Source organism: Neisseria sp. 27098_8_112 (assembly GCF_041433235.1).
Classification (GTDB): Bacteria; Pseudomonadota; Gammaproteobacteria; order Burkholderiales; family Neisseriaceae; genus Neisseria.
Genome location: NZ_JAPWBB010000003.1, coordinates 1 through 114,872, shown reverse-complemented (window position 1 = coordinate 114,872; position 114,872 = coordinate 1). Strand labels below are relative to the sequence as shown.

Sequence of the window (114,872 nt, the reverse complement as noted above, 5' to 3'; positions counted from 1 at the left end):
TCAGGCTCCGCTTCCTGAATGGGTGCGGGAAAGTTTTCAGACGGCCTTTCTGCTTCCGGCACATATTCAACCAACCAATCCGCCGCGCCCATTTTGCTCAAAACTTCGGACGGATTGACGATGCGACCGCCATCTGCAATGGCATCCGCAATATCGAAACCATGGGGCCATCTACCCGGAGCAGGAATATTGACCAGCCAAACGCGGCAATTCTGCCTTGTCAGCACCTCAGCAATACCCAACATCGCTTTCATTCCGCCTTGCTCATTGCGTGGCAGGAATGGTTTAGACTCAGGGTCAACACCTTCTTGCCACTCTTTTTTTGTCAGCTTTTGGCGTAGCGAATCGCAATCCGGCCACAAGACGACATCACGATCAACGACCGCCGACCAATCCGACTTATCCCAATTATTACAACCGCCATGCCACGTCAGGACGGCATAGTTATAACCCTGAGCATCTGCCGCGTTTTTACATTTCTCGCCCTCAACAACCAAAACCGGTAATGATGGGTCAGCAGCCAAAGAATCAAGACCGTACAATGGGCGAGGATTATCCCAACAACGCCAACGCCACATCTTTTCGCCCGTTTTCTTATGCTCACAAAACGTATAGGGCAGATCGATTTTTCCGCCGTCTGATTTTTTAAATCGGGCAACGCCCCCCAAAACCGCGCCGGAGCTATCCCGGAAAACAGATTTAAAAATAAGGTCATCTGATTTTCTAAATCCATTTCTAAAGGTCATGGATTTCAACGCATATTCCGGCACAGGAACGATGGGCCTCCACAAATCGCGCTCTTCTTCTTTTACCGGAGCAGGAGGAGGCAACGGTTTCGGAGCCTTATCTACCAAATCCCCATGCGCCAAACCAAGCAAGGACGCAACCTTGTCCTTAGCCTCATTAAAACTGTATCCGCAAACATCCATCAGCAAATCAAACGGACTGCCGCCATCTGGCTTGCACTGGTTACAAATCCAAACACCGCTACCGCGACTTGAGCCGCTGCCATCGGTAAACCTGAATCGGTCAGTGCCGCCACATGACGGGCATGGATGATGATTTTTGTCCAAAATCTCAGAAGGAACCCCGCAAGCCTCTAAAACCTCACGCCACCGGCCATGAGCAGCGGCATTGATTTCAGCTTTTGTTGCATATTTTTTATTCATTTTCAGTCATCCTTTACGTTTTTTAGGCGTAAAAAAGGCCTGCCCCCCCCCTTGAGAGGGCAGGCTAAATTACCAATCGCGTGTTAATCGGTAACGGGAGTAACAGGTTAAACAGACAATTCAGGCCAAATCTCTTGCCAGTCATCCGGGCGGAGGTCTTTGCGGGTAACCTCTCCATCGGTGGCGGCCTCAATCGCAGCACAACGGACTGGCGGAACGGGGCGGCGGCCTGAAGCCCAACTACTCACATCTGGCGCATGAGCATCGATTTTTTCGGCCAGCGCTACCAGCGAACCACGCCCGCCGCGCTTTAGGTATTCATTTAAATTCATTTTTATCTCCAACGTTTTTTATAGTTTAGCGAAACGCTAAATAAAAAGCAAGCGTTTCGCGTATAGTATAAATTTAGCAAATTGCTAAAATACAACATCAGAAAGGGAAAATTTATGAAAACTATCGAAGAAACCTACCGCCAACGCCTGCAAATGCTAATTGACGAATACGGCGGACAAGGCAAATTGAGCGAAGCCATCAACAAATCAGCCTCTCAAATTAGCCAATGGCTGAATGCCTCCCCTGATTCTCGAACCGGCAAGCCGCGCTCGCTCAAGTCTGAAACAGCGCGCGAGATAGAAATTGCCACCGGCAAACCGCGCGCATGGTTTGATCAGCCGTTGGATAGCGTAATGATGTTAGGTGATGGCTATATTGTGCCGGAAGGATATATTAAATTCAGTGTGTTAAATGTTAAGGCCACAATGGGTGTAGGAACATTAGACGATACACCGGTTGAGATTGTCGATTTTGTGGCCGTAGCTGAATCATGGGCAAAAACACATTTTGGCGGCGCAATATCACGCATCCACATCATTACTGGCACAGGCGATTCGATGAGTGGCACAATAGAGTCCGATGAAATCCTATTTGTAGATACCGGGATTGATTATTTTGATGGAGATGGGCTTTATGTTATCCATACTCCAGCGGGCAGAAGAGCCAAACGCCTGCAAATGACCTCAACCGGGGTTTTGCTGATAATAAGCGATAACCCCAAATACCGCGATGAAGAAGTTCGCCCGGAAGATGCGGATAATATTCATATTATTGGGAAAATAAAGGGGAGCTGGGGTTTTAAACAATTTCGATAACGCCATTTCTCTCAATAAAGGCTACCTGAAATTTCAGGTAGCCTCTTTTTTATACTTTTTTTTTGCAAAACGCTAAAAAATATTATCTTGTAAATCAAAACGCTATAAAATAATACGCGTTACGCTATTGCTTATATGTTAGCGTTACGCTAATATTGATTCCATCAAAACGAAACACCAAGGAATCAAAAAATGAAAACGAAAAGCACCCTGCAAATACTGAATGCCGAATTAAACACCTGCAAAGCAAACGCCCCGCGCGAAAAAGTAATGGTGGCCGGCGGCTGGTTTATCAAAGAAACAGCCGAACAGACCAGAAAAGACCTGAAAGAGTTTAAGGCGTTTGTGAAAGAAAAATTTAGGCAGCAGGCTTCCGACTTGGTCGTCTATTTCGGCCACTCAAGACAAAAGGCAGAAGCCGCCGCATTGGAAACGGCAAGAAGCCGCATCAAATGCTGGAAAGAAGCACAGGCATAAGACACCCCGCCCCCGAAAGGGGCGGCAGCCGGAACGAAACGGCTACCCGCAAAAACAGGCGGCCAGTTTTTCGACGCGCGTCAGCTTCGGCAAATCCGCCGAATCGACATTTAGTTTGATATAGGCCGCCAGTTGTGCGGGATTGTGCAGACAGGCAGGCGGATGGGAATCGGCAGGGCTCAGGCGAGCAGCCGCCGCCTCCAGTTCCTCATCGGTCAGGGTGGAAAAATTATTCAGCAGGTTGCCGTATTCGGTCATCGAAACCTTGGCGGCGGCGGCCTTTTCGCCGGGCGTATAAACCAACTGCCAAGCCGTAAGAAACGATACCGAAAAGCCCAGCAGCAGGGGCGGAAGCAGCGAAGACACCACCGCCATTGCCGACAGCAGCAGCAGAAACGCGATCAGCTTGTCAATCCGCGAATACCAACGGTAGGCGAGGCGGTGCAAGAAAAAGGAATAAGCCACGATATCGGCCAATTCCTGCCGGCGGGTTACTACGGTATCAAATTCAGACATTGGAAATCCTTATTTTCCCTTCCCTCCGCCGGGCGGCTGAACGCTTACCGGGGTAGGCCTGGACGGCACGCTGGCACGGCTGGAATCGGCAGGCTGGTTGTGAGTAGTGCCGCTTGGCGGACGGGATGATTGGTTAGACATATTTCACCTCTTTGTGGTGGGGTTGATTGGTACTCGTATCTTACCACGACGCAAGCGTGCGTTAAACGCCAAGCCGTTGCAAGGACGGCAAAAATTTGAAACCCCTGCCATGCGGCAGGCCGACAGTAAAGGAAAACACCCATGAAAACCTACCCGGTCATGCTGCCGTGCCACGGAGGCGAAGACGTCGAAATCGCCTCCATCGCCGAAACAGAAGATGGACGGTGCACCATTCTCCGAAACCACATTCAAACCGACAACAAGGCGGACGCGCTGGAAATCATCCGCCAAAGCTGGCCGCAAGCCTATATCGGCGAATCGGTACGCGCACTCGACTAAAGGGGCGGGGAAATGGCAAAGATTTTTAACTAGCTCCTGTTTTCAACATCCCTACTCATCATTGCCGCATACGGCGGATGCGAGGCACAACCCGCGAACACCGCGCCGCAGGCATGGAATGCCGAACAAACACAACAGGAAGTGGAAGATCGCATCGCATGCCCGAAATTTTGAAACCCGCCTACTGGCGGAAATATCCCTAAGTAACCAAAAGGAAACCTGAAATGGAAACCAAAGAAAAGAAATTCGTTGCCGCATCTAAACAAATCCCAACCGTAAACGGCGGATGGTTAGACCGAGAACTCGGCGAGGCAATGTCCGAAGCCGTCCGCGCCTGCCTTGCTCACGGCAAGCAAGCCGAAGTGACGGTGAAACTGAAAATCACGCCGCAGAACATCAGCCACGGCACAGTAAAAATTGCTCACGACGTGACAACCAAACTGCCAAAAGAAAAACGCGAAGGCGGCATCGTATTCGCGACACCTGACGGCAACATTCAAGCCGACGATCCGGCGCAAGGCACCCTGAAACTGAAATCCGTCGAAGATCCAGCTTCATCGCTGAAAATGGTCAAAACCTCTTAACAATCAGCAAATCTAGAACCCGCGGAATAACCCGCATCAACATTAAAGGAATCCAAAAATGGAAACTCAAGAAAACATGATTCAAACCGCAATGAAAGCCGCTCAGAAGCCTTTTATTATCACCGCTCCAAATGGCATGCCTATCATCGCCAATCCTTGCGGTAATGATACTGATTGGGCCTATGCAAAAGACGAAACCCTGCTTGATAAGCCCTTACATAAAACAGGCAACCCAGAATTTCACGACGCAAAAAGCCTCATCAAGTTTGTCACAAAACACAAACAGGAAGGTACACAGATTTTTATCGATGCCGACTACAAAGCAGGAAAAATCAACATCATCGCAATCATTAACGGTCACACAGCTACGCAAGCAGACTGGAGCGATTTTGTTGCATTTTTCCGTCCGGTTCAGACGACATCGGCAGAAAACTGGCTCAAAAACAATGTCCATAAAATGAATCAAGCGGAATTTGCCCATTTCCTGACCAACAATGCCCGCAACATCGTTTCTAAAAATCCGGCCAAACCGGAGGCAGTGTATCCAACAGCCGCCGAAGTTTTAGATTTCGCGCTGAATCTTGAATACACCGAAACGACAACATTCAAACAAGGCTACCGCGAACAAGATGGCCGTATCAATTTTACTTTCACAAGCAAAGATGATGCTGCCACTGAGAAAAATCTCAAGATGTTCGAGCGTTTTGGCATCAGCTTCACACCATACCAAGGCGGCGAGCCATATTTTGTCGAAGCATTATTGAAATTCCGCATCGAAAAGAATACCGGCGCATTGTGTTTATGGTACGAACTGCAACAAATTGACGTAGTCATCGAACAGGCGGCAAAAGACATTGCCGAAGAAATTCAAAAATCCCTCGCCGATGTAGATATCTACTTCGGACGACCCGACTAAACAAACAAAAGGCCGTCTGAATTTCAGACGGCCACATAAAGGGTAAAAAATGAAAATCCGCTACATCTTAATTGCCATATTAATAGCAACAGCAGGCTACATGACCGGCAAAGCGACAGCCAAAGAAACAATTACCGTCAACATCGAATGCCCACAGGAAGGCTGCGGTTTTATCGATTTTGATAAGAATCCCGAACTAATCGGAGGCGGTCTCGTTCTCGAACCAACAGACCCGAAATAACCATGCCGGCAATATTAGTCTTAGTCCTAATCATCGTACAAATAGCCGTCGAACGCATCACCGGAATCCGATTCCGCAAATGGATAGACGGCACACCACGGAAATAAAACCATGGCAACCAACAAACGACCACGGAAAAAATATTGCAAAAAACGTCTGTACTTAATTGATACCGCCCGGCAATCAAGTGTAAACCCGATACAACTTGTAGCACACGCAACAAGCAACAGGCCACTATCGGAAGAAACAATCAATGCCGTATTAACCGGATACACAAATTTTCTTGATCTAGTCAAATCCGGGAAAGCAACAGGTCAAAATTTCTTCCAAATGTGCGAATGCCATTACTTGTATGTTGCCCTACTGGAAGTGATGAAACGCGCCAAAGTCAATTTCGATAATTCTGACGACCATATGCAATTTAAACTTCGCCTGTCTATCCTACTCGACATCGCGATCGACAGCACAACAGACGTTTTAGAGGGGATCGCAACGCGCGAAAAGAAAACCAACAAATTTATTTTGACTGGAGATGAGATCAAACACATTGAGCAGTCAATATCAGATTTCAAATGGCTCCTCAAAATTGCAAGCTGGCAGCATTACATTGCCGCACTGAAAGAATCAGAGCCAATTCTAAACCAAGAAGCACACCGTCAACGCAAAAGGAAAAGACTGGAGGCCACACAATGAAATATTTCGCACTTTTGTTAATTTGTTTTTCAGCAGGATTAATCGCCTGCTCAATCATCTACTACATAAAAATGCAAACAACCAAAAACAATGACGACTGGCACGGCGGACACTGGCCGCACTAACAAGGAGAAAGACATGAGCCGCCAACATCCAAATATCGCCGTAAAACGAAGCCCAAAAAACACATGGCTGGTCATCGAATACACAGGGACGTCTTATGACCATAAGCGTTGGTCAAATGGCTCACACTTTAAGCGTAAATCAAAAAAAATTGCTGAATACAAGACTTTCGAGGAAGCGGCAAATAATGCCGAATTACTAAGGACAAACAAAAACAAAGGAAATTAAAAATGGCAAATATAGACTTATCCCAATGGACTGAGAGTGTACCAGTGCAAATCGCAGTAAACCAAGAACAAGGATTCGTGGATATTATTATCGGGCAAGATGATATTTTTATGAGCATCGACCACGCTAATGATTTGTACAAAAAATTAAAAGAATACTTTGGAGAAACAAAATGATTGAAATCAGAGACAAGAACATCATTGCATACAACGCAAGCGAAAGTCTGCTGGAAAGCATAATAAAAGATGTTTCAACAGGATTAGTGATTGGGTTCTGCTTATATATTAGCCATTGGGCAGATTCGATATTTTGGACTTTTATCACTGGTTTGATTTTTTTATTTTATCTCTTGAGCAAACTCAACAGACTAATAAAAGGCCGTGTGACAAAGTTTAAAACATGGTCAGAGTTGAAAAAATGGGTAGATGAGCAGGCCGAACTTGAAACCCATTCATCCGATATGCCTAAAACGTCCGAGCCGTTGAGAGGACGGCATCAACATTAAAGGAAACCAAAATGATCAGCAACTTCGGCGCAACCGACGCGCAAGTTACAACCTTTTTGGCGGCATACGAACAAGCCAACATCCGCGCCGCCGCCCACGCCGCAGGAATAGACATTATCCAAGCGACGATGATTGCCCGGCACAGCGGCGTGTTACGCATCACGGAAGCGGCCATCGTCAACAGCAAGGCTGGGGAGACCGGCCGTGTAGGCGAAGAAATCTTCCAAGACATATTCCCCGATGCCGTCAACGCCAACCTAGCCATACGTAAAAATATGCCGCGCTACGACTTCCTGCTTAACGGCGCGAAAATCGACATCAAAACCACCGCCTTGAGCGAAAGCGGGCGCGGCCAGCAGCGGAAAATCAGGTTGCGTTGCGACAACAAATTGGAAACCGACATCTTCGTCATCTTTGCAAAAGCCGACCAAACCGCAGATATTAAAGATAAAAACGCGTACCGACATGTATTCATCATCCCCAGCCTCGCCCTCATCAACCACAGGAAGATCGAGATTTTAGAAGACGTGCTGCACGGCAGCGGCAAAGCATGGAGCGAATACCTCTACCCGATAGAAAAACTCAAAGAAAAAATCGAGATGCTGACCGCCTATCCCGAGCTTCTCTCCATACCCGACGAGCTGAAAGAAACCGTCAAAGCCAACGACAAACTCAAAAGCACCATTTGCAAAAACAGAAGCCGGAGGAACAAATGACCTGCAAAAGCGTAACCGAACAATTAAGGGAAAGCCTCTTCGACACCCTCGAAAAACTCAAAGACGGAAAAATCGACGCAAATACCGCCCAAGCCGTCAGCAAAATCAGCAGCAACATCCTCAACACCGTAGCACTGGAGATGCGGGCGGCGGAAAGCTTCGGCACTGACAGCGTGTACAGCATCAACGGCCACACGGCAGAACAGCGGCGCGAACTGGAAGGCGGCGTCCGTCACCGCCTCAAATAAGCAAAGGAACCAAAATGCAAACAGTAGCAACAAGGCCGACGGCAAAACAAATAAGGACCGAGAAAATGTCAAAAATGCCAACAGAAACTAGATTAATGCTGATACACGGCAACACTCATATTCCACTGGAAACCGTAGCAAAAGAATATTTGAACCTCAGCCCTGAAGTAGCACGCCGGAAAGCAAATGCGCAAAGCTTGCCATGGCCGGTAATTTCAGCAGATGGCAACAAGAAAAGCCCCAAGTTTGTAAGTGTGTCAGCCCTTGCTGAATGGCTAGACCAAATCGAAAGCAAGGCAAAAGACGAATGGGCAAGAGTACGAAATTAAAATGCCAATCAATTCACCAACCAATTTAAAGGATTAAAAAATGAAGATTGCAAAACCAGAAGAGAAAGACTTACAGGCCGTATGGAATTTAATAAATATATTAAATACGGTAAGCTACGAACTCAACCCATTAAAGCCAATTAATGATGACGGAGACTTTGAGTTTTTGGAAGATGACGATAAAGCCAAGGTACTAGATAAAATTGTCGAATTACATGAAAGCTGCGACATACAATGGCTAATGACTGTACTCGAAACCCTACTTTCCCCAGATAATAAGATTATTGACCAAGAAGCAGACACATTAGAATTTCATCCGGAATTTAAAGCAGCAGTATTAAACCAAAACAAGTAATATATGCCTAATAAAGGCCGTCTGAATTTCAGACGGCCTTTCCTTTCAGGCGAAAAAAGAGCGATCAGGCTGCTCAGCCCTAATAATCCCATCAGCCTCTTGCAGAGCATCCATCATCTCTAGCACCGGAGGCCTTGCCCGAAGATTAGTATATCGCCTCATACTCTCCCAATCTCCATGGAGCGTGAACTGCTGCATCACCGGAATCGACAAACCCTTCTCAGCCAATCTTGTTGCCCCCTCATGACGCAAATCATGAAACCGCAGATCATCAATCTTCAGCTCACGACACGCACGCTGCCACAAAGAGCCGACACTCCTGCCCTTATAACCACCAAGCAACAAATCGCCATTCTGCACATTCATTTGCCGCGCAATCTCAGGAGAGCGCATCAAATTAATCACAGCCATTGCCTCATCCGATACCATAAAAGCCTTATCGTTACCCTTGCTCCCTCTTGGATTTTTCAAATCTCGCACAAGCCAAAGACGGTTTGTCTCATCAAAATCAGACCAGCGCAATCGGGCAATCTCATCAAGACGGCGGCAGGAATAAATCGCAAACCACATAATCAAGTGCATCGGCAGACGTTTCGGATTTACAACCACGCGCCGCCACGCCCTCAAGAAATACACCGTTAATTTCAAAAGCTCATCGTTATCAGGCAAACGATCACGCCGGCGTGCCTTACCAATGACACGCGCCCTGCGCAAACCCTCCATCGCAACATCAAGCTCAGCCCATGATACATCAAGCCCCCAAACGAAATGCGCGTGCTTAATGATCGAGCGCATATACTGCAAATCGCCGTTGATCGTAGAGGCAACCACCGGCTTGATACCAAGCTCAGGGCAACCCTTCTGCCGGGCAAAGGCAAAAGCAGAGTAATCAGCACGCGTTAACCTATCCAGCCGCTTATTGGCTATATCAAAATTTAAAATAAAATTGATAACCCCAAGCTTCGTCTCACTGTAATTCGTCCGAACTTCATCAACATACCTCTTTGCAGCCTCCCTGAGCGTAGGGCATAATTCACGCTTGCCATCGTTAAAAAGTAGGTCCGGATTTGTCTCAATCTCAAATTCACGACGCTTTGCCCACTCAGTCGCAAGAGATTTTTTGGAAAAAGTCCGGCTTTCGGAATACGGAGGATAGCCCTCCCTTTTCACACGCACCTGCGCCCTGTAAACAACAGCCCCCGACGGATTGGTTCTTTTGGTTATAGTAGCCATTTTTGCACCATGCGGAATAAATATTTAATGGTGCAACTATGGTACAACAAAAGAACAGATAAAGCACAAAATAAGCGGATAAAAACAGATAAAATACAAAAGAGAATTTTATAAAAATTATTACAAAACAGATAAATGACTAATTTAAAAGAAAATACTAGATTAATACTAGCCCCCATGCAGGGGCTGGTGGACGATGTGATGCGCGACCTGTTGACGCGTATTGGCGGATTTGACGAATGCGTCAGCGAATTTGTCCGCATTACACACACGGTCCACTCACGCGCCACTTGGCTTAAATATGTTCCCGAAATCGCCCATGCCAACCACACGCCGGCCGGCACGCCCTGTACTGTCCAACTTTTGGGCAGCGATGCAGAAAACATGGCCGTCAATGCTTTGGAAGCCGTGCGTTTCGGTGCGGACAAAATCGACCTCAACTTCGGCTGCCCCGCGCCGACGGTCAACAAACACAAAGGCGGTGCGGTCTTGCTCAAAGAGCCGGACTTGATTTACCACATCGTTCACACTCTGCGCCAGCGCCTTCCGCAACACATTCCGCTGACTGCCAAGATGCGGCTCGGTTATGAAGACAAAAGTCTGGCATTGGAATGCGCTTCTGCGATTGAAAACGGCGGCGCATGCGCGTTAACCGTCCATGCGCGCACCAAAGTCGAAGGCTACGAACCGCCGGCACATTGGGAATGGGTGCGCAAAATCCGCTATGCAGTCAGTATTCCCGTTACTGCCAACGGCGATGTGTTCAGCCTTCAAGACTATCTAGACATTAAAAGCGTCAGCGGCTGCGACAGCGTGATGCTCGGGCGCGGCGCGGTGATCCGTCCCGACTTAGCGCGGCAAATCAAGCAATATGAAAACGTCGAAACAGTCAAAGATACCGACTTTGCCGAAGTCGCCTCATGGATAGTCCAATTCTTCGACTTGTGCCTTGCTAAAGAAGCCAACAACAAATATCCGGTTGCCCGTTTGAAACAATGGCTGGGCATGATGAAAAAAGAGTTTGAACAGGCGCAGGTATTGTTCGACCGCATCCGCGCCGTCAAAGAAGCGGATGAAGTGAAACAGATTCTGCTGTCGTTTGAACAAGAGATGCATTCATGATTCAAAAAGGCCGTCTGAATTTCAGACGGCCTTTGATTTCATCACCTACATACATAATCAGCCAACAGCCTGCCTTTTTCCGCACTGGCTGCATTAGCCATATTCACCTGTCTGGTCTCAGGGCCATTCTTAGATTTCAGGGCTTCACCATATTTTCTGGCAAACTCTTTATTGGCACTGGTCACTCTTGACTCAGTGGAATCCAATATAAACCCGTCTTGCTCATATTTGCCTTGCGCAGTAATAATCAAGATATTTTCAGGTGAAGGATAATCCGGAAAATTAACATAGTTGGTAACCAGCTTGTAGGAAACGCCTTTGCCGTGTTTCATATCCTGACAGATGCCGTTAGGCGCGGTAAAGACTGCATGGCCGATACGGCCGTGGCCGAAATCGTAAAAATCGATTCTCTTCGCAGAAGCCAATTGTTTTTTATCGTTGCCGTCATTGATATTTAATGACTTGCCGTTTACCAGAAACAGGGTTGGCAACAAGGGGCTGCCATGAGAGGCTTCCAAATTATATGCTTCGCCCAACAGCTTGCCCTGACGATACACAGTCAAGACAGGCTTTTTCAGACCATTTTCCGGATTACCGGTTTTCTTAAAAGAAATCTTCTGAACCACATTGCCAAATTCATAATAAGGGCGCGACTGCACGCCTGTTTTCGTATCCTGCAGGGCGCTCCAGCTGCCGTCCGTCGTTTGGGCGCACGCAGTCAGAGCAACAAACAGAATACCCGATAGTAAAACTTTAGAATGTTTCATTCATAAACTCCTTCTCAAGTAAACAAAAGAACGGATGTGTGCCTTTACTGCCTAATTTTGTTTCTTTATTAAAATTTTAGAACCATTGCACTAAATTAGCAAGAGATTAAAGAACAGGCCGTCTGAACATTCAGACGGCCTTGATTAAGCTCAAATTTTAAGAAGCCAAAACGCGGTGGAACAAAATCTCATTTTCCAAATGGATATGGTCTTTCAAATCATCCACCATCTCTTTGGCCAAAGTGTACAAACGGGTCCAGCTGCCGCAAGCGCCTTCGGGAAGCTCAAAATTATTGGTCAATTCTTCCAGACGCGCGATGGCTTGGTCGTGTTCTTCATGCTCGTGCATCATCACGCTGATGGGCATTGCCGCGCCACGACCCACGCCCTGATTAATCATTGGGAACAACATGCGTTCCTCTTTCATCATGTGCATCAACAGCTCGTTTTGCATATAGGCCAACAAATCGGCTACTTCGGCAGGGAAAGTATCGGCATGAACCTGCGCCACTTTTTGCGCCAGCGGAACCAACTCTTCAAACTGGGCGCGGTGGACATTGTGGTAACGTTGCAGGATATAGTCAATCGTAGAATTGAAAGGTGCAGTTTTCCAAAGGGTAAAGTCGGTCATGGCTGTGTTCCTTTAAAGATTGATATTGGATGAATGTTAGACATAAGGATACACGCTGTAAACGGCTTTGTATAGTTTTTTAATTGCTTAATTAATTGATAATAAAAGTTATTTTCAAAATTAAAATACCAAACAGGCCGTCTGAAACATAAAGTCAAAGTTTCAGACGGCCTGCCCTTTTCTTAAATAATCCAACGATATAACGCAATCATTACCGGCATGGTTACCACACAAAGCAAGGTCGTCAGCCCATAAATCGCGCTGGCTTTTTGGGCATTTTTGCCGTAAACAACCGCCATTTGGGTAACTGTCGCGGCGGCAGGCGACGTCGTTGCCAAAAAGCTGATTAAAACAACCGTATCCGTATACGCATCATGATGGGCAAAACCGCAGGCTTTGACGGCAAAAAGCAATATTATCGGAATCAAAATCAGCCTTAAAAAAGCAACGAGATAAAGCCTCGGCGTCCACATAATCGAGCGTAGCGGCAAGGAAGCCAAAAGCATACCCGCCACCAACATGGCAACCGGGCCAATCATTCCGCCCACTGTCGCCAAAGTATTATCGATAATGTGCGGCAGCTTGATTTGAAAGGTAAACATCAGCAGCCCGACCAGCATGGATAAGATGTTGATATTGGTAAAAATGGTTTTCCAAGCCACATTACCTCGGCCGCAAATCAACAGGCGCAGATGCGTCCAAAACAAAAACGTCTGCACCATGATAAAACCGCTGGTATAAATCACCCATTCCGCACCAAAGACCGACATTACCAAAGGGATAATCAGGTTGCCCGAATTACTGTACACCGTCGCCGCGTGTTCAAGCGCATCGAGTTTGAACAAGTGTTTAAACAACCTGCCCAAAACAATCAATACCACATGGAAAAACACCGCCAGCATGACGGAAAGCTTCAACCCTTCGATAATCTGCGGCGTATTGTCCATCTGAAAAGCGTGAATCATGACGGACGGGCTGATCAGGTAAAGCGCGATAACGGAGAGCGTGTAGCTGTTTTCCGATTTCAACAGCCCTGCCTTCACCAAGGCCACGCCCATCAAAACAATCAGCGTCAGCTCGGTAATTTTTCCGGCAAGCAGGAAAGAGGTTTCCATAATAAAAAAAGCGGCAAAAACGTTGATTTTACGCTTCTACCGCTTGGCATGCCAAATTCAGACGGCCTGAAGCCTTTTTCCAACAACCCGACATAATTTGCCCTACCGCAAAGCAAATCAATATAAATCTGTCCGTATATCCGCTATAATCAGCCATTTTCTTCAAACAGGAAACATCATGTCCCCCAGCCGTTTCAATCAAACGGGCCCCAAAATCGGCCTGAGCGTACGCCTTGCAGAAACCCAAGCTGAAATCGAAGCCGCCCAAAGATTGCGCTATCAAGTTTTTGCCCAAGAATTGGGTGCGGAAATCGAAAGCGATGACGGCCGAGATGTCGATCCTTATGATGAACATTGCCACCACCTGCTCGCCTTCGACGATGCAACCGGCGAGGTAATCGGCTGCTACCGCCTGATTACCGAGGAAACCGCAAAAAAAGTCGGCGGCTGGTACAGCGAGCATGAATTCGACCTTGAGCCTTTAAAAGACATCTTGCCACAAACCGTCGAACTCGGCCGCGCCTGCACCCACCCGGACTACCGCAACGGCGGCTTGGTCATGCTGTTGTGGACCGGTTTGGTCAAATTCATGAAAGACGAAAACCTGCGCTTTATGATTGGTTGCGGCAGTATCGAAATGCGCGACGGCGGCAACGATGCGGCCGGCCTGTATCATGCTTTAAAAGACAAATACCTCGCACCGGAACAATGGCGTGTCAAACCGCTCAATCCGCTCAAATGGGACAGCATCACGCCGTCTGAAAATCCGCCTGTACCTGCCCTGATCAAAGGCTATCTCAAAGCAGGCGCGTGGTTCTGCGGCGAGCCTTGCGTCGATGAAGCGTTCAACTGCGCGGATGTGCTGATCATGATGGACATCAACCACCTTTCCGACCGCTACTTGCAGCGTTTTGCCCCTAAAACCGATTCATAATAAAAGGCCGTCTGAAACTTCAGACGGCCTGCCTAATCTTTATAAAAACACACACAATGACCGCCAAAATCCGTTTTATCTTCCGTCTTCTCTGCATTGCCGGCTGCCTTTTGTACGGCATGGCCGAAATGTTTTTTCTATTTCCCTTTTACAGCAGCAAACGCAAACTGCGCGCGATTCAATTATGGTCGCTGCGCGTGCTCGCTTCCTGCGGTATGAAACTGCAAACTTTCGGCACGCCGCCGCAAGAAGGCCGCGGTCAAATGCTTATCAGCAACCATATTTCATGGTTGGACATTATGGCGGTCAACGGCGCTTTCCCCGGCCGTTTCGTGGCTAAAGACGATGTAGCCAAATGGCCTGTGGTCGGTTATCTCGCCACGCAGGCGCAAACGGTTTACGTCTCGCGCAACCGCGGCATCAAAGGCAATTCTGCCAAAATCGCCGGCGTAACCGAAGCACTGAAAAACGGCGATACCGTCACCATTTTCCCCGAAGGCACCAGTACCGAAGGCCGTGAAATCCTGCCGTTCAAACCCAGCTTTTTTCAGACGGCCTATGATGCAGGCGTACCGATTATTCCGGCACTCTGCCGCTATCCGAATCCGGACGGCAGCAGCCCCAATCCACACACTGCCTACTACGGCGACATCAGCCTCTGGCAATCTATCTGCATGGTCATCAGCCAGCCTTCCAGTACAGTCGAGTTGCATTTCCTCGATCCGATTGAAGCAGGGGAAGACCGCTACGCTACCGCGCTTCAAGTACACGCCCTGTTGAGCGAAAAGCAAGAACAGTTGGGCTGATCAAACAAAAGGCCGTCTGAATGTTCAGACGGCCTTTTCCATTATCTTATGTATTAAGATGAATATTGCACCGAATCGCTACCGCTTTTCTTTTGAATAAATTCAATTTTGTAGCCGTCCGGATCTTCAACAAACGCAATCACAGTCGTGCCGTGTTTCATCGGACCGGCTTCGCGTACCACTTTACCGCCCATTTCTTTGACACGTTCGCACGCGGCGTAAGCATCATCGACTTCAATCGCGATGTGGCCGTAAGCATTGCCCAAGTCGTAAGACTCGGTATCCCAGTTGTGGGTCAGTTCCAAAACAGTATGGTCCGCCTCATCGCCATAACCGACAAAAGCCAAAGTAAAACGGCCTTCAGGATAATCGCGGCGGCGCAGCAGTTGCATGTTCAATACGTTTTGATAAAAATCCAAAGAGCGTTCGAGATTGCCGACACGCAGCATAGTATGAAGCAAGCGCATGATTTTGTTCCTTTCTGAATTATGTTTGGTCATGGATTATAACACATAGGGCACCATCCTCTTCAGCCTCAAAATACCGACACTGAAACTGCATAAAAATGAAACACACACCCTGCCGTCATTTGAATTTCATGTATTAACAAGCACACCGACTGACTAAATTGCTATAATCGCCACAATTACAACACAACACTTCAAACCGTCATGAAAACCTTTGTTCTTCCAGATACCCGCCCTTATCCGCAGAGCCCTATCAAAAACTACCTTCTGCTCAATGCCTATCAGCTGGCGCACAATTCCTCCTCCGCATCACGCAAGCTTTCAGCTGGCCAACTACAAACCGAAATCCGCACCATGCTCAGCCAAAACCATTACATCAACCTTTCATTGGCAATGACCATGGCACCCGATGTCGGCACTTACACCAGCCTGATTCAAAGCGTGGGCGAAGTCCTGAAGGCAGAAAACGATAACGAAGCCCAATGGTTTGCCCTGCCTGTCGTTTTGGTCTCCGGTTGCAAAAAAGAACAAACCCTGCCGCTCACGCTGCCGACCGAAGCCCTTTTTGCCTGCCTGCAAAACTACCCCAACCTGCGCGCCCTCACGCAAAACACGCAATGGCTGCCTTACCTCGTCCAATCTACCGACTTGAGCAGCGTTACCCCAGGCGAGTGGTTCCAAGCCAAGCAAAGCGATGAAGCGGCAGGCGCATTCCTGCAAAAATTCGAATACAAACCATTGACGCTGCCCGAAGGTCAATCCGTCCATGTTGTTTACGCGCTGGGCTACGGCAACAAAGACATTCAGACGGCTTTGGGACTCAACCTGCAACAGGCAGGTCTGCCATTGATGCAGGTTTGGCAAGAACATCTCGCCCTTGACGGCGTTACCCTCTTTACCAACCCGCTCTCGCCCAATACACCGCTTGACGCGCTTACCGAAGGCAGCCACACCCGCCAACGCATGGCCATGGACGTTTTTGCCACCAACGCCATCCGCGCCATCCGTATGCAAAGCCCGCGCGTCGGCGTTGTTGCCGCAGCGAAAGCGGACGGTAAGCTCCAGTTCAGCTTCAACGCGACAGACAGCGCGTTTGAAATCGTTCCGCAGACCTTCACTTGGGAGCTGGCTTCAACCGACAATATCGCCATCGTTCAGCAAAACTTCCTCGACCTGATGGCCGAATGCCGAATCGAGCACCTCTACCTGCTGCACAACCCATTGGGCGAAAACGAGAACATCCCTACTTATGCCCAAGCGTTGAAACTGGAAGGTCATAATCCTTTCTTCAGCAATGTAAACTAAATTGAAAATGCAACACGCCAAGGCCGTCTGAAAACGGTTTAGCGTGTTGCATTGATTTTCAAACCTTACCGCTCATTTTCACGCATATGAAAACCCACAAAATCCTTTTCGTCTGCCTCGGCAACATCTGCCGCTCCCCCATGGCCGAATACGTCCTGCGCCACCGCGCCCGCGAAGCTGGCATGGGCAATGCCGTCATTACTGCCAGTGCAGGCACATCAGGTTGGCACGACGGCGAAAACATGCACGAAGGCACGCGCCGCGCACTCAAACAACACGGCATCGACCCGTCAGGCTTTACCAGCAGCAAAATCAAACCCAGCGATGCCGAACATTTCGACTACATCATCGTGATGGACGACAACAACCTCAGAGAAACTGAAAAGCAGCTCGGCTTCCACCCCGGCAAAATCTTCAAACTGACCGACCTTATCCCCGATTCAGGTTACAACCACGTTCCCGATCCGTGGTACACAGGCGACTTTGACGAAACCTACCGTCTGGTCGATGCCGGCAGTTTGGCCTTATTGGAAAAATTGAAACAGGCTTAAACCGGCTTGAACAATAAAAGGCCGTCTGAACAGGTATCTCAAAAGTCATGCTTTCGTGATTACCTGTTCAGACGGCCTTTATTGATCACCGCAATCAACCTACGCGATAAAACGCCAGACTGCCCAATAAATTCGGCAGATGTTTGACCTGTCGGTTGCCGGTCATGACCGCACGCTCAAGCACGCGGATTTTGTTTTTGGCGCACAGCAAATCAAAGTCTTTGAGGGTACACCAATGGATATTGGGCGTATCGTACCAATGATACGGCATCCTCTCGGAAACCGGCATATGGCCGCCGACGGCGATTTGAAAGCGGTTGCGCCAGTAGCCGAAGTTAGGGAAGCTAACGATGGCCTGCTTGGCCACGCGCATCAGGCAACGCAGGATTTTTTCCGTGTTCTGCATCGCCTGAATGGTTTGGCTCAAGACAATCACATCAAAGCTTTGATCGCCAAAAGCCACCAAACCTTCTTCCAAATCGGCTTGAATGACGTTCACACCGCGGGATATGGCGGCAATCACGCTGTCGGTATCGATTTCAACGCCGTAGCCGGTGCAATTTTTATGTTCCACCAACGCGGCCAACAGTTCGCCGTCGCCACAGCCTAAATCGAGTACGCGGCTGCCTTCGGGTATCCAATCGTAAATGAGTTGCAAATCGTCGCGCAGATTCATTTTTGGCAGTCCTTGTAAACGTTGTTCATATAAGCGGCAACCGCGCGGATATAGGCTTCGTCTTCCATCAAGAAGGCATCGTGACCGTGATTGGATTTGACTTCAATGTACTGCACGGATTTTTGTGCGGCGATTAATGCCTTGACCAATTCATGCGAACGTTGCGGCGAGAAGCGCCAGTCGGTACTGAAGCTGGCAACAAAAAACTTGGCCTGCACATTCTCCACGGCGCGCGTGAGGTTGTGGCCGTAATCGGCGGCCGGGTCAAAATAGTCGAGTGCCTTGGTCATCAGCAGATAAGTGTTGGCATCAAAGCGGCCGACAAACTTATCGCCTTGATAGCGAAGATAAGATTCCACTTCAAATTCAACGCCGTAACCATACTGATAGCCGTCTGATTTTAAATCGCGGCCGAATTTTTTACCCAAGCCGTCTTCGGCAAGATAGGTGATGTGCCCCATCATGCGCGCAATACGCAAACCGCGTGAAGGAACGGTATGATGGCTGCGGTAATTGCCTTCATGGAAATCGGGATCGGTCAAAATAGCTTGACGGGCAACATCGTTAAACGCGATGTTTTGAGTGGAAAGTTTAGGCGCAGAAGCAATAACGAGCGCGTGGGCAACGCGTTCGGGCAAAGAAATCGTCCATTGCAATGCCTGCATACCGCCCAAGCTGCCGCCGACAATGGCCGCCCATTTTTGAATGCCGAGATAATCGGCAAGCATGGATTGGGACTTCACCCAGTCTTTGACGGTTACTACAGGGAAATCTGCGCCATATTCGCGGCCGGTTTCAGGATTTTCTGACAAAGGGCCGGTACTGCCGTCGCAGCCACCCAAGTTGTTCAAACCGACAACGAAAAAGCGTTCGGTATCGATGGGTTTGCCGGGGCCGACCATATTATCCCACCAGCCGGCGTATTTATCCTCCGCACTGTGCTTGCCGGCAACGTGATGATTGCCTGACAGGGCGTGGCAGATCAGGACGGCATTGCTTTTGTCGGCATTGAGTGTGCCGTAGGTTTCAATCATCAGGTCGAAACGGGGTAAGGTTTTGCCGTTTTCCAGAGCAAGCGGTGTGTCAAACGGGATTTTCTGGGGCGTTACAATGCCCACTGAGGCATTTGTTGTCATTTGTAATTTCCAAGTGAAGCGGCAAAAGGGGTATTATAACGTTTCGTTTTTGTTTTGTGCATGAGGCTTCAGACGGCCTGCCCTGATTAAAGGCAATATTTTTAGGAGAATGTGGAATGATAGGCAGGCTTTTGCGATTTTTTTTCTTTTGCGCCATAGCGGCATTGATTGTGAACCGTTTGTTCAGCCGCAAACAAAAGCGCACCATTCGTGAAATCGCCAAAATCAGCGCGTGGGTATTGCTGGGCGCGGCGGCGGCTACGCTGTTTTGGTATCTGATGATGCTGTTTTTCAAGCATATTCCCAATTCTTATTGAAATAAAATATAAAAGGCCGTCTGAAAACCTTAATCCAGCGTTTTCAGACGGCCTTTTGATGTTCAAACTTAAAACAACTCTTCCGGAATCTTGCAAACCGGAATCGGATTGACTTTGTGCTGCATGGCTTTGTGCAATCGGGTATAGATTGCCAAAACTTCGCGCTGTCTCCCTTCAAAATCTTCAGGCTTGTGACTATTGTAGACGCTCATCGCCCATTCGAGTTCGGGATAAGATGCGCCCATTTGTTCTTCATCGGTACGCTCGGTATCCCAAAGGCCGTCTGTCGGTGCAGCTTTTTGAATGTCTTCCGAGACGTCCAGCTCGGCAGCCAACGCGTACACTTGAGTTTTGGTCAAATCGGCAATCGGGCTGATGTCCACGCCGCCGTCGCCGTATTTGGTGAAGAAACCGACGCCGAAATCTTCAATTTTGTTGCCCGTCCCCGCCACCAACAAACCATGCAACTGGCCGTAATAATACAGCGTCGTCATGCGCAGGCGGCTACGTGCATTGGCCAGTGCCAGCTGTTTGTTGGGAAATTCGGTTTCGCTGACGTCAACTGTATCGGCGAAAGTATCGAACGTCTGGGTCAAATCGACGCTTTGCGCTTTTACATTGGGATAACGCTGTTTCAGACGGCCCATGTGTTCTTGCGCGCGGTTGACTTGGTCGGATTTCTGACGAATCGGCATTTCCAACAACAAAACCGACAAACCGGTTTGCGCGGCAAGTGTGGAAACCACGGCAGAATCGATGCCGCCGGATACGCCGACGACAAAACCTTTGGCATGCGCCTGCTCGGCGTAATCTTTGAGCCATTGAACAATATGGCGGATGATGGCTTGGGTTTGCATAGGGATAAATGTTCGCTTCAAATAAAACGAATGATAGCCTGATTTGCACTTGTCTGAAAGACGACAGGGTATAATGCCCTTTTTATTTCTTGCACACACCATGTCCAAACCCATCCTTCTGCGCTGGCTCGCCGTCTGCCTGATTCCGCTCGCCACCCTTTTGTGGTTTGCCCTCAACCCGCCTGAAGACAAAACGCAACACCTCATCAACGGCATCATCCTTGCCTGCGAAGCCACGTTCCTATTTAAATTCGTCCTCTTTGACGTCATCAAACACCACCTCAAACAAGAGCTCGAATTGAAACGGCAAAGCATATGGATGTTTATCCCGATTGTTTTGCTGATTGTTTATTTATTCCACTATTTCGGCGCATTCTGATGTTTTCAGACGGCCTTGGGCATATTTTTCCATGAACACCACCCCACCTTATACCTGCTGGATTTTCTGCAACGTCATCGACAACTTCGGCGACATCGGCGTTTCATGGCGGCTGGCGCGTGTTTTGCAACGGGAACTCGGCTGGCAAGTGCATTTATGGACAGACGACTTCCCGTCCCTTCAGGCACTCTGTCCTGACTTGGCCTCAATTCTCAATATCCATCAACGCATCGGCATTCACACCTGGCAAGCCGACCATGCCGAAGAGACCGATACAGCCCCTACCCCCGACATCGTCATCGAAACCTTCGCCTGCGAACTGCCCGACAACGTTCAAACCATCATCCGCCGACACCGACCACTTTGGCTCAACTGGGAATACCTCAGCGCGGAAGACAGCAACGAGAGGCTGCACTTAATGCCCTCGCCCCAGGCCGGCGGCATACAGAAATACTTTTGGTTTATGGGTTTCAGCGAAAAAAGCGGCGGCCTGCTGCGCGAACGCGATTACGCCGAATCTGCCCGCTTTGATACGGAAGCCTTACGCCGACAACTCAAACTTCCCGCAAAAAACGTGCCTGAATGGCTGCTTTTCGGCTATCAAAGCGATATTTGGGCAAAATGGCTGACCATGTGGCAACAGGCCGGCCAACCCATTACTCTGCTGTTGGCAGGTACACAAATCATCGCCAGCCTGAAAAACAGCGGCCTAGTGCCGCAAAATGCCCTGCTTGAAGACGGCGATATGTATCAGAGCGAACACGTTACCCTGATCAAAATCCCTTTTGTCCCTCAACAGGATTTCGATAAACTGCTCAACCTTGCCGACGGTGCCGTCATACGCGGCGAAGACAGCTTTGTTCGCGCCCAGCTCGCCGGAAAGCCTTTCTTTTGGCACATCTATCCGCAAGAAGAAAATATCCATCTCGACAAACTGCACGCCTTTTGGGACAAAGCGCATCAGGTTTATCCAGATGTTGTTGCCACGGTACACCGCCGTCTTTCCGACGAGCTCAACAACGGAGAAGCACTCAGCGACAGCCAGCGCCTGCAGGCATGGCAAACCCTGACGGCACACCAAAACGAATGGCGGCAAAGCGCGGCAAAATGGCGGGATGGACTTTTTGCCCAAAAAAGTGCCGTCGAAAAACTTGCCGCCTTTATTTCAAAGCACAAAAAAATACGCTAAAATAGCGCGTTTTATTACAACCGATTTGATTGGAAAACTACAATGAAAACAGCACAAGAACTGCGCGCCGGCAACGTATTTATGGTCGGCAACGATCCTATGGTCGTTCAAAAAACCGAATACATCAAAGGCGGCCGCTCTTCCGCCAAAGTCAGCATGAAACTGAAAAACCTGCTGACCGGTGCCGCTTCTGAAACCATTTACAAAGCCGACGACAAATTCGACGTCGTTATCCTGTCCCGCAAAAACTGTACTTACAGCTACTTTGCCGACCCAATGTACGTCTTTATGGACGAAGAATTCAACCAATACGAAATCGAAGCCGACAATATCGGCGACGCGTTGAAATTCATCGTTGACGGCATGGAAGACGTATGCGAAGTCACTTTCTACGAAGGCAACCCAATCTCCGTAGAATTGCCTACCATCATCGTTCGCGAAGTTGAATACACCGAGCCTGCCGTTAAAGGCGATACCTCCGGTAAAGTGATGAAAACCGCGCGTCTGGTCGGCGGCACTGAAATTCAAGTGATGTCTTACATCGAAAACGGCGACAAAGTCGAAATCGATACCCGTACCGGCGAATTCCGCAAACGTGCTTAATCAGCCCGTAACACAAAAAGGCCGTCTGAATATTCAGACGGCCTTTTTCTCAATCTGCCTTATTGTTTCTTCAAGCCCTTGGCTTCGACAGTCGCAATCGTACCGTCAATGCCTTTGCTCTTAATCAGCTCACCAAATTGGTTGCGGTATACCGTTACCAAGCTGGTACCGTCCACGCGGATGTTGTAAATCTTATACGCACCGCCGCTTTGGTAAAGCTGGTAGGCTACTTCATACTTGGTGCCTTTTTTGGTTTGAATTTCCGAGAAAACGTCAAACTTATTGCCGTTTGCCGTCATCTTCGGCAACAGGCGCACATTCGCATCCGCCGCACCAATCAACGCAGAATGCGAGTACATCGCAATCACCATATCTTTGAATGCACGGATAAAATCGGTTTTCTGTTTGGCAGAAAATTCACGCCATGGCGCGCCGACAGCCAAAGCCGAAATACGCTCATAATCCAGATAACGGTTGGCATACTGCTCAACCTGTTTCACACGTTGCGCTTCTGTCAAAGACGTGTTGCGTGCAATTTTCAACACAGCATCAATGTTCTGCTGCATCTGTTTTTGCGCCGGATGCGTTTCCGCCGCCACATAAGGCGCGGCAATTACCATTGGTGCTGCCACAATCAAAGTCTGAAGAAAACGGTTCATGACGATATCCATCCAAAATAAAACCGCATTGTAAAAACAATCTATTCCAAAAAACTTAATTCTTTGTAAAAGCAGTCATGAGCAATGAAAAATCCTGCAATCAAATTTCAGACGGCCTGATAAAAATAAGATAACATGTGAACGCTATTTTAAAAGGAAAAGCTATGCCTTACGTTAACATCAAAGTAACCGGCGGCAACGAAGCCCCGAGCGCGGAGCAAAAAGCCGAATTGATCCGCGGCGTCACCGAATTACTCTCACGCGTTCTCAACAAAAATCCTGAGACGACCGTCGTCGTCATTGACGAAATCGATATGGACAACTGGGGCATAGGCGGCAAAAGCGTGACGGTTCGCCGTTCCGAAGCGCGCAATAAGTAAGCCTTGGCCGTCTGAAGCTCTTTTAATTTACCCACAAAAAGAGTACATTTATCCCATTGTTAACAATTTTACGGAACACACATCATGGAGAAATTCCCTAAATCATCCAAACTGGATCACGTTTGCTACGATATTCGCGGCCCAGTTCACAAAAAAGCCCTGCAACTGGAAGAAGAAGGCAACAAAATCCTCAAGCTCAATATCGGCAACCCTGCCCCGTTCGGCTTTGAAGCGCCTGATGAAATCTTGGTTGACGTCATCCGCAATCTGCCGACTTCTCAAGGCTATTGCGACTCCAAAGGCCTTTATTCCGCACGCAAAGCCATCGTTCATTACTATCAAACCAAAGGACTGCTCGACGTTACCGTCAACGACGTTTACATCGGCAACGGCGTGTCCGAGCTAATCACCATGTCCATGCAGGCATTGCTCAACGACGGCGATGAAATCCTGATTCCCGCACCGGACTATCCTTTGTGGACCGCCGCTGCAACACTGGCCGGCGGCAATGTACGTCATTATTTGTGTGACGAAGAAAATGACTGGTTCCCGAATCTGGCTGATATAGAAGCCAAAATTACGCCGAAAACCAAAGCCATCGTCGTCATCAACCCCAACAACCCGACAGGCGCGGTGTACAGCAAAGAAATCCTGCTCGAAATCGCCGAATTAGCGCGCAAACACGGTCTGATTATTTTTGCCGACGAAATTTACGACAAAATCCTCTACGACGGCGCCGTACACCATCACATTGCCGCCCTTGCCCCCGACTTGCTGACCATTACCTTTAACGGCCTCTCCAAAGCCTACCGCGTGGCCGGTTTCCGCCAAGGCTGGATGGTGCTCAACGGCCCGAAACATCATGCCAAGGGCTATATCGAAGGCCTCGACATGCTCTCGTCGATGCGCCTTTGTGCCACCACACCCATGCAACACGCCATTCAGACGGCCTTGGGCGGATACCAAAGCATCAACGAATTCCTCCTCCCCGGCGGCCGCCTGCTCGAGCAACGCAACAAAGCATGGGAACTGGTCAACCAGATTCCGGGCATATCCTGCGTCAAACCCATGGGCGCATTGTATATGTTCCCCAAAATCGATACCGAAATGTACAGTATCCATGACGACATGAAATTCATCTACGACTTACTCGTACGTGAAAAAGTCCTGTTCGTCCAAGGCACAGGCTTTAACTGGATACGCCCCGACCACTTCCGTATCGTTACCCTGCCGCCCGTTCATCAAATCGAAGAAGCCATGGACAAACTCAAACGCTTCTTGCAAAACTACCATCAATAAACCTAAGCCAAACAGGCCGTCTGAAAAAGCAAACTGCTGTTCAGACGGCCTTTTCAATCAATCGGTAACTTGGCAAAGCACGCTGACATGCGTATAATCGACTTTTCCTATCTGGGGGCGATCTTGGTTTCGACGGGGGTTGCAAAGCAGATGCGGGCATACCGGGGTCTCAGATTTCCCGTTAAACACTGAATTTAAATAGTCGCAAACGACGAAACTTACGCACTGGCCGCTTAAGGCCTGCCGTTGCAGCAGTTGGTCAATGGGCTGTGTAGCGCAAGCTACCGCAACGTCATTCTACATTGACTGGTTTTCTGTCGGGTTACTTGGCAGGAAACGAGATTTAAGGTAACTGGTTCTCTGAAGGCCTGTTGGTCGGCATGATGGGGACGAGATTCTAAATAGACACAACTAAGTATGTAGAACGCTCTGTAGAGGACTTTCGGACGGGGGTTCGATTCCCCCCGCCTCCACCATACCCAATTTTCAGCAGTATCCTGTAATACGCATAAAGCCTTGAGCCATAACGGTTTCAAGGCTTTTTTATTACCTTGAATATGCTGGCGTATGCTTGAGTTTTCGCAATTTATAGGGTAACTTTTGGGGTAACTTTTCAGGAATTACCCAAAAAACAAGCCCGAAAAGTGGGCAAATTAGCCCTATTTTTTTAAACAAGTTACCCCCAAAGTCCATAAAACCAATTATTAACAATGGCTTAGTGAGTTTTTAAAAGTTACCCCAAACTGGATTAAAAATGCCTAAACAGACGCTGCCACTTACAGATAGTCAATGCAAAAAACTACAACCGCCGAATCAATTATCAGACGGCGGCGGGTTATATCTTCAAGCAAGGGGAAACGGCAAATACTGGCGTTTTCGTTACTACCGACCAAGCGACAACAAACGCGATGAAATGCGACTGGGTGTTTATCCTGAAATCAGCTTAAAAGAAGCAAGAGAAAAGCGCGAAGAATTACGCGGGCTGATAGCCAAAGGGATAGACCCTAAGCTACACCAGCAAGACAAAGCACAGAGGCAGGCAGAACAGCTAAAAAACACATTTGAGGCTATTGCGCGCAAATGGCACAGCGACCAAGTAGCAAAGCCGAATAAATGGAAGCCCGACCATGCACAAAGAGTTATCCGCAGCCTTGAGCTTCATATTTTCCCTGACCTTGCAACACGCAAAATAGACGAAATCATGCCGCTTGAGGTTTTAGGACTGTTACAGAGGCTGGAATCGGCGGGGAAATATGACACGGCACAGAAAGTTTATGACGTGGTAAATCAAGTTTTCAAATATGCCGTGAAACTTCGCTTGAGCCTATTCAATCCCGCCGCCGAATTGCGGGGAGAGCTGGCAAAGGTGGAACAGAAACATTACCGCTTCATTAAAGACCCGCAAAGGATAGGCGAAGTGTTACGGGCTTTTGACGGCTACACTGGCTTTCCGCAAACACGCGCCCTATTACAGCTTTCCCCTTATGTATTTGCCCGCCCTTCCGAATTGCGTTTATTGCGCTGGTGTGAAATTGATTGGGAGGAGCAGCAATACTATAAAGACGGCGTAAACATGAAGAACAAGATAGACCATATTGTCCCCTTGAGCCGCCAAGCCTTAGCAATACTGGACGGCTTGAAACCTGTAACAGGGCATTATGAATATGTATTTTGTAACACCAGCAAAAAACAGCCCTTGAGCGAGGGAGCAATACGAAAAGCATTAGACCGTCTGGGATTCTTGGAAGAAACCACACAGCACGGCTTTAGACATACGGCTAGCACGATATTGAATGAGATGGGCTATAACGCCGATTGGGTAGAGCGGCAACTAGCCCACAAAGACCCCAACACGACAAGGGCAGCCTATAACCATGCGGAATATTTAGAACAGCGCGCCGATATGGTTCAAAAATGGGCTGATTATCTTGATGAATTGAAAGCACATTCAGGCATATTGCAGGAAACGGCAGAATAAACTATCATCTTAAGCATTACGAAAGAAAACCATGCGGATATTTAGAAACCAGTGGATAACGAAATTTGCCAAGAAACACAAAATCAGCGATTCCGAGCTAATAGAAGCAGTAGAGCGGGCAGATGACGGACTGATAGACGCAGATTTAGGCGGCGGTGTTATTAAGCAGCGCATAGCAAGGCAAGGACAAGGCAGAAGCGGCGGTTATCGTAGCCTGATATTTTTCAGGCATGGGGAACGGGCGTTTTTCATGACCGCCTTTGCCAAGAACGACCGCGAAAACATCACGAACAAAGAACTTGCAGAATTAAAGAAAGCCGCCGCCATCATCTTAGCAATGACGGAAACCGACATAGAACAAGCCAAATCAAACGGCACTTTCACGGAGATACAGCCATGAAATACAAAAGCGAGATTTTTGCAGCAATACATGAAACCATGCAGGGATTGCACGACATTGGCATTATCGACAAAAAAACCATGCGCGATTTTGACAAATCATGCCTGACCGAAATCAAACCATTGAGCGGCGAAGACATCAAGGCAATCAGAGAGCGTGAAGCATTATCTCAAGCCGCTTTTGCCATGTATCTAAACATCGGTAAAAACCAAGTTTCCGAATGGGAGCGGGGTATTAAAAAGCCGAGCGGCGCAGCTTTGAAGCTGCTTACCATCGTCAAGAACAAGGGAATTGAGGCGATTGCCTGATACTGGAAACAGAAAAGGAACGGATATATTGCCGCCGCGAAGTACCACACGACGCCCCACCCGTTGATTTTTGGGGCTACTCAATCCGTTTTATGCAGTCAGAAAAAGAACATGGAGTGAATAGAATATGGCAGACGTCTTAACCCTTGCAGATATGCCCGATTTGTCCGATTGGCGATTAGCCCCGTTATGGACATTGGAGCAAGCCGCCCTATTATGGGCAGGAATTAACCCCGCGTTTTTCACTTTTAGGGATATATGGCAGGAACACCCACGCAAACAGGCACGGGCAAAAATTGCATTACAGGCTTTTTCGGGCGGTATTGTTTTAAAAACCCTGACTGTCCAAGATTTGTATTTGCATGATGGAGATAGCGGGATTTATTGCACCAGTCAAAAAACTGCTGTTTTCAGCATGAATGACATCGCACCAAACGACACAACCATTATGCAGGATGTGCTAATTAGCTGGGCAACGAAAGAACGTGTACTTAGCTTGAGGCAAACTATCCAAGCAGAAGAACAGGTAAGGCGGGAAGCGGCTAAAGCAGAGGCAGAAAAACAGGAAATGAAAGCCTTGCCTTATTGTGTTGTCCCTGAATTTGAAACCCCAGAATTTGAAACCGCTTGCATAGCGATTAAAGAATTTTGGAACAAGCAGACGGTAGGGGTTACACCCCCTAAAGCACTTATAGTTCAAGACTTTATCAAGGACACCTTTAAAAAAATAACAGGGGTTGAGCCCACACGGGCAGCAATCCAGCGTATTGACAGCCTGACACGCCCGCCATTATTCAAAAACCAGTAGGCGAGTAACCCCAAAAACCCTTATTAGTCATACATTACAGGACGGTTAAACCCCTTTCTTGAAAGGAGGGTTTGACCGTTTTTTTATTGCCTAACCCCCCTATGCTTTTTGCACAATGCCGCTATCGAAACGCCAGCAACCCGCAGGCGTGATTAACCAAACGGAGGCAATAAATGCACATTATCAATATCGACAGCTTACCTGATACCGCGCAATTAACTATTGCAGAACTTGAGACAAGCCAAGCGAAAGGACGACGCGGAATCACTCGCTTGAGCAGCAGCCAAATCAGACGACTGGAGGCAGCAGGACAATTCCCGCAATCACGCCAAATCACAGGCACGCGCAGCCGCTTTTATGTAGCAGGAGAAGTGAAGAAATGGCTTATAGAACAGGCAAGCTAATGAAAGGAGAACAGGAGTTTTCTGAACAATACGCGCCCGCGCGCGCGATTGTAACTCAAGACCTGATTTTTGATAAATAAAACCGCCTGAACGGACATTCAGACGGCAGAAAGAAGAGTAGATTATGAAATTTGATTGTATCAATAACAAGCCCAAAACGCCAAGCCAAAAAGAGCGCGTTTTAGCCCGATTGAGAAAAGGGAGCGTTACATCATGGGAGTTGGCACAGATGGGCATACTTGGCTATAACTCACGCATTATGGAGCTTCGCAGAGCGGGGCATGAAATCATAACCGTGATGGAAGATGTAAAAAACCAATTTGGGGAGACCGTGAAACGCGGGCGGTTTTCTTTGCTGGTGTCGGAAAGGAGCAAGTCATAACGCCAAGCGCGCCTGTAAAACGTGCTAGGCGAGGCATAAATCCTTTTAATTAAAAGCAGAATCAGGCGCTTATAAAAATACCGTCTGAAAAGTATTTACAAACACCAAGCAAAACGGCAAGATTAGCTAACCTGTTCAATAGCAGGTCAGCCGTAGGAAGCTGAAACAAACAGGCAGATACAAAGCCGCCTAGCGGTTTTTTTTGTATCTATCCCCTAGCTTTACCTTTCATGGTGGGCGGGGGCAAGGAGGGCATACGCCCGCTGGTACTGTTTGCCAGTTTCCTACCCTTGCCCTTTGCCCGCCGCCCCACCGTGTAGGAACGGAAAGGCGGTATTAGCCAAACAGAAAGGTAACATCTCATGAAATCTTCAAATTCTACCCAAATCCAAACCATTCAAAATCAAGCCCAAACGGTAACTATCCCCTTAGAGCTGGCAAACCGCATTATGGACGCGCTGTACTACGGCGGCGAATTTATCGCCAATACGGGCGTAATCATCGACACCATTTGCGACAACATGGCCGCCCATCCCGTCCACAACGCCCCCATAAGTGCGATCAGAAGCACGGCACGCCTTGCCACAGTCATTCAAACCCTAGTCCCCCATGCGGAAAACTTGGGATCTTTCGATTTGTCATCCGAGCTTGAGGGATATATTCAAAACCGACCCCATCCCGCGCCCTGACGATTCAGACGGCGGCGGCTACATCTGCAACCAATGCACCCCCAAAGGCGGCAGCGGTTTTGACCTGCTGGCGCTGGTGTTTAGTTACAGATTTACAGATTCCGTAAATCTGTAAATCAGGTTTCCGCCCTGCTGGAGCTTTCAGACGACCTGAAAGAATGGGCTGCTTACAGCGTAACCCACGCCGGTTAAGCCCACCTATTCCCTGAAATTTACCCGCCTTTATGCCGCCTATTTCAGACGGCATAGGGCAAACTTCGCCCTAGTGTTTTCCTAACTAATTGATTTTATTAGATTCATGTTTTGAAACACTGGAGGCAGAGCAAAGGATAAAACCATGAAACAGACCAATAAATCCGACCGTTTCCGCCGGTATCTTAACCGCGCTTTGCTGGTGTTTTGGGTGTTGCTTTTGGCTTTGGTAGTCCGAGCCTGTAACCAGCCCGCCCACGCTGACACGGAGCAACTAGAGCCGGAAACGCCCGCAATATGGGAAACCGACCCGACCGCTGGAATTGTTTTAGAACCAGTATCAGAGGAGGCAGAGCAATGAAAACCATCATGGATAAGCTGGCAAACCAACTAAACAGCAAAGAGAAAGCAATCGCAGCGGTGGACGTTGTAAGCACCATCTTGCTGATTGTGAATGACGGAGCAAGCCAAAAAGAGGCGATTCATACTGTATCAGTCATAGCCCGCGAAGCTATGGACAGATTCGAGGAGGTAGGAAAATGAGACCAACATACAAAGAAATCAGAGCAGCCGCGCAATACCACTGGCCGCAAATACACGCCGCTATCGGCATAGACCCTAAGTTTTTACGCGACAAACACCAGCCCTGCCCCGCGTGTAATGATGGGCATAACCGCTTTAGATATGACGACAAAGACGGAAACGGCACATTTTTTTGCACACATTGGAAAGATGGGAGCAGAGTGGGCGGCGGTAACGGTTTTGGGCTGGTTATGCACTTTCTGAATTGCAATTTTGACGAGGCATTACGCACCGTTGCAGGCGTTTTAGGCATGGACAATGCAAACCCTTTGCCGATACCGCCAACACGCCCACAAGCGCAGCCACGCCCCGAAAAAGACCAAATCGAGAAGCTGGCCGCATTGTGGAGAATCACAGAACCTATCCGCCCCGATTCCCCTGTTATCCAGTATCTAAAATCACGCGGTTTGGATATGGCGCATTTACCCGAAAACGTCCGTTTTCTAGCTGAAAAAGACTATTGGACAACAAGCGAAGATAAGCCGCTTTTGCTTGGCCGTTTCCCCTGTATGGTTTGCGCTATCCGCGACATGGACGAAGAGCTGCAAGGCTTACACCTAACCTATTTGCAGGCGAGCTATGACAAACCATGCGGAGAGGACGGACTACACGCCCCGCGCTATCAGAAACTGGCAATCAAACACCCTGTAACAGGCGAAACATTACCGGCCAAGAAAATGAGAAGCCGCAAGAAAGGCAGTATATCGGGGCAAGCCGTCCACTTGTTCCCAATTCCTGAAAATGGCCGCCTTGTCATTGCAGAGGGCATAGAAACCGCCCTTGCCGCCCGTGAATTATGCAAGGCTTACGATTGGGGCTTATGCGCGGCCTTGAGCGCAAACAGCTTGGCAAATTTTCACTTTTTGAACGGTATAAAAGAAATTGCAATTATTGCCGATAACGACACGCCCCGCCCCGTTGGTTACAGAGCCGCTTATGACTTGGCAATGCGAGCCATTAAGCAGGGAATCAAGGCGAGCATATGGCAAAGCAAAACGCCAGGCTATGACGCACTGGACGAACTGAACGAGAAAAAGCAATCAGACAATCATTTCAGAGGACAGACAGCATGAAAAATACCGAAACAGCGAAGCAGGAAAGCCCCAACGACTACAACCTTGAGAATATCGAGTCATTCCGCCCACACCCACGCTTTGACACCGATAATCGGGGCGTATGGTGGATAAACGTTAGAACCGACAAAGACGGCGATATTATCGAAGCAGAGCCGCTATTGCTTTCCGACCCTATCGACATCATTGGCACAGGACAAGACAATGACGGCGCGTATTATCGGATTATTAAATTCAAAGACAAAATCACACGCCAACAAAAGACCGCCGCCCTGCCACAAGCAGAAATTGCCGATGGGAAATGCTGGGGGCGTTTGGGGTTTTACGGCTTATCCATTGAGAGCAACCCAACAAAAAGGCGAAAACTGGCAGACTATTTGCAGAAAGAGGGAAGCCAGACAGCCTTTACCATTACCGACCGCGCAGGCTGGCACGAAGACAGCTACATTATGCCCAGCGGGGAAACCATCACAGCGACCGACAAAGACCCCGCCATTATCTACAACGGCGACACCAGCCAAGCAAAGGCATATCAGCCAAACGGAGAGCTTACCGACTGGCAACAAAACATAGCCCGATATGCAGTAGGAAATAGCCGTTTGTGCCTTGCTTTGGGAGCTTCATTTGCCGCCCCGTTGCTTTCCCTGTTAAACGAAGAATCGGGGGGCTTCCACTTGATGGGCGATTCTTCAGACGGCAAAACCACAGCCGCAAAAGTAGCCTTGAGCGTATGGGGCAAACCATCAGGCAGCCTGTTATCTTGGAGCGGTACGAAAATAGGCTTTTCCAACACAGCCGCCGCCCGTAATGATGGCTTGCTGGTGTTGGACGAAATAGGACAGGCAAGCCCGCACGTTATCGGCGATACTGTTTATAGCGTTATGAACGGTATCAACAAAGTGCAAGGCGCAAAACAAGGCGGAAACCGCGCTTTAAGCCGCTGGAAAGTGATGATGTTTTCCACCGGCGAAAAGACCCCCGATTCCATCTTGAAGCACCATAAGGGCGATTGGAACGCAGGACAAGCCGCCCGCCTGCCTAGTATCAGAGCCGCCGCGCAATACGGCATTTATGACACATTGCACGGATTTGAAGATGGCGCATTGTTGAGTGAGCATATCGCCCAATCAACCGAAAAATATCACGGAACGGCAGGAAGACTATTTATCCGACAGCTTTTAGACGACCTAGAACAAGCCAAACAGCAGGCAACGGAGCGCATGGCCGCATTTATGGCAACCATTCCCGAACTATCAGGACAGGCGCGAAGAGTAGCGAAACGCTTTGCTATCGCCGCCGCTGCTTTGGAACTTGCCGCCCCTGTTACCGGCTTGCCCGTAGGTGTAGGCATGGCAGGCGTGAAAAAATGCTTTGATGAATGGCTGGAAGCCAACGGAGCAGGAAAACACGAAGACCGCCGAATCATTGAGCAGGCAGAGGATTTTATCGCCCAGCACGCATTAGGCACGCGGTTTATGGAATGGAGCGATAAAAGCACCAATAAAGACCATGCAGGATATAGGAAACAGGAGGGGGAAAAATTGGAATTATGGGTAATCCGCCGTGTCTTTGCCGATGAAATCGCCCAGAGTTTCGATGAAGCGAAAGTTTGCCGCGTATTAGCAGATGATGGATTGTTGAAATATAACCACAAAAACAGAGGCTACCAACACCAGCGGAAAGGTAACGGCTGGTTTCATGTTTTAGCTACAAATATAGAACTGGACGACTAATCATTTACATGGGGTTAATTCCAAAATCCTAACCAAGCCCGCCATGACCAACACAGGCGGGCTTTTTTACGTCCAAACATTCAAGCAGACCAACCAAGAAAGCATAAAATTAACAGGAAGCCCCTAAATCTCAAAAATTAGAGCTATTCACACCCTACCCTATACCTACCCCTACCCAAAAGCAAAACGCGCTTACAGCGCAATTACGCCCTGTTTCCGCTATGACCAACAAAACCAGACGAGAGATAAATAATTTCGACACCAATACGCGCGCGCGTAATAATGTAGCCCTTGAATTTTGCGAGCCCATAAAAAAGAAAAGAAGACTAAGACACGCGAAAAGATAAAACCATATGCGCGAGGCAAAATCACTTGTTACCTTTGTTACCACAAAATTTAACACTTATAACTATATGAATATAAATATAAAAACACAGAAAAAACGGTAACAAATGAACATAAATTTACTTGTTACCCTTTTATATTCATATGGTTACATTAAAAAAACAGGGGCGGTAACAAATGGTAACAAGGTTAAGATTTGTATTTTGTTACCACGAAAGCCACGAATAGCAAGCCTTTCAGCCATTGGTAACAAGGTAACAAACGATTTTTGCGTTTTTTTTTGTATATATACGCTTTCTTTTGCGGGCAAATAAACGGCAGAACTGATACAGACAAAAGCAGACCGAAAGGCAATATCGGACGGCTGGAAAATAAAGCAAGCACCAGCCCACAAGACGGCGCGTGATTGCTGGTGTTACAATCAGACCATATTTCACAGCTTGGCAGAAATGCCACAAAATATTTTTGCCCCTACCACCCAAACAGCTTAAACTGACAATCTGACAAGGGGTAAATAGTGCAAAAAAATGCCCCTACCTTAAAGTTTTGGGGTAACTTTTGGGGTAACTTTTACCGCAAACAAGAATATGATTATATTTAAATCAATAAGTTAATCTCAAAGTACGATTGACCCCGCCTCCACCAGATTTAAAGCACAAACTTTTGATATAAAAAGGTTTGCGCTTTTTTATAAACTTAAACAGGCCGTCTGAAAAATTTCAGACGGCCTGTTTTTATATCAAATATCTGAGTGAAAAACTTTTTCTTTCGATACATTCCCAATAGTGCTTTAAAAAAATTTCAGCCTTACATTTTTCTATCGGATTTCATATTCATTTTACGATGCGGCCTAACCGTTACACTCAATGGCAGATGATCTGACAAATGTTGCCAGTCTTTACTGTTGTGAATTTCAGAATCGATGACATCAAGATTGCGCGTATAAATGCGGTCGAGGCTGAGGATGGGCAGACGCGAAGGGAAGGTTTTGGGGCGTTTGCCTGTATTATCGACAAATACTTCGTTCAAATCTAATGCCCTGCCCAGCTCATGGGCTGATTTCTGCCGCCAGTCATTGAAATCTCCGGCGATAATCAACGGGCTTTCCGGACGAATATATCGACTAACGTAGTCGCTGATGGCACGGTATTGTTTGAGGCGGTCCGGCTCGCGCAAGTTGAGGTGGACGCACAAACACACCAGCGGGTCTTCCCAACCTTCGGGCACGACCTCGCAATGCAACAGGCCGCGCTGTTCGAGTTTGTTGACGCTGATGTTGAGGTTGTTTTCCGTTTTCAGCAGCAGGCGACTGAGAATGGCATTGCCGTGGTGTCGTTTGGGATAGACGGCATTTTTGCCGTAGCTGCGATGATAATCGAGACTGTCGCCGATGATATCGTAATGCGGCGCATCGGGAAAGTCGGTACGGCGGCTTCTGTTGAGATGTTGTCCTTGGACTTCTTGTAAAAACAAAACGTCCGAACCCAATGCACCCAGCGCGTCAGCCATACGGTTGACCTGCACTTTGCGGTTGAGCGCAGACATGCCTTTGTGCATATTGTAGGAAGTAACGGTAACTGGACGGGGAGACATGATGTGTGATGAAGCGGTTTATTTGTTTCAGTATAGCACCGGAGTGTGTGGTTTTACGGCAATTTTGGTTATACTTGTTTAAAGAATAAAACGGCGTTTTGACAGGGAATTTCCCAATCAAAACGACTTCTATTTTTCAGACGGCCTCGCGTCCAAGTCAGTTGTTGATTACTTCAACATTGGTTTCAAAAGTAACAGTGTGTTGGTATTTAGATGCGGTTTTGCGTTTCGGATAAGGATATTTGGAAACGCTTTTCACTGCGCGTTCGTCCATTTCAGGATTGCCGCTGGATTGAATGATATTCACGCGGTCAACATTGCCGGCAGGAGTTGTGAAAACATCCATCAAAACGGTTTTAACGCTGCCGTTTTGCGCTTTCATGGCTTCCAGAGTTTCGGTATCGGCTGCTTGTGCGGTACCGAATACAGCGGCAAACAACAGGGCTGAGGCAAGGAGTTTAGTCGTTTTCATGTTTTAGTCCTTATTAGGGTTGTGGTTAGGTTAAATATTTCAGACGGCCCGATTCGTCATTATTTGAAATTCAAAATCGGCCAACCTTTTTCTTTGGCTTCTTTTTCCAGCTCGGCATCCGGATTGACGGCAACAGGTTCGTCCACGATACGCAGCAACGGCAAGTCGTTTTTGGAGTCGCTATAAAAATAAACCTTACCGTAGCTTTCAAAGGTCTCGCCACGCTCGGCAAGCCATTGGTTCAATCGGGTAATTTTGCCTTCTTTCAGGCTAGGCGTACCGACATAGTCGCCGGTATATCGGCCGTCTTCGCCGGTTTCAAGCTGTGTGCCGATAACATTGTGAATACCGAAAAGATGGCAGATAGGGGTAATGATGAATTCGTTGGTCGAAGAAATAACCAACATTTCGTCACCCGCCATTTGATGGCTTTGCACCAACATACGCTGCATCGGAGAAATATGCGGAACAATATATTCGGCCATAAACTCGCGATGAAACTCAGCCAATTTCTCCTTGCTGAAACGGGCTAAAGGCGCGAGATGGAATTTGAGGAAGGCATCGATATCAAGACAACCGTTTTGATAGTCTTGGTAAAACTTTTCATTTTGCGCCTCGGTTTCAGCCGCATCGACTATGCCTTTTTTAATCAGGTATTGCGGCCAGGAGTGATCCGAATCGGTATTAATTAAGGTATTATCGAGGTCGAAAATGGCAAGGTTTTTCATTGGGTTTCCTGTTGTTTTAAAAGCTGGCGCAAAAGCGGCAAAGTAATGCGCTTGCCCATCATAACGGCGTAGTTGTCGAGGGTATCGAGCATTTGCATCAGGCTGTCCATATCGCGCCGCCAATGGTTCAGCAGGTATTCGAAGATTTCCGGATCGATGGTTACCTGACGGGCGGCCGCCATGCTGACGAGCGCATCGATTTTTTCCCGGTCGGTCAGCGGTTTGACTTCGTAAACCAAGCAATACGCCATGCGTGTGCGTAGGTCTTCACGGATAACGAGTTGTTGCGGCGTATATTCGGAACTCAAAAGCAAAAAGCCTTTGCCGCTGTTGCGGAAGCGGTTGAAGATGGCAAATAGTAAAGCCTGTTCTTCATTATTGAGCTTTTCGATTTGGTCAATGGCGAGATATTCTGCATCCAGCGCGGCTTCTGTCAGCGGCGTGGCGGCGGCATCAATATAGAGGGCATTTCGTCCGGCATCGAGCGCCTGTGCGACCCATGCCTGCAAGAGATGGCTTTTGCCTGCGCCCTCTTCGCCCCACACATAGATAAACTGCCCATGTTTGTGCTGCAACACATACACCAGCTCGGCATTTTCTGTTCCCAGAAATTTGTCGAAGCCGGGATAATCATGGCTGGCAAAATCGAAGATGAGCTGGTTCACAAAGGCGCACCGGTTAGGTTGAAGTCGGCTTTATTTTACGTTGTTTTGCCGTCCACCATCAAGGATAAAGGCCGTCTGAAGCCTATACCTGCAACATATCTGCACTTCTAAACATATCTTGACGTGCTTACGGCATTGGTTTTATTCCGCTTTGGTTTTACAATGTCGAACTTCTCGCCGAAACATTTGTCTGTTCTTTTTCAGACGGCCTTTTTATTTGGGGAACCCTAGTGATTTCTACCCTTATTGATTTCATCCTCCATATCGACCAACACCTTGTCCACCTTTCCGCCCAATACGGCCCGTGGATTTACGCGATTTTGTTTGTTGTGATTTTCTGCGAAACCGGTTTGGTCGTAACGCCATTTTTGCCCGGCGACTCGCTGCTGTTTGCTGCCGGCGGTATTGCGGCCATCGGCGGCATGAACATCCACGTCATGGTATTGCTGCTTTTAGCGGCCGCCATTTTAGGCGATGCGGCCAACTTTATGATCGGCAAATTTTTTGGACAAAAACTGTTTGCTAATCCGGATTCCAAAATTTTCCGCCGTTCGTATTTGGAAAAAACCCATGCGTTCTATGAAAAACACGGCGGCAAAACCATCATCATTGCGCGCTTTGTGCCGATTGTGCGGACGTTTGCGCCATTTGTCGCCGGCATGGGCGATATGCACTACGCGACGTTTATCCGTTACAACATTATCGGCGCGGTGTTGTGGGTATTGTCGTTTTCCTATGCAGGCTACTTCTTCGCCAATATCCCCGTCGTCAAAAACAATCTGGGCTTAGTCATGGCGGCAATCATCGTTATTTCGATTTTACCCGCGGTAGTCGAAATTATCCGTGCCAAACTTAACACCAAAAAATAACAATCAATCGAAAAGTTTGAAAGTTTAAACACATCAAGGAATTGTCATGCCGTTGCTGTCTATTGAGTTTGCGGTATTCTTTATCGCATTTTTGCCGCTGTACTGGGCATTCGCACGTTTGCCGAAAGTTCAAAACGTTTTACTTTTGGTTGCCGGGCTGGGCTGGCTTTACCGTATCGACCCTATTTTTGCCGCGCTGATTTTGGTTTACTCGTCTGTGGTTTACCTGGTCAGCGTGCTGATGTTTTCTGAAAACGAGAATATCCGCAAATTTTGGCTGGGTTGCGGTATTTCAGCGGCATTGACTGTTTTGTGTTTCTTCAAATACTTCGACTTTTTCCGCCCGATTATTCAGCAATATACAGGACAAAGCGCCGTCATCGACATCCTTTTGCCTTTAGGCTTGTCTTATTACACTTTCCAATCGCTGGCTTACTTGGTGTATTGCTACCGCGAGCCTAAGGGAGACCGTTTTGAATGGCACGAGCTCCTACTGCATCTGAGCTTCTTCCCCACCATCACATCCGGCCCGATTATCCGTGCGGCCGCTTTTAAAAGCATAGATGGCGAACAAGTGGGGGCATTGGTGCAAATCCGCACCAAACAGGCACGCCAGCTGATTTATCCGGCGTTGGCGGTTGGCCTGATTGTATTGGGCATTGCCAAAAAGTGGTGGCTTGCCGGCGTATTGGCGGAAGGCTGGGTATCGCCTGTTTTTGAAAATCCGGCCCAGTTCGACGGCTGGGGCGTGTTGTCTGCGATTTATGGCTACACCTTCCAACTCTTTTTCGACTTTTCCGGTTACTCGGATTTGGTCATCGGTTTGGCCATGCTGCTCGGCTTCCAGCTGCCGAAAAACTTTGCCGCGCCGCTTCGCGCCATCAACATCCGCGACTTCTGGGACAGATGGCACATCAGCCTGTCCACTTGGATTCGCGACTATATCTATATCCCTTTGGGCGGCAGCAAAAAAGGCTTTGGCCGCACCCAGCTCAACCTGATGATTGCCATGTTGCTTTCCGGCATTTGGCATGGCTACGGCTGGAGCTTTTTGATTTGGGGCGCGCTGCACGGTGCGGCTTTGGTATTCCTTAACTGCGGCGATAAAATCTTCGGCCGCAATGCCTTAGGCCGTCTGAAAATCGGTAAACCGCTTGCCTGGCTGTTTACCTTCCATTTCGTTTGTTTCGCGTTTGTCGTGTTCAACAGCGCAACGCTTGCCGATACGGAAATGCTGTTCAGTGCATTATTTGCCAATGACAAAGGTTGGAACGCGCCTCTGCCTACCGACCTCATGTTGCTGGGTGCATTTGCGATGATGCTTTTGCTATACCCGTATTTGCTTCGCTTATTTGAAGCATCGGTAAAAGGCTTGGACAAACTGCCTGCATGGCTGTGGTTTATCCCCATCACGCTTATCCTCGCCCTGATTATCGTCTTCGCCCCGTCCGGCATTCCCGGCTTTATTTACGCCAACTTCTAAGGAGCAGAACATGAAACGCTTTATCTCCCTGTTTGTTTCGATTCTGCTCAGTGCAGTTACGCTGACGTGGTTTGCCCAAAACTCCATCAATGCCTATTGGCAGCAGACCTATCATGAGAACAGTCCGCTTGAGCCTTTATCCGAATATGCTTGGTGGCGTATCGGTGCGGATTGGCAACAAAAAGCTTACGAATTTTCAGACGGCCTGAAAGCTTCGCTGGAAGCAGAAGATGCTTTAGCTTCAGAAGACTCTGATATTGAAACAACAAGGCCGTCTGAAAATACGGAAAACATTGAAGTATCCGACAATCAAAAAGAGTCTGCTGCTTCCGATGCAGCTAACAATACAGATACCGCAGCCAGCGAGCCAAGCAATCAGGCTGATCAGTCGGCAACACAGGTCGTGTTGAAAAAAGGCAATAAAGTTTTCTTTGCCGGCGACTCGCTGATGCAGGGTGTTGCACCTTTCGTACAAAAACACCTCAAGCAAGAATATGGCGTACAATCGGTCAACCTCAGCAAACAAAGTACCGGTTTGTCCTACCCCAATTTCTTCGACTGGCCGAAAACCATCGAACAAACTTTGCAAAAAGAACCCGACATCCGCGTTTTGGTTGTATTCTTAGGCCCCAACGACCCTTGGGATTTCCCAATGGGTAAAAAATACCTAAAGTTCGCCTCTCCTGAATGGGAGGCAGAATACCTCAACCGCGTCCGCCGTATTCTTGATGCAGCCTCCGCACATGATGTCCAAGTCATTTGGCTGGGCATTCCTTACATGAAAAAAGCCAAGCTCAACGAACAGATGCGCTACCTCGACAAAATCCTGTCAGGTACGGTGTCGCCTCAAGCCATTTGGCTGCCGACCGACAAACTGTTGAGCAATGGCGCAGAAGAATATGCCGACTCTGTCAAAGTAGATGGAAAAATCATCCGTTACCGCAGCAAGGACGGCATTCACTTTTCCGCAGAAGGCCAAAAACTATTGGCCGGAAAAATTATGGAAAAAATTAATTTTACACACGATACACAACCATGAAATTTAATAAAACCTTACTCCTCACGCTTCTCGCACTCCCTATTACCGCCTGCGCAACCAATGACGGCCTGTTAAGCAACTACGGCTCCAACCGCCCTGCCTGGCTGAACAAACTGCAACAGCTCAACCATACTTCAGACGGCAAATTCCGCATTATCCAAGTCGGCGACTCCCACACCGCCGGCGACTATTTCACCGACCGCCTGCGTCGCCGTTTGCAACAACAATGGGGCAACGGCGGCATCGGTTGGGTTTATCCCAATACCGTCAAAGGCCAGCGCATGGCAACCGTCCGTTACAGCGGCAGCGGTTGGAACACCATCAGCAGCCGCAAATCACACAGCGACTTTTCTTTCGGCGGTATTGAAGCGCGCGCCGATGGCGGCAGCATTACCTTAAGCGCAGCCGACGGCAGCATGGATATGCAACAAATCTCCATTTTCGGCAAACCGGTTTGGTCCGAGCAAACCCTGACCGTCAACGGCCATGAAATCCCTGCCACACAAAACGGTTGGCAACTACTGCGTACCAATGCTTCCCTGCCGATGACCCTCAGCAGCAGCATGCCTTGGCAAATCGGTTTCATTAATATCGAACGCCCCGGACGCGGCGTAACCGTTTCCGCCATGGGCATCAACGGCGCACAGTTATCCCAATGGTCAAAATGGCGGCCGGGTATGTGGGAAGATTTGGCACAAACCAAAGCCGATTTAATCATCCTTGCCTACGGTACCAATGAAGCCTTTTCCGGCAACCTCGATATTTCCTCTACCGAGCGGACATGGCGCAATTACATCCGTCAAATCAAAAATACCCTGCCCAACGCAGGTATCCTGATCCTCGGTGCTCCGGAATCTTTGAAAACCGCCTACGGCAGCTGCGGCAACCGCCCTGTCTTGCTCAGCGAAGTACAACAAATGCAGCAACGCGTTGCCCATGACGAAAAAATCATGTTCTGGTCTTGGCAGGATGCGATGGGCGGGGCATGCAGCATGAAAAACTGGATGGCTCAAGGCTTGGCAGCCAAAGACGGCGTTCACTTCTCTGCACAAGGTTATGAAACTGCAGCCGATAAGCTTGCCGACAGCCTGATCCGCTTTGCTCAATAAATTGGCCAAAGCCTAAGTGTTTTTCATTAACAGCACATAAAAGGCCGTCTGAAATTAATATTTCAGACGGCCTTTTGTTTATCGCTTATTCAGCAAACTGCTTATTTTTTTAAGCCAACATATTGCTGCTCATTCGTTGCGTTTGGTTTTCCGTAAAATGAACCAATCTTGCCTGCCTGTCAAAGCCTAATGGCTTGGCGACAAGGCGGTTGGGCAGCTTGTTTAAATGATGGTTGTAGCTTCCGGCTCTGCGGTTGTAAGTGCGGCGTGCCGATGCAACTTCCGCCTCTGCTGCATCCAGCATTTCCATCAAACCGGCCAATTTCTCATCAGGATACTGTTTCAAAAGGCCTTTGACGGCAGTTTGCAATTTTTTCAGCGCATGATTCAATGCTGTTTCGGCTTCGCACAGATGTTTGATTTTGGATTCGGAAAATGTTTTGGCAGTTTGCGCCAATGCGGTTTCGACTTCGGCACACATCTGCTGAACGTTTCGATCCGATGCAATGCCCTGCTCTTGCAGGTGTTTGCTGTATGCATCCAATACATGACGGACGGCCTGATGTCGGCAGTCGAGCGCAATGCGCAAAGAGACAAAGGATTCGCGACAGTCTTTTTTGCGGTCTTTCAACTGTTGTTTGAAATACAATAAGACGGCGGCGATTGATACAAAGATAAGTACAAGACTAATAATGCCCATAGTGAGTTCCCTAGTTATAATGCCACTCATATCGGTGGCTGATTTTATTAACATCGATTATAATCCAATTTCAATATTTTTTCCCAATTTTCATAAAAAAGGCCGTCTGAAATTCAGACGGCCTGAAGTTTATATTTCTATTTCAATGCTTTGACTTGATGTCGATAACCCACACTTCTGATTGCGAACCCAAACGAAGGGGAATGCCCCAGAAGCCGTAGCCCGAAGTGGTGAAGAAATGGCCGTTGCCGATCGCCTCATAACCGTAAGCAAGACGATAAAGCGTACGGACGATAAGGTTGGCAGGTGCAACTTGGCCATTGTGGACATGGCCGGAGACCTGCACATCAATCGGCAGCCGGGCATGTGCTTCGATTGAAGTAGGACGATGGTCCATCAATAAAATCGGTAATTGGGTATTTTGACCTTCTAAAAGCTGCTCCGCACTAGGACGCTTGCGATCCAAATTATCGCTCCGCCCTACCAGCAACACACCATTCACTTCCAAAACCTGATTGGCCAAAACCGTCAAACCTGCCGCTTCCAATTCATGTTTGATGCGCTTCTGATCGCGGAACCAATCATGATTGCCCAAAGTGACATAAACGCCCATCGGCGCAGTCAGCTTCTGCAAATGTGGTTTCATGTTTTCTTTAAGGTAGGCATCGACAGTATCGTCCATTAAATCCCCCGGCAGCAACACCATATCGACTTGTTCCTGCTTCATGATGTCCGTCAGTTTGTCTAATTGACGCGCGCCGAACAAAATTCCCAAGTGCAAATCGCTGGCCACACCGATACGCAGCGGCTTATCCATTTTCTTATTGATGAATACAGTCTGATGGCGAACAACAGGCATATAGGCGTTATACATCCCAAAACCGAGCAAACCGGCCACAAACAAAGGCGCAAACAGCCGCAGGCTTCGTGACAGTGGTTGGCGCGCCATAAAACGGCGCAGCAAAAGATACAGGATAAATGTCGCCAGCGCGGCATACATCACAAACAGCAAGATCACCATCCAAAACGCCACCACGCGGAACATCATATGCCCCAACTCCAGCAGCAAGCCGATCAACAAGCCGTTTGTAATGAAATAGGAAATACCCATCAGCCAACGTCTGCCGACTTTGCCAATCCAAGGCGCAAACAGCCATTGCAGCGAACGCCCAAGCCCGAATGTAAACACTTGCAACAGAATGACACTCACAAAAAACATCTTGCCAAACATGCCTTTCCGCCCTAAAAAATCAAAAGGCAGATTTTAGGCCGTCTGAAACTTTCAGTGTATAATCCCCCACGTAAAAACCCATAATATTTTGAAAGGAATCATCATGAGCCACCCTCAATCAGCTATTATTCCTGATCACGCACAAGCCGGTATTTTTATCGAAGCAGACATTTCAGACGGCCGAAACGAAGACATCAAATCTGCCTGCTGCCTTTCTTTGGAATCCTTGGCCAAACTGAAAACCCGTTTTCCAAATGATATTTTGGGTTTGACCATTGCCTTCGGCAGCCGCGCATGGCAATCGTTCGGCCATACTGACGAAGGCAGTGAAATCAAACCTTTCCCAGAATTGGGCAACGGCCTCGCCCCTTCCACCCAACACGACCTCTATATCCACATTCAAGCCACCGAGCAAAAAGCCGCCTATGCCTTAGCTCAATCTGTTTTCAGCGCATTCGGCGACAGCATCCGCGTATCCACTGAAGAACACGGCCTGCGCCTGTATGAAGACCGCGGCTTTGACGGTTTTGTCGATGGTACGGAAAATCCGCAGGGCGATGACAATGTGCGCAATGTCGCCATTATTCCCGAAGGCAAGCCCGATGCCGGCGGCAGCTATGTTTTGCTGCAAAAATACCTGCACGATTTGAAAAAATGGGATGCCGTTCCTACTGCCGAACAAGAAGCCAGCGTGGGCCGCAGCAAAGAAACCAATGATGAATTCAGCGAAGATGTACGCCTGCCCGACTCCCATCTCGGCCGCGTCAATGTCAAAGAAAACGGCGTTGGCTTGAAAATCGTCCGCCGTAGCTTGCCATTCGGCAAAATCAGCGGCGAACACGGTTTGATGTTCACTTCCTATTGCAACACGTTGCACAATATTGAAGTTCAGCTGCTCAATATGTTCGGCGATACAGACGGCAAAACCGACTTACTGCTGAAATATTTGTCTAAAGCCGTATCAGGTGCTTACTACTACGCGCCTTCTGTCGAGCGTTTGCAAAATCTTTAACGGCTCTCAGGCCGTCTGAAAAAACCTGCCTTTTCAAAGGCAGGTTTTTGTTATTTAAATTCCCTTAATAATTTTATGGTATTATCATAGAAATTTATCCCATTGTTGCTTAATAAACCCTGATTGCAGACAAGGATAAAAACCGATACGCCCCAAGCAGCTATTTTCGATAAAATAAACCCAATTATTATCCCTATAAAATTACGACACCATGTATAAATCCCGCCTTCTTCCCCTGCCCGTATTGATTCTTTCTGCTCTGAACGCCTATGCGGCCAATACGCCGAATCCGCTCGATCAAATCGATAAAAACGTACCCAACCAATTCGACAAAGACTTCCGCGACAATCTCGACCAGATTCATTCGGTCGAAATCCAAAAACGCGAGCAGTCGGCATGGGATTTACAAAAAAAACAAGATAATGACGCGGTTAAACAAGAGAGGCCGTCTGAAAACAATACCGAATGCTTGGATTACACGGGTATTGAGCTTTCCGGTATTACCCTTATCAATTCCAAAAAGATTGAAGCCAAGCTCCCCAAATGCATCAATCAAAACAGCATCAACCAACTTAACCAAGACATCGTTGCCGAGTATATCGCTCATGGCTATCCGCATACGCAAATCAAATTTGAAACCACGCCTGAACGTATCCTGAAATTGGCCATCATCGAAGGCAAAATCCGTGAAATTACCGGCGGCTCCCATACGGTCAACGTCGACACCCTCTTCCCCAATCATCAAGGCAAACCGCTGAACATCCAATACCTCGACCAAGGTATCGAACAGGCAAACCATGTTGTCGGCAACAACGTCAGCATCGATGTGTATCCGCATGATGACGGCACCGCCTCCATCCAACTCAACAACGATGCCGAAAAACATTGGGGCGGCAGCATTACCATCGACAATAAAGGCAGTAAACCCAATACCACGACACTGCGCGGCAGCCTGAATATCGGCAGCCCGTTGGGATTGAGCGACTCCCTTTATTTAAACGGCTATACCAATCTAAACAACCACGACAGCCATTACAGTCGCGGCGGCAGTATGTTCTACCAAGTTCCTTATGGCGCATGGACATTCAGCACTTACGCCGCCGCGTCGCAATCGCAAAGCATCTTAACGCCCAGCGTAACGCGCTATGCCTACCGCTCCAAATCCAAAGCGGCAGGAATCAAAGCAGACCGCGTATTCTCACGCAGTCAAAAACACATTACCTCCACCTATGCCGGCATCGATTACGTAAAACAGACTGCAAAATTTGCCGACAGCAAACTGGAATTACAAAGCCCGGAAATCTATTCGGCACAAGTCGGCCTGTCGCATACAGCCATCCTGCCAAACGGCATTTGGCTCAACAATATCGGCGTGGAACAAGGATTTGCTAAAAATACCGAGCATACGCCGTTCGACAAGCGCTATACCTCTGTATCCTTGCAAAGCAATTTGATTCAAAACCGCCCATTGGGCAAATGGATCGTGCGCAACCATCACCAAATCGATGCCCAATATAGCCCGCATGATTTGTTTGCCACTAAAGAAATGGACATCGTCGGCTATCAAAATGTACGCGGTTTCCGTTCGACTTCTTTGAGCGCAAACAGCGCAGTCCTGTTAAGCAATACCGTTTATTTCCGCCGCAATACGCCCCACGGCATCTATATCGAGCCTTATCTGGGCGCAGACATCGGCGTTGCCAAAAACAATAACGAAGGTTCGCAACGCGCCATGGGTGTGGTTGCAGGTTTGAATTTGGGCAAGGCGGACAAATGGCAGCTTTCTGCCGACTATGGCAAAGGTTTTGCACGCATGCCCAACCAATCAAACAGCGAAATACAGGATCATGTGACCGTTTCTTTACGCATTCCATTTTAAAGTTATGTAAATATATATCCTTTTATCCAATATATAAACCGCCCATCTTAACATTATTAATTTTCTATTAATATCAATAAGATGGGCGGTTTTTATTTGCATTTGAAATAGTACACACAAGGCCATACTGGTGGTATGATTGTAAAAAATTTCATAACAATGTTAGTACATTCAAAAATTTCCTCAACAGAAATCCGATACCCGATATGGGATTTCTGATTCAATCTCCATCACGATAAATAAGGATTAAAATCCATGAAAATCGACACTTTATATCAGCCTAAGCTCTCAGCTTCCGGCAAAGTAACTGTCGCCGTGTGCTTTGCATTCCTGGGAAATGCAGCGGTAGCGGCCAATATCGAAGCCATCGGCCAAACTTCGGTACAGCAGCAGCACAATGTTGACATCGTCAACATTGCCGCACCGACGGCCCAAGGTCTTTCTCACAACCAATATAACAAGTACAACGTTTCCCAACACGGCGCCGTTTTGAATAACGCCCTGTCTGCCGGTAAATCCCAACTGGCAGGAAACCTGTCTGCCAATAAAAACTTCCAAGGTCAGGCCGCATCTGTGATCTTGAATGAAGTGGTCAGCAAAAATCCTTCCCTGATCTTGGGTCAGCAAGAGATCTTCGGTATTGCCGCAGACTATGTTTTGGCAAACCCTAACGGCATTACCCACAACGGCGGCAGCATCCTGAATGCCAACCGCGCATCCTTGGTTGTCGGTACGCCAACCGTTTCAGACGGCGCGTTGAAATCTTTCAATATCAGTGACAATGGCAAACAACTGCAAGTAAACGGCAATTTGAGCGGCAACCGCGTAGTTGACCTGCTCGCGCCGCAAGTTGTTGTCGGCAAATCAGCCAACGTTAATGCCGCCGATGCCATCAACGTTTCTTCAGGCAAAAGCAACTTCGACTACAAAACCGCACAAATCGAAGCATTGGACGCTGCTTCAAATGCGCCGGTACTTGACGGCCATATCTTCGGCAGTATGCGCGCCGGCACCATCCGCATCCACGCGACCGACAAACGCGCCAAACAAAACATTCAAAATGCGGCCATTACCGGTACCCGCTACCTGAATATCGACAGCAAAGGCAACCTGAGCATCCAGTCTGCCAATCTGACCGCCGCACAAATGGAACTGTTTGCCCGTGATACCGACATCAAAGGCACGGTTACCAGCCATTCCGCCAATAAATCTTCCAGCGGCAAAGAGGCGAAAAATGTTCAGCACTTCCGTTCAGAGCGCAACAAAACGGAAACCTTTACCGCCAGCAATATCAATGCATCCGAATCATTGACTTTGAACAATAGCGGCAGCCTCAACCTGAGCGCGGCCAACATCAATGCCGGCGCGCTGACTGCATCTGCCACGGGCAACATCAATTCTAACGCGGTAAAAACAACCAACCGTATAGAATCCGACCACACTCAAAGCAAAGGCCTTTGGTACAACAACAACCTAAGCTCTTCTGCTGACGAAAGCCTGCATCAAACTAAAATCAATGCCGGTTCTGTCAATATTGCCACCACAGGCAAAGTTCAATTGGATGCGACCGAACTGAACTCGGCTGCTGATGCTCGCATTGCCGCCCAACAAGGAATCGTATTGAGCAGCAACAGCGAAACCGACAGCAGCTCGACTTATGTCAGCTTCAAAAATGAAACTGCTGCCCTGAAAACCGGCATCGCTACAAAATCTTCAAAAAACTCTACCGCCCATCAAACTAAAATCTCCGCAGCCGGTGATATCGGTTTGATTTCCGAAGGTGATTTGAGCACTTACGGCGCAAGCATTGCGGCAAACGGCAATATCGTTACCGATGTCAACAAGATCAACTTGGGCACTCAAACCACCATCAATACCAACAGCCTCGACGACCAGAAAAAATACTGGGGCGGCCTGTTCGGCGGTGAAAGCCAAGTTCAAAACAGCCGTACCGAAAACCTGCACGGCAGCAGCATTACTGCCAACTCAAACGTAGTCTTGGGTGCAAAAAACGGTGTCAACGTTTACGGCAGTACTGTTGAAGGCCAAGCCGGTACATTCGTCAGCTCCAAAGCAGGCAATGTTGATATTAAAAACGCCACCAGCACCGATACTTCCGCACAAAGCGCGCGTAAAGGTACGATTTTCAATATCACGACATCTAAAACCAGCAGCAACAGCAGCATTGAAAAAGTAACCGGTTCTACCCTGGTTTCCAATGCCGACCTGACCGTTGTTTCCAACAAAGACATCAATGTGATCGGCTCTGCATTGTTCGCGGCACAAAAACTGCAACTTTCTTCCGCAGGCGATTTGACCATTGATGCAGCCAAAGCAGTAGAAAACAAACAGGTCAACGAGTATTCCATCAAAGGCTACTCTGGCACCGAAACCAATAAAGAAAACGGCAGTGTGACTGCCAAAGCCGGTATCAAATTCACCGATACCCACACCGACACCCATTCTGTCGGCCTGAACGGCAGCATTTTGACCGGTAAAAACACCCAGTTGTCATCCAACTCAAACATTACCGTCAGCGGCAGCCAAGTCAACGGCGAAGAATCCGTCAACATTTCCGCAGCCAATGACGTCAATGTTGTTGCCTCCAAAGGCAGCAACACTGTGACCGAATCCGGCCGCGTAACCGATTTGGGCGTATCTGCTACTGCATACGAAAAAAATAACGTTGCAGGCGTCGGCGTATCTGTCGGCATTACCAGCACCAAAACAGATGCAACTACCGTAACGAATACATCTCATGTATCCAACATCAACACCGGTGGCAACACCACCATCACTGCAAACGGCAATATTAATCAAGAAGGTACAGTGATTAATGCGACCGGCAATGTGGTTGAATCTGCCAAAAACGTTACCCATGCAGCGGCACACAGCGGTGCGAAATCCGATGTGAAACAAAATGGCGGCGGTTTGGTCGTTTCTGCCGGCATCAGCACCAACAAAGGCATCGGCGGTGAAATCACTGCACAAGGTCAAGGCAATTCTTCAACCCACAATGAATCCACTGCAACCGTAACCACCATCAACGCAGGCAATGCCATCGTTTTGGCAAATGACAAAGTGTCTGATGAAGGTACAAAATACGATGCTACCGGTGCGATCAACATTGATGCAGGTTCATACCACAACACTGCTGCCCACAACACCAGCAACAGCAGCAGCAAACAAGGCGGTGCTTCTTTGACTGTCGGCGCATACACCAAAGACGGTTCAAACGTTGATGTGAATGCCAACCTGAACGTCAACTACGCTGATGAAAACAAAAAAGAATCTACCGCCGTCAAAGGCGATATGAATGCGACCAATGTTGTCATCAACGCCAAAGACTCTGCTGAAATCGCATCCAACATTACTGCCAACAACAACGTCAACATTACCGCAGGCAACGGCGTAACCTTCACCGAGTCAGCCAATACTGCCTCCAACCAAGGTACAGCCGTTAATGTCGGTATCGGCGCTGGTGCGACAATCAATGTTGAAACCGGTGTTGCCGTTCCTCACGTCAACGGCTCTGTCGGCGTCAACAAAACCGATAACGCTTCTTCTACCGCCACAGGCGCGAATGTAGCGGCCGGCAATGACATTAAAATCAATGCCAACAACGGCGACGTCAACCTGCACGGTACCAACTTGGTATCCAACAACTCCGTTGAAGTAGAAGGCAATAAAGTCAATACTTCCGGCGCGATCAGCAGCGTTAACGAAAAAAATCTGACCGTCAATGTCAACGGCAGCTATGCTTCAGGCAAACCAAACGGCAGCATCAACGCCAAAGGTAAAAACGAAGCTACCGTAACCAATACGGCAAACACCATCCAAAGCGACAATGTTGTTATTACTACCGGCTCTCCAACCGGTTTGAGCGTCAACAATACGACCATCAACGGTAATAATGTTGCATACTACTATGACGACAGTAAAGCTCCTGCGGCGAACCGTTATACCTACCGTCCTCGCCAACCAAGCTACGCCAGACGCCGTTTGCGCTACTAAGATGCACTATTGAAGTCATTTAATAGCCATTAAGACATGCCGTCTGAAAACAGAAAGTTTTCAGACGGCATTTTTATCATCAGTGCAAAACAACACACTATCTCTGTTATGATAATGCCTCGCTAATATTATTCCGTTCCAACCATGTCTTCCGCCCTTCCTTTTGACGCGCTCACACTTTCCATCGACGGCACCAACCTCATCGAAGCTTCTGCCGGTACGGGTAAAACCTACGGCATTGCCGCGCTCTTTACCCGACTGATTGTCTTAGAAAAAAAAGACATCGAGAAAATTTTGGTCGTTACCTTTACCAAAGCGGCGACGGCAGAACTGAAAACCCGTTTACGCGCGCGTTTGGACGAAGTGTTGCAGGTTTTAAACGAAATCCAAGCTTTGGGCGGCAAGCCGGAACATATTTCAGACGGCCTGAACAAATATTATGAAAAAGAGAAAAAATCCCCCGATGACTTTCTCAATCGCTTGATTCCTTTGGCTTTAGGCGAGCAAGACGGACAGGAAAGCTGCCATCACCTGATTCTCCGCCTCAAAGCCGCCCTGAGCCAGTTTGACAACGCCTCGATTTACACCATCCACGGCTTCTGTCAGCGCATCTTGCGCGATTATGCGTTTTTGTGCGGTGTGCCTTTGGATGTCGAGCTGTCGGACGACTCGCGCGAGAGGCTGCTGATTCCAGCGCAGGACTTTTGGCGGCAGAAAGTGGCAACCGATGCCACATTGGCACAATTGGTTTTTGACCGGAAATACACGCCCGAAGAAATGCTTGCCGAAATCAAAAGCTATACCGGCCGCCCCTATCTGAAATTCAGACGTCCTAAAGGCGATTTGAAAGAAGCCCAAGCCAACCTTCAAGAAACATGGCAAAAAGTTTGCGGCCAACTGGAAGACTTGGAAAAAGCATTTTGGGCAATTTTTCCCAAACTTAACGGCCAAACCTACAAAAGAAAAACCTTTGAAAATGTTTTTACCGATTTAAAAACAAACGCCGAATCCAACCGTCTGCCCCACCTGAGCAAGCAAATGCTGGAAAAATTAAGCCTCTTCAGTATCGACACGCTCAACAGCAAACTGAAAAAAGAATATAAAGCCGATGCCGATGCGCCGGAAATTATTCAGCTGCAAGCCTTGGCTAATCTCGGTCGTGATTTGCAGGCAATGGAAAGCGCTGAAGAAGCGGTCTTCATCCGCCTGCAACTCGACCTCCTTTCCTACATCAACCGATCCATTGCCGAACAAAAAAAATCACGCCGCGAGCGTGTGTTTGACGATTTGCTGCTGGATGTCCATCAGGCATTGACCACCAATGAACACGGCAACGCGTTGGCAAAAGCGGCGGCGGCAAACTGGGAAATCGCGCTGATTGACGAATTCCAAGATACCGACCCACTGCAATACGAAATTTTCCGCCAAATTTTTATCGAACAAGGCTGCCCGCTGTTTCTCGTTGGCGACCCCAAACAGGCGATTTACAGCTTTCGCGGTGCGGACATTTACGCCTATCTGCAAGCCGCGCAAGATGCGGACAGGCATTACACCCTCGCCGTCAACTACCGCAGCCATGCCAAGCTGATCAACGGCATTAGCGCCTTGTTCAAACAAAAAAAACACCCCTTCGTGTTGGAAAACATCGATTACAGCGATGTCTCCGCCAGCCGCGCCAAAAGCCGGCTGTCGCTACACCGCCCCGCCATCCAAGTGCGCTGGCTCAATACGGACGATCAAACCGGCAAAGAGATTTTACGTGGCCGCGCCGCCGAATATTGCGCCGATGAAATTGCCTTTGCGCTCAATGAAGCGGCCGAAGGCCGTCTGAATTTCAAAGGCCGCGCGCTGGAGTCCGGCGATATTGCCGTCTTGGTGCGCACCAATAACGAAGCGGCGATGATTGCCGGTGAACTGAAACAGCGCCGTATCCAAAGCGTATTGCTGTCGCGCCAGTCCGTTTTCGATTCCGCTGAGGCTGACTCGCTGTCCGCACTGATCGGCTTTTGGCTCAACCCAAGGCAAACCGGCTGGCTGCGCTTTGTCTTGACCGGCGTTTTGTTCGGCTATACCGCCAAAGAGATTTACGAACTCAACCACAACGAACACCAGCTGCTGAAATGGCTGGAGTCGTCTGCCGAGGCCATGGAAAAATGGCGGAAAGGCGGCATTTTTGCCGCTGTGCAGCAGTTTGCCGCCCTACATGATATCGAAACACGCCTGCTCAAAGGCGGCAACGAACGCAGCCTGACCAACTACTACCAAATTCTGGAGCTTTTAGCCGAAGAAGACAGCCAAAGCCGCAACCCTGCCGCCCTGCATAAATGGCTGAACGAACAAATCAGCCGTGCGCGCAGCGGCCATTTCCCGTCAGATGCGCAAACCATCCGTCTTGAAAGCGACGAAAAATTGGTCAAAATCGTTACCATGCACGCGTCGAAAGGTTTGCAATATCCTTTGGTTTACTGCCCCTTCGCATGGGATACCAAAGACAATTCCAAAGAAAACTGGAAAATCCTACATACTGACAACCACGAAACCGAGCTGCTGGCAACATCGCAAACCTCAGAAGCAGAACTAAGCCACCTTGCCGATGAAAAGACGGCAGAAGATTTGCGTCTGCTTTATGTCGCCCTTACCCGCGCCGAAGAACAGCTCAATATCTACGCCGCCGCCAACAAAAACTGTACGCCAAACAATCCTTTTGCCTATCTGCTCGAAGGTTTGCCAGATGCAGGCCGCGAAAGCGTCAGCCAAAGCTATAAAAGCGCGACAGATGTTGTAGAAATGCTCAAAACCAACTGGCAACGCTTTATCAAAAACGCGCCCAAAAATACGGAGTTTGCATTTACGGAAGAAGCCCCGCCGGAAACCGTCTATAAATACAGCCGCCAGCAAGACCAAGCTTTTAGCGCACATAGCATTAAACGCCGCGATTTTGACTTTATCCGCCACACCAGCTTTACCGGTTTGAGTCGGCACACCAAGTCAAGCGACGAACAACACGAGCCTTTGCAACCTGCCATCGATCCGGCAGAAAGCGCAGACCGTGCCATGCCGTCTGAAAACCTGCCATCCCCACTTTCAGACGGCCTCGATATCCACCATTTTCCCCGCGGTACCAATGCCGGCGTATGTTTGCATGAAATGTTGGAAAAACTCGACTTCTCCGCCTCTGCCGAGAGCCAATCCGAAATGATTGCCGAAGTTCTGCAACGCCACAGCTTTGAAGACAAATGGCTGCCGACGGTAAGCGCCATGCTTGACACCTGCCGCCTGACGCCTTTAATCGGCAAGAGCCTGTCGCAGATTCCGCCAACCCGACGCCTGCCCGAAATGGGGTTCACCCTGTACATGGACGATTTCAAACTGGACGACTTGCACCGTTGGTTTGCCTCAAGCGAAGCAAACCTGCCGCCCGAATGCGTCCAAGCCGCGCAACTGCTTGATTTCCATGATTTGCAAGGCTATTTAAACGGCTTTATCGATATGGTTTGCCAAGATTCAGACGGCAATGTCGTTTTAATCGACTACAAATCCAACCATTTGGGCAACGATGCAAGCGCCTACACGCAACAGGCGATGAACGAAGTCGTGGCGCATCATCACTACTACCTACAAGCCCTGATCTACGCCGTTGCCATTGCGCGCTACTATGCCCTGCGCGGCAAGCCCTTGCCCAAAATCGCCATCCGCTACCTCTTCCTGCGCGGCATGGACGGCTCGGATCAAGGCATCTGGAAATGGGACATCGATACCGCCCTGCTTTCCACTTTTGTTGAACGAATAACAAAATCTTGATAAATCATTTTGTTAAATCGTCAAAAAGGCCGTCTGAAACGTTTTCAGACGGCCTTTGATTATTTGTGCAAACCGCATTCCTTACTGTCTTTGCTTTCCCACCACCATCGTCCGGCGCGGATATTTTCGCCCAGCTTGACCGGACGCGTGCAGGGTTCGCACCCAATGCTGGGATAACCTTGATGATACAGCGCATTGAGCGGAACTTGGTGCTCGTGCGCATATGCCCAAACATCTTGCTCTTCCCAATCAAAAATAGGATTGAATTTGGCGATGTTGCGGCCAGTATCCAGCTCTTCAAAATTTAATTCGCTGCGCGTTTCGGACTGGCTGCGGCGTTGTCCGGTCAGCCATACAGGCGCGTTGTGCAAAGCGCGGTTGAGCGGTTCGATTTTGCGGATATAGCAGCAACGACGGCGCAACTCGACGCTATCGTACATGGCGGTCGTACCGAATTCCGCTTCAAATTCATCGGCGGTTTGCTGGTTGGGATAAAACACTTCCAATTCGGTTTGATAACGCGCATTGGTTTCGGCAATCAACGCGGCGGTTTCGGGATTAAGTTTGCCCGTATTGAGCGTGATGATGCGGATGGGCAGTTTCAGACGGCATACGGCATCGGTAATGACCATATCTTCAACCGCAAGGCTGGATGCGAACACGGCTTGCGGATAGCGAGCGGCAATGTCTTGCAAACGGTGCTCCAAAACGGCCGTCAACTCAGGCAGGCGGCGGCGTTCGTCATCGCTGATTTCGGGGATTTTCCAGAATTGTGGACGGAATAAAGACATAGCTGGTTGTTCCTAATAATTTTCAGACGGCCTGTTGAAACGGCTGCCGATATGGTTATGGAACGATATTGTCCTGCGCCCTATCTTCAAACGGAAAGAATGCTTTTCTATTTCTTTATAACCAAAGCGTCTGCTGCTGGTTTTTCGGCAGCAAATGACTCACGCCGATACCGATCAGGCGGAAGGCGTCTTCGCGTTGCGGCGGTATGCGCTGCAGCAAAGTATGCGCCGCCAGAAGCAGAGAGGCGCTGTCGGAAAGGACGGAAGAATACGTCAGCGAACGCGTGATAATGCGGAAATCGTGGGTTTTGAGCTTGAGGGTAACGCCTTTGGCTTCGACGTTTTTGCGTTCAATCTGCCGCCAGAGGTCTTCGGCAAGGTGCGGCAAATGGCTTGAAGCCTGCGCCAAAGACAAATCTTCGGGCAAAGTGATTTCGGTTGAGATTTGCAGGCGTTCGCGTTCGGCTTTGACCGGCCGCTCGTCGATACCGCGTGCCAAATCGTAAAGGCGGTAGCCGTAGCGGCCAAAATGGTTTAAAAGTTCGCCGCGCTCAAAACGGCGTAAATCGCCGGCGGTCTGCATACCGAGGGCATTCATCTTTTTCAGTGTAACTTTGCCGACACCGGGAATCTTACCCAACGGCAAGCCCTCCAAAAACGCCATGATTTTGGGTGGCGGCAGCACAAACTGCCCGTTCGGCTTGCGCCAGTCGGAAGCGATTTTTGCCAAAAACTTATTGGGCGCAATGCCTGCGGAGGCTGTCAAACCGGTTTCTTCAAAAATTTCGGCACGAATGCGTTTGGCTACCTCGCTGGCATACGGGATATTTTCAAAATTTCGGGTAACATCTAAATAGGCTTCGTCCAAAGACAAAGGCTCGATCAAATCGGTATAACGCCGAAACACGGCATGAATCTGCGCCGACACTTGGCGATACAAATCGAAATGCGGCGGCACAAACACCGCCTGCGGACACAGCCTTTTCGCCGTTGCCACCGACATGGCCGAGTGCAAACCGAATTTGCGCGCTTCATAAGAAGCGGCACAAATGACCGACCGCGTTCCGTCCCACGCCACAACGACGGGCAGCCCTTTCAGGTGTGGCTGCTCGCGCAGTTCTACCGAAGCGTAGAATGCGTCCATATCGATATGGATGATTTTGCGTTGGGACATGGGAAAAGGTGGATAAGAAAAAGGCTTATTGTAACAAAAGGCCGTCTGAAGTTTCAGACGGCCTCTATGTTTAAGCCTTATTTTTTACTGGAAAGCTGGTCAAACAATCCGCCGTCGGCAAAGAATTTTTTCATGATTTCTTCCCACGGGCCAAATTTCTCATTCGGATTAAACGTCTCAATCTCAGGGAAATCGGCTTTGTGTTTCGCCAATACTTCGGCATTGCGCGGACGCAGATAAAGATTGGCGGCCAACTCTTGAGCCGGTTCGCTCCAGAGGTTTTGCAGATAGGCTTCGGCAGCGGAGCGTGTGCCTTTTTTGTCGACTACGCTGTCCACGACGGCAACCGGTGCTTCGGAAAGAATGGTGTAGCTCGGATAAACGATTTCAAACTGGTCTTGGGTCAGCTTTTTGCTGACGTAGTTGGCCTCATTTTCAAAGGTAACCAAGACATCGCCGATATTGCGTTGACTGAAGGTCGTCGTTGCCGCGCGACCGCCGTTTTCAAATACAGGCGTGTTTTTCAGCAATGCGGCCACAAAATCTTTGGTTTTGCCTTCATCGCCGTTATTCACTTTCAAACCATAACCATACGCACCCAAAAAGGCGTAGCGGCCGTTGCCGGTGGTTTTCGGGTTCGCCAAAACGATTTGCACGCCGTCTTTGGCCAAATCGCCCCAGTCTTGGATGTGTTTTGGATTGCCTTTGCGCACCAAGAAAACGACGTTGCTGGTATAAGGCACGGCATTGTCCGGCAGGCGCGTGTTCCAATCGGCTTTGACCAAACCTTTTTTCACCAAAAGCTCGATATCGGAAGTCTGGTTCATGGTCACCACATCGGCAGCCAAACCATTGGCGACAGCCAAAGCCTGCTTGCTGGAGCCGCCGTGCGACTGTTGGACTTCAACCGACTGTCCGCCGTTTTTTGCGGCAAACTCTTTGACAAACAAAGGATTGTATTCTTTATAAAAATCGCGGGCGACATCGTAGGAAACATTCAGCAATTTGACTTCGCCCCCCTTACCTCCGGCAGCTTGAGAAGCATTGTCGGCGGATTGTTCGGCTTTTGGCGAGCACGCGCTCAAAGCCAGCGCGGCAGTCAATGCGGCAAAAGAAAGCGTACGGATATTCATGGTCGGCTCCTGTTAAAAATATGGGAGCACTTTATCGGGATTGGATGCAAACTGGAAATAATGTTTGCTTTCGCGTTTATCAGTTTTGGTTATATACAATCCGGGCGGAAGTCGGGAAAAAATGCCCACTCAGATAAACATCACAATAAATTGTATATAAATTAATTAGATAAAGATTAAAGCAACTATTTACACAGGATAAACATACGTTGCAAACAGCATTACCCAATACGTCAGGCCGTCTGAAACCCAATATAAATAATTATTTATAATTAAAAAAATATAATCCTTATTATTTACAAAAAATGCAAATAAGAGTAATGTTTCTACTCGCCAAAATACAAGGCCTTTCATTCAACAACAAAATGGAGTGTAGAAACTATGAAACAATGGATGCTTTTAGGATTGCTGGGATTGGGCGCAGTGGCGCAGGCGCACGATGTTTGGGTGGCCGCACCGACACATCAGCCTGCCGGCCAAATCCTGCATGCGGATTTGGGTTACAGCCATGACTTCCCCAATGTCGAAAAAATCGCCGACGACCGCGTACATATTTTCAAACCGCTGCAATTGACCGGCAGCTCAAAGAAAACCGTTGATTTGGTAAATAAAGGCGAAAACTATCAATACGTTTCTAGAGCCGCTTTGCCTGAAGGTTCCTACTGGATCAGCGCAACCTACAAACCTACTTTCTGGTCGAAAAACAAAGATGGCTGGAAACAGCAAACCTTAAAACAACTGGCCGGTGCCACCTATTGCGAACAGGCACAAATGTTCGGCAAAAGCTTTGTCCACGTGGGCAACGGCGCAGTTGATGAAGCTGTATTGACCCGCCCTATCGGCCAAGAGCTGGAACTGGTTCCGCTGCAAAATCCGAACGAAGTCAAAGCCGGCGGCATTTTGCCGGTCAAAGTCCTGTACAAAGGCGAGCCTTTGGTTAAAACCACCGTTACCGCCAGCTCGGACACTTTGGCCGAAATGGACTTGGAATCGACCCATGACCACCGCGAGCCTCAAGGCTTCTCCGGCAAAACCGATAAAAACGGCGTGGTCAATGTGATTACGCTGATTGACGGCTTGTGGAAAATCAAAGTGGTGAACGAGACCGATTACAGCGATAAAAGCGTATGCCAACAAGACAAAGCTTACGCAACGCTGATTGTGCCTGTCGGTACCAAACGCGCGACTGCACGCCATGCCCACCATCATCAACATTAACAGCCATTAAAAAAGGCCGTCTGAACTTTCAGACGGCCTTAATTTATTCCCATTCATAACCCAAATTTCTAAAAAAACGGGAGTATGTTTCCAATTTATCCTCATTCAATTGGGCAAACCGGACACGGTTACGGCCGGTCAAGACTACATTACCCATCCAGTGCGCCCCAAAGACGCGCTCTAAAGGGACATTCCTCATTTGATTGATCAACGGTACTTCTGAAGAAAATTGCGTCGCAATATTCGGAGGCGCGAATTTCAGACCCAAGTCCTGCAATCTATAACGGTGTTGCGCCGTCAAAAACATATCTTCGTGGTGCAGCCGTATCAGCCATTCCATATCGGCAATTTTTTCGTCTTTCGGCGGCAAAGGCGGTCGGATTTCTACATTTAAGCCCAGTTGTCGCGGCATGGCTAAAAGCCGTCTGCTGCGCAGGCTGAAACCGCCGTTCTGCGGCTCGTCCAAATTCGTAGAAGTCTGAATCAGATGTTGTTTGGCCAAATATTGGTCGGTTCCCTTCAGGAAAAACTGCCCGTCTGCTTCGGTTTCCAACAAAATTGGCAAAGGTGCGCCGATATAGTCATATTCCCGATAGGCATCCTGCCAGTTTTGACCGTTCAACACCCATCCGTCATTTTGAACAATCAAACAATAATCAGTATCGATGTAATACATCAGTTGGTACAAAACAAACAGATTGTATTCCAGATAACCGAATGGCCGGCAAGGCTGATGTCGAATATTTTCCGGCAAACCTTGCGGACAACTCGGGCTGATCAGCAATCCACGGCTGCCGGGCAATTCGGCACAGCTGCGGATAATGGCATACATCGTGCCCTCGGTATAAGAATCTGCACCGGTAATACCCACCACGGTAATGTCAGCAAAACTCATTATATGTTTCTCCTGTTTCAGACGGCCTTTACGTTATTTACGACGCCTTATTGCAGATATCTTTCAAGCGATACAAGGCATCCAAGGCTTCGCGCGGCGTGAGGTTGTCTGGCTGGATCTGCGCCAAAGCTTCAGCCAATTCATTGGTCTGCAAATTATCGACAGGCTCAACTTCTTGTGTTTTCCCTTCCTCATCTGCCCTATTTTCAGACGGCATTGCGCTGAAAATGTCCAACTGCGGACGGTTGGCGGCGGCTTGGTTTTCCAAATCGTTTAAATGCTTTTGAGCCGATTTCAAAGCGCGGTTGGGCAGGCCTGCGAGTTTGGCAACGGCGATACCGTAGCTTTTGCTGGCGGGGCCGGGTTCGATGTGGTGGAGGAAAACGATGTCCTGTCCTTGCTCAAGCGCGGAGAGGTGCATATTGACTGCCGTTGCGTGGGCTTCGGGCAGTTTGGTCAGCTCGAAATAGTGGGTGGCGAAGAGGCTGAAGGATTTGTTTTTTTGCAGCAGGTGTTCGGCGATGGCTTGTGCAAGGGCGAGGCCGTCAAAAGTCGAAGTGCCGCGTCCGACTTCGTCCATAAGGACGAGGGATTGCTCGGTGGCGTGGTGGAGGATGTAGGCGGTTTCGCTCATTTCGACCATGAAGGTGGAGCGGTTGGAAGCTAAGTCGTCCGATGCGCCGATGCGGGTGAAGATTTGGTCGATGGGGCCGATTTGGGCTGAATCGGCAGGCACGAAGCTGCCGGTGTGCGCCATGAGAACGATGTGGGCAACTTGGCGCATGTAAGTGGATTTGCCGCCCATGTTGGGGCCGGTCAGGAGCATGAGGCGGTGTTTGTGGTCGAGGCGGGTATGGTTGGCGGTAAAGTGACGCACTTGTTGCTCGACGACGGGATGGCGGCCGTTTTCGATATGGATGACGGGGTAGTCGGCGAACGCGGGGCAGACGAAGCCGCGTTCGGCGGCGATGGCGGCAAAGGTGGAGAGTACGTCGAGGGCGGCGGCGGCTTTGGCTGCTTTTTGAAGCTGCGGCAAGGCCGTCTGAACTTCTTTCAGCAGGGCTTCAAACAGGCGTTTTTCCAGTGCCAATGCCTGCTCTTGCGCGGTCAGGACTTTGTCTTCAAAGGTTTTGAGTTCAGGAGTGATGAAGCGTTCGGCGTTTTTCAGGGTCTGGCGGCGTTGGTAGTCGGCGGGGGCTTGTTCGGCTTGAACTTTGGATAGCTCGATGTAGAAGCCGTGGACGCGGTTGAACTCGACTTTGAGGGTGGAAAGGCCGGTACGTTCGCGTTCGCGCGCTTCGAGGTCGAGCAGGAATTCGTCGCCGTGGTTTTGGATGTGGCGCAACTCGTCAAGTTCCGCCGAATAGCCTTGGTTGATGACGCCGCCGTCTTTGAGCCAGACGGCGGGTTCGGGCATCACGGCGGCTTTGAGGATTTCGGCGACGGGCAGGGTTTCGGGGAAAACAGCTTTGAGGGTTTCCAAAAGGCTGCTACCCTCGGCGGACAATTCGATTTCGGACAAGGCAAACAGGCCGTCGCGTAAGGCAGCGAGGTCGCGCGGACGGGCGTTGCCGACGGCGATGCGGGCGGCGATGCGTTCGATGTCCGCAATGTTTTTCAGACGGCCTTGCAAAGTTTCGTATTGCGAACCCAACGCGGCAACGGCTTCTTGGCGAGCGCGGATGTGGGCGCGGCTGCGCAGGGGGTGGTGTAGCCAGAGTGCCAAGAGGCGGCTGCCCATGTGGGTGGCGCAGCCGTCGAGTATGGAAAACAGGGTCGGCGATTTCTTACCGGAGAGGGTTTGCGTGATTTCGAGATTGCGGCGCGTGGCGGCGTCCATGCCGATATATTGGCTGTCGGTTTCGAGCGAAATGCCGTCGAGGTGTTGCGGCATCAGGTTTTGCGTCAGGCGGATGTAGTTCAACAGCGCGCCCGCCGCGCCAACGGCGGCTTCGTATTCCTTGCCGTCCAAACCGAAGCCGTGCAGGTCTTGGCAACCGAAGTATTCGGTCAACAACTTCGCGCCCGCGTCGGCGGCAAACTGCCATGAGTTCAGGCGCGTGATGTTGGCAGAGGTCATCTGAAAACCATCAGGCAGACTTTTACCTTCAGGCAACAGGATTTCCGCCGCCTGCAAACGCGCCAGCTCGTCGGCGAGTTTGTCCGCCGTCGTCAGCTTGGTTTTGAATTCGCCGCTTTGCAAAGAAGCCCACGCAATAGCAACGTGTTTTTTATCCGTGTTCACCGCCACAATGCGGTTGGTTTCCTTGTCTTCCAAAAACGCCGCGTCGGTCAACGTGCCGGGAGTCACAATACGCACGACTTTGCGCTCTACCGGCCCTTTACTTACGCCGACTTCGCCCACCTGCTCGCATACCGCCACACTTTTGCCCATCTTCACCAGTCGCGCCAGATACTGCTCCGCCGCGTGAAACGGCACGCCCGCCATCTTAATCGGCACGCCGTCCATCTGCCCGCGTGTGGTCAGGGTGATGTCCAACAGCTTCGCTGCTTCCACCGCGTCATCCAAAAATAGCTCGTAAAAATCGCCCATGCGGTAAAACACCAGCTTGTCGGCGTGCTGCGATTTGATGGCGAGATACTGCTGCATCATCGGGGAAACGGTGGGTTTGGACATGGAAAAGCCTTAGAAACGCAAAAGCGTTATTGTAACAAAAGGCCGTCTGAAAACCTAAAATAAGGTTTCAGACGGCCTTTTATGTATGCCGAATAAGATTAGTCATAAACGAAAATAATATCTAAGTCTTTCTTCGGCAGGAAATTTTCTTTGACTGCTTGGAAGCGGTTCGGCCCTACTTTGCGCAAGGATTTGTCCCAACAAAGCGAAATCACTGTATTGGGCTCGCGGTCTATGGTTAAGGTGAATTTACCGATGGGTTTTGCCCAGTTGGCGCCCGTAGTCAGAACATAGCCTAAATGGTGATAGACCTTTGAACCTTCTTCCACAGTTTTAAAGTTTTTAAGAAAGTTTTCATCCATACAGTACTCATCTATGAATGCTTTGCTGTCTTTGGCTTTGAGCGAAGGTAGGAAGCTGCCACCAATCAACGGGGTGTATTGGTGTTTGATTTCGGTTACAGCGTTGGCTTTAAAGGTTTGCTTCCAGATGTAAATAATCTGCGACGACCAAGACGTCCAGCCCACTATGTTTGATTCGCTGGCTGGAAGCAAGGATTTGATTTTAGGCGAGCTGCAAGTACGAATTTTCTTATTGAGCTTTTCGGCATCTTTGTTTTGTGTCCACGGGTGCATCAACTCCTGATCGCTCAAACCACATTTTTTCAAGTCGGAGGTCACATCTACCAACGAGCCGTTACTCCGTTCAAAATAGGCACGTACGTGGGTTTGCGGGCGGACAAATTTGCCGTCGACGTAAATGCGGAAGCTGTCCACCAAGCCCTTGGTATCGGCAAAGTCGGAAACTGTGACCGCAGGAACGATGGGCAAAGGAAAAAGAACCGTCTCGGTAATGTCTTGCGCTGTAGTATTTTTAAACTTGTAATGTACGCGGATTTGCTTTTCGCTGATGTGCAAATCTTCGCTCTGCATATCGATATGCGGATTTTTCAGATATTTGATGCCGCTTGTACTGACCGTACCCATACTGTCATTGGCATGAGCGGCCCCAGCCAGCAGAAAAAGCAAGATTAAAGCTTTTTGTTTCATGATTTAACCCCTTTGAAACAGGCCGTCTGAAAAACAGGTTTCAGACGGCCTTTAACAGCAGCTTGGTTTTAAACCAAAGCCACTTCCAAATTATCAATCAGGCGTGTGGTACCCAAACGGGCGGCGGCAAGCACCACCAATTCTTTATCGCCAACATGAGCCACTGCCAAACTGTGCGCATGGCGGATTTCAACGTAATCAACCACCCAGCCGGCATCGCTCAAACGGCGGATACATTCGGCCTCAAGTTGGGCATAATCCAGATTGCCGTTTTTCAGGGCGGCAGCAATGTTTTGCAACTCTTGATAGAGGCGGGGCGCTTCTGCACGCTCTGCTTCGCTCAAATATTGGTTGCGGCTGGAAAGTGCCAGGCCGTCTGAAGCGCGGCCGGTGTCGACCGGGACGATTTCGATATTGAAATTCAAGTCTTCGACAAAGCCTTTGATAATCGCCAGCTGCTGATAGTCTTTTTTGCCAAAACAGGCGGTATCGGGTTGAACAATATTGAACAACTTGGTCACAACGGTCGCAACGCCGCGGAAATGGCCCGGACGGAATTTGCCGCACAATTCGTTTTGCAGGTGCGGAGGCTCGACATTGAAACGCTGTTCCACATTCGGATACAGCTCTTTTTCATCAGGCGCAAATACGACGGCAACTCCCTCGCCTGCCAATTTGTCGGCATCTTGTTGCAAAGTGCGCGGATATTTGTCGAAATCTTCGCCTTGTCCGAATTGCAGGCGGTTGACAAAAATGCTGACCACAACGTTATCGGCACGTTTTTTCGCTTCGCGCACCAGCGCAAGATGGCCTTCGTGCAGATTGCCCATGGTCGGCACAAATGCCACTTTTCCGGCAGTTTTGCGCCACTCGCGCAATTCTTTAATCGTATGAATAATTTGCATGGTTTGAAAAATCCTTTATCTTTTCCGCCGTTTCATCAACGGAAATCACGCGCCGATTATACGCTTTTATTCATCAAAAAGGCCGTCTGAAATAAGTTTCAGACGGCCTGGTTTTTATTTTATCCGGCAAACGTATGTTCGACAGATGGGAACGTTTTTGCTTTGACTTCGTCCACATAGGCTTTGACCGCAGCTTGAACGCTGTCTTTGCCCTGCATAAAGTTTTTCACGAATTTTGCGGTTTTACCGGGGAAAATGCCGAGCATATCGTGCATCACCAAAACCTGACCGTCGCAATCCACGCCTGCGCCAATACCGATGGTTGGGCAAGAAACTGTCTCGGTCACTTTTTTCGCCAACTCTGCAGGGACGCATTCCATCAATACGATTGCTGCACCTGCCGCATCATGCGCTTTGGCGTCATTGAGCAACGCTTCCGCCTTGTCGCCTCGGCCTTGAACTTTATAGCCGCCGAATGCAAACACGGATTGCGGAGTCAGGCCGATGTGGGCGCAAACAGGGATACCGCGCATTTGCAGAAATTCAGTGGTCTCCGCCATCCAGACACCGCCTTCGAGCTTGACCATATGTGCGCCGGCCGCCATCAACTCTGCCGCTGCCGCAAATGCCTGCTCTTTGCTCTGCTGATACGCGCCAAACGGCAAATCGCTGACAATCATGGCATTTTTAGTACCGCGAGCCACGCATTCAGTGTGGTAGCACATATCCTGCAAGCTCACCGGCAAAGTGGACTGACGACCTTGCACCGCCATACCCAAAGAATCGCCGACCAGCAATACATCTACGCCGGCATTGTCCATCAGCGCGGCAAAGCTGGATTCATAAGCGGTCAGCATGGCGATTTTTTCGCCCTCTGCTTTCATTTTTTGCAAAGTGTTTACGGTAATCATGGTGTTGTGTGTTCTGCCCGGTGGGCGGCCCTTTGTTGTAATGGAAACGCGGTATTATAAGGTCTGCTTTTAAAATATCAAAGCATAAGCAAAAAGCCCGACTGCTTTCACAATCGGGCTTTTAATTGGTGCCGGCACCAAGAGTCGAACTCGGGACCCCCTGATTACAAGTCAGGTGCTCTACCAACTGAGCTATACCGGCTTACTGAAATGCCTTGCGGCACCATCAGTCTTTAACTGGTGCCGGCACCAAGAGTCGAACTCGGGACCCCCTGATTACAAGTCAGGTGCTCTACCAACTGAGCTATACCGGCAAGGAAGTCGGCATTATGCCGATAAGTTCCCATTTTGGCAAGTATTTTAAAACAAAGTTACTCAAGAAATTATAAAAACCAATGATTTTAAAGAAAATTAAATACCTGCTTTATCTTTCCATCCAACACACTCAAAGGCCGTCTGAAAACCGCCCCAGCGCAAAACATCATGGTTTCTGTTAAAATAACACCTTTTACATCTTTCGTCTGCACCCATGCCACCCCGCCATCCTTACCGCCGCCTACGCCCAGCCAAATCCCATCTGCCCGAAGTCGGCATTTCCGAAGAAGGCAATATCCGTTCCCTGCACTTGGGCAGCGACACCATTCAAAGCTCTATGAATGTCGATCATCCGTCCGAGCTGGTGTTGTCGTACAGCCGTGCCATGATGGGTTGGCTGCTGTTTGCAGAAACCCCGCCCAAACACATCACCCAAATCGGCTTGGGCGGCGGCTCGTTTGCCCGTTGGATAGACAGCTACCTGCCCGATACCAAGCAAACCGCCATTGACATCAATCCGCAAGTCATCGCCGTGGCGCGCAGCCTATTTGAATTGCCGCACGAAGGCGAAAATTTTGAAATTATCGAGGCGGATGGTGCGGAATATATTAAAGTGTTCCGCCACAATACCGATGTGATTTTGGTAGATGGTTTTGACGGCGAACAGATTATCGACGCTTTGGTGGAAGAGCCCTTCTTCCAAGACTGCCGCAACGCCCTCTCTCCAGACGGCGTATTTGTCACCAACTGGTGGAGCGGCGACCAGCGTTACCAACGCTTTGTCGAACGCCTGCTCAACGTCTTTGACGGCCGCGTACTCGAGCTGCCTGCCGAAAGCCACGGCAACGTAGCCGTCATGGCGTTCCAAAGCAGCCCTAAAGAACAAAATATCGACAACTTAAAAAAACGCGCCGAAAAATTAAGCGAAAAATACGGCTTGGACTTCAAACGAATGCTTGCTGATTTGAAAGCCAACAATCAAAACAACGGCAAGACTTTTTATCTGTAAACCGCTTCAGGCCGTCTGAAAAAACAAACAAGGACACACTCATGCTCAAACCCGACATCATTCAAATCCCCGGCCCGGCCGGTTCGCTGGAAACCATCTACCTGCCAAGCACACAAGAATCCGCCCGCGGCGTTGCCGTCATCAACCACCCCAATCCCCTGCAAGGCGGCACCAACACCAACAAAGTCATCCAAACCGCCGCCAAAGCCCTCAGCCAACTCGGTTTCCATTGCTACCTGCCCAATTTGCGCGGCGTAGGCAATAGCGAAGGCGAACACGATTACGGCTGCGGCGAAACGCAAGACTGTATTGCCGTTATCGACTACGCCCGCGCACAACATCCAGACGCACCGCAATTCGCCCTGGCAGGTTTCTCATTCGGCGGCTACGTTTCCACCTTTGCCGCCCAAGAACGCACGCCTGATTTGCTGTTGCTGATGGGCGCAGCCGTCCATCACTACACCGACCGCCCGGAACCATCCGACGTTCCCGATGTCGCCAAAACATTGATGATTCATGGCGCGGAAGACGAAGTTGTCGAAATCAACAAAGCCCTGACATGGGCAGAACCACAAGGCCTGCCGGTTGTAACCATTGCCGGCTCATCCCACTTCTTCCACGGCAAACTCATCGTTTTACGCGATACAATCACACGGTTTGCACCGGCTTTATTAGGCTAAAATCCGGCTACAAAATAAAACAAGGCCGTCTGAAAGCTTTTTCAGACGGCCTTGTTTGTATCTTAACATATCAATTCTGAGTCAACCAATACTGCAAACCAATCAAAGTTTTACCATCTTTGATTTCATCGTTTGCCAATGCAGCGCGTACTTCTTCCTTGCTCATCAAGACGGTTTCAGTAATTTCATCCTCATCATTGCTCAATTCACTACCCAAACGCACGCCTTGCGCTTGGTAGAGATACATTTTTTCATCGCAAAAACCGACTGCAGTATAAAAGGAGTACAACAGTTTGACACTGTCGGCGACATATGGCGTTTCTTCCGCCAACTCACGCAAAGCGCATTCGGCAGGATCTTCATCTGCCACATCCAATTTACCCGCCGGCAATTCCAACGTCGCCTGATCGGCGGCATAACGCCATTGGCGTACCAAAACAACTTTGCCGTCTTCCGTTTCAGCCAATACACACGCAGCACCCGGATGGCGGATCACAACCCGTTGGCTTTCATTGCCGTTGGGCAGGCGAACCCGATCGCGACTGATAGTAACAAAAGAACCTTCGTAGATTGGCTCGCTGCTTAATTTAGTTTCTTTCAAATCCATTTTTTACCTCATTTCCAAATTATTAAATATTAAAGGCCGTCTGAAATTTTACAGAAATAAACTCAGAGGATGCCTTTTCTAATAGTTACCGCTGATGTCGTTGTTGCAAACGCTCCGTATGTGTTCGCAGCTTTTCACTATTTGCTTGGTAGTCACTTGAAGACAATACAGCAACTATTGCCTCTACCTCATGAGGAAGCAATAAGGCCGTCTGAAAATTCTTAATATAAGCCGCCGCCTGCCTAATACGGCAAACATTTGGTGGCATTTTCGATTTCAACTCACAATCACCTAAGAAAACTACCATTGAATGAAACTTCTCCTCAGGAAATTGCAATAGTTCTGACAATGCTTTGATATGAGCATAATTCTGACGCAACGGATTTTGGAAATAATGTTTCTGTTTATAGATGATTTGCGTCCATTTAGATTGTTTTTCACTACCAAAAATCCAGCCTGTGTAATTTTTAGTTTCTATCACAAATATCCCAAAAATTGAGACATAAATATGATCAATTTGTGTCGTACCATCTCGAGATGGAATAATTAAATCGTGAAACTCAAAATAAGTTTTCTCATCTAAATTTTTTCCAATTACAGAACGAACTGCTATTTCTCCCATACTTCCCTTTATTTTAGGATTTTTCAACAGTGCTTTTAATAAAAGCAAAGGAATAATGATCAGAAAAATCCAAAATATACCTGACATACTTCCCAATATTTGTTCAATCATGACGTTTTCTTTTTTATTTAAAACTAAAAATTTATATATTTATGGTTATTCCCGAGTGCGTTCAATCTCAATACCGACCTGGGCCACATCTGGCAAGATACCCGGTTTCACAATACGGACACGCACTTTGGCCGCACCAAAATCATTTAAAATCAATTGGGCGATATGTTCCGCCAAAGTTTCCAGCAGTAAAAAATCCTGTTCGGCAAGGCTGCGGCGTACGACTTCGCATACTTCGCCATAATGAATGGTGTCGCCGATATCGTCGCTCGTGCCGGTACGCTCGGGAACACTGATTTCCAAATCCAAAATCAAAGTCTGTTTACGCTCGCGTTCCCAATCATATACGCCGATTAAAGTATCGGCCTTCATGCCGTACAAAAAGATTTTATCCATTTGCCTGTCCGTTTTTTTGATAGAATAACCGTTCCCATTTTAAGTAAAGCACCCAAAATGTTCAATGTACTCGCCATTATTGCCGCCTATCTTATCGGCTCCCTGTCTTTTGCCGTCATCGTATCAAAATATTACGGCATGGACGATCCGCGCACTTACGGCTCCGGCAACCCTGGTGCCACCAACGTCTTGCGCAGCGGTAAGAAAAAAGCAGCCGCACTGACCCTGCTCGGCGATGCAGTAAAAGGCTTGGTTGCCGTCATCTTGGCACGCTGTCTGCAAGATGCTTTAAATTTATCTGATGCAACGATAGCCCTGGTTGCCATCGCCGCATTGGTCGGTCATATGTGGCCAATATTTTTCAATTTTAAAGGTGGCAAAGGCGTAGCCACCGCATTAGGCGTCTTACTCGCCCTCTCCCCCGCAACCGCCCTGCTCTGCGCCTTGATCTGGCTGGTTATGGCGTTCGGTTTCAAAGTATCCTCTCTCGCTGCACTGGTCGCCACCGTCTGCGCCCCCATCTTCGCCTTCTTCATGATGCCACACGCCTCTTGGGCATGGGCAACCGTATTCATTGCCGCATTGGTGTTGTACCGCCATAAAAGCAATATTCAAAACCTGATTCAAGGCAAAGAAAGCAAAATCGGAGATAAAGCCGGAAAATCTTAAAAGCGTAGATACATTCAAATAAAAGGCCGTCTGAAAGTATATTTTTCAGACGGCCTTTTATATTACTCAATGATTAAAAGGGTTGTTTCTATATAATATAAACCGCAAAAATAAAATTACAATATTTTCAATATATTATAGAATAAAATCAAAATAATTATTTGAAATACGTAAAAATAGTACACGCAATTGGATAATAATAGCCCTATATTTTACACAATTAGTGCAGAATTTGTATGAATTGCTTTTAAGAGCCAACCCTTTATTTGCTCTTATTTCAATCCTTTTTCCACCAACCAGTTTTCCAGCAAATCAGCGATTTCCACGTTATTTGCTTCGGCAAAGGCGAAATGGCTGTTGCCGCGTATGCCGATGTCGGGCAGGCGCACAACGCTGGCATCGCCGCCGTGGCGGTTGACACAGTCGGCGAAGGCTTGCGCCATATGGATGCGCTCAATCCACCGCTGTGATGCCCAGTGCGGGTTGTCTGCCGAGATGTAATCGCCGCGCTGGAAGCCGAACAAGCCGATTTAAACGCCCAACTTTCCGACCCCGAAATCTTCAAAGACTACGAAAAAGCCGGCCACCTACAAGCGCGCGCGGAGGAAATCGAAACGCTGCTGCTGGAAAAATTGGAGCGGTGGGAAATGCTGGAAGGGAAGCGGAACGGGGGGGGATTTTGAGGGTTCAGGTAGCCTGATAGGGCGTCTGAAACATTGATAGACCGGTTACTGATGCCCGCTTTCTGCTACTTTTGTCCATTTTGCCAATGTCTGTTTCATCTGTGCCTGAGGGATAAAGCGGGCCATCCGTTCTACTTCCTTGCCTTGATAAAACAGCAGCCATGCAGGTACGGTCAGCACGTGGAAACGTCCGGCCATTTCGGGTATTTCAGCAATATCGGCTTTTACGGCATACACATTTCCTTCCTCCGCCAAAGCTGAGTCAAGCTGGGCGCCCACGACCATACAAACACCGCAGATTGGGGCTTTGATGTACAGTGATACTAAAGGGTGTGTGGCGATGGCCTGTTCGATGTCTTTCAAAGTGTGCAGTTGTTGCATGACATGTACTCCTTTGAGCGATTAAGCCCTTTTCTAGTTGTCCAGAAAAGGGGATTTTAACGAAATGAAAACAAGAAAACGTTTTGAGTCGTCTAGATTTTTTCCACAACCACTTTTGCCCGCGCTTTCAGGCTGTTCAACACTGGTGAGGTGGCGGCGGAGCGGTCGGCAAAATTTTGCAGGGTAGGAAGGTCGGCGTCGGCTTTTACTTTTACGGTTAGCACCAGATTATCCAGTCCACCGTAGCCATCTTCCATGCCGAACAGTTTGGCCATGTCGATACCGCCCCTTGCGGATATTTCAAACTGTTCCAGTTTCACGCCTGCCTGTGCTGCTTGCAACTCGAAACCTATGGAGCAGCAGCCTGCAGCAGCGCCGATCAGGTATTCCATCGGACTTGGGGCGGCGTTTTCACCGCCCATGTTTTTCGGTTCGTCTGTGGTAAAGGCAGGGAAGCGGCGCACGGAGATTTCGTTCTTCGTGCCGGATACCCAGCGCGAATCGGCGCGTAATGCTGCCTTGCCTTTTGTATGGTCGTTTTCAACCGTTGCCATGGTGGTTCGGAAACGTTCGATATCTAACCCGTTAATCATGTTTTGTCCTTTCATATGATGAATTGCAGATGGTTTTTCGCTACACTTACACGCCCATTTTCCACGCGGAGATGCGCTTCAAATTATCCACACCGTGTCGTGATTGACGATGGCGGCGAACGTGCCGTCCAGTTTGGCAATTTCAGCTTTGTCTTCATTTCTAAGCGCAAAATCAAAGACGTTCAAGTTTTCCGCCATGCGTTCGGGTTTGGTGGATTTTGCCACCACGATGATGTCGCGTTCCACCAGCCAGCGGGTAATCACTTGCGCCACGGATTTGCCATATTTCGTACCAATTAGCGACTGACAAAATGGTGGGCAAAAGCCCACCGCTTCAAGTTGATGTTTTATCATTAACCGAACACTTTTTTCAAATGTGCTTGGTAGTCTGCGAAGTATTGTTCTACTTGTGGATTTTTAACTACATCGTTACATGTAAATGTCGGTAGACGGGTCAAACCGATGAACTCGTTGAGTTTGTGGAAAGGCATGTACACAGCATCCACATCTTTGCCTTCAAAGAAGTCGCCTTCACGGGTGAACGCTTCAATCGGCGCATTCCAAGTAAGCGAAAGCATGTGTTTTTTGCCCTGCAATAAACCACCTGTACCGAAGCCTTCGGTCGGGCTGACACGATGACGGCCATCACTGTGGTAAAGCTTGCCGTGTCCAGCGATAAATACTTCGTCTATGTATTTCTTCACTGTCCAAGGCTCGTGCATCCACCAAACAGGCATCTGCCAAATCACGGCATCCATCCACAAGAATTTTTCGATTTCTGCCTCAACATCATAGCCAGCATCAATCACAGTTTCTTTTACATTATGTCCAAGTGCGGTCAAAACTTCTTTTGCTTTTTTGTGAAGCGTGTGGTTTAACTCACCATGCGAATGGCCGAATTCTTTACCACCGTTTAATAATAAAATGTTCATTTTTACTCCTAGAATAAATAATTTATAAAAAAGGGAAAAAAAGGGATGTGATGTTTACGGATACTGTCTTCTGTTTACTATCATGAAAATGCAGTCATTTTATGATTTGTTTTTATTGAGATCAATAGGGTTTGGCTTTATTATGTAATGAATTAAATTCACTAATAAAAGAGACTTTAAAGAGAAAATGCAAAACTTTAACGAACTGAATTATTTTTTGACGTTGGCGCAAACACAGAGTTTTGTAAAAGCGGGACAGCTTTTAGGGATTTCTTCTTCGGCGTTGAGCCATAGCATGAAAAATTTAGAAACGCGGCTGAACCTGCGTCTGTTCAACCGCACTACACGCAATGTGTCGCTGACCGAAGCCGGGCAACAGCTTTTCGACCAACTTTTCCCACTTTATCAAGCCATAAACCAAGAAGTCGATGCATTAAATGATTTTTTGAATACGCCATCGGGATTGATTCGCATCAACGCCCCGGCGATGGCAGCGGAAGCCGTGTTGTATCCAAAATTAAAGCCGATTTTGAACCAATACCCGAAAATCCGCTTGGAAATCGTGGTGGACGATCGTTGGGCAGATATTGTGAAAGAAGGATTTGATATGGGCGTTCGGTTAGGTAACAAGGTAGCGAAAGAGATGATTGCGGTGCCAATTTCCGCACCGCTCAAAATGGTATTGGTTGCCTCGCCCGATTATTTGGCACAACACGGTTCGCCGAAAAATATTGATGATCTGCAACAGCACCGCCTTATCGGCATAAAACTCTCCGCTGAACACGGCACGGAGATGCAGTGGGAATTCAAATACAAAAAAGAGCTGATTACGTTCACACCAAAATCGCACTTTTCCATCAACAATCATCTACGTCTGCAAGCCGTTTTAGACGGACTTGGCATTGCGTGGATAGCACATATGAGCGTAGCGGATGCACTCAATTCGGGGCACCTGGTCGAGCTGCTGCCTGAGTATGCGATGACTTACGAACCGCTTTACCTCTATTACCCCAGCCGCCGCGGGCATTCCAATGTGTTTAAGCTGATTGTGGATGCGTTAAAAGTAAAAGCCGTCTGAAATTTCAGACGGCTTTTTTCATAACAAAGAGAGGCCAAATTTTCCAGTATTTTTGCAAATTCTCTTTAAAAGATGATCGCTTATCAATCTAGCCTCACAGTCTCTCCGTCTTCCGGAACGTTCACACGGCTTTCAATGCCTTGACCGCGTATAAATTTACGCATATCGGCGCGACTGACGGCGGTATGATTCACGGTATCCATGTGTACGGTGATGATTTTGGCTTTAGGCATGACTTGGCTGGCTTTTAATACATCAGCCGTCCCCATAATAATGCCGTCTGAAATGCCTGAAATCAGCGCGTAGCCTGTGTTCATAATCAGATAATCGGGTTTGTATCGGTTCAATGCTTTGTTTACATCTGCCGTCCACACAGTATCACCCATAATATAAGCGGTTTTATGTCCGCTGCTTTGGAATACCACACCCATTGCATCGCCTAAGATTTCGGCTAGCTGCGGGTTGGCATACATGGCCTCTGTGCCATGTACGCCGCTGGTTTTGCTGATGGTTACGCCGTTGAAGACAGCGCTGCCGTTCAACACGCGTACATCAGTAAAGCCTTGGCCGCGGATTTTTGCCGCGTCGGCTTGGTGCTGCACATATACGGGCAGGTTTTTCGGAATGGAACGTGCGGCGGTTTCGTCCCAATGGTCTTCGTGAGTATGGGTAACGATAACTGCATCCACACCGTCCAAAATTTTATTCACGCTCATCGGTAGCCCGACCAGCGGCATTTTGGCTTGGTTATTGAACGTGCCGGCAAAGCCGTTCATGGAATGCTTGGGGGCGAAAAACGGGTCAATCAAAAACGTCTGCCCCGCATATTCGACCTTGGCGGTAGCGTTACGGATATGTTGGTATGAATCGTCTGCCCAAGCGGAAAAAGCTGTCGCGCCCAAAACAGTGGCAAGAATAAATTGCTTGAATTTCATGATGTTGCTCCTTAAAAAATCATGGAGCGTATTTTAAGCAGCAGGTACATCGGCTAAAATAGGCAATATTACCAACAAACGCAAGGATAGTGCCAAAATGTCGTCTGAAAACGAGCGTAACGAGTTTCGCCAAAATCAAACTGTCCCCAAAATCGTGCTATATGCTCAATCGGGCATGAACGATTTTGTCTTCAACATTCCCTTTTCTGTTTTTCAGACGACCTATCGGGACAATCCACTCTTTGACCTGAAAATCTGTTCCGATGACAGCAAAGACGTCATCACGGCACTGGGCGCAAGCATTCCCATACACGGCGGCCTAGATTTGACGGAAGAAGCCGACATCATCGTCATCGCAGGCTGGCGCAACATTGAAGAAACCCCGACGCCGGAACTGGCTGAGAATTTACAGCGGGCAGCGAAACGTGGTGCACATATTGTCGCCCTATGCTACGGCTCTTACGCCCTTGCCTACACAGGACTTTTAGACGGCAGAACCGCCGCCACCCACTGGCTTGCCGAAGACGACTTTGTCCGCCGTTTCCCTAAAATTCATCTGGATACCAACCGCCTATATGCGGAAGACGGCAACTTTTTAACATCGGCAGGTGCGGCAGGCGGGTTGGATTGTTGCCTGTACCTCATCCGCAAAATCCACGGTGCAACCGTTGCCAACGACCTTGCTCGTACCTTGGTTGCGGCACCACACCGTGAAGGCGGGCAGGCACAGTTTATCCACCGACCTGTCGAACGTCGTACCGCCGATGACAAAATCAATCACTTATTGGACGAACTACGCCAAAACCTTGCCACCCCATACCGCTTGGACGATTTGGCAAAAAAATTAGCCGTTTCCCGCCGTACCTTTATCCGTCATTTCGCCCAAGCTACAGGTATGAATTTCGGTGAGTGGCTCACCACAGAGCGGCTATGGCAGGTACAAGATTTGTTGGAAAATACGGATTTGCCGATAGAACGCATCGCCGAACAAAGCGGCTTCGGCAGCGCGTCAAACCTACGTTTACAGTTCAAAGCCAAGTTTAAAATCAATCCGAATGCCTGGCGGAAAGTATTTGGCAGATAGCTCGCGTTAGTCAATCCAAAACACCTGCGTGCAGGCTGCTTTGGAGGTCGTCTGAAAACCCAAAAAGCAGCCTGTACTTTTCAGACGGCCTCAACAGGTAAACCCTTCCCACCCTTACCCACACCAATAATTTCCATCTAATTTTCCCCACATAATGCGAAAAGCCTGCCGCAACCGTCCGCTGGCGGAAGCTCAAACGAAGCGTAACCGATATTTGTCGAAGACCCGTTATGTGGTCGAACAAAGCTTCGGTACGTTACACCGTAAATTCCGCTATGCCCGGGCAGCCTATTTCGGTCTGCTCAAAGTAAGTGCGCAAAGCCATCTGAAGGCGATGTGTTTGAACCTGTTGAAAGCCGCCAACAGGCTAAGTGTGCCTGTTTGTGCCTAAAAGGTGGCCCGGATGCCTGATTATCAGGTATCCGGGGAGGATTAAGGGGGCATTTGGGTAAAATCAGGAGGTATTGGGGGAGAGAAACAGCCGAAAACCTGTGTTTGGGTTTCGGTTGTCGAGGGAAGGGCTTTTTTGCAAAGGTCTCTAACAGTGTTTTACACAACAGCTTAAGAAAAATACGCCGGCAACATCTCAAACACCGCAACCCTTTCAGGCTGCCATAAGGCTTCACAGTATCATTCTTGAAATCTTCAGATACTGTAAACAGCGCCAGATATCTATAGATAAAGTTATGGAAATGACATTTTATCAATGATTTTGTAAAATTTAGTGAATTTATTTTCAAGTAAAAATATACTGGGTTTAACATTATGTCCGCCATACACACCCATCTGAGTTTAGCTATTTTGGCAGCCTTTTCTTTTCAGGCTGCACTTGCCGATACCATTGAAGAAAGCGAATCCAGACGTCAGGAAATGCGACGCTGGCAGCAGGAGCAGCAGCTGCAGCGCGAAGTCGATGTGCGTTTGGACGATACGCGGCAAAGTACGCTTACTCCGTCTGCGGCCGAATCGGCCGAATCCCCCTGTTTCCCCATTCATACCGTTACCCTGACCGGCGATGCTGCCGGCCGTTTTCAGTTTGCACTTAAAAAAGCCTTGAAAGAAACCGGCTTCCAATCCGGACAATGTTTGGGTGTGCAAGGCATCAACCGCATTATGGTTGCGGCACAAAACGCCGTTATCGGCCACGGCTATACCACTACCCGTATTTTGGCCGCACCGCAGGATTTAAACAGCGGAACTTTGGAATTAACCGTTTTGCCCGGCAAAGTGCGCTCGGTTCGCACTGATACTTCGCACAACGACCAAACCCGTGCCGCGCGCATTGCCGCCTTTCAAAACGAAATTCCGTTGAAAGGCGGCGATATTCTGAATCTGCGCCGTATCGAGCAGGGGCTGGAAAATCTCAAGCGCGTACCCACCGCGGAAGCCGATATTCAAATCGTTCCCGCCGATGCACCCGATGAAAGCGACATCATTGTTGCCTGGCGGCAGCGGCTGCTGCCCTACCGCCTGTCGCTCGGTGTGGACGACTCCGGCAGCAAAACCACCGGCAAATACCAAGGCAGCCTGACTTTCTCTGCCGACAACCCTTTCGGCTTAAGCGATCTGTTTTATCTGTCCTACGGCCGCCATCTGGGCCATACCGACGCCCATACCGACTCCGAGGGTAAAAAAACCGCCGGCGGCACCCAAAGCTACGCCTTTCACTATTCCGTTCCTGCGGGCAACTGGCTGTGGAGCTGGAACCACAACTACTACCGCTACCACCAAGCCGTGGCGGGTATCAATGAAGTGTACGACTACAACGGCAAAAGCCGTAGCAGCGACATCGGATTTACCCGCCTGCTGTACCGTGATGCGCGGCGCAAGAGCCATATCGGCTTCAAACTGTGGCAGAAAGAAAACCAAAGTTTTATCGATGATGCCGAAGTCGAAGTACAGCGCCGTAAAACCGCCGGTTGGCAGTTGAGCCTAAAACACAAGGAATACATCGGCCGCAGCACTTTGGATATCGGCCTTGGCTACAAGCGCGGCACCGGCATGGCCGATGCCATTGCCGCCCCTGAAGAGGTGTTTGATGAAGGCACTTCGAGAATGAAGGTGATCACTGCCGACATCAGCTATAACCACCCCTTCCAAATCGGCCGGCAGCACTTCGTATATGACACCGCCCTGCATGCCCAGTGGAATAAAACCCCGCTGACGCCTTTGGACAAAATCGCCATCGGCGGTCGCTACACCGTGCGCGGCTTCGACGGCGAAAGCTCACTGTCGGCCGAGCGCGGCTGGTACTGGCGTAACGAAGCCGGCTGGTATTTTCAGGCTGCCCACCAGTTTTATCTGGCGCTAGACGGCGGCCATGTTTCCGGCGACTCGGCGCAATACCTGCTCGGCCAAACCCTAATCGGCGCCGCCGCCGGCCTGCGCGGCCAGTTCAAAGCAGGCGGCAGCCTGAATTACGACCTGTTTGTCGGCAAACCGATTAAAAAACCGCAAGGCTTTAGCAAACGTACCGCCGTTTTCGGCTTCAACCTAAACTATTCGTTTTAACCGGAGAAAACACGGGCACCACCTGCATTTGGGCTGCCTGTTTCCCATTTCCACACGGACGCAAGAACATGAACAAACACCGCCATAAAATCGTCTTCAACCGCACCCGCGGCATCCTGATGGCCGTAGCCGAGACTGCCATCGGGCAGGGCAAAAGTCCCGGCGAGCGCTCAGGCGGAGAAACCGGTGGCGGTGACGGCAGCCCAAAAACCCGTTCAGGCTGCCGTTTGCATTTGGGCACGCTGACTTTCAGCCTGCTGCTCGGTTTCGGTTCGGCCCTGATTGTGCCCGCTGCCGCTGCCGACATCCAAGCCGACAAATCCGCCCCCAAATCCCAGCAGCCCGTCATCCTGCAAACCGGCAACGGACTGCCGCAGGTCAATATCCAAACCCCCACCGCCCACGGCGTATCCGTCAACCAATACCGCCGTTTCGATGTCGACACGCGCGGCACCATTCTCAACAACAGCCATAAAAGCGTATCCACCCGCCAGGCCGGCTGGATACAGGGCAACCCCTTTCTCGCCCGCGGCGAAGCCCGTGTAATCGTCAACCAAATCAACAGCAGCGACCCGAGCCGGCTGAACGGCTATATCGAAATCGCCGGCCGCCGCGCCGAAGTGGTAATGGCCAACCCCGCCGGCATCCGCGTCGACGGCGGCGGCTTTATCAACGGCACAGGCGCCACCCTCACTACCGGCCGTCCCATCCTGGCAGACGGCCGTTTCGACGGTTTGGACATCGGCAGCGGCCGCATCGAAATCGGCGCTCAGGGTCTTGACGGGCGCGATGCCGACTACACCCGCATTCTCAGCCGTGCCGCCAAGATTGACGGCGGCATTTGGGGGCAGGACGTCCAAGTGATTGCAGCCGGCGGCCAAACCGACGCCGCAGGCAGCCTGAAAGACGCCGCCGCACCCCGCGCCCCGTCTTCATCCGCCCCCGTCTTTGCCATCGACACCGGCGCCCTTGGCGGCATGTATGCCGGCAAAATCACCCTGATTGCCGCCGACAACGGCAGCGGCATCCGCAATGCCGGCAAGATTTACGCCGGTGCCGGCGGCGTGACCCTCAGCGCCGACGGAACACTGGCCAACAGCGGCACGGTTGCCGCCCAAGACGGCGGCGCCCTGCGTCTTAACGCCGGCCAAACCGACAACAGCGGCACCCTTTACGCCCACGGCCAAAGCAGCATCGACAGCACAAGCAGCCTGAACAACAGCGGCCGCATTCTCAGCACCTCAGAAACCCGCATCCGCAGCGCCCATATCGGCAACAGCGGCCAAATCGACGGCGGCCGTCTCGACATCGCCGCCCCCGTATTGGACAACAGCGGCCGCATCAGCCAAAGTGGCAGTCAGAATCTCACCGTCGATACCGCCCGCCTGGCCAACAGCGGCCGCATCGGCCTGCCGGAAAACAACAACGGCAGCAGTGGAAACAATAGCGGCAACAACGGCAGTAACAACGGTAACAACGGCGGCGGAAACGGTAATTCCGGCAACAACCTGCCGCCCGCCAATAACGGCAACGGCAACAGCGGCCACACCCCGGTTCCCGCTCCTGCCGAAGGCCGCATCAGCGTCTCCGGCCGTTTGGACAACAGCGGCACCATCGAAGCGGGCGGCCGCACCGATCTGAACGTACACAGCGAACTGGCCAACAGCGGCCGTCTGACCCTCGGCAGCCTGAAAACAGAAGGCGGCCGTTTCGACAACCACCAAGGCACCATCCTCGCCCGCAGCGCCGACATTAGCAGCCGCCACACCGACAACCGCGGCGGCGCCCTGGCCGCAGGCAGCCTGAAACTGGATGGCACCCAACTCGACAACCGCCAAGGCGCCATCCGCAGCAACAGCCAAAGCGACATCCTCCTTTCAGACGGCCTGAATAACGAACAAGGCGAAATCACCACTGCCGGCAGCCTGAAACTGGCCGCCGGCGATATTGCCGGCGGCGGCAGCAGCATTCTGGCCGGCCAAGATCTCGAACTGAAGGCCAACCGGCTGGACGGCAGCGGCACCCTGGCCGCCGGCCGCGACGCCGCCCTCAAACTCAGCGCCGACTTTGACAGCAGCGGCGACATCGAAGCCGGCCGCAAACTCAGCATCGAAAGCGGCGGCAGCATCCGCAACCGCCACCGTTTGGCCGGCGGCCAAGCGCTCGACATCCGTGCCCGGCACATCGACAACCGCGCCGAAGGCAAACTGGTTTCCGGCAGCAATACCCGTCTTGGCGCCGACACCGTTGACAACCGCGGCCTGATCAACAGCAACGGCCTGACCCGCATTGATGCCGCGACTGCCCTGAACAACATCGGCAGCGGCCGCATCTACGGCAGCCGTCTCGCCCTGGGCGGCGGCAGCCTGAACAACCGCGAAGAACGAAGCGCAGACGGCAAAAACCAAGCCCCCGTCATTGCCGCCCGCGAACGTCTGGACATCGGCATGCGCAGCATAAGCAACACCGGCAGCGGCTTTGGCCGGATTGAAAACGGCCAAGTACAAACCGGCAGCGTCTCCAGCCTGATCAGCAGCGAAGGCACACTGCATATCGGCGGCCGTTTGAACGAGAGCCATCAGGCCGAAGGCAGGGCCGAGCGACTGGAAAACCGCGGCGCGCGGATTGAAGCAGCGGGAGGCGGGCAGATTGCCGTTCAAAAACTGGACAACCTGAACGCCGGTTTGCGCACCGAAGAATATTTGGCCGACAGCCGCCGCCAAACTGCCTACACCTTTGCCGGCGAGCCCGAACGCTACATTGACGGCGAAGACGGCAACATGAGCCAATACCGAACCAATCTGGTCTTCCGTTTCAACGAGCAGGGCAGACAGAAAAGCGGCAGTACCGAACGCAAATTCGAACGCTCCGACGTATCGGCGGTACGCCGCTACCAATACAGCCTGAACCGTTACCGCCAACGTATCGTAGAAAGCCGTCCGGGCGAAATCCTGATTGGCGGCGACCTGAAAGCCGAAGGCGGAGAATGGCGTAACAGTGACAGCAAAATCCTGATCGGTGGCACATTGTCGGGGCTTTCCAAAGACAAGATTGCCAACCACGCCACCCAAGAGCAGCGGCGTCTGGAAGAAGTCGGCATAAGCGAACATGCGACCTTCGAAAGAAGCCATGGCCACCGAGGCAGGCATCATGTCTATTGGAGAGGTGGTTATGCTTACAACAACCCGAGCGTCAGCACCCACGACTTTGAAAACCAGCTGAGCGACATTCTGCAAAACCAAGGCAGCCTGAACCCTCCTGCCGGCCATGCCGCCGCAGCCGATGCCGCCACCGCCGCCGTTACCCCTCCGCGCATTAAAAGTCCCGACGGCAGCTTCAGCCTGCCCGAAAGCAGCCTGTACACCGTCCGTCCCGACCGCCCCGGCTATCTGGTGGAAACCGATCCCGCCTATGCCGACTACCGCACCTGGCTGGGCAGCGACTACATGCTCAAAGCCCTGCAAACCGATCCCAACCGCACCCACAAACGGCTGGGCGACGGCTATTACGAGCAACGCCTGATCAACGAACAGATTGCCCGTCTGACCGGCTACCGCCGTCTGGACGGCTACCCCAACGACGAAGCCCAATTCCAAGCCCTGATGGACGCCGGCATCAGCTTCGCCCGCACCCAGCAGCTGACCCCCGGCATCGCCCTGTCCCCCGAGCAGGTTGCCCGGCTGACCAGCGACATCGTCTGGCTTGAAAGCCAGACCGTTACCCTGGCCGACGGCAGCAGCCAAAGCGTACTCGTACCCAAAGTCTACGTACTCGCCCGCCCCGGCGATCTCAACAGTGCCGGCGGCCTCATCAGCGCCGACGCCCTGCAGCTGAATGCCGGCCGCATCGACAACCGCGGCACCCTGGCCGGTCGGCGCATCGTCGATCTGGCCGCCGGCGACATCAGCAACAGCGGCCGCATCGGCGGCAAAAACGTCATACTCGACGCCCAACAACAAATCGACATCACCGGCGGCAGCATCGAAGCCGAACAGCTGCTCAGCCTCAAAGCCGACAACATCACCCTCCAAAGCAGCACCGCCCAAAGCGGCGACTCACACAACGGCCGCACCACCGTTGACCGTGTGGCCGGACTGTATGTCAGCGGCACAGAAGACGGCCAAGGCCTGCTCAGCCTCGAAGCAGGGCATGACATCAAACTGAACGGCGCCCGCCTGGCCAACCGCGCCCGCGACGGCCGTACCCAAGTCGTTTCCCACCAAGGCAGCGTCACACTCGGCACCGTCCGCACCGAAAGCCACGAAAGCTACGGCGCGGCAAACGACAAAAACCACCGCCACGTTCACCAAAGCGCCGAAGCAGGCAGCCGTATCGAAGCGCTTGGCAACATCACCGTATCCGCCGGCAAAGACCTGAACATCCGCCAAGGCCAAATCGACAGCCAAAACGGCCGCACCACCCTGGCCGCCCAAGGAAACATCGACATCGCCGAAGGCCGCCGCACCCTGGATCTGGACGAATCGACCTACAGCAAAGAGCGCGGTTTGGTCGGCAGCAAAAGCCGGCTGGACCAATACCGGCGCCAACACGACGAAGCAGCCGGCAGCGTGATTACCGGCCGCGAAGTCAGAACGGCTTCCGGCGGCGACACCCGCATCCGCGGCAGCCAAGTCATCAGCGACGATCAGACCCTGATTGCCGCCCAAGGCGGAGTGCGCATTGACGCCGCAGACCACCGCTACCAAGATTGGGAAAACCACGAGCGCAAAAAGTCCGGCCTCACCGGCAGCCTGAAAAACGGCGTAGCGATGGCCGGTTACGGCAAAACCCAAGAAAACCTGCAGCAAAACAGCGTATCGTCTGCCGTAATCTCCTCGCAGATAGGCAGCCTGAAAGGCAACACCACCGTAGCAGCGGGCGGCAAACTGACTACCGAAGCCGCACAACTGTATGCCGGCGGCGATCTGCATCTGCAGGGGCGCGAAGTTTCCCTCGGCGAAGCCTACAAACGGAACGAGCGGCACAGCGAAGCGCAGCACAAACAGAGCGGCTTCTCGGTCGGCATCACTTACGACCCCTATACCGCCGGCAAAAATGCCTGGGACAAAGCCATGCAGGGCGGCGGGTACAGCGACAGTATCGTCGGTAACTGGATGCAGCGCAGCAGCGCCTCAGCCAAAGCCAGCCAGGCGGCGGGCACGCCCGTTGTCATCAGCGGCGGCCGCAGCCGCAGCACGCAGGTGCAGGATGGCAGCAGCGCCGAAGCCGTCGGCAGCTCGCTGACAGCCGGCCGCCATCTCAGCATCCGTGCCACCGAAGGCAACATCGAAGCCAAAGGCGCACAAATCTCCGCCGAAGGCGATGCCCTGCTGTATGCCCGCGACGACATCCGACTGCTGGCCGCGGCCGACAGCCGCCGGCAAACCGGCAGCAGCAAGCGTAGCGGTTTCTCCATCGACAACCGCGACCATATCACCCCCTTCGGCACCTTTAACGATCAGGGGCAGGCTGCGGGCGAGATCGGCAGCATCAGCGGCAGCACCCTGTCCGTGGGCGGTAAAACCCGTCTGCTTGCCGAAAAAGGCAATATCGCCGTCAGCGGCAGCAGTCTGGTCTCCCAAGACGACCTGCTGCTTAAAGCCGGCGGCGACATTGACATCCGCGCTGCCGAACACCGCCAAAGCCAGAGCGAGCGCCAAGTTTCTTCCGGCATCGGTAGTGCGGTTATTTCCGACACCGAGCACTTTAGCGGCTGGATGAAAAATCGCCGCGAGAGCGAAGGTGAAGAAACCCTGCAGGCCAAAAGCCAAATCGGCAGCCTGAAAGGCGGCGTGCGGATAGATGCCGGCGGCGCCTACCGCCAAACCGGCAGCGATCTTGCCGCCGCCCGCGACATCGACATCAGCGCCCAAAGCATCGATATCCGCACCGCCGACAATCACGGCCGCAGCCGCCAAAGCGAGCGCGACCTTAAAATCGGCACCTTCGCCAAAATCTCCTCACCGCTGATCGATCTGGTCAACGCTGCCGAAGGTGCTGCCAAAAGCAAAGCCGACGACCGCACCCGCGCCCTGCAGGGTCTAGCCGCCGGCGCCCAAGCCTACCAACTGGCCGATGCCCTTAAAAACCAAACCGGCCAACAAGGTGCCGTCCTCTTGTCCGTTGAAGCCGGCTTCGGCTTTAAAACCGCCAGCAAGGAACAAAACCAAAACTACCGCCAAAGCCGGCAAAGCAGCCTGAAAGCCGGCGGCGACATCAACATCGGCAGCCGCGAGGGCAACATTACCGTCCAAGGCAGCAACATTACTGCGGGCGACACCATCCGCCTCGATTCCGCGCGCGACATCCTGCTGCAGTCGGCCCAAGACAGCCAACATCAGGACGGCAAAAACCGCAATGCCGGCGTACAGGTCGGCGTCGGGGTTTCCGTTGGTGCCCAAACCGGCGTCTATATCTACGCCGAAGCCGCCTACGGCAAAGGCAAAAACCGCACCGACAGCCAAACCCATCAAAACACCCTGCTGCAATCGGACAAACTGCAGCTCAGCAGCAAGGGCAATACCGTGCTGAATGGTGCCCAAGCCCATGCCCGACGCATCGACGCCGATGTCGGCGGCACCCTTTATATCGAAAGCCCGCAGGACACTGTCGAACAGGAGAGCAAACAAAGCGGCGGCGGCATCCGCGCCCAAGTCGCGCTCGGTACCGCATGGAGCGTATCCGGCAACTACAACCAAAGCAAAGCCAGCGGCCACAGCCGCAGCGTCGGCAGCCAAAGCGGTCTCTTTGCCGGCGAAGGCGGCTACCACATCACAGCCGATAGCGTCCGGCTTAAAGGCGGTGCCATCGCTTCTGCCGCAGATAAAGATCACAACGAACTGACCGCCCGCAGTTTCAGCTTCGAAGACATCCGCAACGAAAGCAGCTACAGCGCCAGCAGCATGGGCATCGGTGCCGGTTATGGCGGCAGCCTGAAAGGAAGCAACGGCTTCAATCAAAGCGCCTTTGGTCGTGCGTCCCAAACCGCCGGCCAGAACATGAATAAAGGCTTCAACTACAGCCCCACCCTGCCGCAACATGAAAGCGGCAACAGCCAAGGCTATACCCGCTCGCTGCTCAGCGAAGGCAACATCACCATCGGCGGCAAAAAAACCAGTGCCCGCGCCCTAGGCATCCATACCGATTCGGCCACTGCCCATCACGGTGCCGACAGCGTTCCCGATCTGCAAAACCTACTCGACAAACAGCAAACCATTGCCCAATCGACTGCCGTCATCCACAGCTCCGTTGCCACCTATAGGGGCAACCGTGCCAAAGCGGCAGCCGAAGAGCTGGAAAAACAACAAGCCGCCCACGAAGGCAGCCTGAAAGAGCGTAACGACGGCAGCTACGAACACTACCTCAGCCTAAGCGACGCACAACGGCAGCAGGAGATGCTGGCCCATTCCCCCGCCTACGCCCAAGCCTACCAAGAAGCCCGAAGCTGGGGTGTAGGCGGCAGCAAAAGCCGTGCGCTTAGCGCCGCCGAAACCCTGATTACCGGCGCCCTGGGCGGCCAGGGTGATTTACAGCTGGCGGCCAATACGTTGGCGCCGTATGCTGCAGCCGCCATCGGCAAGCGCTTCGGCCACGGTGAAAACAAAAACGAAGCCGCGCAAGCAATCGGCCACTTTATGCTCGGCGCGGCCTTGGCCTACGCCAACGGCGCCGACCCGCTGGCCGGCGGCAGCGCTGCCGTTGCTGCAGAACGTGCGGCCGGGTATCTGGCCAAACAATACGACGACGGCAAGACCGCGATTGACCCGACAACGGGGAAATTCAATCCCAACCTTCTGCCCGAGCACATTAAGGAAGAGATCAAAGCGCAGACCGGGGCGATTGCTTCGGTGGTGGGTGCGGCGGGCGGCAGTCTGAACGGCAGCGGCAGCACCAACGGCAACAGCAATGCCCTGTTCAATGCACAGGTAGGGGGTGTGCTTGGACAGAATGCGGTGGAGAATAATCTGCTTAACAACGAAGACAGAAAAAAATACGATCTTTTAACAGAGAAAATTCTCAACCATACAGCAAGTAATAAGGAAAAGGCCGAATTTGAGCGGCTGGCTGCTAAAGACCAAGTAAGCAATGAGTTATATAGAAAATATTATTCAGACCTTCATCGAAAAGATGGAAAAAAAGACCTGACAACCCAAGAAGCAGCTAGTTTGCGATCCTATCTAGACATCATCTATGATGATCAGAAAATTCTTGATAGAAAAATTAAGAATGATCTCTATCAAGGTAAAGAAATCTTGAGAAATGGAGAACCTTATTATCCGTTTTGGCTAGCCAAAAGAGATAGAAAAGTCAGAGAACATTGGAATAACTCTTGGAAAGAAATCCAGGATGCCCGAGGAAAGTATAAAACCGGTTTGGCTGCTGTTAAGCATTTCTTTTTATCGGAAGGTCGTCCGATAGGGAAATACGAGAAAGCTTGGAATATCCTTGAAAGGGATAAAGCTTATGCCGATAGTTTTGAAGGCAGAGCAGCAGCCTCCACCGCACAAGGCATTGCTTTAGGTTTGGAATTTACCACTCGAGGACGTTATCTGATGATGGCTATTGGTGGAGCACAAGCCAGTTACGGAACTTATCAAATCACACAGGGAAACCTTGAGCACGGGAAAGCCAATTTCTTTTTAGGTGCCGGAACAATGTTGGGTAGTGTCAGTCTTGGTGGGGCTTCGGTTAAGAAATCTCCGTTGGCAATCCGCGGACCGATTCCGGCCGGATATAACCGACCGCTGACCAGCTTGGATGTTAATGCTGGGCGTATGGCTAATCAATTTTCAACTGCACATCAGAAAGTTACGGATTTAAATATCTTATTTGCCAAACCAAGTAAAACCGTTTCTAATTCAAAAGTAGGTATCCAATGGAATAATGGTATTGGAAAGCAAGGTATGCCATGGGAGAATTATGTTGGTAAAAACCTTCCCTCGGATGCTCGACTACCAAAGAATTTTAAAACTTTTGATTATTATGACTCCCGTGATGGCTTAGCCATTAGTGCTAAGACATTGGATACACAAACAGCATCAAGGATGCTCAAACCAAGACAAATTTATAGTACTTTAAAAAATTATATTGACAAAGCTGCCAATTTTAAAACTTACTCTCTTTCTAGTGTTAAGTTAAATGCTGATACAATTACTCGGAGAGAGATACATTTAGCTATTCCAGCCCAAACCACTAAAGAACAATGGCAGCAAATCAACAAAGCGATAGAATATGGAAAGACTCATGGTATTAATGTTAAAGTAACGGAGATTAAATAATGGAAGATAAGTGCGAAAATAAATATTTTGCAAGTTTGTATGCAAATGAAAAAGCGTTCATTGTGCAAACAGAATCCGGATTTAGGTTGTTAATGTTAGACACCTTATTCCCACCTCATATTTTGTTTCCGGATGTCGATAACAATCTGCTTGGTCAAGCTGTTTTCCAGGCATTAAAAAATAGTCGAACTTTTGAATATGGGAGTAAAGAATATAAAAATTTTTTCGATCCGGTACAAAGAGTTCAACGCTATAACCAATGGGTTGATCATATACGAGAAACACTGGGGTATAAAACCAAATTAGCTTTTTTTAGAAAGATGATGATGTGCAGCATTAAAATGGATAGCAAGGAAATCGTAATTTCCCCCAATAAACATATCAGATCGGATGCGTGGGAAGGCATTGATGGAAAAGATATAATCATACCCGTTGACAGAAACTACTCGGAAATTGGACAAGGAGCAAAACAAGCTCTAAGTTATTGTAAGTAAGTATATACGTAGTGCATAGGCCTGTTCCCACAACATACTTTTAGTGGCCGACGCCGTCAAAAACCAAACCGGACAGCAAGGCGCTGTCCTCTTGTCCGTTGAAGCCGGCTTCGGCTTTAAATCCGCCGGCAAAGAACAAAACCAACACTACCGCCAAAGCCGGCAAAGCAGCCTGAAAGCCGGTGGCGACATCAATATCCGCAGCCGCGAGGGCGACATTACCGTCCAAGGCAGCAACATTACTGCGGGCGACACCATCCGCCTCGATTCCGCGCGCGACATCCTGCTGCAGTCGGCCCAAGACAGCCAACATCAGGACGGCAAAAACCGCAATGCCGGCGTACAGGTCGGCGTCGGGGTTTCCGTCGGTGCGCAAACCGGTGTCTATATCTATGCCGAAGCCACCTACGGCAAAGGCAAAAACCGTTCGGACAGCCAAACCCATCAAAACACCCTGCTGCAATCGGACAAACTGCAGCTCAGCAGCAAGGGCAATACCGTGCTGAACGGTGCCCAAGCCCATGCAAAACGCATCGACGCTGAAGTCGGCGGCACACTGCACATCGAAAGCCCGCAGGACACTGTCGAACAGGAGAGCAAACAAAGCGGCGGCGGCATCCGCGCCTAAGTCGCGCTCGGTACCGCATGGAGCGTATCCGGCAACTACAACCAAAGCAAAGCCAGCGGCCACAGCCGCAGCGAAAGATATTAGGATCAACCAACAGCAGGTAAACAACCAAATGTGCCGTGTAGGGATCTGCCGTCCGGATGTTCAAGCCACTCTACCAAATTCCAATAAACGAATTTATATCGAATACGATCGCACCAGCTCAAACCGTGGAGCCGGACATGCATCGAGAGCATTGAGTAATGATCCGGATGCTATTGTAATTTTAAGGACTGTGGATTAAATTATGAATGTAAACAAAGATTTTTTTCTTGCAAGAGACGGCCATCCGAGCCTGAAACAGTTTTATTTTATTGGCGCGCCATTTGAAAAAGCACTGGATCTTTATCTAAAAAGACGTATGGATTTAAGTGATTTTTATCAAAATCTAAAACCGAAACTATCGTATTTGGATGAGGAGTATACCCTCAGTCAGAAATTGGATTTCTTGAATCCGCTTGAGATTACCGGATCATCCAAATATTTATTGTTGGAAACGCAGTCTGATTGGTCATTGCTAATAGGTAATAACCGGAACGGCACAGACTTTTCAAGTGTGCCGTATGAAGCCTTGCTGTGGAAAATCAGATTATTGACTATGTATTTACGTCCATATTTTGGCAAAGACGAATTCGGTGCGGTCTCATTTACCCTGTATGAGGGCAGCAAACAGGTTTCCCGTCATGACTGCGAAACCAGAAATGTTATGCTGCATAAAGAAACCAGTCGTGTCGAGTTTATGGAATATGGCACGCCGCTGCCGTTTGAACAGACAGAAAAATATACCGAAAGACTCAAAAAAAACAGGCTGACTGTGGAGATGATCGAAGAATATTGCAAACATTTAGGCATTTCATTATTTGATTTGGACTTCTACCAGTCCAAAGCCGCCCTTATTGAGATATTGAGAAACAAATAACTTTCATCTCTTCAAAAAGACAGTCTGAAAAATATCCAGGCTGTCTTTTAACGTCGGCAGCCAAAGCGGTCTCTTTGCCGGCGAAGGCGGCTACCACATCACAGCCGACAGCGTCCGGCTTAAAGGCGGCGCCATCGCTTCTGCCGCAGACAAAGACCACAACGAACTCACCGCCCGCAGTTTCAGCTTCGAAGACCTCCGCAACGAAAGCAGCTACAGTGCCCAAAGCATGGGCATCGGTGCCGGTTATGGCGGCAGCCTGAAAGGAAGCAACGGCTTCAATCAAAGCGCCTTCGGCCGTGCGTCCCAAACCGCCGGCCAGAACATGAACAAAGGCCTCAACTACAGCCCCACCCTGCCGCAACATGAAAGCGGCGACAGCCAAGGCTATACCCGCTCCGTACTCGGCGAAGGCAAAATTACCATCGGCGGCCAAGCCACCAGCGCCCGCGCACTCGGCATCCAAACCGATCTGCAAAACGCCTACCGCAGCGCCGAAGCCGTACCCGATCTGCAAAACCTACTCGACAAACAGCAAACCGTCGCCCAATCGACTGCCGCCATCCACAGTGCCGTCGGCACCTATAGGGGCAACCGTGCCAAAGCGGCAGCCGAAGAGCTGGAAAAACAACAGGCCGCCCACGAAGGCAGCCTGAAAGAGCGTAACGACGGCAGCTACGAACACTATCTCAGCCTAAGCGACGCACAACGACAACAAGAGATGCTGGCCCATTCCCCCGCCTACGCCCAAGCCTACCAAGAAGCCCGAAGCTGGGGCATAGGCGGCAGCAAAAGCCGTGCGCTTAGCGCCGCCGAAACCCTGATTACCGGAGCATTGGGCGGCCAGGGGGATCTGCAGCTGGCGGCCAATACTTTGGCACCGTATGCCGCAGCCGCCATCGGCAAGCGCTTCGGCCACGGTGAAAACAAAAACGAAGCCGCGCAAGCAATCGGCCACTTTATGCTCGGTGCCGCCTTGGCCTACGCCAACGGCGCCGACCCGCTTGCCGGCGGCAGCGCTGCCGTTGCCGCCGAACGCGCAGCCGAGTATCTGGCCAAACAATACGACGACGGCAAGACCGCCATCGACCCGATAACGGGGAAATTCAATCCCAACCTTCTGCCCGAGCACATTAAAGAAGAGATCAAAGCGCAGACCGGTGCGGTTGCTTCGGTAGTCGGTGCCACCGGAGGCAGCCTGAACGGCACCAACGGCGCAAACACCAATGCCCTGTTCAACGCACAGGTAGGGGGCGTGTTGGGGCAGAATGCGGTGGAGAATAATGCCCTAAACCGTTTGGACGGATTCACACCCGGCGAACGAAGCCTGAGAGCCAGAGCAGATAAGATCTACCAAAACAATCCAAAGGGCAAAGACCTTTACATCCGCTCTTACGAAGCCTATGAATTAGAAGCATCCTATCTGGCAGCCAAAGAGATTGTTGTAGGCACATGGGAGGGCATACGCCACCCGTGGGACAATACCATTGTTCCATTGGCCGAAGCCGTTTCCAGTCCCGTGCAAACAGTCAACAAAGTTGTGATGTCCTACGAAAACTGGAAAGCGGTTCGCGACGAAGCATATATCAACGATCCGCAACTTGCAGGCAGAATGGACGCAATGTTTGATGCCCGGGTTGGAACCAATGCAGCATTTATGGTTGTCAGCGGTGGGACGGCATCTGCCATTGTCCGCTCGTCTGCCGCCGCAAAGGTAGTGAATAGTGCCGGGAATTTAAGCAAAATTGTCCGCAAGGCCGAGGCTCCATCCGGAAAGGCTGTTCCTGTCGGCGAAGCCCGCATTCCCCAAAGCCCCCAAGCGGTAAAAGGAACAACCGTTACCTTGGCACAGGAACAACGCCTGGCCAACGGAGAGCTGATACCGAAAGGCTCTGTGGTAACGTGGTCGGACAATGCGGTAAAAGTGGTACGGCCCGACGGAATTAAAAAAATATTTAACTCTAAAATTTTAGAGGGAAGTACAGCATCGGTTTATGAATCCAAGCAGCTAATAAACTCTCAACAATTAATTTCTATTTGGCAAAATAACCCTCAATCCATTTGGGGATTATCAGCCGTAAGGATTGCAGAGCATTTTAACAATGCTGGATATAAAGCAACTGTTAGACAAAGCACACAAGGAAGTGGAAAGGCACTTATTGTAAAAATAGAAGGTCATAAAACAATCACTCAAATTCAAGTTCATCCAGGAGGAGGAAGACATGGTGGTGAATACTATAAAATATCTACAACAGATAAAGGGAAAATTAAAATAGTTAACCCTAAAACGTATAATAAAACAAATGAAAAAGCAACTATCTTATATAAATGAAAGGATTATTTATGGATGAGTTATCAAATTTGCGTTGGTCTGTTGTTGCCATGACTCAAGATCCTGATACTCAGAAAAAAATTACAGGATCTAGGCATACTGCTGGGGAGGAAATTGTTTTGGAATTCACTGATGCATTTGAAGAGTGTTTAGATAAAGGAAGTATCTTGACAACTAGACAAAAAGAAATGCTATTAAATTTAAATGCATATATATCTAGCATTAGTGGAGATGGATTCGATTTCATTTGGCTTGATGAATCAGGATTATATAGTCAGGAATGGGGAAATATACGTACATTAGCCAAGCAGGTGCTTAAAGAGTTTGGTTGGGAAAATATTTGTGCTTCTCCCTTGTATGAGAAAATATATATAAAATAAAAATTAGAGCTTAATTGCAAAAACGAAGAAACATCATAGGCCAAAAGCTAAATCGACAGCCTGAAAGCCGGCGGCGACATCAATATCCGCAGCCGCGAGGGCGACATTACCGTCCAAGGCAGCAACATTACTGCGGGCGACACCATCCGCCTCGATTCCGCGCGCGATATCCGGCTGCAGTCGGCCCAAGACAGCCAACATCAGGACGGCAAAAACCGCAATGCCGGCGTACAGGTCGGCGTCGGCGTTTCCGTTGGTGCGCAAACCGGTGTCTATATCTATGCCGAAGCGGCCTACGGCAAAGGCAAAAACCGTTCGGACAGCCAAACCCATCAAAACACCCTGCTGCAATCGGACAAACTGCAGCTCAGCAGCAAGGGCAATACCGTGCTGAACGGTGCCCAAGCCCATGCCCGACGCATCGACGCCAATGTCGGCGGCACCCTTTATATCGAAAGCCCGCAGGACACTGTCGAACAGGAGAGCAAACAAAGCGGCGGCGGCATCCGCGCCCAAGTCGCGCTCGGTACCGCATGGAGCGTATCCGGCAACTACAACCAAAGCAAAGCCAGCGGCCACAGCCGCAGCGTCGGCAACCAAAGCGGTCTCTTTGCCGGCGAAGGCGGCTACCACATCACAGCCGATAGCGTCCGGCTTAAAGGCGGTGCCATCGCTTCTGCCGCAGATAAAGATCACAACGAACTGACCGCCCGCAGTTTCAGCTTTGAAGACATCCGCAACGAAAGCAGCTACAGCGCCAGCAGCATGGGCATCGGCGCCGGCTACGGCGGCAGCCTGAAAGGAAGCAACGGCTTCAATCAAAGCGCCTTTGGTCGTGCGTCCCAAACCGCCGGCCAGAACATGAACAAAGGCCTCAACTACAGCCCCACCCTGCCGCAGCATGAAAGCGGCAACAGCCAAGGCTATACCCGCTCCGTACTCAGCGAAGGCAACATCACCATCGGCGACCAAGCCACCAGCGCCCGCGCACTCGGCATCCAAACCGATCTGCAAAACGCCCACCGCAGCGCCGAAGCCGTACCCGATCTGCAAAACCTACTCGACAAACAGCAAACCGTCGCCCAATCGACTGCCGTCATCCACAGCGCCGTTGCCACCTATAGTGGCAACCGTGCCAAAGCGGCAGCCGAAGAGCTGGAAAAACAACAGGCCGCTTACGAAGGCCGTCTGAAAGAGCAAAACGACGGCAGCTACGAACACTATCTCAGCCTAAATATTTTTCGGCATATATTGCTAATGTCTTTCTAAACCCTTCTAATATTTTTTTATTAATTCCTAATATATGTTTAGAAAAATTAATCTTTATTTCTTTGCTTATATGCCAAGAATTTTCCCTTTCATCAAATACATATCCATCTCTAGATTGTCTAATAATTTTATTATGATTCATAATCATCAACCTTTTTCTGAAACTCAATTTGAAGTTCTAATAATATCTTGTTAGCTTTTTCTCTAATATAACGTTGATTATAGAAATTACCTGATTTTTCTGACGTATGCCCCATGAGATGCTGTCTTATCTTTGCCTCTTTTTCAGAGGAGATAAAATCTTTATGGGAAGAATCATGATTTAAATTTTTATTATTCTTATCCACTTTTCGTGAAAAATATAAGTTCCATTCATGACGAAAAATATGCGGATAAATAATCGAGAATCTTGGATCTACCTTTTTCATCATTGGTACAATAACGTTATCAAAAGAACTTGTACTAATTGGACTCCCTTGAGTTTTTCCTTTTCGATGAGTTACAAACAAATATGGATGTGTATTCGCATTGGGAACTTTAGAACGATAATTTATAATATAATCATTAAGGAGTTGAGCTATCTTTTGTGATATTGGCAAGCGCCTTTCTTTAGTTTTACTAACTGCCTGAATTTTTCTTGTATCAAATTTATCATCATGCGTTCGCTTTATTGTAACTGATGGTTTAGCAGTCCCTATATCGATAAATGGTATTTTAAGTGATAATAGTTCTCCTCTTCTAATTCCTAATTCTTTCAGTAAGATAAACATTAAATGGTTTCTTTTTCTTATTCCGATATCTTGAAACGGATTATTAGGGTTTGAAAAGTTTGCAATAGACATAAACTCATCTAACAATCCATCGGGTAACTCACTTTCTGGTTTTATAGATAATGCTTTATGATTCTTAGGTCTTACTCCTTTAATTAGCATAAGTAATTTTTTTAATTTCTCAACATATTCGTTAGATGTACTTATTACTTTAGATAGAAATAAAATGTATTCTGAAAGCGTTGTTAACCTATTGTATTGGTGACTAAGGGATACAGACGGGTAAATATCAATAAATTGAGTTCGACCTTTCATTAACACACTTTTTTCGTACTAATTACATTCTTTTGCTTTTTTACATTTAGTCTCATATGTTGAATAAGCGATTCTAATTGATTTTCTGTTAAGAGTATCTCTTTATGAATTAGATCACTAATAACAAGATTATTCTCTTTTTCCCAGCTCATTAACCATTGTATGATTCCTAGTTTATTTCTAATGGTATTTACTGCGGATTGATTACGTAGTTCTACTGTCACCCATAGGGTTGAATAAAAATCAGGTATACCAGTTTTCTCATTAACTAACAGAGAAAAGCGTTCTCCATTTGAAAATAGGATTGTTTCTAGTCTATACATATCTACTAAATTTACAGAGTTTATATATATAAATACTAACAAATAAGATAACAAACGTCAAAATAAGTGTAAAAAAAGAGAAACCTTGTTATATAAGGTTTCTCTAGGTTTTAATGATTTATTTTTACAAAATTCAAGTATATAGAATTCAGAACGGAATATCGTCGTCGATATCATCAACCGGAGCAGTCGGTTGTGCCGGAGCAGGACGACGGGCTGGGGCGGCTGGGGGTTCTTGAGCCGGAGCAGATTGGTATTGCTGTTGTGGCGCTTGTTGGTAACTGCTTTGGCTTGAATGACCGCCTTGGTTGTAGCCGTCATCGTATGGTGCACCGCCGCTGTTGTCGTTGCGGCCGCCGAGCATTTTCATTTCGTTGGCGATGATGTCGTAAGCGGTGCGCTCGATGCCGTCTTTTCCTTGGTATTTACGGCTTTGGATACGGCCTTCCAGGTACACTTGGCTGCCTTTACGCAGGTATTGACCGGCGATCTCGGCGAGTTTGCGGTACATGGTGATGTTGTGCCATTCGGTACGTTCTACGCGTTGGCCGTTACGGTCATTCCACGTTTCGCTGGTGGCAACGCTGAAGTTACAGACGGCCTCGCCGTTGGGCATATAGCGGACTTCCGGGTCGCGGCCGAGACGGCCGATGAGGATAACTTTATTCAATGACATTTTACACTCCTGTGATAATTTTTTCGGCGGCCTCTTGGTCGAATCCTTTTTGCAAGGCCTTGATATAAATGGTTTGTTTGTCTGCGCTAAAGCTGATGCTTTCAACGCCTTCAATTTCGGTCAATTTTTGGTAGAGCAAATCCGGATTTTGTTGCCATTCGGCGTTAAGCGGATAGCTGAGGTTTTTGACAGGTTTAGGTGCCGGCGAAATGACTGCCAATACCAGCCACAGCAACATCAATACGCTACAAAAGGCAAATACGCCTACAAAACCGTATTTTTGGAACAATAAACCACCGGTTGCGCCGCCGACAAACAAGCCGACCGACTGCATGGTGTTATATACGCCCATCGCCGTGCCTTTCAAATCGGACGGAGCGATTTTCGATACCATAGACGGCAGGCTGGCTTCCAATACATTGAAACCAATAAAATAAACAATCAGATAAGCGGTAATCAACCATACCGAGTGCATTCCGAACAGCAGACCGATTTGCGCCGCGGCAATGCAGATGATACCAAGGATAAACACTTGTTTGAGTTTGTTGCGCGTTTCGCCGACGATAATCAGCGGCACCATAATAATCAAGCCGGTAATGGTTGACGGCAGATAGACTTGCCAGTGATGGATTTTTTCCAAACCCAGCTGCGTCATGGCAAACGGCAATGCGGTAAATAAAGCCATTTGCGCCGCATGCAAGGCAAAAATACCGAAGTCGAGATTGAGCAGTTGGCGGTTTTTCAATACCTCACCCATACGCGAAGGCTGCGCCTGCGTGTCTTCGTGCATTTTTGACACTTCCGGATCAGGTGTCATCCAGGCAACCACGCCGATACTGATTACCGTCAGAATACCGGTCAGCGCAAACAGGCCGGATACGCCGATAAAGCTGGCAATCATCGGCGCCAGCACTAGGCTGACGGAGAAGGTCAAGCCGATACTTAGGCCGATCATCGCCATCGCACGCGTCCGCACTTCGTTACGGGTCAAATCTGCCAGCAAAGCCGTTACCGCCGCACTGACGGCACCCGCTCCTTGAATGGCACGCGCGGCAACCAACATCTGCAGACTGTCGGCAACTGCGGCCAAAAAACTACCCGCCGCAAATACAATCAGGCCGGCATAAATCACTTTTTTGCGGCCGAACTTGTCGGAAGCCATGCCCAAAGGCAGCTGTAGCAAAGCCTGTGTCAGCCCGTAAATACCCATCGCCATACCGACCAGCGCTTTATTGTTTTCTGCTCCGGGCAACGAAGCGGCATACATCGCCAAAACAGGCAACACCAAAAACATCCCCAACATACGCAGTGCGTAAACGCCGGAAAGTGTGGTACTGGCACGCCACTCGTGCGGAAACATTTGAATGCGGTTATCTCTTGCCATAAATAATGTTTCAGACGGCCTTAAGTTTGCGAAAGGCCGTCTGAAAGTGTGAATTAACAGATTTCCTGATTATACAGGATTCAAAAGAATTGCATGGGGTCAAATCGCAAGCCGTTTATCGCAAACCTGCTTCATCGGTATAAAACGGTTTCAACTGAAAACCAGCATGCCCTATCCCATTTATCCCGAATCAACCCCACTGCCATCTATTCCGCCACGCGCCCAATACGGCATTCGGATATTTGTTGCTGCCCAAGCTGCCGTTAAACCTTGCCAACGCGCGGACAATATTGCCTTTTTCGATATTGTTGTAATGGCGCAGAATAGTGCAGCCGTAGCGCAGATTGGTGCGGATGTCGAAAAGGTTGTGCGACGGATTGCCGATATAGTTTTTCCAAAACGGCATCACCTGCATCAAACCGCGCGCACCCACGCCACTGATGGCATATTGGCGAAACGCGCTTTCCACTTCAATCAAACCCAAAATCACTTGAGTATTGAGTCCGGCCCGGCTGCTTTCGTATTGGATATTGATCAGCAGACGGCGGCGCTCGCCTTCATCGGGAATAAAGCGTGCCAATCGGGAAGACATCGCCGCCAACCAACGCTCCCCTTCCCTTGCATCGGTAAACACCAGCCGCGCAGGACTGGCGCTATTGATCGAACTGCGCATCACGGACGCCACATCATCGGCCAGCGTTTCTTCACGTTGCGCCCCCGCCCATGCGGCCGTAGGCGTCAGAAGCATGGCTCCGCCGACTTGCAACAGGCGGCGGCGCGATAAAAATAAGGAATCTTGGTTTTCCGATTTCATGTGTTTTCTCTTTTTAGGCCGTCAGAAAAGTTCAGACGGCCTTTGATATATTTGCTTAAAATCGGCATTATAAAATACATCTATGAGCAGAATCAAAGAGCTGTATTCCTTTTATTGTCAAGTGATACCGCCTCAAGTAACATTTAGGTTTTTCTAATCAAGCGGTATTTTTTATGACCACCACTCCCGCCAACGTTTTAGCCTCCGTCGATTTGGGTTCCAATAGTTTCCGCCTGCAAATTTGTGAAAACAACAACGGCCAGCTGAAAGTCATCGACTCCTTCAAACAAATGGTACGCTTTGCCGCCGGCTTGGACGAACAAAAAAACCTGAGCGAAGCCTCTCAAGAACAAGCCTTGGAATGTTTGGCAAAATTCGGCGAACGCCTGCGCGGATTCCAACCTGAAAACGTGCGCGTGGTGGCCACCAACACTTTCCGCGTCGCCAAAAACATCGCCCAATTCCTGCCCCGTGCCGAAGCGGCGCTGGGTTTTCCCATCGAAGTCATTGCCGGCCGCGAAGAAGCGCGTCTGATTTACACCGGCGTAGTGCATACCCTGCCGCCCAAAGGCGACAAAATGCTGGTTATCGACATTGGCGGCGGCTCGACCGAATTTGTCATCGGCTCGGATTTGCAACCGCTGACCACAGAAAGCCTGCCTTTGGGCTGCGTAACATACAGCATGCGCTTCTTCCAAAACAAAGTGACCGCCAAAGATTTCCAAGCCGCCGTTTCCGCCGCGCGTATCGAAATCCAGCGCATCAGCAAACTGATGAAGCGCACCGGTTGGGATTTCGCCATCGGCACGTCCGGTTCGGCCAAATCCATACGCGACGTTTTGGCGGCCGAATTGCCGCAGGAAGCCGACATTACCGCCCAAGGCATGCGTTATCTTGCCGATAGGATTATCGAAGCCGGTTCGGTTAAAAAAGCCAAATTTGAAAACCTCAAACCCGAACGCGTCGAAGTTTTTGCGGGCGGGTTGGCCGTGATGATGGCCGCTTTCGACGAACTCTCGCTGACCAAAATGACCGTTACCGAAGCCGCCCTCCGCGACGGCGTGTTCTACGACTTAATCGGCCGCAGCCTCAATGTCGATATGCGCGAGCAGACAACGGCAGAGTTCCAAAAACGCTACCACGTCAGCCTCAACCAAGCCAAACGTGTTGCCGATACCGCGCAAGCCTTCATGAACAGCCTGTGCCACGCCAAAAACGTAACCGTTCAAGAACTCGCCCTGTGGAACCAATACCTCAGCCGCGCAGGCCGTCTGCATGAAATCGGCTTGGATATCGCCCATACCGGTTATCACAAACACTCCGCCTACATTCTCGAAAACGCCGATATGCCGGGCTTCTCACGCAAAGAGCAAACCATTTTGGCGCAACTGGTTATCGGCCATCGCGGCGACCTCAAGAAAATGGCGGACATTATCGGCGACAACGAAATCATGTGGTGTGCCGTATTGTCCCTGCGTCTGGCCGCCCTCTTCTGCCGCTCGCGCCTGCCGCTCGATTTGCCGCCGCAAACCCAGCTTCGCGTCGATGAAAACAGCCACAGTTTCATCTTGCGCATCAATGCCCAATGGCTGGAGCAACACCCCCTCATCGCCGATGCGCTGGACTACGAAAGCGCGCAATGGCAAAAAATCGATATGCCTTTCTCGGTTCAAGCACAATAAACCGCGCTCCGTTATAATAGGCAGCTTTTCAAAATCCAAACCGCAGGCCGTCTGAAAACGACAGCCTGCCATACATCAAGGAAAACCATGAGAAAACCCCAACGCGGCTACGCCCGCCAAGACCGTGTCAAAGAGCAAATCATGCGCGAACTGGCCGAACTCGTCCGCACCGGCCTGAAAGATCCGCGCGCAGGCTTCATCACCATCAACGAAGTCGAAGTTACCCGCGATTACAGCCACGCGACCGTGTTCTACACTGTCCTCGACGACAGCACACGCGACATCACCGAAGAAGCTTTGGAACACGCCAAAGGCCATTTGCGCAGCGAATTGGCCAAACGCATCAAACTCTTCAAAACGCCCGAGCTGCACTTCAAATACGACGAATCGTTGGAGCGTGGCATGAGCATTTCCAGCCTGATCGACCAAGTGGCAGCGGAAAAACCGGTTGAATACTGATTGATTAAAACACACAGGCCGTCTGAATGCTTTCAGACGGCCTGAACATTACCCCCTACCCGATATGACAGCCAAACCCACCAAACGCCCGGTCAACGGCGTTCTTCTCCTCGACAAACCCGAAGGTCTTTCCAGCAACACCGCCCTGCAAAAAGCGCGGCGTTTGTTCCGTGCCGAAAAAGCCGGGCATACCGGCGTACTCGATCCTTTGGCCACAGGGCTTTTGCCTGTTTGTTTCGGCGAGGCGACCAAGTTTGCCCAATACCTGATTGATGCCGACAAAGCCTATACCGCCACGCTGAAACTGGGCGAAGCCAGCAGTACGGGCGATGCAGAAGGAGAAATCATCGCCACCGCACGCGCCGATATTTCATTGTCCAAATTTCAGACGGCCTGCCAAGCCTTAACGGGCGATATCCGCCAAGTGCCGCCGATGTTTTCCGCCCTCAAGCACGAAGGCAAACCGCTGTACGAATACGCACGCAAAGGCATCATTATCGAACGCAAAGCGCGCGACATCACCATTTACTCCATTGATATCACAGAGTTTGATGCACCCAAAGCCGTGATAGACGTACGTTGCAGCAAAGGCACTTACATCCGCACCCTCAGCGAAGACATCGCCAAACACATCGGCACATTCGCCCACCTGACCGCCCTACGCCGTACTGAAACCGCCGGATTTACCATTGCCCAAAGCCACACGCTCGAAGCTTTGGCAGAATTGGACGAAGCCGAACGCGATGCCCTATTGCTGCCTTGCGATGTTTTGGTACTACATTTCCCCAAACTTGAGTTGAACGACTACGCCGTTACCATGCTCAAACACGGCCAACGCCCCCAGTTCACTGAAGACATTTCCGCCGAACAGCCCATCCGCGTATACAGCCGAGACGGCACATTTATCGGACTGGTGGAATATCAAAAAGAAATAGGCCGTCTGAAAGCCTTACGCCTGATGAATACCGCCGACAAATAACTTCCTACAAAGAGAGCCAATCATGAAAGTCTATACCGCCGCCCAAATGCGTGAACGCGAACAAGCAGCCGTCGATAAAGGCACAAGCTTCGACCAACTGATGGAAAACGCCGGCAGCTCTGCCGCCCGAGACCTCATGCAGCGTCTCCCTCAAGCCGGACGCGCCTTGATCGTTTGCGGCAAAGGCAACAACGGCGGCGACGGCTTAGTCATGGCAAGATATATGCAGGCGCAAGGTTGGCACATCGACATTCTGTTTTCACTCGGAGAAAATCTCTCCCCCTTGGCTCAAACCAATCGCGAACGCCTCAACGGTTTGCCCCATATTGAATTGATATCCGTACAAGAACTGGAAGGCCGTCTGAAAAAAGGTTACGACATCATTATCGAAGGCATATTCGGAACAGGCTTCAGCGGCGCCCTTCCATCAGAAATCGCCGCCCTCTGCCGCCAACTTAATCATGCAGACGGCCTGAAAGTCGCCCTCGATATTCCCACCGGCCTCAACTGCGACACCGCCGAAGCCGATCCCGATACATTCCACGCAGGCCTGACCTACACCTTTGCCGCCTATAAACCGGCGCATTTAAGCGAGTCCGGCCAAACCTATTGTCAAGAAACCGTCTGTTTGCCTATTGGCATTGATTAAATGCCTATAAAAAATAACAGGGTGCAATTTTGCACCCTGTTATTTTTGCTTACTTCCAAATCTGCGCCAATTTAATCCCCAGCGCCGTCAAACCAAACGAACCGAAAACATGCAGACAGGTTGCCATCAAAGCCATGCCCCAACGTTGCGCCTGCATCAAACCCACCATCTCCACTGAAAAACCTGAAAATGTGGTCAAGCTGCCGAGAAAGCCGGTAATCCAAAGCAAACGCCATTGCGGATCGGTTAAGAGTTCTGCCAATACGCCGATCAGCAACGCTCCCAGCCAGTTTGCCGCCAATGTACCGATAGAAAAAGGCGCAGAAGACACCAGCACCAAGCCAAACAGCCAACGCAATACAGCTCCGACAGTGGCACCGCAAACAATGGGAAAAATATAAGCAAACATAACAAGTTAAAAATTCAATTCAAAAAACAGGCTATCCGGTCATTTAGGCCGTCTGAAAACCAAGCAAGGATGCCTTCATATCTTATTGCCAAATCTTAGGCGCGGATTTCAAATACCTGTCGTCATCAAAAGTACAAATCCATTGCGGCTTGAGCGCGATAAAAATGGCTGTTGAAATACCGCTCAAAAATGCCTCTGCCCAAGCGATTAAGAAGAAAACAGGAAAAGCAGTTTTCCACAATACCGCCGTATCAAACACATCCGCCCAGTCCAACAAGCCGACTAAAATTACGCCGGTAAACACCATACCGACCGCCGCAGCCCAAAAACCATTCAAAAAAATAAAGATAAAGATATTGGCAGGCAAACGCGACACCCAATGGCGGAAACCCAAGTTCACCAACAAAGGCGGAAGCAATACGGACAAGGCGTTGATGGGGAACATATGCCAATCGCCCCAAAGCCACAAATACGGAAAAAACAGCAATATGCCAAGGCAGAATGCGGCAGAGGTGCCCAGCATTAAAGCCGTCAGATTTAAAGCAAGCAAATGATAGCTCATGCCGGCCAGTTGTCCGCTTTCGGGAGAGGCATTCAAACTCCAAGCCAGCGGCAACATCACGGCAGCCACCCAAAATGCGGAACGATGCTGCGATACCGACACCCATGCCTGCTTTGCGCACAAAGCAAAAATCACCAGCAACACAGGCCATGCCGCCATCACGACACCAACGGGAAACCATCCGTTTTGAAAAATCATCATCTCATCCGCAAAATGTTCAGACGGCCTATTATACGCGTCTCAAGCCATAGCTTTGACAATCCTGTCTACCTTTGCCGTTAAAGCTTGTTTCGGCTGGTTTTGTTTACCCGAAAAAAGCGTTAGAATAACGGACTTTGCCGTTTAATTAAGGGGATGGACGCATGCTTTGGACAATATTGGCTTTAATTCTGCTGGCTGTCATAGCCGGCTTGTTCTGGTGGCGCCAGAAACAAGAGCAAAAGTGGCGCCAAGAATTGGCCCAACTCAGTGGCGACGAACAAGAAATAAACGAAGAAGACAGCTCGGTCGGTTTTTCCAGCCAACTGGACAGCCTGAAACGTTTATTCAGCATGAACAAACGCACTGCCGACAACCATAAAATCGCCCGCATCCGCCTGCTTTCTGCGCTCGAACACAATAAAACGCAACGCGCCGAAACAAACGAAGAGCATGCAGCAGAGCCGTTTGCCGAAGAGCCGGAACACATCGCAGCTACCGAAGAAGAAATCAAAGTTGCGCCTAAAACCCGTAAATCTGCCAAACCGGAACGTATTCCTAAAATCACGCCGTTTGCACAAATGGAAACGCCCGAATACAGCCCATCTTTGGTGCAAAACAGCAATTTTGAAGAAATCACATTAGAAGAAGCCACCCGTTCCCTGCATGAAGCAGCGGTTGAAGAATGGAACGAGCATTTGGCCGAAAAAAATGCGCCGATTTACAAAGACGAAGTCGAAACCCCATTGTTGCGCGCTTCATCCCTGCCGATGACAGGCATGGAAATCATCGACTACAACGACCCTATCTTGCGCCGCACACGCGAACGTGCCTTGGCGCGTGCCAATAATGTCCGCGTGGCAGAAGCCAATACGCCGCATATCGAAACCGTTCAGACGGCCTTAAGAACTGCCGAAAAAGAAGCCATCCTCCCCTATACTTCCATGCAGGCATTCCCTTCTGAAATCCAAGCCGAAGATATTCACGACAACCTTGCCCGCCGTACCGCCGCACGCCACAAACTGGCCGCAGCCGTCGCCCCATTGCGCGACTACTCTCCGCGCACCATCGAAAATGACGAAATTTTGGCCAACTTGGGACAAATCAGCCGTCCTGCCAGCTTGCGCCGTCAAGTTCGCCATACCGAAGCGGCCGCCGAAAGATGGGCGCGTAAACAAGCTGCCACGGAGGCTGTTGCACCACAACCTACCGCACCGGCAACGCCGTCCCGTCCGAAACCGGCTGCGCCTGTTAAAAAATCCCCTTATATCTCCCGACCTGCCGCGCCAAACGCAACCGTAGTCGAGCCGCCTGCCGTACCGGTTGTCCCTATGGCTAAAACCGATATTCCCGAGCCGCCCGTTTTCCAAACCTCGATTGCACCGATTGATATCCCCGAGCCGCCTGCTTTTGAACATAAAATCCAAGTGCCGATTTTTGATACACAAGTCAATGCGCATGTCAGCAACCAACCTGAACGCAGTATCCGCGATTATTTAATTAGCGAATCTGCCGTCGAAGAAACCGAATTCGATGGTGAGCCGGAAGCGCCTGTACAAGCGGAAGCAGAAGCTATTCAAGCGGTTGAAACCATTGAACCCTTTGAACCTGTTGAAACAATCGCAAGGCCGTCTGAATATACTCAGACAGTCGTTGAAACGCCTGTTCAAACCGTAGAATCCAGCGTTCAAAAGAGTATGCCAAGCGTAGTTCATCCGACTTCAACAACACTGACCGATGCGCTTCTACCGACCACTGCCCTGCTCCTACCGCCGCAGTTTGACCCGAGCGCCTCACAAACTGAAGAACAGTTGTTGGAAAACAGCATTACCATCGAAGAAAAACTGGCCGAGTTCAAAGTTAAAGTCAAAGTGATGGACTCCTATTCCGGCCCGGTCATTACGCGTTATGAGATTGAGCCTGATGTCGGTGTACGCGGCAGTGCCGTTTTGAACCTTGAAAAAGACTTGGCGCGCTCGCTTGGCGTGGCTTCCATCCGCGTGGTGGAAACCATCCCCGGCAAAACCTGCATGGGCTTGGAATTGCCTAATCCGAAACGCCAAATGATCCGCCTGAGCGAAATCTTCAATTCGCCTGCGTTTACCGAGTCCAAATCCAAACTGACCCTCGCGCTCGGCCAAGACATCACCGGCCAGCCTGTTGTCACAGACTTGGCCAAAGCGCCGCATCTGCTGGTTGCCGGTACGACCGGTTCGGGTAAATCCGTGGGTGTGAATGCCATGATTCTGTCTATGCTCTTCAAAGCAACGCCGGAAGACGTGCGCATGATTATGATTGACCCGAAAATGCTGGAACTGAGCATTTACGAAGGCATTCCTCACCTGCTCGCCCCTGTCGTAACCGATATGAAATTGGCTGCAAACGCACTGAACTGGTGCGTCAACGAAATGGAAAAACGCTACCGCCTGATGAGCTTTATGGGCGTGCGCAACCTTGCCGGTTTCAACCAAAAAATTGCCGAAGCCGCCGCGCGTGGTGAAAAAATCGGCAGCCCGTTCAGCCTCACGCCTGAAGATCCTGAGCCATTGGAAAAACTGCCGTTTATTGTGGTCGTCGTAGATGAATTTGCCGACCTGATGATGACCGCAGGTAAGAAAATTGAAGAACTGATTGCCCGCCTTGCCCAAAAAGCACGCGCAGCCGGTATTCATTTGATTCTTGCCACCCAACGCCCCAGCGTGGATGTCATCACCGGCCTGATTAAAGCCAATATTCCGACACGCATTGCCTTCCAAGTATCCAGCAAAATCGACAGCCGCACGATTCTTGACCAAATGGGCGCGGAAAACCTGCTCGGCCAAGGCGATATGCTGTTCCTGCCACCCGGTACCGGCTATCCGCAACGTGTACACGGCGCGTTCGCTTCCGACAATGAAGTTCACCGCGTAGTAGAATACCTGAAACAATTCGGCGCACCCGATTATATCGACGATATTTTAAGCAGCGGCTCAACCGAAGACTTTACCGGCACCAGCCGCAGCAACGACAGCGACCTCGACCCCATGTATGACGAAGCCGTTTCCGTTGTCTTAAAATCGCGTAAGGCCAGCATTTCCAATATCCAACGCCAACTGCGCATCGGCTACAACCGCGCCGCCCGCCTGATTGACCAAATGGAAGCCGACGGTATTGTTTCCCCGGCGGAAAACAACGGCAACCGCACCATCTTGGCGCAAAGCAGCGACCATCTGGATTAATTTATCCTTGTATAAATCAAGGCCGTCTGAAAACTTTTCAGACGGCCTTTTTAAATCAGATATGGTTCAGAGATTCCAATCAAATAAACAAGCAAATAAGTAATCTATAAACAACATTTCTTACAAATCTAAATGCTTTTGCATTAACGGCATTTGCTTCACAAAAATAAGGTTCAATCAACCAAACTCAACCTACAAAATACATATCTCTACCCGTTTGTCACCATTTTCAGACGGCCTTTTGTCAAGACCGGAAAAAACAGGTAAATCCATTTTTCGATTAGAAGCAATATTATTATGATTCAAGCCTTCGGCAACACCCCCACCCTTTACGAGGAAAAACAAATGAAAAAATATTTTGCAGAATTTTTCGGCACTTTCTGGCTGGTATTCGGCGGTTGCGGCAGCGCAGTATTGGCAGCAGCTTACCCTGAACTCGGCATTGGCTTTGCCGGTGTCGCCTTGGCGTTCGGTTTAACCGTACTGACCATGGCTTACGCCGTCGGCCATATTTCCGGTGGCCACTTCAACCCTGCCGTTTCCGTCGGCCTCTTCATCGGCGGCCGTTTCAACGGTAAAGACTTGTTGCCTTACATCGTATCCCAAGTCATCGGTGCGATTGCCGCTGCAGGCGTTCTGTATCTGATTGCTTCCGGTAAAACCGGTTTTGATGCTGTTGCTTCCGGCTTTGCCAGCAACGGTTTCGGCGAACACTCTCCTAACGGTTACGACATGATGGCCGCGTTGCTGATCGAATTCGTACTGACTGCATTCTTCCTGATTATCATCATGGGTTCTACCGACAAACTGGCTCCGGCCGGCTTCGCCCCTATCGCCATCGGCCTGGGTCTGACCCTGATTCACTTGATCAGCATTCCTGTGACCAATACTTCCGTCAACCCTGCACGCTCTACCGGCGTTGCCTTGTTCCAAGGCGGCTGGGCTGTTGAACAACTGTGGTTGTTCTGGTTGGCTCCTATTGCCGGCGCAGCAGTTGGCGCGGCTATTTACCGCTTTGTTTTGGCAAACAACGACGACAAATAAACTAAACGGAATGATATTTCCAGTGCGGCCGACACTCTAAACTGACCGCACCCAAGTTGCCGAGACACAAACGCACCGCCTGACTCAGACGGTGCGTTTGTTTTTACCATGTTACAATACTTTCTTTTCTCACATTCTCAAACCATCATGCAAACCTTACCTTTTCAAACCGATATCGCTGACAGAATGCTGGTCAATACCGAAAACGAAACCATTCATCCCGATGCCGTATTCGTACAAACACAAAACGGCTATTGGATTGCTTGGCACGACCAACAAGCCGCCCTGCTTGACCCCGACACGCCACCCGATATTCCCTGCTTTTGGGTAGAAGGCGCAGAAAGCCTGGAAGAGCTGGTAAGCATGGTAGAAAACGGTGAATTTGACGAAGTTGAAGAATTTGACGGCGATTATGATGCTTGGCAAGAAGCACTCGGATGCGACCATCATCACGAAGGACACTGCGGATGCAGTCATTGAGATGCACAAAACGCCTGCTTCCGGCACTTGCCCTTTGTCTGATGCTTAACGGCTGCGTTGTAGGCGCAGCTGTCGATTTGGCTGCCACAACCGTCCTGACTGCCGGAAAATTGGTCGTCAAAGGAACGGGGGCAGTGATTGACGCCGCCATTCCTGACAGCAAAAAAGACAAGGACAAAGAAAAAGAAAAGAGCACAGAAAAGCCAAAATCGGAAGAAATCATCCACAAAGAAGAATCATCCGATGAAGTACTTCAGACGGCCTCAGTAAGGTAACCAATCTTACTGAGGCCGTCTGAACATTCATCCTTACATATAGCCCTGTTCGCGCAAAGAGCAGGTTTCTTTTGCCGTTACAATAAAATGGTCCAATAGCGTAATATCGACCAAACTTAAAGCCTGTTTCAAACGCTCTGTAAACTGCACATCAGATTCAGACGGCCTTGCCGAACCGCCCGGATGATTGTGTGCCAAAATCAAACTGTCGGCATATTCATCCAATGCCAATTTGATGATTTCACGGATATAAACCGTGTTTTCCGCCACCGTACCGCGCGACAATTCCCGTACCGCAATCAATTGATTTTGACGGTTGAGCAGCAAAGCAACGCTGACCTCGATTTTTTCATGTCCAAGATGCAGACGCAGATAATCCGCAACCGATTTCGGGTTTGACAAAACAATCTGCTCCTGCAAATCTTCACCCAAAATCCGCCGCCCGATTTCTTTGACCACGGCAAATTGAGTATAGCTCGCCAAGCCCATGCCCTTATAAGCAGCGAGTGTTTTGGCATCCGCACTCATCAGCTTCCCCAAGCTGCCAAACTCGCTCAACAAATAACGCGCTAAATCAACCGCACTCATGCCGCGCGTTCCGACACGCAACAAAATCGCCAGCAACTCCGCATCACTCAACGCCGCCGCACCGTGCGCCAAGAGCTTCTCGCGCGGCCGCTCCCCTTCAGGCCATTCTTTAATGCTCATGTTTTCCCTTTTTATTCATATAGCGGATTTAGTTTTTATTTAGAACAAAACCATCTTGCCCACATAAAACGCAATCCGCACGATTTTATTAAAATTAATACAATTTGCGTATTTTACTCTATTTTGAATAATTATTTAAGACAAATGAATAACAATTAAACCTCTTTGTGCAGAAAAACAACGCTACCCATTTTTACTATCGTGTTCCCCTGCCTGCCTTTCCTTTCCTATTTGTTTCAAATCAGCCGCTACAAGCATTTTCATATTGCCCCTATGAGGCTTAGGCTAATATAATATTGAGTTTGCCGAGAGCAAAAGCTGAGGCTTAAACTGCTTTCTATCCACGCTGCCCGTGCGCTTTACAAGAGTTTCAGACGGCCTCCGTCCGACTCCCGCCAGCAATCAAACAGCTTTTTATCACCCATTCGAAAATCCGTTTTGCCGGTACTCGTCTTCCTTTTTGGAGTATTGCCATTATGACCGCAACCACTGCGTCTTCAGCCAAACCTTATTTGCAAATCCAAGGCTTGGTGAAAAAGTTTGGTGACAATTACGCTGTCGATAACATCGACTTGGACATTTACCAACATGAAATCTTTGCCCTTTTGGGCAGCTCAGGCAGTGGCAAATCCACGCTGCTGCGCATGTTGGCAGGCATGGAAAGCCCCAATCAGGGCAAAATCATTCTCGACGGCCAAGACATTACCAAGCTTGCTCCGTACGAGCGCCCAATCAACATGATGTTCCAAAGCTATGCCCTGTTCCCGCACATGAGCGTTGAGCAAAACATTGCTTTCGGTCTGAAACAAGACAAAATGCCTAAAGGCGAAATCGATGCCCGCGTCGAAGAAATGCTGCGCCTGGTGCAAATGACCAAATACGCCAAACGCAAGCCGCACCAACTCTCCGGCGGCCAGCAACAACGTATCGCTTTGGCACGCAGCCTGGCGAAACGTCCTAAAATCCTGCTGCTTGACGAACCTTTGGGCGCACTCGATAAAAAACTGCGCCAACAAACCCAACTGGAATTGGTCAACACGCTGGAACAAGTCGGCGTAACCTGCATCATGGTTACCCACGACCAAGAAGAAGCGATGACCATGGCTACCCGTATCGCCATTATGTCCGACGGCCAATTGCGCCAAGTCGGCACCCCTAGCGACGTGTACGATTACCCTAATAGCCGCTTTACCGCTGAATTTATCGGAGAAACCAATATTTTTGACGGTGTCGTCATTGACGACCGCGCCGATTTCTCCATCGTCAAATGTGACGGCTTGGAAAACCACGTCCGCATCGACCATGGCTTGGGCGTTCCGAATGATCATGAAATCTGGATCAGTATCCGCCCTGAAGACATTGATTTGCACAAAGAGAAACCGGAACACTTAGGCGCGCACAACTGGGCCCAAGGTACAGTCAAAGAAATTGCCTATCTGGGCAGCTTTGCGATTTACCACATCAAACTCGCCAACGGCCGTGTCGTTAAGAGCCAAGTTCCCGCACCTTATTGGTATGTGCGCAACATTACGCCGCCGACTTGGGACGAGACCGTCTATATCAGCTGGCCTGAAAACCAACCTACGCCTCTGTACAGTTAATTTGAGGGAAATGCAATGGACCTTAAAAAACTGAAAAAGAAACTGTTTCGCCGCCCCGGACAGCGTGCAGTTATTGCCGTGCCGTATATCTGGCTCTTGGTGCTGTTTCTGATTCCGTTCGCCATCGTCTTGAAAATCAGCTTTGCCGAACAAGAAATCGCCATTCCGCCATTTACGCCGTTGACAACGATTGATGAAGACTTAGGCCGTCTGAACATTGCCATCAGCTATCAGAACTACGCCGACATCTTCCAAAATTTTTGGAATACGCTCAATCCGTTTGGCGACAGTGAAAACAGCAATATCTATCTGATGACCTACTGGTCTTCGATTAAGACTGCGCTGACGACAACCATCATCTGCTTGCTGATTGGTTATCCAACCGCTTATGCCATTTCACGCGCCAATCCGGCTGCGCGCAACGGCCTGCTGTTGGCAATCATGCTGCCTTTTTGGACCTCTTTCCTGCTGCGTGTTTACGCATGGATGGGCTTATTGGGTCACAACGGCATCATCAACAATTTCTTAATCAAATACGGAATCATCAGCGAGCCTTTAGACCTGTTTTACAATGCTTTCTCGCTGAATTTGGTGATGGTTTACGCCTATTTGCCGTTTATGATTTTGCCGCTGTACACACAATTGGTAAAACTGGATAACCGCCTGCTCGAAGCCGCGTCCGACTTGGGCGCAGGTCCGATCAAATCCTTCTTTACCATTACCCTGCCTTTATCCAAAACAGGCATCATCGCAGGCTCTATGCTGGTCTTCGTTCCGGCCGTCGGCGAATTTGTGATTCCTGAATTGGTGGGCGGTTCTGAAAACCTGATGATCGGTAAAGTATTGTGGCAGGCATTCTTCGACCAAAACAACTGGCCGCTGGCTTCTGCCGTCGCCGTCGTTATGGTTGCCCTGCTGGTTGTACCGATTGCCCTGTTCCAGCACTATGAAAACCGCGAATTGGAAGAAGGAGGCAAATAATGCAGAAAACCAAATTATCCTGGTTCTTGAAACTGATGCTCCTGCTCTCGCTGGCATTCCTCTATATTCCACTGGTGGTTTTGGTCATCTATTCTTTCAATGAATCCAAACTGGTTACCGTTTGGGGCGGTTTCTCAACCAAATGGTACGGCGCATTGATGGAAAACGACACCATCTTGGAAGCGGCCTGGCTGTCATTGCGTATCGCCATCGTTTCCTCACTTGCCGCCGTAGCACTCGGCACATTGGCTGGTTACGCCATGGCGCGTATTAAACGCTTCCGCGGCAGCACCCTGTTTGCCGGTATGATTTCCGCGCCTATGGTGATGCCTGACGTGATTACCGGTTTATCCATGCTGCTGTTGATTATTCAGGTGCAAATGTTCCTGCAAGGCAGTGAATTGTTGCAATCGCTCTACTTCGATCGCGGCTTCTTCACCATCTTCCTCGGCCACACCACGCTTTGCATGGCGTACATTACCGTCGTTATCCGTTCGCGCTTGGTGGAATTAGATCAATCCTTGGAAGAAGCTGCAATGGACTTGGGTGCCCGTCCGCTGAAGATTTTCTTCGTGATTACCCTGCCGCTGATTGCCCCTGCGATTGCTTCCGGCTTCCTCTTGGGTATCACCCTGTCTTTGGACGACTTGGTGATTACCTCCTTCCTGTCAGGCCCGGGTTCATCGACATTGCCGCAAGTGATTTTCTCCAAAATCAAACTCGGCCTTGACCCTCAGATGAACGTTTTGGCAACCATCCTGATCGGTATCATCGGTACGCTGGTGATTGTCGTCAACTACTGGATGATGCGTCAGGCAACCAAACGGGAACGTGAGGCTGCCGAAGCCTACCGCCAAGAAAAATTGGCAGCCGAGAAAGCCGCCTAATATGCAGACAGGCTGTCCGATAAAGTGTCGGAACAGCCTGTTTTATTAACTGCACAGACGGCCTGAATCTAAGCCCACATTTAAGGCCGTCTGAAAACCTATTTTCAATGAAGTGAAAACCAACCTAAAGCTCAAATCATGATCAATCCCAGCTTCAAAGAATACCTTCCTTCCTACTATGTCAGCACGGCCAATCCCCATCCGTCTTATCCGACGCTTGAAGGCCGTCTGAAAACTGAAACCTGCGTTATCGGCGGCGGCCTGTCCGGTTTATGCACCGCCCTACCGCTTGCCGAAAACGGCCATGATGTCATCGTACTTGAAGCCGCCCGTATCGGTTTCGGCGCATCAGGTCGCAGCGGCGGACAAGTCATCAGCGACTTTGCCTGCGGCATGGAAGAAATCGAAAAACAAGTCGGTTTGGAACAGGCCCAATGGTTCTGGCAGCAATCTCTGCAAGCCGTTGAACTGGTTGACTCGCGCATTCAAAAACACAACATCCAATGCGACTGGCAACGCGGCTACGCTACCGTCGCCGTCCGTCCTCAGCATTGGGAAGAATTGCAACAATGGCACGAACACGCCCAAAAACATTATGGCGCAAGCCATTACCAGCTTTGGGATAAAGCTACACTGAAGCAACAACTTGCCAGCGATATGTATCAAGGCGCGCAATTTGATCCTTTATCCGGCCACTTGCACCCGCTCAATTACACCTTAGGCATTGTCAAAGCGGCAGCCGATGCAGGCGCACAAATTTTTGAGCAATCCCCGATGACGCGTATCGAGCCATGCGATAACGGCTGGCTGGTTCATACACCTAATGGCAGCGTCGAGTGCAAAAACCTCGTTTATGCCGTCAATACTTATGCCGGTTTACACCCGAAATTCAAAGTATTGGAACAAAAAGCCATTGCCGTCAGTACCTTTATCATCGCCACCGAGCCTCTGGGCGAGCGTGCCAAAGACCTGATCCGCAACAATATGGCCATCTGCGACAACCGCCACGTCCTCGACTACTACCGCCTCAGCGCCGACGGCCGCCTACTCTTTGGAGGAAAGGACAACGAGTTTATCGATGACCCAGACCGCATGACCGAACTTGTCCGCCAAGACATGCTGAAAGTTTTCCCACAACTTGCCGATGCCAGAATCGAGCATTCTTGGGGCGGCGAATGCGACATCACGCGCAACCTCGCTCCACATTTCGGCCGCCTTGCCCCTACCGTTTTCTACGCCCAGGGCTATTCCGGACACGGCATGGCGATTACCGGCATTGCCGGTTTGGCGATTGCCGAAGCCATCATGGGCGATGACGGCCGTCTGAAACCTTTTAAGCAACTGCGCCACAGCAACATCATTACCCAGCCTTTCCTGCGCAAACTCGGCTCTTTCCTCGGCTCAAAATACTATCAATGGAAAGACAGCCACTAAACCCAAGCAACAAACATATTTCAGACGGCGGCAGATTCAAGTAAAATTCAGGCCGTCTGAAAGCTTAGATACGACAAAATTCAATCATTTATCAGCAAGGAAACCATCATGAGCAACCATCATACACTCATCATCCTCGGCTCCGGCCCTGCCGGCTATACTGCCGCCGTCTATGCCGCCCGTGCCAACCTCAACCCTGTGATCATTACCGGCGTTGAGCAAGGCGGACAACTGATGATCACCACCGAAGTGGACAACTGGCCTGCCGATGCAGAAGGCGTACAAGGTCCGGAACTAATGGCCCGTTTCCAAGCTCATGCCGAACGCTTCGGCACTGAAATGATTTTCGACCAAATCCACACCGTTGATTTGCAAAACCGTCCGTTTACCCTCAAAGGCGATATGGGCGAATACACCTGCGATGCGCTCATCGTTGCCACCGGCGCATCCGCCAAATATTTAGGTTTGCCAAGCGAAGAAACCTTTGCCGGCAAAGGCGTTTCCGCCTGTGCAACTTGCGATGGTTTCTTCTACAAAAAACAAGATGTTGCTGTAGTCGGCGGTGGCAATACCGCTGTGGGAGAAGCCCTCTACCTTGCCAATATCGCCAACACCGTTACCCTGATTCACCGCCGCGACAGCTTCCGCGCCGAGAAAATCATGGTGGATAAACTGATGCAACGCGTCGAAGAAGGCAAAATCATCCTCAAGCTCAACAGCTCGGTTGATGAAATCTTGGGCGACGAAAGCGGCGTTACCGGTGCACGCCTGAAACATGATGACGGCAGCACTGAAGAAATCGCTGTAAAAGGCGTTTTCATCGCCATCGGCCACAAACCCAACACCGATATCTTCAAAGGCCAACTCGATATGGATGAAACCGGCTACCTGAAAACCAAAGGCGGTACCGGTGACAATGTCGGCGCAACCAATATCGAAGGCGTATGGGCGGCAGGCGACGTCAAAGACCACACCTACCGTCAAGCCATCACCAGCGCAGCTTCCGGCTGCCAAGCCGCGCTTGATGCCGAACGTTGGCTCGACCGCCACGGCGTATGAGCCTCTAAGCTACGTCCTATTCTTTAAAACATAATCAAAAGGCCATCTGAAATTTCAGACGGCCTGAGATCTTTACAAAATTCCTTTCCCCCAACAGCCGAAACCTAAACAAAGATTTTCGGCTGTTTTTGTTTCGAATATCCACTGATTCTACTCAAATACCCCCTTAATCCCCCTTGGATACCTGATAATCAGGTATCCGACTGCCTTTTAGGCGGCAACAGGCGCACTTAGCCTGTTGGCGGCTTTCAATAGGTTCAAACACATCGCCTTCAGATGGCTTTGTGCACTCACTTTAACCAGCCCGAAATAGGCTGCCCGCGCATAGCGGAATTTACGGTGCAACGTACCAAAGCTCTGTTCGACCACATAACGGGTCTTTGACAAATATCGGTTGCGTTTGGTTTGCGCTTCCGACAGCGGATGTTTGCGGTGAGCTTTGCGCATAATGCCGTCCTGCAGCCAACGCTCTTCCAGATGTTGCCGGTTTTCCTCACTGTCATAGCCTTTGTCGGCATAGACGGTCGTATCTTTGGCTATACCTTCCAGCAAAGGCAACAGGTGGTTGCACTCATGGGTATTGGCGGGGGGTAATGTGCAGTTTCTCGATATAGCCTTCCTCATCGGTACGGGTATGTTGTTTGTAACCGAGTTTGTAGAGGC

The 114,872-nt window shown here is 49.8% G+C and carries 114 protein-coding genes, 2 tRNA genes, 1 other RNA gene and 4 pseudogenes (1 of these 121 running past the window's edge); 74 read left to right on the top strand and 47 right to left on the bottom strand.

Annotated elements, in window-relative coordinates:
- Together O3682_RS03190 and O3682_RS03185 are read right to left on the bottom strand one after the other, a co-directional pair.
- On the bottom strand, positions 1-1,169 hold the start of the coding sequence (locus tag O3682_RS03190; protein ID WP_371508371.1) for a DUF5906 domain-containing protein. The gene continues 1,678 nt to the left of window position 1, outside the view; the window shows 1,169 of its 2,847 coding nt (coding positions 1-1,169); the start codon lies at positions 1,167-1,169; the stop codon falls past the left edge of the window.
- Between the two features lie 107 nt (positions 1,170-1,276).
- Positions 1,277-1,501, bottom strand: coding sequence for a transcriptional regulator (locus O3682_RS03185; protein ID WP_371508370.1), 225 nt, complete (start codon positions 1,499-1,501; stop codon positions 1,277-1,279).
- A gap of 114 nt (positions 1,502-1,615) precedes the next feature.
- Between O3682_RS03185 and O3682_RS03180 the strand changes: the two genes are divergently transcribed.
- Positions 1,616-2,317, top strand: coding sequence for a LexA family transcriptional regulator (locus tag O3682_RS03180; RefSeq protein ID WP_223168787.1), 702 nt, complete (start codon positions 1,616-1,618; stop codon positions 2,315-2,317).
- A 192-nt stretch (positions 2,318-2,509) separates the two neighbouring features.
- Complete coding sequence (locus tag O3682_RS03175) at positions 2,510-2,794, top strand: hypothetical protein (protein WP_371508369.1); 285 nt, start codon at positions 2,510-2,512, stop codon at positions 2,792-2,794.
- 42 nt (positions 2,795-2,836) lie between these two features.
- Here the strand turns inward: O3682_RS03175 and O3682_RS03170 are convergent, their stop codons facing one another.
- Both O3682_RS03170 and O3682_RS03165 read right to left on the bottom strand, forming a co-directional pair.
- The gene (locus tag O3682_RS03170; RefSeq protein ID WP_049351527.1) at positions 2,837-3,310 is read right to left on the bottom strand and encodes a hypothetical protein; all 474 of its coding nucleotides are present in this window, start codon (positions 3,308-3,310) and stop codon (positions 2,837-2,839) included.
- A gap of 9 nt (positions 3,311-3,319) precedes the next feature.
- Positions 3,320-3,451, bottom strand: a complete 132-nt coding sequence (locus tag O3682_RS03165; protein ID WP_273620645.1) for a hypothetical protein — start codon at positions 3,449-3,451, stop codon at positions 3,320-3,322.
- A gap of 141 nt (positions 3,452-3,592) precedes the next feature.
- Here O3682_RS03165 and O3682_RS03160 point away from each other — a divergent pair, with 141 nt between their 5' ends.
- The 12 genes from O3682_RS03160 to O3682_RS03105 all read left to right on the top strand — a co-directional run bounded on the left by O3682_RS03160 (position 3,593) and on the right by O3682_RS03105 (position 8,728).
- On the top strand, positions 3,593-3,790 hold the full coding sequence (locus O3682_RS03160; RefSeq protein WP_049351526.1) for a hypothetical protein: 198 nt from the start codon (positions 3,593-3,595) through the stop codon (positions 3,788-3,790).
- A 224-nt stretch (positions 3,791-4,014) separates the two neighbouring features.
- Entirely contained in the window at positions 4,015-4,374 is a 360-nt protein-coding gene (locus tag O3682_RS03155) for a YfdP family phage-associated protein (RefSeq protein ID WP_371508366.1), read from the top strand.
- Between the two features lie 58 nt (positions 4,375-4,432).
- Positions 4,433-5,290 carry a DUF2303 family protein gene (locus O3682_RS03150; RefSeq protein ID WP_371508364.1) on the top strand — a complete coding sequence of 286 codons (858 nt, stop codon included), beginning with the start codon at positions 4,433-4,435 and terminating at the stop codon, positions 5,288-5,290.
- Between the two features lie 49 nt (positions 5,291-5,339).
- Positions 5,340-5,531, top strand: a complete 192-nt coding sequence (locus O3682_RS03145) for a hypothetical protein (protein ID WP_070649557.1) — start codon at positions 5,340-5,342, stop codon at positions 5,529-5,531.
- A 111-nt stretch (positions 5,532-5,642) separates the two neighbouring features.
- A complete protein-coding gene (locus O3682_RS03140; RefSeq protein ID WP_371508362.1) occupies positions 5,643-6,224 on the top strand; it encodes a hypothetical protein in 582 nt (193 codons plus the stop codon).
- Positions 6,225-6,362: 138 nt separating this feature from the next.
- Positions 6,363-6,575 (top strand): hypothetical protein, encoded by a 213-nt coding sequence (locus O3682_RS03135; protein WP_371508360.1) that lies wholly within the window; start codon positions 6,363-6,365, stop codon positions 6,573-6,575.
- 2 nt (positions 6,576-6,577) lie between these two features.
- Positions 6,578-6,751 carry a hypothetical protein gene (locus tag O3682_RS03130; protein WP_371508358.1) on the top strand — a complete coding sequence of 58 codons (174 nt, stop codon included), beginning with the start codon at positions 6,578-6,580 and terminating at the stop codon, positions 6,749-6,751.
- Complete coding sequence (locus O3682_RS03125) at positions 6,748-7,080, top strand: hypothetical protein (protein WP_371508356.1); 333 nt, start codon at positions 6,748-6,750, stop codon at positions 7,078-7,080. Before O3682_RS03130 ends, O3682_RS03125 begins: the two co-directional genes overlap by 4 nt.
- 11 nt (positions 7,081-7,091) lie before the next feature.
- Positions 7,092-7,796: a hypothetical protein gene (locus tag O3682_RS03120; protein ID WP_371508354.1), complete on the top strand. Its 705-nt coding sequence runs from the start codon at positions 7,092-7,094 to the stop codon at positions 7,794-7,796.
- Positions 7,793-8,044 (top strand): flagellar protein required for flagellar formation, encoded by a 252-nt coding sequence (locus O3682_RS03115; protein WP_371508352.1) that lies wholly within the window; start codon positions 7,793-7,795, stop codon positions 8,042-8,044. Before O3682_RS03120 ends, O3682_RS03115 begins: the two co-directional genes overlap by 4 nt.
- Before the next feature lie 14 nt (positions 8,045-8,058).
- Positions 8,059-8,373: a pyocin activator PrtN family protein gene (locus O3682_RS03110; RefSeq protein WP_371508350.1), complete on the top strand. Its 315-nt coding sequence runs from the start codon at positions 8,059-8,061 to the stop codon at positions 8,371-8,373.
- Between the two features lie 40 nt (positions 8,374-8,413).
- Positions 8,414-8,728: a hypothetical protein gene (locus tag O3682_RS03105; RefSeq protein WP_371508348.1), complete on the top strand. Its 315-nt coding sequence runs from the start codon at positions 8,414-8,416 to the stop codon at positions 8,726-8,728.
- Positions 8,729-8,773: 45 nt separating this feature from the next.
- On the opposite strand, the gene O3682_RS03100 is transcribed toward O3682_RS03105, so the two are convergent.
- Positions 8,774-9,961, bottom strand: coding sequence for a site-specific integrase (locus O3682_RS03100; RefSeq protein WP_371508346.1), 1,188 nt, complete (start codon positions 9,959-9,961; stop codon positions 8,774-8,776).
- A gap of 135 nt (positions 9,962-10,096) precedes the next feature.
- Between O3682_RS03100 and O3682_RS03095 the strand changes: the two genes are divergently transcribed.
- A complete protein-coding gene (locus O3682_RS03095) occupies positions 10,097-11,083 on the top strand; it encodes a tRNA dihydrouridine synthase (protein WP_371508345.1) in 987 nt (328 codons plus the stop codon).
- A 41-nt stretch (positions 11,084-11,124) separates the two neighbouring features.
- Here the strand turns inward: O3682_RS03095 and O3682_RS03090 are convergent, their stop codons facing one another.
- The 3 genes from O3682_RS03090 to O3682_RS03080 form a co-directional block, all read right to left on the bottom strand.
- Positions 11,125-11,850, bottom strand: a complete 726-nt coding sequence (locus O3682_RS03090; RefSeq protein WP_371508343.1) for a DUF8095 domain-containing protein — start codon at positions 11,848-11,850, stop codon at positions 11,125-11,127.
- Between the two features lie 157 nt (positions 11,851-12,007).
- Entirely contained in the window at positions 12,008-12,481 is a 474-nt protein-coding gene (dnrN, locus tag O3682_RS03085) for an iron-sulfur cluster repair protein DnrN (RefSeq protein WP_371508341.1), read from the bottom strand.
- Between the two features lie 182 nt (positions 12,482-12,663).
- Positions 12,664-13,596, bottom strand: a complete 933-nt coding sequence (locus tag O3682_RS03080; RefSeq protein ID WP_371508339.1) for an AEC family transporter — start codon at positions 13,594-13,596, stop codon at positions 12,664-12,666.
- Positions 13,597-13,774: 178 nt separating this feature from the next.
- Here O3682_RS03080 and O3682_RS03075 point away from each other — a divergent pair, with 178 nt between their 5' ends.
- Positions 13,775-14,530: a GNAT family N-acetyltransferase gene (locus tag O3682_RS03075; RefSeq protein WP_070625413.1), complete on the top strand. Its 756-nt coding sequence runs from the start codon at positions 13,775-13,777 to the stop codon at positions 14,528-14,530.
- 56 nt (positions 14,531-14,586) lie between these two features.
- Positions 14,587-15,336, top strand: coding sequence for a lysophospholipid acyltransferase family protein (locus O3682_RS03070; RefSeq protein ID WP_371508338.1), 750 nt, complete (start codon positions 14,587-14,589; stop codon positions 15,334-15,336).
- A 53-nt stretch (positions 15,337-15,389) separates the two neighbouring features.
- Here O3682_RS03070 and gloA read toward each other — a convergent pair whose 3' ends face one another.
- The gene (gloA, locus tag O3682_RS03065) at positions 15,390-15,803 is read right to left on the bottom strand and encodes a lactoylglutathione lyase (protein ID WP_295848185.1); all 414 of its coding nucleotides are present in this window, start codon (positions 15,801-15,803) and stop codon (positions 15,390-15,392) included.
- A 204-nt stretch (positions 15,804-16,007) separates the two neighbouring features.
- Here gloA and O3682_RS03060 point away from each other — a divergent pair, with 204 nt between their 5' ends.
- Together O3682_RS03060 and O3682_RS03055 are read left to right on the top strand one after the other, a co-directional pair.
- A complete protein-coding gene (locus tag O3682_RS03060; protein WP_371508337.1) occupies positions 16,008-17,108 on the top strand; it encodes a conjugal transfer protein in 1,101 nt (366 codons plus the stop codon).
- An 86-nt stretch (positions 17,109-17,194) separates the two neighbouring features.
- Positions 17,195-17,659, top strand: coding sequence for a low molecular weight protein-tyrosine-phosphatase (locus O3682_RS03055; protein ID WP_314589683.1), 465 nt, complete (start codon positions 17,195-17,197; stop codon positions 17,657-17,659).
- A gap of 94 nt (positions 17,660-17,753) precedes the next feature.
- Here O3682_RS03055 and metW read toward each other — a convergent pair whose 3' ends face one another.
- Both metW and metX read right to left on the bottom strand, forming a co-directional pair.
- Entirely contained in the window at positions 17,754-18,335 is a 582-nt protein-coding gene (metW, locus tag O3682_RS03050) for a methionine biosynthesis protein MetW (RefSeq protein WP_004519858.1), read from the bottom strand.
- Positions 18,332-19,471: a homoserine O-succinyltransferase MetX gene (metX, locus tag O3682_RS03045; protein ID WP_070584201.1), complete on the bottom strand. Its 1,140-nt coding sequence runs from the start codon at positions 19,469-19,471 to the stop codon at positions 18,332-18,334. The genes metW and metX overlap by 4 nt, the downstream gene beginning before the upstream one ends.
- Positions 19,472-19,587: 116 nt before the next feature.
- On the opposite strand from metX, the gene O3682_RS03040 reads away from it, so the two are divergent.
- A complete protein-coding gene (locus O3682_RS03040; RefSeq protein WP_003682450.1) occupies positions 19,588-19,788 on the top strand; it encodes a protein MIGRI in 201 nt (66 codons plus the stop codon).
- A gap of 68 nt (positions 19,789-19,856) precedes the next feature.
- On the opposite strand, the gene nadE is transcribed toward O3682_RS03040, so the two are convergent.
- Positions 19,857-20,645, bottom strand: coding sequence for an NAD(+) synthase (gene nadE, locus O3682_RS03035; protein WP_371508334.1), 789 nt, complete (start codon positions 20,643-20,645; stop codon positions 19,857-19,859).
- 100 nt (positions 20,646-20,745) lie between these two features.
- Here nadE and O3682_RS03030 point away from each other — a divergent pair, with 100 nt between their 5' ends.
- From O3682_RS03030 to efp, 3 genes are read left to right on the top strand one after another with little or no spacing between them, the layout of a single operon-like run.
- Positions 20,746-21,024 (top strand): hypothetical protein, encoded by a 279-nt coding sequence (locus O3682_RS03030; RefSeq protein WP_371508332.1) that lies wholly within the window; start codon positions 20,746-20,748, stop codon positions 21,022-21,024.
- A gap of 31 nt (positions 21,025-21,055) precedes the next feature.
- Positions 21,056-22,213, top strand: coding sequence for an elongation factor P maturation arginine rhamnosyltransferase EarP (earP, locus tag O3682_RS03025; protein WP_371508330.1), 1,158 nt, complete (start codon positions 21,056-21,058; stop codon positions 22,211-22,213).
- Positions 22,214-22,255: 42 nt separating this feature from the next.
- Entirely contained in the window at positions 22,256-22,816 is a 561-nt protein-coding gene (gene efp / locus O3682_RS03020; protein WP_063068768.1) for an elongation factor P, read from the top strand.
- Between the two features lie 59 nt (positions 22,817-22,875).
- On the opposite strand, the gene O3682_RS03015 is transcribed toward efp, so the two are convergent.
- The gene (locus O3682_RS03015) at positions 22,876-23,475 is read right to left on the bottom strand and encodes an MlaC/ttg2D family ABC transporter substrate-binding protein (RefSeq protein ID WP_070813915.1); all 600 of its coding nucleotides are present in this window, start codon (positions 23,473-23,475) and stop codon (positions 22,876-22,878) included.
- A gap of 164 nt (positions 23,476-23,639) precedes the next feature.
- Between O3682_RS03015 and O3682_RS03010 the strand changes: the two genes are divergently transcribed.
- The 14 genes from O3682_RS03010 (at position 23,640) to O3682_RS02945 (ending at position 33,703) form a co-directional block, all read left to right on the top strand.
- Positions 23,640-23,855 carry a tautomerase family protein gene (locus O3682_RS03010; RefSeq protein WP_314459204.1) on the top strand — a complete coding sequence of 72 codons (216 nt, stop codon included), beginning with the start codon at positions 23,640-23,642 and terminating at the stop codon, positions 23,853-23,855.
- Between the two features lie 84 nt (positions 23,856-23,939).
- On the top strand, positions 23,940-25,154 hold the full coding sequence (locus tag O3682_RS03005) for a pyridoxal phosphate-dependent aminotransferase (protein ID WP_371508328.1): 1,215 nt from the start codon (positions 23,940-23,942) through the stop codon (positions 25,152-25,154).
- Positions 25,155-25,267: 113 nt separating this feature from the next.
- Positions 25,268-25,630: a transfer-messenger RNA gene (ssrA, locus tag O3682_RS03000) on the top strand.
- Positions 25,631-25,908: 278 nt separating this feature from the next.
- On the top strand, positions 25,909-27,132 hold the full coding sequence (locus O3682_RS02995; RefSeq protein ID WP_371508327.1) for a tyrosine-type recombinase/integrase: 1,224 nt from the start codon (positions 25,909-25,911) through the stop codon (positions 27,130-27,132).
- A gap of 31 nt (positions 27,133-27,163) precedes the next feature.
- Entirely contained in the window at positions 27,164-27,532 is a 369-nt protein-coding gene (locus O3682_RS02990) for a type II toxin-antitoxin system RelE/ParE family toxin (RefSeq protein WP_371508326.1), read from the top strand.
- Positions 27,529-27,840: a type II toxin-antitoxin system RelB family anti-toxin transcriptional regulator gene (gene relB / locus O3682_RS02985; RefSeq protein WP_070460005.1), complete on the top strand. Its 312-nt coding sequence runs from the start codon at positions 27,529-27,531 to the stop codon at positions 27,838-27,840. Before O3682_RS02990 ends, relB begins: the two co-directional genes overlap by 4 nt.
- 127 nt (positions 27,841-27,967) lie before the next feature.
- Positions 27,968-28,648: a hypothetical protein gene (locus O3682_RS02980; RefSeq protein WP_371508324.1), complete on the top strand. Its 681-nt coding sequence runs from the start codon at positions 27,968-27,970 to the stop codon at positions 28,646-28,648.
- A gap of 173 nt (positions 28,649-28,821) precedes the next feature.
- Positions 28,822-29,052 (top strand): helix-turn-helix transcriptional regulator, encoded by a 231-nt coding sequence (locus O3682_RS02975; protein ID WP_371508323.1) that lies wholly within the window; start codon positions 28,822-28,824, stop codon positions 29,050-29,052.
- 124 nt (positions 29,053-29,176) lie between these two features.
- Entirely contained in the window at positions 29,177-29,434 is a 258-nt protein-coding gene (locus O3682_RS02970) for a helix-turn-helix domain-containing protein (protein ID WP_371508322.1), read from the top strand.
- Positions 29,435-29,796: 362 nt separating this feature from the next.
- A complete protein-coding gene (locus O3682_RS02965) occupies positions 29,797-30,123 on the top strand; it encodes a hypothetical protein (protein ID WP_371508321.1) in 327 nt (108 codons plus the stop codon).
- 337 nt (positions 30,124-30,460) lie between these two features.
- Positions 30,461-30,676, top strand: coding sequence for a hypothetical protein (locus tag O3682_RS02960; RefSeq protein WP_049331046.1), 216 nt, complete (start codon positions 30,461-30,463; stop codon positions 30,674-30,676).
- Positions 30,673-30,858 carry a polyribonucleotide nucleotidyltransferase gene (locus O3682_RS02955; protein ID WP_070440650.1) on the top strand — a complete coding sequence of 62 codons (186 nt, stop codon included), beginning with the start codon at positions 30,673-30,675 and terminating at the stop codon, positions 30,856-30,858. Before O3682_RS02960 ends, O3682_RS02955 begins: the two co-directional genes overlap by 4 nt.
- Positions 30,855-31,970 (top strand): DUF7146 domain-containing protein, encoded by a 1,116-nt coding sequence (locus tag O3682_RS02950; RefSeq protein ID WP_371508319.1) that lies wholly within the window; start codon positions 30,855-30,857, stop codon positions 31,968-31,970. The genes O3682_RS02955 and O3682_RS02950 overlap by 4 nt, the downstream gene beginning before the upstream one ends.
- Positions 31,967-33,703, top strand: a complete 1,737-nt coding sequence (locus O3682_RS02945; protein WP_371508317.1) for a DUF927 domain-containing protein — start codon at positions 31,967-31,969, stop codon at positions 33,701-33,703. Before O3682_RS02950 ends, O3682_RS02945 begins: the two co-directional genes overlap by 4 nt.
- A 1,152-nt stretch (positions 33,704-34,855) precedes the next feature.
- Here the strand turns inward: O3682_RS02945 and O3682_RS02940 are convergent.
- The 4 genes from O3682_RS02940 to hda form a co-directional block, all read right to left on the bottom strand.
- Complete coding sequence (locus tag O3682_RS02940) at positions 34,856-35,641, bottom strand: endonuclease/exonuclease/phosphatase family protein (RefSeq protein ID WP_371508315.1); 786 nt, start codon at positions 35,639-35,641, stop codon at positions 34,856-34,858.
- A 157-nt stretch (positions 35,642-35,798) separates the two neighbouring features.
- Positions 35,799-36,113: a TonB family protein gene (locus O3682_RS02935; protein WP_003747161.1), complete on the bottom strand. Its 315-nt coding sequence runs from the start codon at positions 36,111-36,113 to the stop codon at positions 35,799-35,801.
- A gap of 59 nt (positions 36,114-36,172) precedes the next feature.
- Positions 36,173-36,841, bottom strand: a complete 669-nt coding sequence (locus O3682_RS02930; RefSeq protein WP_371508311.1) for a histidinol-phosphatase — start codon at positions 36,839-36,841, stop codon at positions 36,173-36,175.
- Positions 36,838-37,506 carry a DnaA regulatory inactivator Hda gene (gene hda / locus O3682_RS02925; protein ID WP_003682428.1) on the bottom strand — a complete coding sequence of 223 codons (669 nt, stop codon included), beginning with the start codon at positions 37,504-37,506 and terminating at the stop codon, positions 36,838-36,840. Before hda ends, O3682_RS02930 begins: the two co-directional genes overlap by 4 nt.
- Before the next feature lie 230 nt (positions 37,507-37,736).
- Here hda and O3682_RS02920 point away from each other — a divergent pair, with 230 nt between their 5' ends.
- The 4 genes from O3682_RS02920 to O3682_RS02905 are packed head-to-tail and all read left to right on the top strand — an operon-like array spanning position 37,737 to position 42,006.
- Positions 37,737-38,375, top strand: coding sequence for a DedA family protein (locus O3682_RS02920; RefSeq protein ID WP_371508309.1), 639 nt, complete (start codon positions 37,737-37,739; stop codon positions 38,373-38,375).
- Positions 38,376-38,421: 46 nt separating this feature from the next.
- On the top strand, positions 38,422-39,858 hold the full coding sequence (locus O3682_RS02915; protein WP_371508308.1) for an MBOAT family O-acyltransferase: 1,437 nt from the start codon (positions 38,422-38,424) through the stop codon (positions 39,856-39,858).
- Between the two features lie 10 nt (positions 39,859-39,868).
- Positions 39,869-40,897, top strand: a complete 1,029-nt coding sequence (gene patB / locus O3682_RS02910; protein ID WP_314459216.1) for a peptidoglycan O-acetyltransferase PatB — start codon at positions 39,869-39,871, stop codon at positions 40,895-40,897.
- Complete coding sequence (locus tag O3682_RS02905; RefSeq protein ID WP_314459218.1) at positions 40,894-42,006, top strand: SGNH/GDSL hydrolase family protein; 1,113 nt, start codon at positions 40,894-40,896, stop codon at positions 42,004-42,006. Before patB ends, O3682_RS02905 begins: the two co-directional genes overlap by 4 nt.
- 109 nt (positions 42,007-42,115) lie before the next feature.
- Here the strand turns inward: O3682_RS02905 and O3682_RS02900 are convergent, their stop codons facing one another.
- Both O3682_RS02900 and O3682_RS02895 read right to left on the bottom strand, forming a co-directional pair.
- Positions 42,116-42,706 (bottom strand): LemA family protein, encoded by a 591-nt coding sequence (locus O3682_RS02900; protein ID WP_314459220.1) that lies wholly within the window; start codon positions 42,704-42,706, stop codon positions 42,116-42,118.
- 142 nt (positions 42,707-42,848) lie between these two features.
- Entirely contained in the window at positions 42,849-43,937 is a 1,089-nt protein-coding gene (locus O3682_RS02895; RefSeq protein WP_371508306.1) for a metallophosphoesterase, read from the bottom strand.
- Positions 43,938-44,040: 103 nt separating this feature from the next.
- On the opposite strand from O3682_RS02895, the gene O3682_RS02890 reads away from it, so the two are divergent.
- The 4 genes from O3682_RS02890 to recB all read left to right on the top strand — a co-directional run bounded on the left by O3682_RS02890 (position 44,041) and on the right by recB (position 54,643).
- Complete coding sequence (locus O3682_RS02890; protein ID WP_314460642.1) at positions 44,041-44,949, top strand: Dyp-type peroxidase; 909 nt, start codon at positions 44,041-44,043, stop codon at positions 44,947-44,949.
- 211 nt (positions 44,950-45,160) lie between these two features.
- Positions 45,161-46,828 carry a ShlB/FhaC/HecB family hemolysin secretion/activation protein gene (locus tag O3682_RS02885; protein ID WP_371508303.1) on the top strand — a complete coding sequence of 556 codons (1,668 nt, stop codon included), beginning with the start codon at positions 45,161-45,163 and terminating at the stop codon, positions 46,826-46,828.
- A 255-nt stretch (positions 46,829-47,083) separates the two neighbouring features.
- Positions 47,084-50,842: a hemagglutinin repeat-containing protein gene (locus tag O3682_RS02880; RefSeq protein WP_371508301.1), complete on the top strand. Its 3,759-nt coding sequence runs from the start codon at positions 47,084-47,086 to the stop codon at positions 50,840-50,842.
- Positions 50,843-50,986: 144 nt separating this feature from the next.
- A complete protein-coding gene (recB, locus tag O3682_RS02875; RefSeq protein ID WP_371508299.1) occupies positions 50,987-54,643 on the top strand; it encodes an exodeoxyribonuclease V subunit beta in 3,657 nt (1,218 codons plus the stop codon).
- Positions 54,644-54,702: 59 nt separating this feature from the next.
- Here the strand turns inward: recB and O3682_RS02870 are convergent, their stop codons facing one another.
- From O3682_RS02870 to O3682_RS02860, 3 genes are all read right to left on the bottom strand, one after another.
- Positions 54,703-55,434 carry a phosphoadenylyl-sulfate reductase gene (locus O3682_RS02870; protein WP_371508298.1) on the bottom strand — a complete coding sequence of 244 codons (732 nt, stop codon included), beginning with the start codon at positions 55,432-55,434 and terminating at the stop codon, positions 54,703-54,705.
- Positions 55,435-55,549: 115 nt separating this feature from the next.
- The gene (gene dinB / locus O3682_RS02865) at positions 55,550-56,608 is read right to left on the bottom strand and encodes a DNA polymerase IV (protein WP_371508296.1); all 1,059 of its coding nucleotides are present in this window, start codon (positions 56,606-56,608) and stop codon (positions 55,550-55,552) included.
- A 77-nt stretch (positions 56,609-56,685) separates the two neighbouring features.
- Positions 56,686-57,735, bottom strand: coding sequence for a sulfate ABC transporter substrate-binding protein (locus tag O3682_RS02860; RefSeq protein ID WP_371508485.1), 1,050 nt, complete (start codon positions 57,733-57,735; stop codon positions 56,686-56,688).
- Positions 57,736-58,122: 387 nt separating this feature from the next.
- On the opposite strand from O3682_RS02860, the gene O3682_RS02855 reads away from it, so the two are divergent.
- On the top strand, positions 58,123-58,959 hold the full coding sequence (locus tag O3682_RS02855) for a DUF4198 domain-containing protein (protein ID WP_371508294.1): 837 nt from the start codon (positions 58,123-58,125) through the stop codon (positions 58,957-58,959).
- Between the two features lie 43 nt (positions 58,960-59,002).
- On the opposite strand, the gene O3682_RS02850 is transcribed toward O3682_RS02855, so the two are convergent.
- From O3682_RS02850 to O3682_RS02820, 7 genes are all read right to left on the bottom strand, one after another.
- Entirely contained in the window at positions 59,003-59,854 is an 852-nt protein-coding gene (locus tag O3682_RS02850; RefSeq protein WP_371508292.1) for a DUF5672 family protein, read from the bottom strand.
- Between the two features lie 37 nt (positions 59,855-59,891).
- The gene (gene mutS, locus O3682_RS02845) at positions 59,892-62,492 is read right to left on the bottom strand and encodes a DNA mismatch repair protein MutS (protein ID WP_371508290.1); all 2,601 of its coding nucleotides are present in this window, start codon (positions 62,490-62,492) and stop codon (positions 59,892-59,894) included.
- Positions 62,493-62,590: 98 nt separating this feature from the next.
- Positions 62,591-63,541, bottom strand: a complete 951-nt coding sequence (locus O3682_RS02840) for a DUF4424 family protein (protein WP_371508288.1) — start codon at positions 63,539-63,541, stop codon at positions 62,591-62,593.
- 68 nt (positions 63,542-63,609) lie between these two features.
- Positions 63,610-64,446 (bottom strand): pantoate--beta-alanine ligase, encoded by an 837-nt coding sequence (gene panC, locus O3682_RS02835; RefSeq protein ID WP_371508287.1) that lies wholly within the window; start codon positions 64,444-64,446, stop codon positions 63,610-63,612.
- Positions 64,447-64,565: 119 nt separating this feature from the next.
- On the bottom strand, positions 64,566-65,357 hold the full coding sequence (panB, locus tag O3682_RS02830) for a 3-methyl-2-oxobutanoate hydroxymethyltransferase (RefSeq protein WP_049333454.1): 792 nt from the start codon (positions 65,355-65,357) through the stop codon (positions 64,566-64,568).
- 126 nt (positions 65,358-65,483) lie between these two features.
- A tRNA-Thr gene (locus O3682_RS02825) sits at positions 65,484-65,559 on the bottom strand.
- A gap of 36 nt (positions 65,560-65,595) precedes the next feature.
- Positions 65,596-65,671: transfer RNA gene (locus tag O3682_RS02820), tRNA-Thr, on the bottom strand.
- A gap of 215 nt (positions 65,672-65,886) precedes the next feature.
- On the opposite strand from O3682_RS02820, the gene O3682_RS02815 reads away from it, so the two are divergent.
- Positions 65,887-66,681: a polyamine aminopropyltransferase gene (locus O3682_RS02815; protein ID WP_371508285.1), complete on the top strand. Its 795-nt coding sequence runs from the start codon at positions 65,887-65,889 to the stop codon at positions 66,679-66,681.
- Positions 66,682-66,722: 41 nt separating this feature from the next.
- Positions 66,723-67,361 carry an alpha/beta hydrolase gene (locus O3682_RS02810; protein WP_371508284.1) on the top strand — a complete coding sequence of 213 codons (639 nt, stop codon included), beginning with the start codon at positions 66,723-66,725 and terminating at the stop codon, positions 67,359-67,361.
- A 70-nt stretch (positions 67,362-67,431) separates the two neighbouring features.
- On the opposite strand, the gene O3682_RS02805 is transcribed toward O3682_RS02810, so the two are convergent.
- The 3 genes from O3682_RS02805 to folB form a co-directional block, all read right to left on the bottom strand.
- Positions 67,432-67,968, bottom strand: coding sequence for an NUDIX hydrolase (locus O3682_RS02805; protein ID WP_308881027.1), 537 nt, complete (start codon positions 67,966-67,968; stop codon positions 67,432-67,434).
- 85 nt (positions 67,969-68,053) lie between these two features.
- Positions 68,054-68,701 (bottom strand): nuclease-related domain-containing protein, encoded by a 648-nt coding sequence (locus O3682_RS02800; RefSeq protein WP_250579449.1) that lies wholly within the window; start codon positions 68,699-68,701, stop codon positions 68,054-68,056.
- A gap of 45 nt (positions 68,702-68,746) precedes the next feature.
- Positions 68,747-69,097: a dihydroneopterin aldolase gene (folB, locus tag O3682_RS02795; protein WP_063075429.1), complete on the bottom strand. Its 351-nt coding sequence runs from the start codon at positions 69,095-69,097 to the stop codon at positions 68,747-68,749.
- Between the two features lie 57 nt (positions 69,098-69,154).
- On the opposite strand from folB, the gene plsY reads away from it, so the two are divergent.
- Complete coding sequence (plsY, locus tag O3682_RS02790) at positions 69,155-69,766, top strand: glycerol-3-phosphate 1-O-acyltransferase PlsY (protein ID WP_063075428.1); 612 nt, start codon at positions 69,155-69,157, stop codon at positions 69,764-69,766.
- A 272-nt stretch (positions 69,767-70,038) separates the two neighbouring features.
- Here the strand turns inward: plsY and O3682_RS02785 are convergent, their stop codons facing one another.
- Positions 70,039-70,209 carry a hypothetical protein gene (locus tag O3682_RS02785; protein ID WP_371508282.1) on the bottom strand — a complete coding sequence of 57 codons (171 nt, stop codon included), beginning with the start codon at positions 70,207-70,209 and terminating at the stop codon, positions 70,039-70,041.
- Between the two features lie 51 nt (positions 70,210-70,260).
- Between O3682_RS02785 and O3682_RS02780 the strand changes: the two are divergent.
- Positions 70,261-70,449, top strand: a pseudogene (locus O3682_RS02780) (hypothetical protein); the annotation flags it as partial.
- 45 nt (positions 70,450-70,494) lie between these two features.
- On the opposite strand, the gene O3682_RS02775 reads toward O3682_RS02780, so the two are convergent.
- The 4 genes from O3682_RS02775 to O3682_RS02760 all read right to left on the bottom strand — a co-directional run bounded on the left by O3682_RS02775 (position 70,495) and on the right by O3682_RS02760 (position 72,355).
- Positions 70,495-70,830 (bottom strand): thioredoxin family protein, encoded by a 336-nt coding sequence (locus O3682_RS02775; protein WP_371508281.1) that lies wholly within the window; start codon positions 70,828-70,830, stop codon positions 70,495-70,497.
- Between the two features lie 92 nt (positions 70,831-70,922).
- Positions 70,923-71,423 carry an OsmC family protein gene (locus O3682_RS02770; protein WP_371508279.1) on the bottom strand — a complete coding sequence of 167 codons (501 nt, stop codon included), beginning with the start codon at positions 71,421-71,423 and terminating at the stop codon, positions 70,923-70,925.
- A gap of 78 nt (positions 71,424-71,501) precedes the next feature.
- A complete protein-coding gene (locus tag O3682_RS02765) occupies positions 71,502-71,777 on the bottom strand; it encodes an aldo/keto reductase (RefSeq protein ID WP_371508278.1) in 276 nt (91 codons plus the stop codon).
- On the bottom strand, positions 71,777-72,355 hold the full coding sequence (locus tag O3682_RS02760) for an NAD(P)H-dependent oxidoreductase (RefSeq protein WP_049332393.1): 579 nt from the start codon (positions 72,353-72,355) through the stop codon (positions 71,777-71,779). The genes O3682_RS02765 and O3682_RS02760 overlap by 1 nt, the downstream gene beginning before the upstream one ends.
- A gap of 187 nt (positions 72,356-72,542) precedes the next feature.
- Between O3682_RS02760 and O3682_RS02755 the strand changes: the two genes are divergently transcribed.
- The gene (locus tag O3682_RS02755) at positions 72,543-73,433 is read left to right on the top strand and encodes a LysR family transcriptional regulator (RefSeq protein ID WP_371508276.1); all 891 of its coding nucleotides are present in this window, start codon (positions 72,543-72,545) and stop codon (positions 73,431-73,433) included.
- An 83-nt stretch (positions 73,434-73,516) separates the two neighbouring features.
- On the opposite strand, the gene O3682_RS02750 is transcribed toward O3682_RS02755, so the two are convergent.
- The gene (locus O3682_RS02750) at positions 73,517-74,368 is read right to left on the bottom strand and encodes an MBL fold metallo-hydrolase (protein WP_371508274.1); all 852 of its coding nucleotides are present in this window, start codon (positions 74,366-74,368) and stop codon (positions 73,517-73,519) included.
- Between the two features lie 97 nt (positions 74,369-74,465).
- Between O3682_RS02750 and O3682_RS02745 the strand changes: the two genes are divergently transcribed.
- From O3682_RS02745 to O3682_RS02715, 7 genes and pseudogenes are all read left to right on the top strand, one after another.
- Complete coding sequence (locus O3682_RS02745; RefSeq protein WP_371508272.1) at positions 74,466-75,452, top strand: GlxA family transcriptional regulator; 987 nt, start codon at positions 74,466-74,468, stop codon at positions 75,450-75,452.
- Positions 75,453-75,603: 151 nt separating this feature from the next.
- Positions 75,604-75,843 (top strand): annotated as a pseudogene (locus tag O3682_RS02740) (transposase); the annotation flags it as partial.
- A gap of 374 nt (positions 75,844-76,217) precedes the next feature.
- Positions 76,218-77,963 carry a ShlB/FhaC/HecB family hemolysin secretion/activation protein gene (locus O3682_RS02735; RefSeq protein ID WP_371508270.1) on the top strand — a complete coding sequence of 582 codons (1,746 nt, stop codon included), beginning with the start codon at positions 76,218-76,220 and terminating at the stop codon, positions 77,961-77,963.
- A 68-nt stretch (positions 77,964-78,031) separates the two neighbouring features.
- Positions 78,032-87,241, top strand: a complete 9,210-nt coding sequence (locus O3682_RS02730) for a hemagglutinin repeat-containing protein (RefSeq protein WP_371508268.1) — start codon at positions 78,032-78,034, stop codon at positions 87,239-87,241.
- Positions 87,241-87,735, top strand: a complete 495-nt coding sequence (locus O3682_RS02725) for a contact-dependent growth inhibition system immunity protein (protein ID WP_019271746.1) — start codon at positions 87,241-87,243, stop codon at positions 87,733-87,735. Before O3682_RS02730 ends, O3682_RS02725 begins: the two co-directional genes overlap by 1 nt.
- A 91-nt stretch (positions 87,736-87,826) precedes the next feature.
- The gene (locus O3682_RS02720) at positions 87,827-88,363 is read left to right on the top strand and encodes a hemagglutinin repeat-containing protein (RefSeq protein ID WP_371508266.1); all 537 of its coding nucleotides are present in this window, start codon (positions 87,827-87,829) and stop codon (positions 88,361-88,363) included.
- A gap of 286 nt (positions 88,364-88,649) precedes the next feature.
- The gene (locus tag O3682_RS02715; RefSeq protein ID WP_003686835.1) at positions 88,650-89,321 is read left to right on the top strand and encodes a hypothetical protein; all 672 of its coding nucleotides are present in this window, start codon (positions 88,650-88,652) and stop codon (positions 89,319-89,321) included.
- On the opposite strand, the gene O3682_RS02710 is transcribed toward O3682_RS02715, so the two are convergent.
- Positions 89,296-89,607 carry a hypothetical protein gene (locus O3682_RS02710; RefSeq protein ID WP_371508264.1) on the bottom strand — a complete coding sequence of 104 codons (312 nt, stop codon included), beginning with the start codon at positions 89,605-89,607 and terminating at the stop codon, positions 89,296-89,298. The genes O3682_RS02715 and O3682_RS02710 overlap by 26 nt on opposite strands.
- Positions 89,608-91,065: 1,458 nt before the next feature.
- Here O3682_RS02710 and O3682_RS02705 point away from each other — a divergent pair.
- From O3682_RS02705 to O3682_RS02695, 3 genes and pseudogenes are all read left to right on the top strand, one after another.
- Positions 91,066-91,287: pseudogene (locus O3682_RS02705) on the top strand (adhesin); the annotation flags it as partial.
- Positions 91,288-91,664: 377 nt separating this feature from the next.
- Entirely contained in the window at positions 91,665-92,033 is a 369-nt protein-coding gene (locus O3682_RS02700; RefSeq protein ID WP_003712418.1) for a hypothetical protein, read from the top strand.
- Between the two features lie 51 nt (positions 92,034-92,084).
- Positions 92,085-93,302, top strand: a complete 1,218-nt coding sequence (locus O3682_RS02695; protein WP_371508483.1) for a hemagglutinin repeat-containing protein — start codon at positions 92,085-92,087, stop codon at positions 93,300-93,302.
- 131 nt (positions 93,303-93,433) lie between these two features.
- Here O3682_RS02695 and O3682_RS02690 read toward each other — a convergent pair whose 3' ends face one another.
- From O3682_RS02690 to O3682_RS02675, 4 genes are all read right to left on the bottom strand, one after another.
- Positions 93,434-94,387 carry a site-specific integrase gene (locus O3682_RS02690; protein WP_371508262.1) on the bottom strand — a complete coding sequence of 318 codons (954 nt, stop codon included), beginning with the start codon at positions 94,385-94,387 and terminating at the stop codon, positions 93,434-93,436.
- Between the two features lie 471 nt (positions 94,388-94,858).
- On the bottom strand, positions 94,859-95,386 hold the full coding sequence (locus O3682_RS02685; protein ID WP_049332709.1) for a single-stranded DNA-binding protein: 528 nt from the start codon (positions 95,384-95,386) through the stop codon (positions 94,859-94,861).
- Between the two features lies 1 nt (position 95,387).
- Positions 95,388-96,770 carry an MFS transporter gene (locus O3682_RS02680; protein WP_070461587.1) on the bottom strand — a complete coding sequence of 461 codons (1,383 nt, stop codon included), beginning with the start codon at positions 96,768-96,770 and terminating at the stop codon, positions 95,388-95,390.
- Positions 96,771-96,960: 190 nt separating this feature from the next.
- Positions 96,961-97,584 (bottom strand): lytic transglycosylase domain-containing protein, encoded by a 624-nt coding sequence (locus tag O3682_RS02675; RefSeq protein ID WP_101755603.1) that lies wholly within the window; start codon positions 97,582-97,584, stop codon positions 96,961-96,963.
- A 173-nt stretch (positions 97,585-97,757) separates the two neighbouring features.
- Between O3682_RS02675 and ppx the strand changes: the two genes are divergently transcribed.
- The 4 genes from ppx to O3682_RS02655 all read left to right on the top strand — a co-directional run bounded on the left by ppx (position 97,758) and on the right by O3682_RS02655 (position 101,353).
- Positions 97,758-99,266 carry an exopolyphosphatase gene (gene ppx / locus O3682_RS02670; protein WP_254323804.1) on the top strand — a complete coding sequence of 503 codons (1,509 nt, stop codon included), beginning with the start codon at positions 97,758-97,760 and terminating at the stop codon, positions 99,264-99,266.
- A gap of 87 nt (positions 99,267-99,353) precedes the next feature.
- The gene (rbfA, locus tag O3682_RS02665) at positions 99,354-99,725 is read left to right on the top strand and encodes a 30S ribosome-binding factor RbfA (RefSeq protein ID WP_371508260.1); all 372 of its coding nucleotides are present in this window, start codon (positions 99,354-99,356) and stop codon (positions 99,723-99,725) included.
- A 64-nt stretch (positions 99,726-99,789) separates the two neighbouring features.
- Positions 99,790-100,704 (top strand): tRNA pseudouridine(55) synthase TruB, encoded by a 915-nt coding sequence (truB, locus tag O3682_RS02660; RefSeq protein ID WP_371508258.1) that lies wholly within the window; start codon positions 99,790-99,792, stop codon positions 100,702-100,704.
- Positions 100,705-100,726: 22 nt separating this feature from the next.
- A complete protein-coding gene (locus O3682_RS02655) occupies positions 100,727-101,353 on the top strand; it encodes an NAD(P)H-hydrate epimerase (protein WP_371508257.1) in 627 nt (208 codons plus the stop codon).
- Positions 101,354-101,402: 49 nt separating this feature from the next.
- On the opposite strand, the gene O3682_RS02650 is transcribed toward O3682_RS02655, so the two are convergent.
- Positions 101,403-101,762, bottom strand: coding sequence for a CrcB family protein (locus tag O3682_RS02650; RefSeq protein WP_371508255.1), 360 nt, complete (start codon positions 101,760-101,762; stop codon positions 101,403-101,405).
- Positions 101,763-101,844: 82 nt separating this feature from the next.
- Positions 101,845-102,522 (bottom strand): energy-coupling factor ABC transporter permease, encoded by a 678-nt coding sequence (locus tag O3682_RS02645; RefSeq protein WP_371508481.1) that lies wholly within the window; start codon positions 102,520-102,522, stop codon positions 101,845-101,847.
- Between the two features lie 164 nt (positions 102,523-102,686).
- Between O3682_RS02645 and O3682_RS02640 the strand changes: the two genes are divergently transcribed.
- From O3682_RS02640 to O3682_RS02625, 4 genes are all read left to right on the top strand, one after another.
- The gene (locus O3682_RS02640; protein WP_371508253.1) at positions 102,687-105,740 is read left to right on the top strand and encodes a DNA translocase FtsK; all 3,054 of its coding nucleotides are present in this window, start codon (positions 102,687-102,689) and stop codon (positions 105,738-105,740) included.
- A gap of 297 nt (positions 105,741-106,037) precedes the next feature.
- A complete protein-coding gene (gene aqpZ, locus O3682_RS02635; RefSeq protein ID WP_283254566.1) occupies positions 106,038-106,784 on the top strand; it encodes an aquaporin Z in 747 nt (248 codons plus the stop codon).
- A gap of 147 nt (positions 106,785-106,931) precedes the next feature.
- Complete coding sequence (locus O3682_RS02630; protein WP_371508250.1) at positions 106,932-107,264, top strand: hypothetical protein; 333 nt, start codon at positions 106,932-106,934, stop codon at positions 107,262-107,264.
- Entirely contained in the window at positions 107,252-107,539 is a 288-nt protein-coding gene (locus O3682_RS02625) for an NF038104 family lipoprotein (RefSeq protein WP_371508249.1), read from the top strand. Before O3682_RS02630 ends, O3682_RS02625 begins: the two co-directional genes overlap by 13 nt.
- A gap of 33 nt (positions 107,540-107,572) precedes the next feature.
- Here the strand turns inward: O3682_RS02625 and radC are convergent, their stop codons facing one another.
- Positions 107,573-108,247, bottom strand: a complete 675-nt coding sequence (radC, locus tag O3682_RS02620; protein ID WP_254323810.1) for a RadC family protein — start codon at positions 108,245-108,247, stop codon at positions 107,573-107,575.
- Positions 108,248-108,723: 476 nt separating this feature from the next.
- Here radC and O3682_RS02615 point away from each other — a divergent pair, with 476 nt between their 5' ends.
- The 5 genes from O3682_RS02615 to trxB all read left to right on the top strand — a co-directional run bounded on the left by O3682_RS02615 (position 108,724) and on the right by trxB (position 114,209).
- The gene (locus O3682_RS02615; protein WP_063076462.1) at positions 108,724-109,848 is read left to right on the top strand and encodes an ABC transporter ATP-binding protein; all 1,125 of its coding nucleotides are present in this window, start codon (positions 108,724-108,726) and stop codon (positions 109,846-109,848) included.
- Positions 109,849-109,863: 15 nt separating this feature from the next.
- Entirely contained in the window at positions 109,864-110,829 is a 966-nt protein-coding gene (locus tag O3682_RS02610; protein ID WP_049335897.1) for an ABC transporter permease subunit, read from the top strand.
- Positions 110,829-111,716, top strand: a complete 888-nt coding sequence (locus O3682_RS02605) for an ABC transporter permease subunit (protein ID WP_003679574.1) — start codon at positions 110,829-110,831, stop codon at positions 111,714-111,716. Before O3682_RS02610 ends, O3682_RS02605 begins: the two co-directional genes overlap by 1 nt.
- 138 nt (positions 111,717-111,854) lie before the next feature.
- The gene (locus tag O3682_RS02600) at positions 111,855-113,150 is read left to right on the top strand and encodes an NAD(P)/FAD-dependent oxidoreductase (protein ID WP_371508248.1); all 1,296 of its coding nucleotides are present in this window, start codon (positions 111,855-111,857) and stop codon (positions 113,148-113,150) included.
- A gap of 108 nt (positions 113,151-113,258) precedes the next feature.
- The gene (gene trxB / locus O3682_RS02595; RefSeq protein ID WP_371508247.1) at positions 113,259-114,209 is read left to right on the top strand and encodes a thioredoxin-disulfide reductase; all 951 of its coding nucleotides are present in this window, start codon (positions 113,259-113,261) and stop codon (positions 114,207-114,209) included.
- A 210-nt stretch (positions 114,210-114,419) separates the two neighbouring features.
- Here trxB and O3682_RS02590 read toward each other — a convergent pair.
- Positions 114,420-114,872: pseudogene (locus O3682_RS02590) on the bottom strand (transposase); the annotation flags it as partial.

Bases quoted from the DNA above. Each gene is read 5' to 3' on its own strand.
- O3682_RS03060 (WP_371508337.1), top strand. From the start codon at position 16,008: ATGAAAACCTTTGTTCTTCCAGATACCCGCCCTTATCCGCAGAGCCCT.
- O3682_RS02685 (WP_049332709.1), bottom strand. From the start codon at position 95,386: ATGTCATTGAATAAAGTTATCCTCATCGGCCGTCTCGGCCGCGACCCG.
- O3682_RS02715 (WP_003686835.1), top strand. From the start codon at position 88,650: ATGAATGTAAACAAAGATTTTTTTCTTGCAAGAGACGGCCATCCGAGC.
- earP (WP_371508330.1), top strand. From the start codon at position 21,056: ATGAACACCACCCCACCTTATACCTGCTGGATTTTCTGCAACGTCATC.
- O3682_RS02940 (WP_371508315.1), bottom strand. From the start codon at position 35,641: ATGTCTCCCCGTCCAGTTACCGTTACTTCCTACAATATGCACAAAGGC.
- O3682_RS02755 (WP_371508276.1), top strand. From the start codon at position 72,543: ATGCAAAACTTTAACGAACTGAATTATTTTTTGACGTTGGCGCAAACA.
- O3682_RS02735 (WP_371508270.1), top strand. From the start codon at position 76,218: ATGTCCGCCATACACACCCATCTGAGTTTAGCTATTTTGGCAGCCTTT.
- O3682_RS02930 (WP_371508311.1), bottom strand. From the start codon at position 36,841: ATGAAAAACCTTGCCATTTTCGACCTCGATAATACCTTAATTAATACC.
- O3682_RS02645 (WP_371508481.1), bottom strand. From the start codon at position 102,522: ATGATTTTTCAAAACGGATGGTTTCCCGTTGGTGTCGTGATGGCGGCA.
- O3682_RS02765 (WP_371508278.1), bottom strand. From the start codon at position 71,777: ATGATAAAACATCAACTTGAAGCGGTGGGCTTTTGCCCACCATTTTGT.
- O3682_RS02895 (WP_371508306.1), bottom strand. From the start codon at position 43,937: ATGTTTGGCAAGATGTTTTTTGTGAGTGTCATTCTGTTGCAAGTGTTT.
- O3682_RS03160 (WP_049351526.1), top strand. From the start codon at position 3,593: ATGAAAACCTACCCGGTCATGCTGCCGTGCCACGGAGGCGAAGACGTC.
- O3682_RS02960 (WP_049331046.1), top strand. From the start codon at position 30,461: ATGAAACAGACCAATAAATCCGACCGTTTCCGCCGGTATCTTAACCGC.
- O3682_RS02770 (WP_371508279.1), bottom strand. From the start codon at position 71,423: ATGATTAACGGGTTAGATATCGAACGTTTCCGAACCACCATGGCAACG.
- dinB (WP_371508296.1), bottom strand. From the start codon at position 56,608: ATGTCCCAACGCAAAATCATCCATATCGATATGGACGCATTCTACGCT.
- O3682_RS02815 (WP_371508285.1), top strand. From the start codon at position 65,887: ATGCCACCCCGCCATCCTTACCGCCGCCTACGCCCAGCCAAATCCCAT.
- O3682_RS03070 (WP_371508338.1), top strand. From the start codon at position 14,587: ATGACCGCCAAAATCCGTTTTATCTTCCGTCTTCTCTGCATTGCCGGC.
- O3682_RS03130 (WP_371508358.1), top strand. From the start codon at position 6,578: ATGGCAAATATAGACTTATCCCAATGGACTGAGAGTGTACCAGTGCAA.
- efp (WP_063068768.1), top strand. From the start codon at position 22,256: ATGAAAACAGCACAAGAACTGCGCGCCGGCAACGTATTTATGGTCGGC.
- O3682_RS02605 (WP_003679574.1), top strand. From the start codon at position 110,829: ATGCAGAAAACCAAATTATCCTGGTTCTTGAAACTGATGCTCCTGCTC.
- O3682_RS02725 (WP_019271746.1), top strand. From the start codon at position 87,241: ATGGAAGATAAGTGCGAAAATAAATATTTTGCAAGTTTGTATGCAAAT.
- O3682_RS03075 (WP_070625413.1), top strand. From the start codon at position 13,775: ATGTCCCCCAGCCGTTTCAATCAAACGGGCCCCAAAATCGGCCTGAGC.
- O3682_RS02890 (WP_314460642.1), top strand. From the start codon at position 44,041: ATGAGCCACCCTCAATCAGCTATTATTCCTGATCACGCACAAGCCGGT.
- O3682_RS02625 (WP_371508249.1), top strand. From the start codon at position 107,252: ATGCAGTCATTGAGATGCACAAAACGCCTGCTTCCGGCACTTGCCCTT.
- O3682_RS02615 (WP_063076462.1), top strand. From the start codon at position 108,724: ATGACCGCAACCACTGCGTCTTCAGCCAAACCTTATTTGCAAATCCAA.
- recB (WP_371508299.1), top strand. From the start codon at position 50,987: ATGTCTTCCGCCCTTCCTTTTGACGCGCTCACACTTTCCATCGACGGC.
- O3682_RS02680 (WP_070461587.1), bottom strand. From the start codon at position 96,770: ATGGCAAGAGATAACCGCATTCAAATGTTTCCGCACGAGTGGCGTGCC.
- O3682_RS03140 (WP_371508362.1), top strand. From the start codon at position 5,643: ATGGCAACCAACAAACGACCACGGAAAAAATATTGCAAAAAACGTCTG.
- O3682_RS02950 (WP_371508319.1), top strand. From the start codon at position 30,855: ATGAGACCAACATACAAAGAAATCAGAGCAGCCGCGCAATACCACTGG.
- nadE (WP_371508334.1), bottom strand. From the start codon at position 20,645: ATGCAAACCCAAGCCATCATCCGCCATATTGTTCAATGGCTCAAAGAT.
- gloA (WP_295848185.1), bottom strand. From the start codon at position 15,803: ATGCGCTTGCTTCATACTATGCTGCGTGTCGGCAATCTCGAACGCTCT.
- O3682_RS02760 (WP_049332393.1), bottom strand. From the start codon at position 72,355: ATGAACATTTTATTATTAAACGGTGGTAAAGAATTCGGCCATTCGCAT.
- O3682_RS02850 (WP_371508292.1), bottom strand. From the start codon at position 59,854: ATGAGTTTTGCTGACATTACCGTGGTGGGTATTACCGGTGCAGATTCT.
- O3682_RS02855 (WP_371508294.1), top strand. From the start codon at position 58,123: ATGAAACAATGGATGCTTTTAGGATTGCTGGGATTGGGCGCAGTGGCG.
- O3682_RS03095 (WP_371508345.1), top strand. From the start codon at position 10,097: ATGACTAATTTAAAAGAAAATACTAGATTAATACTAGCCCCCATGCAG.
- O3682_RS03055 (WP_314589683.1), top strand. From the start codon at position 17,195: ATGAAAACCCACAAAATCCTTTTCGTCTGCCTCGGCAACATCTGCCGC.
- O3682_RS02840 (WP_371508288.1), bottom strand. From the start codon at position 63,541: ATGAAACAAAAAGCTTTAATCTTGCTTTTTCTGCTGGCTGGGGCCGCT.
- plsY (WP_063075428.1), top strand. From the start codon at position 69,155: ATGTTCAATGTACTCGCCATTATTGCCGCCTATCTTATCGGCTCCCTG.
- O3682_RS03135 (WP_371508360.1), top strand. From the start codon at position 6,363: ATGAGCCGCCAACATCCAAATATCGCCGTAAAACGAAGCCCAAAAAAC.
- radC (WP_254323810.1), bottom strand. From the start codon at position 108,247: ATGAGCATTAAAGAATGGCCTGAAGGGGAGCGGCCGCGCGAGAAGCTC.
- O3682_RS02775 (WP_371508281.1), bottom strand. From the start codon at position 70,830: ATGCAACAACTGCACACTTTGAAAGACATCGAACAGGCCATCGCCACA.
- O3682_RS03180 (WP_223168787.1), top strand. From the start codon at position 1,616: ATGAAAACTATCGAAGAAACCTACCGCCAACGCCTGCAAATGCTAATT.
- O3682_RS02750 (WP_371508274.1), bottom strand. From the start codon at position 74,368: ATGAAATTCAAGCAATTTATTCTTGCCACTGTTTTGGGCGCGACAGCT.
- O3682_RS03005 (WP_371508328.1), top strand. From the start codon at position 23,940: ATGGAGAAATTCCCTAAATCATCCAAACTGGATCACGTTTGCTACGAT.
- O3682_RS02915 (WP_371508308.1), top strand. From the start codon at position 38,422: ATGCCGTTGCTGTCTATTGAGTTTGCGGTATTCTTTATCGCATTTTTG.
- O3682_RS03030 (WP_371508332.1), top strand. From the start codon at position 20,746: ATGTCCAAACCCATCCTTCTGCGCTGGCTCGCCGTCTGCCTGATTCCG.
- dnrN (WP_371508341.1), bottom strand. From the start codon at position 12,481: ATGACCGACTTTACCCTTTGGAAAACTGCACCTTTCAATTCTACGATT.
- metW (WP_004519858.1), bottom strand. From the start codon at position 18,335: ATGAATCTGCGCGACGATTTGCAACTCATTTACGATTGGATACCCGAA.
- O3682_RS02600 (WP_371508248.1), top strand. From the start codon at position 111,855: ATGATCAATCCCAGCTTCAAAGAATACCTTCCTTCCTACTATGTCAGC.
- O3682_RS02805 (WP_308881027.1), bottom strand. From the start codon at position 67,968: ATGGATTTGAAAGAAACTAAATTAAGCAGCGAGCCAATCTACGAAGGT.
- O3682_RS02870 (WP_371508298.1), bottom strand. From the start codon at position 55,434: ATGTCTTTATTCCGTCCACAATTCTGGAAAATCCCCGAAATCAGCGAT.
- O3682_RS03165 (WP_273620645.1), bottom strand. From the start codon at position 3,451: ATGTCTAACCAATCATCCCGTCCGCCAAGCGGCACTACTCACAACCAG.
- O3682_RS02885 (WP_371508303.1), top strand. From the start codon at position 45,161: ATGTATAAATCCCGCCTTCTTCCCCTGCCCGTATTGATTCTTTCTGCT.
- O3682_RS02975 (WP_371508323.1), top strand. From the start codon at position 28,822: ATGCACATTATCAATATCGACAGCTTACCTGATACCGCGCAATTAACT.
- O3682_RS02630 (WP_371508250.1), top strand. From the start codon at position 106,932: ATGCAAACCTTACCTTTTCAAACCGATATCGCTGACAGAATGCTGGTC.
- O3682_RS03155 (WP_371508366.1), top strand. From the start codon at position 4,015: ATGGAAACCAAAGAAAAGAAATTCGTTGCCGCATCTAAACAAATCCCA.
- folB (WP_063075429.1), bottom strand. From the start codon at position 69,097: ATGGATAAAATCTTTTTGTACGGCATGAAGGCCGATACTTTAATCGGC.
- O3682_RS02690 (WP_371508262.1), bottom strand. From the start codon at position 94,387: ATGAAAGGTCGAACTCAATTTATTGATATTTACCCGTCTGTATCCCTT.
- O3682_RS02905 (WP_314459218.1), top strand. From the start codon at position 40,894: ATGAAATTTAATAAAACCTTACTCCTCACGCTTCTCGCACTCCCTATT.
- panB (WP_049333454.1), bottom strand. From the start codon at position 65,357: ATGATTACCGTAAACACTTTGCAAAAAATGAAAGCAGAGGGCGAAAAA.
- O3682_RS02995 (WP_371508327.1), top strand. From the start codon at position 25,909: ATGCCTAAACAGACGCTGCCACTTACAGATAGTCAATGCAAAAAACTA.
- O3682_RS02745 (WP_371508272.1), top strand. From the start codon at position 74,466: ATGTCGTCTGAAAACGAGCGTAACGAGTTTCGCCAAAATCAAACTGTC.
- O3682_RS02730 (WP_371508268.1), top strand. From the start codon at position 78,032: ATGAACAAACACCGCCATAAAATCGTCTTCAACCGCACCCGCGGCATC.
- O3682_RS03100 (WP_371508346.1), bottom strand. From the start codon at position 9,961: ATGGCTACTATAACCAAAAGAACCAATCCGTCGGGGGCTGTTGTTTAC.
- O3682_RS03105 (WP_371508348.1), top strand. From the start codon at position 8,414: ATGAAGATTGCAAAACCAGAAGAGAAAGACTTACAGGCCGTATGGAAT.
- O3682_RS03110 (WP_371508350.1), top strand. From the start codon at position 8,059: ATGCAAACAGTAGCAACAAGGCCGACGGCAAAACAAATAAGGACCGAG.
- panC (WP_371508287.1), bottom strand. From the start codon at position 64,446: ATGCAAATTATTCATACGATTAAAGAATTGCGCGAGTGGCGCAAAACT.
- O3682_RS02700 (WP_003712418.1), top strand. From the start codon at position 91,665: ATGGATGAGTTATCAAATTTGCGTTGGTCTGTTGTTGCCATGACTCAA.
- relB (WP_070460005.1), top strand. From the start codon at position 27,529: ATGAAATACAAAAGCGAGATTTTTGCAGCAATACATGAAACCATGCAG.
- O3682_RS02610 (WP_049335897.1), top strand. From the start codon at position 109,864: ATGGACCTTAAAAAACTGAAAAAGAAACTGTTTCGCCGCCCCGGACAG.
- O3682_RS02650 (WP_371508255.1), bottom strand. From the start codon at position 101,762: ATGTTTGCTTATATTTTTCCCATTGTTTGCGGTGCCACTGTCGGAGCT.
- O3682_RS02655 (WP_371508257.1), top strand. From the start codon at position 100,727: ATGAAAGTCTATACCGCCGCCCAAATGCGTGAACGCGAACAAGCAGCC.
- O3682_RS03145 (WP_070649557.1), top strand. From the start codon at position 5,340: ATGAAAATCCGCTACATCTTAATTGCCATATTAATAGCAACAGCAGGC.
- O3682_RS03125 (WP_371508356.1), top strand. From the start codon at position 6,748: ATGATTGAAATCAGAGACAAGAACATCATTGCATACAACGCAAGCGAA.
- mutS (WP_371508290.1), bottom strand. From the start codon at position 62,492: ATGTCCAAACCCACCGTTTCCCCGATGATGCAGCAGTATCTCGCCATC.
- O3682_RS02785 (WP_371508282.1), bottom strand. From the start codon at position 70,209: ATGGCGCAAGCCTTCGCCGACTGTGTCAACCGCCACGGCGGCGATGCC.
- rbfA (WP_371508260.1), top strand. From the start codon at position 99,354: ATGAGAAAACCCCAACGCGGCTACGCCCGCCAAGACCGTGTCAAAGAG.
- trxB (WP_371508247.1), top strand. From the start codon at position 113,259: ATGAGCAACCATCATACACTCATCATCCTCGGCTCCGGCCCTGCCGGC.
- O3682_RS02955 (WP_070440650.1), top strand. From the start codon at position 30,673: ATGAAAACCATCATGGATAAGCTGGCAAACCAACTAAACAGCAAAGAG.
- aqpZ (WP_283254566.1), top strand. From the start codon at position 106,038: ATGATTCAAGCCTTCGGCAACACCCCCACCCTTTACGAGGAAAAACAA.
- O3682_RS02965 (WP_371508321.1), top strand. From the start codon at position 29,797: ATGAAATCTTCAAATTCTACCCAAATCCAAACCATTCAAAATCAAGCC.
- O3682_RS02900 (WP_314459220.1), bottom strand. From the start codon at position 42,706: ATGGGCATTATTAGTCTTGTACTTATCTTTGTATCAATCGCCGCCGTC.
- O3682_RS02675 (WP_101755603.1), bottom strand. From the start codon at position 97,584: ATGAAATCGGAAAACCAAGATTCCTTATTTTTATCGCGCCGCCGCCTG.
- patB (WP_314459216.1), top strand. From the start codon at position 39,869: ATGAAACGCTTTATCTCCCTGTTTGTTTCGATTCTGCTCAGTGCAGTT.
- O3682_RS03090 (WP_371508343.1), bottom strand. From the start codon at position 11,850: ATGAAACATTCTAAAGTTTTACTATCGGGTATTCTGTTTGTTGCTCTG.
- O3682_RS02980 (WP_371508324.1), top strand. From the start codon at position 27,968: ATGGCAGACGTCTTAACCCTTGCAGATATGCCCGATTTGTCCGATTGG.
- O3682_RS02640 (WP_371508253.1), top strand. From the start codon at position 102,687: ATGCTTTGGACAATATTGGCTTTAATTCTGCTGGCTGTCATAGCCGGC.
- O3682_RS03040 (WP_003682450.1), top strand. From the start codon at position 19,588: ATGATAGGCAGGCTTTTGCGATTTTTTTTCTTTTGCGCCATAGCGGCA.
- O3682_RS03015 (WP_070813915.1), bottom strand. From the start codon at position 23,475: ATGAACCGTTTTCTTCAGACTTTGATTGTGGCAGCACCAATGGTAATT.
- O3682_RS03120 (WP_371508354.1), top strand. From the start codon at position 7,092: ATGATCAGCAACTTCGGCGCAACCGACGCGCAAGTTACAACCTTTTTG.
- O3682_RS02935 (WP_003747161.1), bottom strand. From the start codon at position 36,113: ATGAAAACGACTAAACTCCTTGCCTCAGCCCTGTTGTTTGCCGCTGTA.
- O3682_RS02810 (WP_371508284.1), top strand. From the start codon at position 66,723: ATGCTCAAACCCGACATCATTCAAATCCCCGGCCCGGCCGGTTCGCTG.
- O3682_RS03115 (WP_371508352.1), top strand. From the start codon at position 7,793: ATGACCTGCAAAAGCGTAACCGAACAATTAAGGGAAAGCCTCTTCGAC.
- O3682_RS03150 (WP_371508364.1), top strand. From the start codon at position 4,433: ATGGAAACTCAAGAAAACATGATTCAAACCGCAATGAAAGCCGCTCAG.
- O3682_RS02880 (WP_371508301.1), top strand. From the start codon at position 47,084: ATGAAAATCGACACTTTATATCAGCCTAAGCTCTCAGCTTCCGGCAAA.
- O3682_RS02990 (WP_371508326.1), top strand. From the start codon at position 27,164: ATGCGGATATTTAGAAACCAGTGGATAACGAAATTTGCCAAGAAACAC.
- truB (WP_371508258.1), top strand. From the start codon at position 99,790: ATGACAGCCAAACCCACCAAACGCCCGGTCAACGGCGTTCTTCTCCTC.
- O3682_RS03175 (WP_371508369.1), top strand. From the start codon at position 2,510: ATGAAAACGAAAAGCACCCTGCAAATACTGAATGCCGAATTAAACACC.
- O3682_RS03185 (WP_371508370.1), bottom strand. From the start codon at position 1,501: ATGAATTTAAATGAATACCTAAAGCGCGGCGGGCGTGGTTCGCTGGTA.
- O3682_RS02800 (WP_250579449.1), bottom strand. From the start codon at position 68,701: ATGATTGAACAAATATTGGGAAGTATGTCAGGTATATTTTGGATTTTT.
- O3682_RS03170 (WP_049351527.1), bottom strand. From the start codon at position 3,310: ATGTCTGAATTTGATACCGTAGTAACCCGCCGGCAGGAATTGGCCGAT.
- ppx (WP_254323804.1), top strand. From the start codon at position 97,758: ATGACCACCACTCCCGCCAACGTTTTAGCCTCCGTCGATTTGGGTTCC.
- O3682_RS02970 (WP_371508322.1), top strand. From the start codon at position 29,177: ATGAAATTTGATTGTATCAATAACAAGCCCAAAACGCCAAGCCAAAAA.
- O3682_RS03010 (WP_314459204.1), top strand. From the start codon at position 23,640: ATGCCTTACGTTAACATCAAAGTAACCGGCGGCAACGAAGCCCCGAGC.
- O3682_RS03080 (WP_371508339.1), bottom strand. From the start codon at position 13,596: ATGGAAACCTCTTTCCTGCTTGCCGGAAAAATTACCGAGCTGACGCTG.
- metX (WP_070584201.1), bottom strand. From the start codon at position 19,471: ATGACAACAAATGCCTCAGTGGGCATTGTAACGCCCCAGAAAATCCCG.
- O3682_RS02945 (WP_371508317.1), top strand. From the start codon at position 31,967: ATGAAAAATACCGAAACAGCGAAGCAGGAAAGCCCCAACGACTACAAC.